97 protein-coding genes, 2 tRNA genes and 1 pseudogene (1 of these 100 running past the window's edge) are annotated in these 114,806 nt (G+C 67.7%); 33 read left to right on the top strand and 67 right to left on the bottom strand.

Annotated elements, in window-relative coordinates; translation table 11 throughout:
- Positions 1–41: 41 nt before the first annotated feature.
- Entirely contained in the window at positions 42–866 is an 825-nt protein-coding gene (locus H0X95_RS19610; protein ID WP_006483995.1) for an RNA methyltransferase, read from the bottom strand.
- Positions 867–1,148: 282 nt separating this feature from the next.
- On the opposite strand from H0X95_RS19610, the gene H0X95_RS19615 reads away from it, so the two are divergent.
- On the top strand, positions 1,149–1,952 hold the full coding sequence (locus H0X95_RS19615; RefSeq protein WP_006493635.1) for an inositol monophosphatase family protein: 804 nt from the start codon (positions 1,149–1,151) through the stop codon (positions 1,950–1,952).
- Positions 1,953–2,259: 307 nt separating this feature from the next.
- Positions 2,260–3,882, top strand: coding sequence for an NAD(P)/FAD-dependent oxidoreductase (locus H0X95_RS19620; protein WP_034201564.1), 1,623 nt, complete (start codon positions 2,260–2,262; stop codon positions 3,880–3,882).
- Positions 3,883–4,004: 122 nt separating this feature from the next.
- On the opposite strand, the gene H0X95_RS19625 is transcribed toward H0X95_RS19620, so the two are convergent.
- The gene (locus H0X95_RS19625) at positions 4,005–4,331 is read right to left on the bottom strand and encodes an EthD family reductase (RefSeq protein ID WP_034201563.1); all 327 of its coding nucleotides are present in this window, start codon (positions 4,329–4,331) and stop codon (positions 4,005–4,007) included.
- Positions 4,332–4,683: 352 nt separating this feature from the next.
- Between H0X95_RS19625 and mutS the strand changes: the two genes are divergently transcribed.
- Together mutS and H0X95_RS19635 are read left to right on the top strand one after the other, a co-directional pair.
- Positions 4,684–7,341, top strand: coding sequence for a DNA mismatch repair protein MutS (gene mutS, locus H0X95_RS19630; RefSeq protein ID WP_059722816.1), 2,658 nt, complete (start codon positions 4,684–4,686; stop codon positions 7,339–7,341).
- A 4-nt stretch (positions 7,342–7,345) separates the two neighbouring features.
- Positions 7,346–8,593: a hypothetical protein gene (locus tag H0X95_RS19635; protein WP_059722838.1), complete on the top strand. Its 1,248-nt coding sequence runs from the start codon at positions 7,346–7,348 to the stop codon at positions 8,591–8,593.
- On the opposite strand, the gene H0X95_RS19640 is transcribed toward H0X95_RS19635, so the two are convergent.
- Positions 8,573–9,115, bottom strand: a complete 543-nt coding sequence (locus tag H0X95_RS19640) for an FKBP-type peptidyl-prolyl cis-trans isomerase (RefSeq protein WP_006498638.1) — start codon at positions 9,113–9,115, stop codon at positions 8,573–8,575. The two genes, H0X95_RS19635 and H0X95_RS19640, sit on opposite strands and share 21 nt — an antisense overlap.
- Positions 9,116–9,147: 32 nt before the next feature.
- Between H0X95_RS19640 and H0X95_RS19645 the strand changes: the two genes are divergently transcribed.
- Complete coding sequence (locus H0X95_RS19645; RefSeq protein ID WP_006487051.1) at positions 9,148–10,368, top strand: cupin domain-containing protein; 1,221 nt, start codon at positions 9,148–9,150, stop codon at positions 10,366–10,368.
- Positions 10,369–10,424: 56 nt separating this feature from the next.
- A pseudogene (locus H0X95_RS36300) lies at positions 10,425–10,671 on the top strand (hypothetical protein).
- On the opposite strand, the gene H0X95_RS19650 reads toward H0X95_RS36300, so the two are convergent.
- The 11 genes from H0X95_RS19650 to H0X95_RS19700 all read right to left on the bottom strand — a co-directional run bounded on the left by H0X95_RS19650 (position 10,672) and on the right by H0X95_RS19700 (position 20,036).
- On the bottom strand, positions 10,672–10,938 hold the full coding sequence (locus H0X95_RS19650) for a hypothetical protein (RefSeq protein ID WP_162482215.1): 267 nt from the start codon (positions 10,936–10,938) through the stop codon (positions 10,672–10,674).
- Between the two features lie 39 nt (positions 10,939–10,977).
- Positions 10,978–11,754 carry an MBL fold metallo-hydrolase gene (locus tag H0X95_RS19655; RefSeq protein ID WP_034201560.1) on the bottom strand — a complete coding sequence of 259 codons (777 nt, stop codon included), beginning with the start codon at positions 11,752–11,754 and terminating at the stop codon, positions 10,978–10,980.
- Positions 11,755–11,758: 4 nt separating this feature from the next.
- Positions 11,759–12,904, bottom strand: coding sequence for an outer membrane protein assembly factor BamC (gene bamC / locus H0X95_RS19660; RefSeq protein WP_006487057.1), 1,146 nt, complete (start codon positions 12,902–12,904; stop codon positions 11,759–11,761).
- 111 nt (positions 12,905–13,015) lie between these two features.
- On the bottom strand, positions 13,016–13,918 hold the full coding sequence (dapA, locus tag H0X95_RS19665) for a 4-hydroxy-tetrahydrodipicolinate synthase (RefSeq protein WP_006487058.1): 903 nt from the start codon (positions 13,916–13,918) through the stop codon (positions 13,016–13,018).
- A 46-nt stretch (positions 13,919–13,964) separates the two neighbouring features.
- A complete protein-coding gene (locus H0X95_RS19670; RefSeq protein ID WP_012492702.1) occupies positions 13,965–14,567 on the bottom strand; it encodes a class I SAM-dependent methyltransferase in 603 nt (200 codons plus the stop codon).
- An 8-nt stretch (positions 14,568–14,575) separates the two neighbouring features.
- Complete coding sequence (locus H0X95_RS19675; protein ID WP_006487046.1) at positions 14,576–15,778, bottom strand: tryptophan--tRNA ligase; 1,203 nt, start codon at positions 15,776–15,778, stop codon at positions 14,576–14,578.
- An 8-nt stretch (positions 15,779–15,786) separates the two neighbouring features.
- Positions 15,787–16,449 carry a site-2 protease family protein gene (locus H0X95_RS19680; protein WP_006487048.1) on the bottom strand — a complete coding sequence of 221 codons (663 nt, stop codon included), beginning with the start codon at positions 16,447–16,449 and terminating at the stop codon, positions 15,787–15,789.
- Between the two features lie 47 nt (positions 16,450–16,496).
- Positions 16,497–17,129: an L-threonylcarbamoyladenylate synthase gene (locus H0X95_RS19685; protein WP_059722818.1), complete on the bottom strand. Its 633-nt coding sequence runs from the start codon at positions 17,127–17,129 to the stop codon at positions 16,497–16,499.
- A gap of 69 nt (positions 17,130–17,198) precedes the next feature.
- On the bottom strand, positions 17,199–18,029 hold the full coding sequence (locus H0X95_RS19690) for a 3',5'-nucleoside bisphosphate phosphatase (protein ID WP_034178618.1): 831 nt from the start codon (positions 18,027–18,029) through the stop codon (positions 17,199–17,201).
- An 81-nt stretch (positions 18,030–18,110) separates the two neighbouring features.
- On the bottom strand, positions 18,111–19,001 hold the full coding sequence (locus tag H0X95_RS19695) for an alpha/beta fold hydrolase (RefSeq protein ID WP_034201557.1): 891 nt from the start codon (positions 18,999–19,001) through the stop codon (positions 18,111–18,113).
- Between the two features lie 177 nt (positions 19,002–19,178).
- Positions 19,179–20,036 (bottom strand): ferritin-like domain-containing protein, encoded by an 858-nt coding sequence (locus H0X95_RS19700; protein WP_034201556.1) that lies wholly within the window; start codon positions 20,034–20,036, stop codon positions 19,179–19,181.
- A gap of 143 nt (positions 20,037–20,179) precedes the next feature.
- Between H0X95_RS19700 and H0X95_RS19705 the strand changes: the two genes are divergently transcribed.
- The 3 genes from H0X95_RS19705 (at position 20,180) to H0X95_RS19715 (ending at position 22,183) form a co-directional block, all read left to right on the top strand.
- The gene (locus H0X95_RS19705) at positions 20,180–20,704 is read left to right on the top strand and encodes a gamma carbonic anhydrase family protein (RefSeq protein ID WP_006478410.1); all 525 of its coding nucleotides are present in this window, start codon (positions 20,180–20,182) and stop codon (positions 20,702–20,704) included.
- 25 nt (positions 20,705–20,729) lie between these two features.
- Positions 20,730–21,680, top strand: coding sequence for an Hsp33 family molecular chaperone HslO (gene hslO, locus H0X95_RS19710; RefSeq protein ID WP_006485303.1), 951 nt, complete (start codon positions 20,730–20,732; stop codon positions 21,678–21,680).
- 137 nt (positions 21,681–21,817) lie between these two features.
- The gene (locus tag H0X95_RS19715; protein WP_059722819.1) at positions 21,818–22,183 is read left to right on the top strand and encodes a hypothetical protein; all 366 of its coding nucleotides are present in this window, start codon (positions 21,818–21,820) and stop codon (positions 22,181–22,183) included.
- Positions 22,184–22,272: 89 nt separating this feature from the next.
- Here the strand turns inward: H0X95_RS19715 and ftsB are convergent, their stop codons facing one another.
- The 9 genes from ftsB to H0X95_RS19760 all read right to left on the bottom strand — a co-directional run bounded on the left by ftsB (position 22,273) and on the right by H0X95_RS19760 (position 33,335).
- Positions 22,273–22,698 carry a cell division protein FtsB gene (gene ftsB, locus H0X95_RS19720; RefSeq protein WP_006485304.1) on the bottom strand — a complete coding sequence of 142 codons (426 nt, stop codon included), beginning with the start codon at positions 22,696–22,698 and terminating at the stop codon, positions 22,273–22,275.
- An 81-nt stretch (positions 22,699–22,779) separates the two neighbouring features.
- Positions 22,780–24,063 (bottom strand): phosphopyruvate hydratase, encoded by a 1,284-nt coding sequence (eno, locus tag H0X95_RS19725; RefSeq protein ID WP_006478406.1) that lies wholly within the window; start codon positions 24,061–24,063, stop codon positions 22,780–22,782.
- A gap of 106 nt (positions 24,064–24,169) precedes the next feature.
- Positions 24,170–25,024, bottom strand: coding sequence for a 3-deoxy-8-phosphooctulonate synthase (gene kdsA / locus H0X95_RS19730; RefSeq protein ID WP_006485302.1), 855 nt, complete (start codon positions 25,022–25,024; stop codon positions 24,170–24,172).
- The gene (locus tag H0X95_RS19735; RefSeq protein ID WP_006478404.1) at positions 25,021–26,679 is read right to left on the bottom strand and encodes a CTP synthase; all 1,659 of its coding nucleotides are present in this window, start codon (positions 26,677–26,679) and stop codon (positions 25,021–25,023) included. Before H0X95_RS19735 ends, kdsA begins: the two co-directional genes overlap by 4 nt.
- Positions 26,680–26,859: 180 nt before the next feature.
- Entirely contained in the window at positions 26,860–27,705 is an 846-nt protein-coding gene (locus tag H0X95_RS19740; RefSeq protein ID WP_034201554.1) for an alpha/beta fold hydrolase, read from the bottom strand.
- 232 nt (positions 27,706–27,937) lie between these two features.
- Positions 27,938–30,418: a DNA internalization-related competence protein ComEC/Rec2 gene (locus H0X95_RS19745; RefSeq protein WP_059722822.1), complete on the bottom strand. Its 2,481-nt coding sequence runs from the start codon at positions 30,416–30,418 to the stop codon at positions 27,938–27,940.
- Between the two features lie 56 nt (positions 30,419–30,474).
- Positions 30,475–31,263, bottom strand: coding sequence for a TatD family hydrolase (locus H0X95_RS19750; protein WP_006498624.1), 789 nt, complete (start codon positions 31,261–31,263; stop codon positions 30,475–30,477).
- Positions 31,264–31,330: 67 nt separating this feature from the next.
- Positions 31,331–32,089 (bottom strand): lipoprotein-releasing ABC transporter ATP-binding protein LolD, encoded by a 759-nt coding sequence (gene lolD, locus H0X95_RS19755; RefSeq protein WP_077175848.1) that lies wholly within the window; start codon positions 32,087–32,089, stop codon positions 31,331–31,333.
- On the bottom strand, positions 32,082–33,335 hold the full coding sequence (locus H0X95_RS19760) for a lipoprotein-releasing ABC transporter permease subunit (protein WP_006483000.1): 1,254 nt from the start codon (positions 33,333–33,335) through the stop codon (positions 32,082–32,084). Before H0X95_RS19760 ends, lolD begins: the two co-directional genes overlap by 8 nt.
- A gap of 149 nt (positions 33,336–33,484) precedes the next feature.
- Here H0X95_RS19760 and H0X95_RS19765 point away from each other — a divergent pair, with 149 nt between their 5' ends.
- The 5 genes from H0X95_RS19765 to H0X95_RS19785 all read left to right on the top strand — a co-directional run bounded on the left by H0X95_RS19765 (position 33,485) and on the right by H0X95_RS19785 (position 40,207).
- On the top strand, positions 33,485–34,561 hold the full coding sequence (locus tag H0X95_RS19765) for a hypothetical protein (protein ID WP_043206045.1): 1,077 nt from the start codon (positions 33,485–33,487) through the stop codon (positions 34,559–34,561).
- A 14-nt stretch (positions 34,562–34,575) separates the two neighbouring features.
- Entirely contained in the window at positions 34,576–36,273 is a 1,698-nt protein-coding gene (gene recJ, locus H0X95_RS19770) for a single-stranded-DNA-specific exonuclease RecJ (protein WP_006485976.1), read from the top strand.
- Positions 36,274–36,426: 153 nt separating this feature from the next.
- Positions 36,427–37,531 (top strand): peptide chain release factor 2 gene (prfB, locus tag H0X95_RS19775; protein ID WP_012492708.1). Its coding sequence is split into 2 segments (ribosomal slippage): positions 36,427–36,507 and positions 36,509–37,531, totalling 1,104 coding nucleotides; the frame shifts between segments, so codons are not numbered across the junction.
- Between the two features lie 73 nt (positions 37,532–37,604).
- Positions 37,605–39,131 (top strand): lysine--tRNA ligase, encoded by a 1,527-nt coding sequence (lysS, locus tag H0X95_RS19780; RefSeq protein ID WP_006485977.1) that lies wholly within the window; start codon positions 37,605–37,607, stop codon positions 39,129–39,131.
- Positions 39,132–39,478: 347 nt separating this feature from the next.
- Positions 39,479–40,207 (top strand): glycine zipper 2TM domain-containing protein, encoded by a 729-nt coding sequence (locus H0X95_RS19785; protein ID WP_006498621.1) that lies wholly within the window; start codon positions 39,479–39,481, stop codon positions 40,205–40,207.
- A gap of 143 nt (positions 40,208–40,350) precedes the next feature.
- On the opposite strand, the gene iscX is transcribed toward H0X95_RS19785, so the two are convergent.
- The 12 genes from iscX to H0X95_RS19845 all read right to left on the bottom strand — a co-directional run bounded on the left by iscX (position 40,351) and on the right by H0X95_RS19845 (position 49,473).
- Positions 40,351–40,560: a Fe-S cluster assembly protein IscX gene (gene iscX, locus H0X95_RS19790; protein WP_006478393.1), complete on the bottom strand. Its 210-nt coding sequence runs from the start codon at positions 40,558–40,560 to the stop codon at positions 40,351–40,353.
- A gap of 19 nt (positions 40,561–40,579) precedes the next feature.
- Complete coding sequence (fdx, locus tag H0X95_RS19795) at positions 40,580–40,921, bottom strand: ISC system 2Fe-2S type ferredoxin (protein ID WP_006478392.1); 342 nt, start codon at positions 40,919–40,921, stop codon at positions 40,580–40,582.
- Between the two features lie 88 nt (positions 40,922–41,009).
- On the bottom strand, positions 41,010–42,878 hold the full coding sequence (gene hscA / locus H0X95_RS19800; RefSeq protein WP_059722824.1) for a Fe-S protein assembly chaperone HscA: 1,869 nt from the start codon (positions 42,876–42,878) through the stop codon (positions 41,010–41,012).
- A gap of 54 nt (positions 42,879–42,932) precedes the next feature.
- Positions 42,933–43,460 (bottom strand): Fe-S protein assembly co-chaperone HscB, encoded by a 528-nt coding sequence (gene hscB / locus H0X95_RS19805; RefSeq protein ID WP_034201918.1) that lies wholly within the window; start codon positions 43,458–43,460, stop codon positions 42,933–42,935.
- A 96-nt stretch (positions 43,461–43,556) separates the two neighbouring features.
- The gene (iscA, locus tag H0X95_RS19810) at positions 43,557–43,880 is read right to left on the bottom strand and encodes an iron-sulfur cluster assembly protein IscA (protein WP_012492710.1); all 324 of its coding nucleotides are present in this window, start codon (positions 43,878–43,880) and stop codon (positions 43,557–43,559) included.
- Positions 43,881–43,945: 65 nt separating this feature from the next.
- On the bottom strand, positions 43,946–44,353 hold the full coding sequence (gene iscU / locus H0X95_RS19815; protein ID WP_006481982.1) for a Fe-S cluster assembly scaffold IscU: 408 nt from the start codon (positions 44,351–44,353) through the stop codon (positions 43,946–43,948).
- A gap of 67 nt (positions 44,354–44,420) precedes the next feature.
- Positions 44,421–45,644 carry an IscS subfamily cysteine desulfurase gene (locus tag H0X95_RS19820; protein WP_006481979.1) on the bottom strand — a complete coding sequence of 408 codons (1,224 nt, stop codon included), beginning with the start codon at positions 45,642–45,644 and terminating at the stop codon, positions 44,421–44,423.
- A 65-nt stretch (positions 45,645–45,709) separates the two neighbouring features.
- Positions 45,710–46,249 carry a Fe-S cluster assembly transcriptional regulator IscR gene (gene iscR, locus H0X95_RS19825; RefSeq protein WP_006481969.1) on the bottom strand — a complete coding sequence of 180 codons (540 nt, stop codon included), beginning with the start codon at positions 46,247–46,249 and terminating at the stop codon, positions 45,710–45,712.
- Between the two features lie 114 nt (positions 46,250–46,363).
- Positions 46,364–46,846, bottom strand: a complete 483-nt coding sequence (locus tag H0X95_RS19830) for a low molecular weight protein-tyrosine-phosphatase (RefSeq protein WP_006481978.1) — start codon at positions 46,844–46,846, stop codon at positions 46,364–46,366.
- A 101-nt stretch (positions 46,847–46,947) separates the two neighbouring features.
- Positions 46,948–47,175: a hypothetical protein gene (locus tag H0X95_RS19835; RefSeq protein ID WP_006481968.1), complete on the bottom strand. Its 228-nt coding sequence runs from the start codon at positions 47,173–47,175 to the stop codon at positions 46,948–46,950.
- 128 nt (positions 47,176–47,303) lie between these two features.
- Positions 47,304–48,716 carry a lactate utilization protein B gene (locus H0X95_RS19840; protein WP_034201550.1) on the bottom strand — a complete coding sequence of 471 codons (1,413 nt, stop codon included), beginning with the start codon at positions 48,714–48,716 and terminating at the stop codon, positions 47,304–47,306.
- A 34-nt stretch (positions 48,717–48,750) separates the two neighbouring features.
- The gene (locus tag H0X95_RS19845) at positions 48,751–49,473 is read right to left on the bottom strand and encodes a (Fe-S)-binding protein (RefSeq protein WP_006481974.1); all 723 of its coding nucleotides are present in this window, start codon (positions 49,471–49,473) and stop codon (positions 48,751–48,753) included.
- A 183-nt stretch (positions 49,474–49,656) separates the two neighbouring features.
- On the opposite strand from H0X95_RS19845, the gene H0X95_RS19850 reads away from it, so the two are divergent.
- Positions 49,657–50,466 carry an IclR family transcriptional regulator gene (locus tag H0X95_RS19850; RefSeq protein ID WP_006478384.1) on the top strand — a complete coding sequence of 270 codons (810 nt, stop codon included), beginning with the start codon at positions 49,657–49,659 and terminating at the stop codon, positions 50,464–50,466.
- Between the two features lie 113 nt (positions 50,467–50,579).
- On the opposite strand, the gene pbpG is transcribed toward H0X95_RS19850, so the two are convergent.
- Together pbpG and H0X95_RS36190 are read right to left on the bottom strand one after the other, a co-directional pair.
- A complete protein-coding gene (pbpG, locus tag H0X95_RS19855) occupies positions 50,580–51,746 on the bottom strand; it encodes a D-alanyl-D-alanine endopeptidase (protein ID WP_006481981.1) in 1,167 nt (388 codons plus the stop codon).
- Positions 51,747–51,978: 232 nt separating this feature from the next.
- A complete protein-coding gene (locus tag H0X95_RS36190; RefSeq protein WP_256858327.1) occupies positions 51,979–52,113 on the bottom strand; it encodes a hypothetical protein in 135 nt (44 codons plus the stop codon).
- Between the two features lie 287 nt (positions 52,114–52,400).
- On the opposite strand from H0X95_RS36190, the gene H0X95_RS19860 reads away from it, so the two are divergent.
- On the top strand, positions 52,401–52,967 hold the full coding sequence (locus H0X95_RS19860) for a phasin family protein (RefSeq protein WP_006481973.1): 567 nt from the start codon (positions 52,401–52,403) through the stop codon (positions 52,965–52,967).
- A 198-nt stretch (positions 52,968–53,165) separates the two neighbouring features.
- Here H0X95_RS19860 and lpdA read toward each other — a convergent pair whose 3' ends face one another.
- The 3 genes from lpdA to aceE form a co-directional block, all read right to left on the bottom strand.
- Positions 53,166–54,935: a dihydrolipoyl dehydrogenase gene (gene lpdA, locus H0X95_RS19865; protein ID WP_006481971.1), complete on the bottom strand. Its 1,770-nt coding sequence runs from the start codon at positions 54,933–54,935 to the stop codon at positions 53,166–53,168.
- A gap of 277 nt (positions 54,936–55,212) precedes the next feature.
- Positions 55,213–56,856, bottom strand: a complete 1,644-nt coding sequence (aceF, locus tag H0X95_RS19870; RefSeq protein ID WP_059722826.1) for a dihydrolipoyllysine-residue acetyltransferase — start codon at positions 56,854–56,856, stop codon at positions 55,213–55,215.
- A 68-nt stretch (positions 56,857–56,924) separates the two neighbouring features.
- Positions 56,925–59,621 carry a pyruvate dehydrogenase (acetyl-transferring), homodimeric type gene (gene aceE, locus H0X95_RS19875; RefSeq protein ID WP_006482558.1) on the bottom strand — a complete coding sequence of 899 codons (2,697 nt, stop codon included), beginning with the start codon at positions 59,619–59,621 and terminating at the stop codon, positions 56,925–56,927.
- A 273-nt stretch (positions 59,622–59,894) separates the two neighbouring features.
- Here aceE and fixL point away from each other — a divergent pair, with 273 nt between their 5' ends.
- From fixL to H0X95_RS19895, 4 genes are all read left to right on the top strand, one after another.
- Positions 59,895–62,411 carry an oxygen sensor histidine kinase FixL gene (gene fixL / locus H0X95_RS19880; RefSeq protein WP_012492712.1) on the top strand — a complete coding sequence of 839 codons (2,517 nt, stop codon included), beginning with the start codon at positions 59,895–59,897 and terminating at the stop codon, positions 62,409–62,411.
- Complete coding sequence (gene fixJ, locus H0X95_RS19885; RefSeq protein ID WP_006493245.1) at positions 62,408–63,046, top strand: oxygen response regulator transcription factor FixJ; 639 nt, start codon at positions 62,408–62,410, stop codon at positions 63,044–63,046. Before fixL ends, fixJ begins: the two co-directional genes overlap by 4 nt.
- A 242-nt stretch (positions 63,047–63,288) precedes the next feature.
- Positions 63,289–64,149 (top strand): bifunctional methylenetetrahydrofolate dehydrogenase/methenyltetrahydrofolate cyclohydrolase FolD, encoded by an 861-nt coding sequence (gene folD, locus H0X95_RS19890; protein ID WP_006482550.1) that lies wholly within the window; start codon positions 63,289–63,291, stop codon positions 64,147–64,149.
- 244 nt (positions 64,150–64,393) lie between these two features.
- Positions 64,394–66,481 (top strand): M3 family metallopeptidase, encoded by a 2,088-nt coding sequence (locus H0X95_RS19895; protein WP_058901613.1) that lies wholly within the window; start codon positions 64,394–64,396, stop codon positions 66,479–66,481.
- A 59-nt stretch (positions 66,482–66,540) separates the two neighbouring features.
- On the opposite strand, the gene dinB is transcribed toward H0X95_RS19895, so the two are convergent.
- The gene (gene dinB, locus H0X95_RS19900) at positions 66,541–67,716 is read right to left on the bottom strand and encodes a DNA polymerase IV (RefSeq protein WP_059722828.1); all 1,176 of its coding nucleotides are present in this window, start codon (positions 67,714–67,716) and stop codon (positions 66,541–66,543) included.
- A 165-nt stretch (positions 67,717–67,881) separates the two neighbouring features.
- Between dinB and H0X95_RS19905 the strand changes: the two genes are divergently transcribed.
- Positions 67,882–68,574: an aspartate/glutamate racemase family protein gene (locus tag H0X95_RS19905; protein WP_059722830.1), complete on the top strand. Its 693-nt coding sequence runs from the start codon at positions 67,882–67,884 to the stop codon at positions 68,572–68,574.
- A gap of 295 nt (positions 68,575–68,869) precedes the next feature.
- Positions 68,870–69,673: a DUF3472 domain-containing protein gene (locus H0X95_RS19910; protein WP_034201545.1), complete on the top strand. Its 804-nt coding sequence runs from the start codon at positions 68,870–68,872 to the stop codon at positions 69,671–69,673.
- A gap of 97 nt (positions 69,674–69,770) precedes the next feature.
- Here the strand turns inward: H0X95_RS19910 and H0X95_RS19915 are convergent.
- Positions 69,771–69,847: transfer RNA gene (locus H0X95_RS19915), tRNA-Met, on the bottom strand.
- 184 nt (positions 69,848–70,031) lie between these two features.
- Here H0X95_RS19915 and xth point away from each other — a divergent pair.
- A complete protein-coding gene (gene xth, locus H0X95_RS19920; RefSeq protein WP_034201544.1) occupies positions 70,032–70,808 on the top strand; it encodes an exodeoxyribonuclease III in 777 nt (258 codons plus the stop codon).
- 19 nt (positions 70,809–70,827) lie between these two features.
- On the opposite strand, the gene H0X95_RS19925 is transcribed toward xth, so the two are convergent.
- The 4 genes from H0X95_RS19925 to glnA form a co-directional block, all read right to left on the bottom strand.
- Positions 70,828–72,936, bottom strand: a complete 2,109-nt coding sequence (locus tag H0X95_RS19925; RefSeq protein ID WP_059722832.1) for a prolyl oligopeptidase family serine peptidase — start codon at positions 72,934–72,936, stop codon at positions 70,828–70,830.
- 88 nt (positions 72,937–73,024) lie between these two features.
- Positions 73,025–74,551: a nitrogen regulation protein NR(I) gene (gene ntrC, locus H0X95_RS19930; RefSeq protein ID WP_012492714.1), complete on the bottom strand. Its 1,527-nt coding sequence runs from the start codon at positions 74,549–74,551 to the stop codon at positions 73,025–73,027.
- Between the two features lie 37 nt (positions 74,552–74,588).
- The gene (gene glnL, locus H0X95_RS19935) at positions 74,589–75,731 is read right to left on the bottom strand and encodes a nitrogen regulation protein NR(II) (protein ID WP_006482511.1); all 1,143 of its coding nucleotides are present in this window, start codon (positions 75,729–75,731) and stop codon (positions 74,589–74,591) included.
- Between the two features lie 161 nt (positions 75,732–75,892).
- A complete protein-coding gene (glnA, locus tag H0X95_RS19940; RefSeq protein WP_006482510.1) occupies positions 75,893–77,308 on the bottom strand; it encodes a type I glutamate--ammonia ligase in 1,416 nt (471 codons plus the stop codon).
- 406 nt (positions 77,309–77,714) lie between these two features.
- Between glnA and H0X95_RS19945 the strand changes: the two genes are divergently transcribed.
- A complete protein-coding gene (locus tag H0X95_RS19945) occupies positions 77,715–78,182 on the top strand; it encodes a rhodanese-like domain-containing protein (protein WP_058901616.1) in 468 nt (155 codons plus the stop codon).
- Positions 78,183–78,298: 116 nt separating this feature from the next.
- Here the strand turns inward: H0X95_RS19945 and H0X95_RS19950 are convergent, their stop codons facing one another.
- The 5 genes from H0X95_RS19950 to hrpA all read right to left on the bottom strand — a co-directional run bounded on the left by H0X95_RS19950 (position 78,299) and on the right by hrpA (position 86,433).
- Positions 78,299–79,114, bottom strand: coding sequence for a competence/damage-inducible protein A (locus tag H0X95_RS19950; RefSeq protein ID WP_048984722.1), 816 nt, complete (start codon positions 79,112–79,114; stop codon positions 78,299–78,301).
- Positions 79,111–79,938, bottom strand: coding sequence for an EI24 domain-containing protein (locus H0X95_RS19955; protein WP_006478362.1), 828 nt, complete (start codon positions 79,936–79,938; stop codon positions 79,111–79,113). Before H0X95_RS19955 ends, H0X95_RS19950 begins: the two co-directional genes overlap by 4 nt.
- Before the next feature lie 116 nt (positions 79,939–80,054).
- Positions 80,055–81,029 carry a sterol desaturase family protein gene (locus H0X95_RS19960; protein WP_006482516.1) on the bottom strand — a complete coding sequence of 325 codons (975 nt, stop codon included), beginning with the start codon at positions 81,027–81,029 and terminating at the stop codon, positions 80,055–80,057.
- Between the two features lie 16 nt (positions 81,030–81,045).
- Entirely contained in the window at positions 81,046–82,035 is a 990-nt protein-coding gene (locus tag H0X95_RS19965) for a YVTN family beta-propeller repeat protein (protein ID WP_006482513.1), read from the bottom strand.
- 189 nt (positions 82,036–82,224) lie between these two features.
- Entirely contained in the window at positions 82,225–86,433 is a 4,209-nt protein-coding gene (hrpA, locus tag H0X95_RS19970; protein WP_059722834.1) for an ATP-dependent RNA helicase HrpA, read from the bottom strand.
- 23 nt (positions 86,434–86,456) lie between these two features.
- On the opposite strand from hrpA, the gene argA reads away from it, so the two are divergent.
- A complete protein-coding gene (gene argA / locus H0X95_RS19975; protein ID WP_006485509.1) occupies positions 86,457–87,836 on the top strand; it encodes an amino-acid N-acetyltransferase in 1,380 nt (459 codons plus the stop codon).
- Positions 87,837–87,889: 53 nt separating this feature from the next.
- Positions 87,890–88,165 carry an oxidative damage protection protein gene (locus H0X95_RS19980; RefSeq protein WP_006478357.1) on the top strand — a complete coding sequence of 92 codons (276 nt, stop codon included), beginning with the start codon at positions 87,890–87,892 and terminating at the stop codon, positions 88,163–88,165.
- Between the two features lie 261 nt (positions 88,166–88,426).
- Here H0X95_RS19980 and H0X95_RS19985 read toward each other — a convergent pair whose 3' ends face one another.
- The 3 genes from H0X95_RS19985 to H0X95_RS19995 all read right to left on the bottom strand — a co-directional run bounded on the left by H0X95_RS19985 (position 88,427) and on the right by H0X95_RS19995 (position 92,906).
- A complete protein-coding gene (locus H0X95_RS19985; RefSeq protein WP_006485508.1) occupies positions 88,427–89,839 on the bottom strand; it encodes an MFS transporter in 1,413 nt (470 codons plus the stop codon).
- An 89-nt stretch (positions 89,840–89,928) separates the two neighbouring features.
- Positions 89,929–91,140: a CaiB/BaiF CoA transferase family protein gene (locus H0X95_RS19990; RefSeq protein ID WP_006497805.1), complete on the bottom strand. Its 1,212-nt coding sequence runs from the start codon at positions 91,138–91,140 to the stop codon at positions 89,929–89,931.
- Entirely contained in the window at positions 91,137–92,906 is a 1,770-nt protein-coding gene (locus H0X95_RS19995) for an acyl-CoA dehydrogenase family protein (RefSeq protein ID WP_196446146.1), read from the bottom strand. Before H0X95_RS19995 ends, H0X95_RS19990 begins: the two co-directional genes overlap by 4 nt.
- A 173-nt stretch (positions 92,907–93,079) precedes the next feature.
- Between H0X95_RS19995 and H0X95_RS20000 the strand changes: the two genes are divergently transcribed.
- Together H0X95_RS20000 and H0X95_RS20005 are read left to right on the top strand one after the other, a co-directional pair.
- Positions 93,080–93,982, top strand: coding sequence for a LysR family transcriptional regulator (locus tag H0X95_RS20000; RefSeq protein WP_006497802.1), 903 nt, complete (start codon positions 93,080–93,082; stop codon positions 93,980–93,982).
- 98 nt (positions 93,983–94,080) lie between these two features.
- A tRNA-Val gene (locus H0X95_RS20005) sits at positions 94,081–94,155 on the top strand.
- A 116-nt stretch (positions 94,156–94,271) separates the two neighbouring features.
- On the opposite strand, the gene H0X95_RS20010 is transcribed toward H0X95_RS20005, so the two are convergent.
- From H0X95_RS20010 to hutH, 10 genes are all read right to left on the bottom strand, one after another.
- On the bottom strand, positions 94,272–95,666 hold the full coding sequence (locus tag H0X95_RS20010; RefSeq protein ID WP_196446147.1) for an aspartate aminotransferase family protein: 1,395 nt from the start codon (positions 95,664–95,666) through the stop codon (positions 94,272–94,274).
- Positions 95,667–95,694: 28 nt separating this feature from the next.
- Entirely contained in the window at positions 95,695–97,032 is a 1,338-nt protein-coding gene (locus tag H0X95_RS20015) for a glutamine synthetase family protein (RefSeq protein WP_006497799.1), read from the bottom strand.
- Positions 97,033–97,044: 12 nt separating this feature from the next.
- Entirely contained in the window at positions 97,045–97,851 is an 807-nt protein-coding gene (locus H0X95_RS20020; protein ID WP_006488099.1) for a gamma-glutamyl-gamma-aminobutyrate hydrolase family protein, read from the bottom strand.
- 730 nt (positions 97,852–98,581) lie between these two features.
- A complete protein-coding gene (hutG, locus tag H0X95_RS20025) occupies positions 98,582–99,379 on the bottom strand; it encodes an N-formylglutamate deformylase (protein ID WP_059721199.1) in 798 nt (265 codons plus the stop codon).
- Between the two features lie 59 nt (positions 99,380–99,438).
- Entirely contained in the window at positions 99,439–100,815 is a 1,377-nt protein-coding gene (locus H0X95_RS20030; RefSeq protein ID WP_059721198.1) for a formimidoylglutamate deiminase, read from the bottom strand.
- A gap of 196 nt (positions 100,816–101,011) precedes the next feature.
- The gene (hutI, locus tag H0X95_RS20035) at positions 101,012–102,235 is read right to left on the bottom strand and encodes an imidazolonepropionase (RefSeq protein ID WP_006488078.1); all 1,224 of its coding nucleotides are present in this window, start codon (positions 102,233–102,235) and stop codon (positions 101,012–101,014) included.
- Positions 102,236–102,239: 4 nt separating this feature from the next.
- Complete coding sequence (locus H0X95_RS20040; RefSeq protein WP_059721197.1) at positions 102,240–102,851, bottom strand: HutD/Ves family protein; 612 nt, start codon at positions 102,849–102,851, stop codon at positions 102,240–102,242.
- A gap of 2 nt (positions 102,852–102,853) precedes the next feature.
- A complete protein-coding gene (hutU, locus tag H0X95_RS20045; RefSeq protein WP_006488101.1) occupies positions 102,854–104,542 on the bottom strand; it encodes a urocanate hydratase in 1,689 nt (562 codons plus the stop codon).
- A 39-nt stretch (positions 104,543–104,581) separates the two neighbouring features.
- On the bottom strand, positions 104,582–105,277 hold the full coding sequence (gene hutC, locus H0X95_RS20050) for a histidine utilization repressor (protein ID WP_006488107.1): 696 nt from the start codon (positions 105,275–105,277) through the stop codon (positions 104,582–104,584).
- Positions 105,278–105,281: 4 nt separating this feature from the next.
- Positions 105,282–106,805 carry a histidine ammonia-lyase gene (gene hutH / locus H0X95_RS20055; RefSeq protein WP_006488089.1) on the bottom strand — a complete coding sequence of 508 codons (1,524 nt, stop codon included), beginning with the start codon at positions 106,803–106,805 and terminating at the stop codon, positions 105,282–105,284.
- A 213-nt stretch (positions 106,806–107,018) separates the two neighbouring features.
- Between hutH and H0X95_RS20060 the strand changes: the two genes are divergently transcribed.
- The gene (locus tag H0X95_RS20060) at positions 107,019–107,939 is read left to right on the top strand and encodes a glutamate/aspartate ABC transporter substrate-binding protein (RefSeq protein WP_059721196.1); all 921 of its coding nucleotides are present in this window, start codon (positions 107,019–107,021) and stop codon (positions 107,937–107,939) included.
- 21 nt (positions 107,940–107,960) lie between these two features.
- Here H0X95_RS20060 and H0X95_RS20065 read toward each other — a convergent pair whose 3' ends face one another.
- Both H0X95_RS20065 and H0X95_RS20070 read right to left on the bottom strand, forming a co-directional pair.
- Entirely contained in the window at positions 107,961–108,716 is a 756-nt protein-coding gene (locus H0X95_RS20065) for a 4'-phosphopantetheinyl transferase family protein (protein ID WP_059721195.1), read from the bottom strand.
- A gap of 127 nt (positions 108,717–108,843) precedes the next feature.
- The gene (locus H0X95_RS20070; protein ID WP_034201535.1) at positions 108,844–109,887 is read right to left on the bottom strand and encodes an alpha/beta hydrolase family protein; all 1,044 of its coding nucleotides are present in this window, start codon (positions 109,885–109,887) and stop codon (positions 108,844–108,846) included.
- Positions 109,888–110,120: 233 nt separating this feature from the next.
- Here H0X95_RS20070 and H0X95_RS20075 point away from each other — a divergent pair, with 233 nt between their 5' ends.
- The 3 genes from H0X95_RS20075 to H0X95_RS36195 all read left to right on the top strand — a co-directional run bounded on the left by H0X95_RS20075 (position 110,121) and on the right by H0X95_RS36195 (position 112,567).
- A complete protein-coding gene (locus tag H0X95_RS20075) occupies positions 110,121–111,062 on the top strand; it encodes a LysR substrate-binding domain-containing protein (RefSeq protein WP_006497790.1) in 942 nt (313 codons plus the stop codon).
- A 159-nt stretch (positions 111,063–111,221) separates the two neighbouring features.
- Positions 111,222–112,454 carry an MFS transporter gene (locus H0X95_RS20080; RefSeq protein WP_059721194.1) on the top strand — a complete coding sequence of 411 codons (1,233 nt, stop codon included), beginning with the start codon at positions 111,222–111,224 and terminating at the stop codon, positions 112,452–112,454.
- The gene (locus H0X95_RS36195) at positions 112,445–112,567 is read left to right on the top strand and encodes a hypothetical protein (protein WP_006488066.1); all 123 of its coding nucleotides are present in this window, start codon (positions 112,445–112,447) and stop codon (positions 112,565–112,567) included. Before H0X95_RS20080 ends, H0X95_RS36195 begins: the two co-directional genes overlap by 10 nt.
- A gap of 22 nt (positions 112,568–112,589) precedes the next feature.
- Here H0X95_RS36195 and H0X95_RS20085 read toward each other — a convergent pair whose 3' ends face one another.
- Entirely contained in the window at positions 112,590–114,068 is a 1,479-nt protein-coding gene (locus H0X95_RS20085; protein ID WP_058901627.1) for a cryptochrome/photolyase family protein, read from the bottom strand.
- Between the two features lie 326 nt (positions 114,069–114,394).
- On the opposite strand from H0X95_RS20085, the gene H0X95_RS20090 reads away from it, so the two are divergent.
- A protein-coding gene (locus tag H0X95_RS20090; RefSeq protein WP_006486060.1) for an SRPBCC domain-containing protein crosses the window boundary here: on the top strand, positions 114,395–114,806 show its 5' portion. Its footprint extends 68 nt past the window's final position; 412 of the gene's 480 nt are visible here — the first part of the coding sequence; its start codon is at positions 114,395–114,397; its stop codon lies off the right edge, out of view.

Genomic DNA, 114,806 nt, shown 5'->3' on the forward strand with positions numbered 1-114,806 from the left:
CCGTCGGACGCCCCGCACCCCGCGATCAGCGCGCCGGCCGCTTACGCGTCGCCGCCCGGTTTGCCCGACTTCAGCAGGATGTGCTTCGCGACGCCGCGCAGGATGTTGACCTCCTCGCGCTCGAGGCCCGTGCGCGCGAACAGCCGCCGCAGCCGCGGCATCAGCTTCTTCGGGTTGCGCGGATCGAGGAAGTCGAGCGCGATCAGCGCATGCTCGAGGTGCACGTACATCCGCTCGATCTCGTCGCTCTGCGCGAGCGTGCCGGCTTCGGCCGGCGGTTGCGCCGACGGCTCGCTCGCCTGCTCGAGAAACGCGACGCGCAACTCGTACGCGAGCACCTGCACGGCCTGCGCGAGGTTCAGCGAACTGTAGGCCGGATTCGCCGGAATGTGCGCGAGCGCGCTGCACTGCTCGACATGCTCGTTCGCGAGACCCGTACGCTCGTTGCCGAACACGAGCGCGATGTCGCCCGTGCCGACCTGCGCGCTCGCCTGCGCGGCGGCCGCGCGCGGCGCGAGCCGCGGCGGCCCGTATTCGCGCGTACGCGCGGTCAGCGCGATCGACCAGTGCACGCCGGACAGCGCTTCGCCGAGCGTCGACACGACATGCGCGGACGCGAGGACGTCGTCCGCGCCGCTGGCCATCGCGATCGCCTCCGGATCGCTCTGCACGTGCGGCACGCGCGGTGCGACCAGCACGAGGCGCGAGAAGCCCATCGTCTTCAGCGCGCGGGCGGCCGCCCCGACGTTGCCGGGATGGCTCGGCTCGACGAGCACGAAGCGGGTGGACGTGAAGCCGCCGGACGGCGGCGGGGACGAGGCCGCGCCCGATTCGGACGGCGCGGCGGTGTTCTGCGGGGTTTCCACTACGAGACGACTCGGTTCATCAGAATGGCCGTATGGTATCGCCATCGCTCCCGCAAACCCACTCGTCCGGATGGCCAGTGGGGGTTTCCCCGCATTCCGGTCGCCTGAAACCACCAAAAATCGGGTAAAATCATGCCTTTACGCGTTGCGCCGCGGCGCAGCGCGGGTCGTACCCCGCTCTTTGTCAATTCGCGTCTCACCTCGCCCCGGCACGCTTGCGCCGTTCCGGGCGGTTGTCCCACTTCGTGGCGGCCCGTGCCGCCGGCTACAGGATCCAGGCTCATGCATCCCATGCTCAACATTGCTGTCAAGGCTGCGCGCCGCGCCGGACAGATCATCAATCGCGCGTCCCTCGATCTCGACCTGATCGAGATCCGCAAGAAGCAGCAGAACGACTTCGTCACCGAAGTGGACAAGGCCGCCGAAGACGCGATCATCGAGACGCTGAAGACCGCCTACCCCGACCACGCGATCCTCGCGGAGGAATCGGGCGAATCCGACAACGAATCCGAATTCAAGTGGATCATCGATCCGCTCGACGGCACGACCAACTTCATCCACGGCTTCCCGTATTACTGCGTATCGATCGCGCTCGAGCACAAGGGCGTCGTCACGCAGGCCGTCGTCTACGATCCGAACAAGAACGACCTGTTCACGGCCACCCGCGGCCGCGGCGCATACCTGAACGACCGCCGCATCCGCGTCGGCCGCCGCGACCGCCTGGCAGACGCACTGGTCGGCACGGGCTTCCCGTTCCGCGAGAAGGACGGCCTCGACGCCTACGCGCGCCTCTTCACCGAAATGACGCAGGCCTGCACGGGCCTGCGCCGTCCGGGCGCGGCGGCGCTCGATCTCGCGAACGTCGCGGCCGGCCGCCTCGACGCGTTCTTCGAGCAAGGCATCAACGTGTGGGACATGGCAGCGGGCAGCCTGCTGATCACCGAGGCCGGCGGCCTCGTCGGGAACTACACGGGCGACGCCGATTTCCTGCATCGCCACGAGATCGTCGCCGCGAACCCGAAGATCTACGCGCAGATGATCCCGATCCTGAACCGCTACAGCCGCGTGCATCCGGCAGCGGAGTAAGCCCGGGCCGCGCCCGCGTGGCGCGGCTTTCGCGCAAACCGCTCGCAGGCATCGTCACGCTGGCGCGCCGATCGCCCCGGAACGCGGGACAATCTTCCGTGCACACGGGTCGCTTCGTGCGCCTATCCTGAAGTTGCCCGAGTTGCCTGGGGCCGGCCGGCGTATCGCCGCCCGCGCCGCTGGTCGCGCAATGCCAGCGAAGGGTTTGCGTCCGGCATGCCCGCGCGGCGACAACGCCGCCGCCGGCATGCCGGCCCCGCCTGTATCAACACCGCCACGGCGCCGTGGCAATCGCATCCGAGTCCTCATGTTACGGCTAAGCGAAATTAAACTCCCCCTCGACCACCCCGAGAGCGCGCTCGAGGCCGCAATTCGCGCGCGCCTCGCGGAGCTTGGCGTGGCGGCAGACGGGCTGCTCCGTTACACCGTGTTCCGCCGCGCGCACGACGCGCGCAAGCGCGCGGACATCAAGCTCACGTACATCGTCGATGTCGAAGTCAAGGACGAAGCGGCCGCGCTCAAGCACATCGCCGGCAAGCCGCATTGCGGCGTGACGCCCGACATGGCGTACCACTTCGTCACGAAGGCGCCCGAACACGCCGATTTCCTGCGCCCGGTCGTGATCGGCATGGGGCCGTGCGGCCTGTTCGCGGGGCTGATCCTCGCGCAGATGGGGTTCCGTCCCATCATCCTCGAACGCGGCAAGGCCGTGCGCGAACGCACCAAGGACACGTTCGGCCTGTGGCGCAAGAGCGTGCTCAATCCCGAATCCAACGTGCAGTTCGGCGAAGGCGGCGCAGGGACGTTCTCCGACGGCAAGCTGTACAGCCAGATCAAGGATCCGAACCACTATGGCCGCAAGGTGCTCGACGAATTCGTCAAGGCCGGCGCGCCCGAGGACATCCTGTACCTGAGCCGCCCGCACATCGGCACGTTCCGCCTCGTCAGCATGGTGGAAAAAATGCGCGCGTCGATCCACGAACTCGGCGGCGAAGTGCGCTTCGAAACCCGTGTCGACGATATCGAAATCGACCAGGGCAAGGTGCGCGCGCTCAAGCTGTCGAACGGGGAAACGTTGCGGTGCGACCGCGTGGTGCTGGCCGTGGGCCACAGCGCGCGCGACACGTTCCAGATGCTGCACGACCGCGGCGTCTATATCGAAGCGAAACCGTTCTCGCTCGGTTTCCGCATCGAGCATCCGCAGGGGTTGATCGACCGCAGCCGCTTCGGCAAGTTCGCGGGTCACAAGCAGCTGGGCGCGGCCGACTACAAGGTGGTCCACCACTGCAGCAACGGGCGCGCGGTCTACAGCTTCTGCATGTGCCCGGGCGGCACGGTGGTCGCCGCGACCTCGGAGCCGGGCCGCGTCGTCACCAACGGGATGAGCCAGTATTCCCGCGCCGAGCGCAATGCGAATGCGGGCATCGTCGTCGGCATCACGCCGGACGACTATCCGGGCGGCCCGCTCGCCGGCATCGCGTTCCAGCGCAAATGGGAAGAACGCGCGTTCGAACTCGGCGGCGGCGATTACCGCGCGCCGGGCCAGCTGGTCGGCGATTTCATCGCGGGCCGGCCGTCGACGTCGCTGGGCTCCGTGGAGCCGTCGTACAAGCCCGGCGTGAATCCGACCGACCTCAGCACCGCGCTGCCGGACTACGTGATCGAAGCGATCCGCGAGGCGCTGCCCGAGATCGACAAGAAGATCGCCGGCTTCGCGATGCACGACGCCGTGCTCACCGGCGTGGAGACACGCACGTCGTCGCCGATCCGGATTCGCCGGAAGGACGACTACCAGAGCATGAATGTCGAAGGCCTGTATCCGGCCGGCGAAGGCGCCGGCTATGCGGGCGGCATCTATTCGGCCGCGATCGACGGTATCGAAGTCGCGCAAGCGGTGGCGCTCAGCCTGATGTCGGGACACGCGTCCTGAACTGCGGGACAGGGCCGGCGCACGCAGGTTCGTGACCTGGGCGCGGCCGGCCTGCCTGCGCCGCGACAGCGCGGGCGCCACGCCATACGCGGATGCGGTGCCGGGCGATAACCGAACCTCGGTCAGTCTTCCGAACGCTCCACGACCACCTCGCTGATTTGCAGCACCGGTTGTATATCCGTGTAATTGGCGATGTCGGCCATGATCTCCTGCGCGTGCGGGTCGCGGGCTGCCTGGAAAGCTTCGACGGACGTACAGACGAAGTCACACTTGGCCACGTAAACCGGGTCGGTGCCAGGCGCACCGCCTGCGATGCCCTTGTCCACCGTGTAGTACAGACATGCCGCGCCGAGTCGCTGTTTCACCATCGGCATATGCGTCTCGCGGTAGTACGCATGGTCGAATCGCGCGCCTGCGGTGTACGGATACATGACACTGACTTTGATCATCGGATTGGTTCTCCTGTTGCGGCACGGTAATCGAGGCGCCGCCGCCCGCGAGACGAGGCCGAGGTCGCCGATACAGGCATGGCCGACCTTTGTTCCGGAATCGGTGTACTCGTTCTTGCGATTGTAAGCACCGGTGAACCCGTCTTGCCAGTTCGGTGGCAACGGGTGCCCCATGATGCCGCAGCGGCTCGGTGCTGTCAGATGCTTTGCAGGTCGGCAGCCGGGAGAAGCCGTCTTTCAAATCGCGACTGCCCGGCACCACCGGCAATCGGCCGAATGGCCAACTTCGCACGTTCACGTCGACGCCACTGGTAAACTCGGGCAACCCAAGCAACAACTTCATGCCTGACCTATGACCACGCTGTCGCCCGAGGCCTTTGCCGGCCACACCCCGATGATGCAGCAGTACCTGCGCATCAAGGCCGATCATCCGGACACGCTCGTCTTCTACCGGATGGGCGACTTCTACGAGTTGTTCTTCGAGGATGCGGAAAAAGCGGCGCGCCTGCTCGACCTGACCCTCACGCAGCGCGGCGCGTCGGCCGGCACACCGATCAAGATGGCCGGCGTCCCGCATCACGCGGTCGAGCAATACCTGGCGAAGCTCGTGAAGATGGGCGAATCGGTCGCGATCTGCGAGCAGATCGGCGATCCGGCCACGTCGAAGGGCCCGGTCGAACGCAAGGTCGTGCGCGTCGTCACGCCCGGCACGCTGACCGATGCCGCGCTGCTGTCCGACAAGAACGACGTCTACCTGCTCGCGATGTGCACCGGCCACAACAAGCGTGGCGTCGCGGTCAATATCGGCCTCGCGTGGCTGAACCTCGCGAGCGGCGCATTGCGGCTCGCCGAAATCGAGCCCGAGCAGCTTGCCGCCGCGCTCGAACGCATCCGGCCGGCCGAAATCCTGACGCCGGACGGTGCAACCGACGCCATTCCGGCCGGCGCGGGCGCCAGCAAGCGCGTGCCGGCCTGGCACTTCGACATCGCGTCGGGCACGCAGCGCCTGTGCGACCAGCTCGATGTCGCGAGCCTCGACGGATTCGGTGCGCATTCGCTGACGAGCGCGTGCGGCGCGGCCGGCGCGCTGCTGCTCTATGCCGCGGCCACGCAAGGCCAGCAACTGCGGCACGTGCGCAGCCTGAAGGTCGAGAACGAAACCGAATACATCGGGCTCGACCCGGCCACGCGCCGCAACCTCGAACTGACCGAGACGCTGCGCGGCACCGAGTCGCCCACGCTGTATTCGCTGCTCGACACCTGCTGCACGACGATGGGCAGCCGTCTGCTGCGTCACTGGCTGCATCACCCGCCGCGTGCGTCGGTCGCCGCGCAGTCGCGCCAGCAGGCGATCGGCGCGCTGCTCGACGCGCCGGCCAACGCGAGCCTCGATGCGCTGCGCAGCGCGCTGCGCCAGATCGCCGACGTCGAACGGATCACCGGGCGGCTCGCGCTGCTGTCCGCGCGCCCGCGCGACCTGTCGAGCCTGCGCGACACGTTCGCCGCGCTGCCGGCGCTGCGCGAGCGCATCGCCGCGATCGTCGCGAACGCGGATGCGCTCGCGCGCGTCGACGCGGCGCTCGCGCCGCCCGCCGAATGCCTCGACCTGCTGACGAGCGCGATCGCCACCGAGCCGGCCGCGATGGTGCGCGACGGCGGCGTGATCGCGCGCGGCTACGATGCCGAGCTCGACGAGCTGCGCGACATTTCGGAGAACTGCGGTCAGTTCCTGATCGATCTCGAAGCGCGCGAGCGCGCGCGCACCGGCATCGCGAACCTGCGCGTCGAATACAACAAGGTGCACGGCTTCTACATCGAGGTCACGCGCGGCCAGACCGACAAGGTGCCCGACGATTACCGCCGCCGCCAGACGCTGAAGAACGCCGAGCGCTACATCACGCCGGAACTGAAGACCTTCGAGGACAAGGCGCTGTCCGCGCAGGAACGCGCGTTGGCGCGCGAGCGCGCGCTGTACGACTCGGTGCTGCAGGCGCTGCTGCCGTTCATCCCCGAATGCCAGCGCGTCGCCTCGGCCCTCGCCGAGCTCGACCTGCTCGCCGCCTTCGCCGAACGCGCACGCGCGCTCGACTGGGTCGCGCCGACCTTCACCGACGAAATCGGCATCGAAATCGAACAGGGTCGCCATCCGGTCGTCGAAGCGCAGGTCGAGCAGTTCATCGCGAACGACTGCCGGTTCGGTCCCGAACGCAAGCTGCTGTTGATCACCGGCCCGAACATGGGTGGTAAGTCGACGTTCATGCGGCAGACCGCGCTGATCGCGCTGATGGCGTACGTCGGCAGCTACGTGCCGGCGAAGTCGGCCTGCTTCGGCCCGATCGACCGGATCTTCACGCGCATCGGCGCGGCCGACGATCTCGCGGGCGGCCGCTCGACCTTCATGGTCGAGATGACCGAAGCCGCGGCGATCCTCAACGACGCGACGCCGCAAAGCCTCGTGCTGATGGACGAGATCGGCCGCGGCACGTCGACCTTCGACGGCCTTGCGCTCGCCTGGGCCATCGCGCGCCACCTGCTGGCGCACAACGCGTGCTACACGCTGTTCGCGACGCACTACTTCGAGCTGACGCAACTGCCGGCCGAGTTCCCGCAAGCGGCGAACGTCCATCTGTCGGCCGTCGAGCACGGCCACGGCATCGTGTTCCTGCACGCGGTGAACGAGGGCCCGGCGAACCAGAGCTACGGCCTTCAGGTCGCGCAGCTCGCGGGCGTCCCGGCACCGGTGATCCGCGCCGCGCGCAAGCACCTCGCGTATCTCGAACAGCAGTCGGCGTCGCAGCACACGCCGCAACTCGACCTGTTCAGCGCGCCGCCGGCGGCAATCGACGACCTCGAATGCGCGGACGCGCCGGCGCTGCCCGACACGCCACATCCGGCGCTCGAAAAGCTGCGCGACATCGATCCCGACGATCTCAAGCCGCGCGAGGCGCTCGACCTGCTGTACGAGCTGCGCACGCTGGTCCGGTCGCACGATGCCGACGGGCACGCGTAAGCGCATGCCGCGGGGCCTGCCAGCCCGCGCCGCCGCCGCGCTCGTCACGGCGGCGCTTGCCTACGCGCAGGCGGATGCGCTGGCCGCGCCACCCAAGCGCAGCGCGGCGCCCTACTCGTTCGCCGTCGTGTCGGGCGTCATCAACGTCCCGGCGGACGAGCCGGCCGCGCAGCGGCTGCTCGATGCGATCGCACGCGAACGCAACCTCGCGTTCGTCGTCTACGCGGGCGATCTCAAAGGCTCGAAGGAAGCATGCCGCGACGCGCTGTATTCGCAGCGCGGCGCGATCCTGGATTCAGCACGCGTGCCGCTCGTGTTCATTCCCGGCCACGACGACTGGATCGCCTGCAACACGGCGGCCGGCGGCGGCTACGACCCGGTCGAGCGGCTCGATTTCCTGCGGCAGACGCTGCTCGCCGATTCGGCGCTGCCCGACCCCGGTGCGCTGCAGATCACGCGCGAGAGCGAAGTCGCGCGGTTCCGGCCGTATCGCGAGAACGCACGCTGGATGCGCGACGACATCGTCTACGTCGCCCTCAATGCACCGGCGCCGAACAATCATTATTTGACGGCGGGCGGCCGCAACGGCGAATTCGAGGATCGCATCATCGCGAACGGCTTCTGGATCGACCACGCAGCCGAATATGCGAAGCGGCGCGAGGCGCGCGCGATGGTGGTGATTTTCGAAGGCGATCCACAGTTCGAACGCTATGAACGCGCGGAGCGCTTCGCATGGCTGCGTTTCAACCGGCCGCGCGTGCGCGACGGCTTCCGTGAGCTGAAACGAACGCTGGTGAAGGCGGCGGCGACATTCCGCGGCCCGATCCTGGTGATGCATGCGAGTGGCGAACCGCTGGCGAACGGCTTTCTGATCGATCGTCCGCTGCATGCCGACGACGGTGAACTGGTAGGAAACGTGACGCGCGTCGCGATCGGACCGCGCCATCCGGCGAATCAGTGGGTGAAGGTGAGCGTCTCGCCGGCGCGGCAGACGATCTTCAACGTGAGCCTCCAGGAGGTGCCGAAGAACCTGCCGGTGCCGCCCACGCTGCCGCTCGTGCCGCGCGACGACGTGCCGCTGCCGCAGATGCCGGAAATTCCTGCGCTGCCGGCGCTGCCCGACGCGTCGTCGGTCGCGCCGCCGCTGCAGGGCGACGGCGCCGCACCGGGCGGCGCGTCGTGGCCGGCACCGCCTCCCGCATCGGGGCCGGCGCCGGGCCTGCCGGCAAGCTCAGTGCAGGGTACGCCCTGACGGCGCTTCGCCGTCTTCGTCGTCGTCCTCGTCGATGATCTCGAGCCCTTCCGCGCCATGCGCGTGCTCGTGCTCGATTTCGTCTTCGGTGGCTTCGCGGACGTCCTTCACGGTCAGCGCGAAACGCAGCGCCATGCCGGCCAGCGGGTGATTGCCGTCGAGCACGACCTTGTCTTCGGCGATATCGGTGACCGTGTAGATCAGCGAGTCGACTTCCTCGTCGCCGTCTTCCGGCGTGCCTTCGAACTGCATGCCGACCTCGAGGGGCTCGGGAAAACGGTCGCGCGGCTCGATCTTCACGAGTTCGGGATCGTAGTCGCCGAACGCGTCCTGCGGCTCGAGCTGAACCTGTGCTTGATAGCCCGCCTCGTGGCCGTCGAGCTGTTCCTCGATCTTGGGGAACGTGCCATCATAGCCGCCGTGCAGATAGACCATCGGCTCGTCGCTTTCCTCGATCAGATTGCCCTGTGCGTCCGACAGCTTGTAAGTGACCGACACGACGGTGTTTTTTGCGATTTTCATCCAATTCTCCCAAATACAAGTCTCATTATACGATGCGCAACCGGTCTCAAGCCGAACCGCGGGATGCCGCTGCCGCCCCGCTCGGCGCGCCGCCTTCCGATCTTCCCACGCCGCTGCTCGGCGGCCTCACGCCGGCGCAATTCATGCGCGGCTACTGGCAAAAGAAGCCGCTGCTGATCCGCCAGGCGATCCCCGGCGTCACGTCGCCGGTCACGCGCGATGCATTGTTCGAGCTCGCCGCCGACTATGACGCGGAATCGCGATTGATCACCCATTTTCGTAACAAGTGGCAACTGGCGCACGGTCCGTTCGAGCCCGATTCGCTGCCTTCGGTCACGCGCAAATCCTGGACCCTGCTCGTGCAGGGGCTCGACCTGCACGTCGACGCCGCGCGCGCGTTGCTCGACCGCTTCCGTTTCATCCCCGACGCGCGGCTGGACGACCTGATGATCTCGTATGCGACCGACGGCGGCGGCGTCGGCCCGCACTTCGATTCGTATGACGTATTCCTGCTGCAGGTCGAAGGCCGGCGCCGCTGGCGGGTCGGCGCGCAGAAGGATCTGTCGTTGCAGCCGGACGTGCCGCTGAAGATCCTCGAAAACTTCGAGCCGAGCGACGAATGGGTGCTGGAACCCGGCGACATGCTGTACCTGCCGCCGCACATCGCGCACGATGGCGTCGCCGAAGGCGAATGCATGACCTGCTCGATCGGCTTCCGGGCCCCGTCCGTCGGCGAGCTGGGCGCCCAGTTCCTGTACTACCTCGCGGAGCGCGGCGGCCTGCGCGACGCGAACGGGGACGACCTCTACCGCGATCCGAAGCAGCCGGCCGTCGACGCGCCCGCGCAACTGCCGCCGGCCATGGTCGAACGTGTCGCCGAGATCGTCGATGCGATCCGCTGGCGCAAGCGCGACGTCGCCGAATTCCTCGGCTGCTACCTGAGCGAGCCCAAATCCAACGTCGTTTTCGACCCGCCCGAGCGTCCGCTGTCCGAAGCCGCGTTCGTCACGCAAGCGTCACGCCGTGGCGTGTGTCTCGACAGAAGGGCCGCATTGATGTATAACGCGCGCTCGTACTTCATTAATGGCGAGGAAGGACCGCTCGAGCAAGCCGGTGAATGGCTGCCCGAACTGGCCAATCAACGCCAGATGGAGGCGAAACGGTTTGTAACACTATCCCGGGTTCCTTCAATGACAGCCTTGTTGCACGAGTGGTATCGTGCGGGCTGGATACGGGTCGGAAACCGGAATTAGTGTGAGTCGCCCCGTATGCCCGTACAGATCAAATTCTGTATGGGAAAGACAACGTATTGACCCCGCATTTGTCGACGGTCGATAGGAAAGTGCATATAATTTCCGCCCAAGCCGTAGGGAAGATTCACGCTCTAAGAAGTGCATCTCCACCAGCGGCCCAGGTCGGTGTTGGAGCACATTACCGGTATTGTTTCGCGCTGTTGCTTACCTTTAACCATAAAAGGACGTGATCATGAAGAAATCCCTCCTCGTAGCTTCCCTGTTGGCTGCTGTTGCACTGGCTGCTTGCAACAAGAGCGCTGATCAAGCTGCTTCGTCGGCTGCAAGCGACGCGGCTGCTGCTGCTTCGTCGGCTGCTTCGGCAGTTGCTGGTGCTGCGAGCGACGCTTCGGCTGCTGCTTCGTCGGCAACGGCTGCTGCGAGCGACGCTGCTGCTGCAGTGGCGTCGGCTGCTTCGGCAGCGACGGCTGCTCCGGCTTCGGGCGCAAGCCAGTAAGCCTTCAGCATCAGCTGAAAAAAAACCGGCCCGAGGGCCGGTTTTTTTACGTCTGCCGCTTTCGAATCGAGCACCCGGCAGCCGTGTCGAGCCGCCGCGGCGGCCCTCCCCCGCTATCCGAGCATCAGCCAGTCGAAGCCCGCGTCCTGCGAGGCCACGATCACGTCTTCCCCGTCCGTCCCGAGCACACCGCCAAACGCCTGGCGGGCCAGTTCCGGCAGGTTGTTCTGCTGGCTCAGATGGGCCGCCACCAGGTGCTGGAGACGGCTGCGTTCGAGCGACGCGAGAATCTCGGCCGCCGCGTGGTTGCTCAAGTGGCCGTGGTTGCCGCCGATCCGCGCCTTCAGCGACTGCGGATAGCGGCTGGCGGCCAGCATCGCGGTATCGTGGTTGGATTCGAGCACCAGCGCGTCACAGCCGCTCAGGACGGCCGTGATGTGCGGCGTGGCCATCCCGACGTCCGTCAGCACGCCGAGCCGGCGGTTTCCGTCCATGAAGACGAACTGGAGCGGCTCCCGCGCGTCGTGGGGGACCGTATAGGGCATCACGGCCAGATCGCGTATCGCGGCCGTCTCGTCGCCCCACAGCACGTGGAGATCGACATCGACCTCGTCCGCGCCGACCGCACGCGCGGTGCCCCAGCTCATGTAGAGCGGCAACGACGCGCGACGCGCGAGCGTCAGCGCGCTGCCGACGTGGTCGCTGTGTTCATGGGTAATGAGGATCGCGTCGAGATCGGCGACGCCGAGATTCAGTCGGCCGAGCCGGCGCTCGACCTCCTTGGCGGAAAAGCCGCAGTCGAGCAGCACGCGGGTGGTCGTCGTGCCGCTCGAGGCCTCGACGACCAGCGCGTTGCCTTCGCTGCCGCTTCCGAGGCTGGCGAATCGCACGCGCTCAGTTCAGCTGCGCGTGCAGCAGCGAAATGAGCCTCTGCGCGTCCGACGAGTTGTCGATCTGGCCATTCGCGCCGACCACCGCGACCTGCGTGCCGCCATTGCCCTGTGCACGCACGTTGATCAGATATTCCTTGCCGGGCTTGGCTGCCGACGGACCACCGTAGAACAGCTTGCCGAACAGGCCGTCACGCTTGAGCTCTTCCATCGAATTCGCGTAGCGCACGGTGTACACGCCCTTCTCGCGATCGCGATTGTCGACCGTGAAGTTGGTCCGGTCGAGCGCCAGGCCCACGCGCAGCCACGCGCGGTCGAACGACTCGGCCAGCTGCAGCGTCGCCGCGCCGCCGCTCGTATCGCTGACCTGCGCCGGCGCCGTCGCGGGACGCGCATCGGTCAACAGCTGCTTCGCCTGCGCGTCGGTCAGGCCGAACTTCTGCATCAGCTTCGACAGGAACACGGCTTCGAGCACCGGATTGCGCGGACGCTCTTCCCAGCGCGACGACGTGCCGCCCTGCGGGCCGACCATCATTTCTTCCATCGCGCTGTGCGTGATCGAGATGTCGGTGTTGCCGTCCGACGTGCGGTTCACGAGCGTGCGGAAGCGGTCGCGCGTGCCCGACGAATACGCGAAATCGATGACCCGGCCGATCGTGCGGCGGAACCAGTCGTCCGGAATGTTCGCGCGGTTCTCGGCCCAGTCGGTGGCCATGATGCCCGTCGACGGCGCATCGGTCTTCAGCGAGAAGCCGTTCTCCTGCCAGAATTCCTTCAGGATCGGCCACAGCTGCTCGGGCGTGCGGCCGTCGACGACGAGCCAGCGGCGATCGCCGTCGCGCTCGATATGCATGCCGAGCGGATCCTGCGCGCTCGGGATGCCGTCGGTCGCATTGCCTGCTTGCGTCGTGGCCCGCGGCGGCAGCGTGCCGAGCCCGGCATTGGTCGGCGGCGCGACGAACTGCTGCGTCGTCGGGACCGGCTTCAGGTCGCTCGGCACCGCGAGCGGCGGCGCCGACCCGGTGTTCTTGTAGTTGACCCGGTCAGGGGCCAGGTAGTCGTTCAGCGTATCGCAGCCAGCGAGCGCGCCCAGCGCCAGCGCCACCACCGACAGCTGGATGGCGCGAGAGGAAAAGGCGAAACGTTTCATGAAATCCTTCGTCTTGCTAGAACGCTCGTCAGGAGCGGCGCCGGACGGAGCCGGCCGGTGCGGGTTGATCAGGGGTCGAGCCGGCGGCCGCAGGACGCGGCCGCCTCGGCATCAGAGGACGCCGGCCTCGACGAGGGCCGAACGCACGGCATCGTGGCAGCGCTCGTCGAGCGCCGTGAGCGGCAGCCGGATGCCGCCCTGCATCTTGCCCATCGCCTGCAGCGCCCACTTCACCGGGATCGGGTTCGCTTCGATGAACAGGTTCTTGTGCAGCGACAGCAGCTTCATGTGCAGCGCGCGGGCTGTCTGCACGTCGCCGGCCAGCGCCGCGCGGCACAGCTCGCTCATCGCGCGCGGCGCGACGTTCGCGGTCACCGAGATGTTGCCGTGGCCGCCGAGCAGCATCAGCGCGATCGCGGTCGGATCGTCGCCGCTGTAGATCGCGAAGTGCTTCGGCGCAGCCTTGATCAGGTGCGCGGCACGATCGATGTTGCCGGTCGCTTCCTTCACGCCGATGATGCCCGGCACGTCAGCGAGGCGCAGCGTCGTCTCGTGCGCCATGTCCGCGACCGTCCGGCCCGGCACGTTGTACAGGATCACCGGCAGGTCGACCGCTTCGGCGATCGTCCGGAAGTGGCGGTACATGCCTTCCTGCGTCGGCTTGTTGTAGTACGGCACGACCTGCAGCGTCGCGTCCGCGCCGACGGCCTTCGCATGCTTCGTCAGCTCGATCGCCTCGGCGGTCGAATTGCCGCCCGCGCCCGCGATGATCGGGATGCGTTTCGCCGCATGCTCGACCGCCGTGCGGATCATCAGGATGTGCTCTTCGACGTTGAGCGTTGCCGATTCGCCGCTCGTACCGACGACGACCAGCGCATCGGTGCCTTCCGCGATGTGCCAGTCGATCAGTTTGCGAAACGCCGGCAGGTCGAGACTGCCGTCTTCGAGCATCGGGGTGACGATCGCGGGGATGCTGCCGCGGATTTGAATGCCGTCTTGGGTGCCGTTAGCCATGAAACGCGATTGATTGTGTACCGGTAAACGTTGAGATTGTAGCGGATTAGCCGGGCAGTTCGTAACGTGGAATTCCCGCCCCCGCCTTCGGGGTCGCGCCCTCGCGCACTGCGCTCAGACGCTGGACGAACGCCTCGCGCGGCGCGGCGATGAAACCGTCCTCGTACGCGACCACCCGCAGGTGGCCGTGCACGGCGTCCAGCAGCTCGCCCGGGGCGAGCAGGAACGCGGGGTTGGACGGTTTTCCGACCGTTTCGTTTCCTTGCGCGAAAGTTTCGTAAATCAGCACGCCGCCCGGCGCCACGGCATCGCGCAGATGGGGCCAGAGCGGGCGATGCAGATAGTTCGTGACGATCACGGCCGCGAACCGCTCGCCGGCCGGCAGCGGCCATGGCGCGCCTTCGAGATCGGCCTCGCGGGCGTCGACGCCGGGAATCGCGCGCAACGCGGCGAGCGCGGCCGGATCGCGGTCGAGCGCGACGACCGGATGCCCGCGCGACGCGAACCAGCGCGCATGGCGGCCGCCGCCCGCGGCGACGTCGAGCACCGCGCCGCCGGCCGGCACGAGCCGCGCCCATTGCGCGACCCAGCGCGACGGCCCGGCCTGGCCGACGTGACCGCCCGCGGCGGCGATGACGGATTCGCTCATGCGCCGGATCAGTTGTACGACAGGCCCATCGCGTCGCGCACGTCGCGCATCGTTTCCGTCGCGTACTTGCGCGCCTTGTCGCAACCGTCCGCGACGATCGCGCGCAGCAGCGACGGATCGTCCATGTACTTCTGCGCACGCTCGAGCATCGGCTGCTGTTCGCGCAGGATGCCTTCGACGACCGGCTGCTTGCAGTCGAGGCAGCCGATACCCGCCGAGCGACAGCCCTTCTGCACCCACTCGTGCGTCGCTTCGTCCGTGTAGACCTGGTGAAGCTGCCACACCGGGCACTTGTCGGGATCGCCCGGATCGGTGCGGCGCACGCGCGCGGGATCGGTCGGCATCGTGCGGACCTTCTTCGTGATCGTCTCGGCGTCTTCGCGCAGGCCAATCGTGTTGCCGTACGACTTGGACATCTTCTGCCCGTCGAGGCCCGGCATCCGCGACGCTTCGGTCAGCAGCGCCTGCGGCTCGACCAAGATGATCTTGCGCGCGCCTTCGAGATAGCCGAACAGGCGCTCGCGGTCGCTCATCGACAGGCTTTGCGACTCCTGCAGCATCGCGCGCGCCTGTTCGAGCGCCTCGTCATCGCCCTCCTGCTGGTACGCATTGCGCAGCTCGTGATAGAGCTTCGCGCGCTTGCCGCCGAGCTTCTTCGCGGCTTCGAGCGCCTTCTCCTCGAAACCGGGCTCGCGGCCGTACAGGTAGTTGAAGCGGCGCGCGATCTCGCGCGTCATCTCGACGTGCGGCACCTGGTCCTCGCCGACCGGCACGAGCGAGCCGCGATACAGCAGGATGTCGGCGGCCATCAGCACCGGGTAGCCGAGGAAGCCGTAGGTGGACAGGTCCTTGTCCTTCAGCTTCTCCATCTGCTCCTTGTAGGTCGGCACGCGTTCGAGCCAGCCGAGCGGCGTGCTCATGCCGAGCAGCAGTGCGAGTTCCGCGTGCTCGGGCACCTTGCTCTGGATGAACAGCGTCGCCTGCGCCGGATCGATGCCGGACGCGAGCCAGTCGATCAGCACGTCCCACACGTTCTTCTCGATGACCTCGGGCGTCTCGTAGTGCGTCGTCAGCGCGTGCCAGTCGACGACGCAGAAGAAGCACGGGTACTCGGACTGCAGCTTCACCCAGTTTTTCAGCACGCCGTGGTAATGACCGAGGTGCAGCGACCCGGTGGGTCGCATGCCGGAGAAAATACGTTCTGGGAACATGATTGTCGTTAGAAAAGCGAGGCGAAGGGAGACAGGATGGCGCTCAGGACGGCGTAGCCGACATTGACGAGCGGACGCAGCCAGAAGTTCGTCAGCACGCCCGTCGTGACGAGCACGAGGACGATGATGAAACCGTACGGCTCGATGCGCGACAGCGCGATCGATTGCCTGGTCGGCAGCAGCGCCGCCAGGATGCGGCCGCCGTCGAGCGGCGGCAGCGGAAACAGGTTCAGCACGCCGAGCACGAGGTTCGCGCTGACGCCGGCGAGTGCCATCCGCGTGAAGAACGGCTCGTCGACACCCACGGCCGGCAGCACGAGGGTCAGCAGGCCCCAGACGAGCGCCTGCACGAAGTTGCACGCGGGCCCCGCGAGCGCGACCCACAGGCTGCCCCAGCGCGGATTGCGCAGGTTGCCGAACGACACCGGCACCGGCTTCGCATAGCCGAACAGGAACGCGCCGCCGGTCAGGAAGTACATCGCGAGCGGAATCGCGATCGTGCCGAGCGGATCGATGTGGCGCATCGGATTGAACGACACGCGCCCCATCACGTAGGCGGTATTGTCGCCGAGCAGGCGCGCGGCGTAGCCATGCGCGGCCTCGTGCAGCGTGATCGCGAAGATCACGGGCAGCGCGTAGACGGCGATGGTCTGTATCAGGGAAGCATCCATATCGCGTTATTGTAACAAGCGCACTCGCGCAAAAATGGCACCGCGCGTCATGCGGCCGAGAGTCCGAACGGTTCGAGTGCCCCGCGCCCCGCGCGGATGAGTTCGGGCGCGTCGCCGGTCAGGTCGATCACCGTCGACGGTTCGCGCGGGCACGCGCCGCCGTCGATCACGAGGTCGACCTGTTTCTCGAGCCGCGTGCGGATTTCGTCGGGATCGTTCAGCGGTTCGTCGTCCGGCGGCAGGATCAGCGTGGTGCCGAGCAGCGGCTGGCCGAGCGACTCCAGCAGCGCGAGCGTGATCGCGTGATCGGGCACGCGCAGCCCGATCGTCTTGCGCGACGGATGCGACAGCCGGCGCGGCACTTCCTTCGTCGCCTGCAGGATGAACACGTACGGGCCCGGCGTCACCGACTTGATCTGCCGGTACTGGCGGTTGTCGACCATCGCGAAGTTGGCGAGCTCCGACAGGTCGCGCACCAGCAGCGACAGGTGCTGCTTCTCGTCGAGGCCGCGAATCCGGCGCACGCGCTCGACCGCGTCCTTGTCGTCGAGATGGCACGCGAGCGCATAGCTCGAATCGGTCGGCATCGCGATCACGCCGCCCTTGCTGACGATCTCCGCCGCCTGCTTGATCAGGCGCGGCTGCGGATTATCCGGATGAATCCTGAAGAACTGGGACATGGGGACACGTAAAGAGGGAGAAGTCGGATGCGCGCATCGGCAACGCGGGCGGCCCGAAGCCGCCCGGCGTCAGAGCCAGCGCTCCCAGACCGGTGTCAGGTCGGGCGGCAACGGCGGCAGGCTGCCGAGCTCGATGCGGCCCTCGCCGGGCGCATGGAAATCCGAGCCGCGCGACACTTCGAAGCCGAAGCGGCGCGCCACGTCCGCGTATTCGCGGTACTGGTCGGGCGTGTGGCTGCCCGTGATGACCTCGATCGCGCGGCCGCCGAGATCGATGAACTCGCCGAAGAACGCGTCGAATTCGACCGGCGTATAGCGATAGCGGCCCGGGTGCGCGACCACCGCTTCGCCGCCCGCCGCGCGGATCCAGCCGACCGCGTCGGACAGGGACGCCCAGCGATGCGGGACGAAGCCGGGCTTGCCGTCGCCGAGCAGGCGGTCGAATACGTCCGACGTCGATTCGGCATGGCCGTTTTCAACGAGAAAGCGCGCGAAGTGCGTGCGCGAAATCAGGTCGGGATTCGATACGTATTTCAGCGCGCCTTCGTACGCGCCGGGAATGCCGAGCGTCGCGAGCTGCTCCGCGATCGCCAGCGCGCGCGCCGCACGGCCGTGGCGCGTGCGGTACAGGCCGTCGACCAGCGCCGGATGGGCGGGATCGATGTGCAGACCGACGATGTGCACGGTGCGCGATGCCCACGTGACCGAGATCTCGACGCCGCTCAGGTAGCGCATGCCGAGCGCTTCCGCCTCGCTGCGCGCCGCCGCCTGGCCGCCGATCTCGTCGTGGTCGGTCAGCGCCCACAGGGTCACGCCGCCCGCATGCGCGCGGCGCGCGACGTCGGCAGGCGACAGCAGCCCGTCGGAAACATTGGAATGGCAGTGGAGATCGGCGTTCATTGTCGGCATGGCAGGTAAGGCCTCATTCTACTGCAACGCGGCAATTGCGCCGCCTGCCTGCCCTGCCGCGGCGCCGCGCGCCTACGCGCAGAACGCCTCGATCAACGCCGCGATCTGCTCGGGCTGGTCGTGATGCACCATGTGGCCGGCATCCTCGACGAGCTTCTCGCGCCAGTCGGGGAATGCGTCGAAGCGCGCCTTGAATTCGGGTAGCGGGATGTCGCCGGCGAGATGCGCGAGCGTCGGCGAATTGACCGCCTCGACGTGCAGTACCTTCGCGCGCACCTGCTTCCAGATCGCCATCACTTCGTCGAGCCGGTACAGCAGCGGGCCCGGCATCTTGTGCGCCGGATCGGCCAGCAGGTGGTAGAGGCCGTCGTCGCCGCGTTTCGACCAGTGCGCGGCGAGAAACGCGGCGCGGCGCGGGTCGAGCCGCGGATTGGTCTTGATCAGGCGCGCCGCCACGTCGTCGAGGGACGCATACGGCCGCAGCGCGGGCGGCTCGCGCAGCTCGTCCAGCCAGCCGCGCAGCCGGCGCGGCGCCTGTTCGGCGCGGGCCGGCGCGAGCCCGAACCCTTCGAGGTCGACCACTCGGCGCACGCGTTCCGGCCGGGCGCCGGCGTACAGGCACACGACGTTCGCACCCATGCTGTGTCCGACCAGGTTGACCTCGCCGGTCGGCGCGTAGCGGTCGACGAGCGCATCGAGGTCACCGAGGTATTCGTGGAACCAGTAGTGGCCGCCGCCCTGCCGCGCCACCGGCCAGTCGGACAGCCCGAAGCCGCGCGCATCGGGCGCGATCACCTGCCAGTCGCCCGCGAGCGCATCGACGACGAACTGGAACGACGCCGCGACGTCCATCCAGCCGTGCAGCATGAACAGCGTCGGCGCATCGGGCCGGCCCCAGCGCCGCACATGCAGCTGGACGCCGCGCACCGTGACGAAATCGGAAACAGAACTCGAGGCACTCATTGCAGCCGCCAAAAAAAGAATGGTCGTTCGATTATAGCGGCGGCGCCCCGGTTCCGGCGGCCGGCAATCGAGGTACCGCTCTAGCGGCGAGGTCTTACGGAGCCTGGCAGGAAGGCGCCATGGGCCGGCTGCGCAAGCCGGCCGGCGGCCAACCCGGCCCAGCCGGACGGGATCCGGCTAATGCGCGGCGCGCCCGTCCGCCGCGTCCTGCGCGGCCAGTTCGTCGAGTTCGGCCTGCTCGAAGCCGGCATCGCGCCGCGCATCGAAATTGAACGGGCCGCGCAGCCGTGGCGCGTGGTATTGCTCGGCGAGCTGCCGATAGGTCGGCACGGGGTCGCGGCCGGCAGCATCGCACAAATGGCGGAACCAGCGGTTGCCGATCGCGACATGGCCGATTTCGTCGCGCAGGATCACGTCGAGGATCGCGGCCGACGCATCGTCGCCCGCCTGCACGAGCCGCGCACGGATCGGCGGCGACGCGTCGAGCCCGCGGGCCTCGAGCGTCCGCGGCACGAGCGCCATTCGCGCGAGCACATCGCCCCTGGTTCGCTCGCACATCTCCCACAGCCCGTTGTGCGCGGGAAAATCGCCGTATGCGTGCCCGAATGCCGCGAGCCGGTCGGACAGCAGCGTGAAATGATAGGCCTCCTCGGCCGCGACCTTCAGCCAGTCTGCATAGAACGCGTCGGGCATGCCCGCGAAGCGCCAGACGGCGTCGAGCGCCAGGTTGATCGCATTGAATTCGATATGGGCGAGCGCGTGCAGCAGCACGGCGCGCCCTTCGGGCGAGCGCATGCTGCGCCGCTCGAGCTGGCGCGGCTCGACGAGCGGCGGCCGCGCCGGGCGCCCGGGCAGATCGGCCGGTTCGCGCAGTTGCAGCGACGGCGCGATCGCGGCCTGCCCGGCCCGCAGCGCATCGTGCAGCGCGCGCACCTGCGCGGCCTTGGCCGCCGGCTCGGCAATACGCAGCGCGTCGAGCGCCACGCGACGCACACAGGCCGGCGCCTGGCCGAAAGAGGAAGACTCCATGCTCATAAACGGGGACACCTTGCGTACGCATCGCGGGAGCATCGGCACGCGACGGTTTACAATATGCGTTTGTTCCGCGGCGCCAGGCGCCGGGCAAACCGGACGCGCCATTCTACCGGCGCCCATCATCGAAGAGACAAGGAGACTCCGTGACGATCTACAAGCTGGGCGAGACGGCCCCGACGATCCACGAAAGCGTATTCGTCGCCGACACGGCGGCCATCATCGGCAAGGTCGTGCTCGAGGAAAACGCGAGCGTGTGGTTCGGCGCGACGATTCGCGGCGACAACGAGACGATTACGGTCGGCGCGGGCAGCAACGTCCAGGAAGGCGCGGTCCTGCATACCGACCCGGGCTTTCCGCTGACGATTGCCGAGAACGTGACGATCGGGCACCAGGCCATGCTGCACGGCTGCACGATCGGCGAAGGTTCGCTGATCGGGATTCAGGCGGTGGTCTTGAATGGCGCGGTCATCGGCCGCAACTGTCTGGTCGGTGCCGGCGCGGTCGTGACGGAAGGCAAGACGTTCCCGGACAACTCGCTGATTCTCGGCGCACCGGCAAAAGTCGTGCGCGAGTTGTCGGCGGAAGACGTCGCGCGGCTGCGCGCCAACGCGAAGACCTATGTCGAGCGACGCGCGCATTTCAAGGAGCAACTCGTGCGGATCGGGTGATTCGCACGGATTTCAAGGAAGAAGAGTGAGCGACCAGTTACAGAAATTCATGTTCAATGCGGCGCCCGTGCGCGGCGAGATCGTTTCGCTGCGCAACACGTGGCAGGAAGTGCTCGCCCGCCGCGACTACCCTGCCCCGGTGCGCACGGTGCTCGGCGAGATGATGGCCGCGTGCGCGCTGCTGTCCGCGAACCTGAAATTTCACGGCACCCTGATCATGCAGATCTTCGGCGACGGGCCGGTCCAGATGCTGGTCGTCCAGTGCGGGTCCGATCTGTCGATGCGGGCCACCGCGAAGTTCTCCGGCGACGCCGCGCAGACGATCGGCGACGACACGAGCTTCGCGGCGCTCGTCAACGCAAGCGGCCACGGCCGCTGCGTGATCACGCTCGATCCGGCCGACAAGCTGCCGGGTCAGCAGCCGTACCAGGGCATCGTGCCGCTGAACGGCGTCGACGGCCCGCTCGAATCGGTGTCGCAGGTACTCGAGCACTACATGCACCACTCGGAGCAGCTCGACACGCGGCTGTGGCTCGCGGCCGATCGCGACCGCGCGGTCGGCATGCTGCTGCAGAAGCTGCCTGGCGACGGCGGCATCGTGCCGCGCAACGCCGAAACCGATATCGACACGTGGGAACGCGTGTGCACGCTCGGCGGCACGCTGTCCGCGAAGGAGCTGCTCGAGGTCGAACCGGAAGTCGTGTTCCGCCGGCTGTTCTGGCAGGAAAACGTGCAGCACTTCGAACCGGCCGGCACGCGTTTCCAGTGTTCGTGCTCGCGCGAGAAGGTCGGCGCGATGCTGCGCATGCTCGGTCGTGAGGAAGTCGACAGCGTGATCGTCGAGCGCGGCCACGTCGAGATCCACTGCGAGTTCTGCAACCAGCGCTACGAATTCGATCCGGTCGACGTCGCGCAGCTGTTCGCGGCGCCCGGTGTCGAGACCGGCATCGCGCCCGCGACCGACCAGCGTCACTGAGCCGCGCGCCCGTGCCCGCCGCCGGCGCGGCACGGGCGCATAATGACGCACGAGCGCCGCACGCGCGGCTCGGGCGCCGGAGGCCCGACCTTCGGCACGAGCCGTTTTCCACGGCCGGCGCGCTGCAGGAGAAACACATGAGTCACCTCCGCCCCTTTGGCACACTCCGCACCATCGCCCTGGCGAGCATGGCCGCCGGCACGCTCGCGCTTGCAGGCTGCGCGATGCCGCCGCCGACTTCCACGATCCTGAGCCGCCTGCCCGAGCCGGGCGCGTCGGGCGGCCAGCCGCCCGTGCTGTCGAGCGCCGAACGCAAGCGCTACGACGAGATCGACCAGCAGGTCCTGCGCGAGCAGAACAGCGCAATGGCAGCCGAAGCGGCCGCGCGCGCGTGGGCCTATTACTCGCCGCCGCCCGTGACAGTCTACGGCGGGTACTACGGCGGATGGGGCAATCGCTGGGGCACGGGCATCAGTTACGGCTACCCGGGCTGGTGGTGGTGAGCAGGCGTCGCCCGATCGATTGACGACTTGCAGGAAATAAAAAAGCGCGGCATTTCCCGCGCTTTTTCAATGGGTTCGAGGTATCGCGCTCAGTGATGCGCCGCCTTGCCCTTGTCGCCGCCGTGATGCCGCGACGGCTTCGCGATCGACTGCGGATTCGGCACGACCCGCACCGGCGCCGCGGACACAGCGCCGCGCGTCGACGTATTCGACGGCGTGTTGTTCACCGGCCCCGCAGGCGCATTCGGCGACACGAACTGCACGAATACTTCACCGTCCTTCACCATGCCCATCTCGTAGCGCGCACGCTCCTCGATCGCCGCGGTGCCGCTCTGCAGATCCTGCACTTCGCCCGCGGTGCGCTCGTTGCGCAGCTTCTCGTCCGCATTCTTCTGAAGCTGGTCGTCGAGCTGCTGACGCAATTCGTGCACCCGCAGCCAGCCGCCGTGTCCCCACCATAGGGGGTACTGAATGAGCGCCAGCAAGGCAATCAGGACGACAGTGACAAGCCGCATGTAAGAGACGCAGATATAAGAAGCGCCGCTCCGCGCACAGGCACAGAGCGGCGTCGAGATGACGAACCCGATAGTAGCGCGTTAGCGCAGGTTATAGAAAGCCGATTTGCCCGGGTAGCTCGCGATGTCGCCGAGGTCTTCCTCGATGCGCAGCAGCTGGTTGTACTTCGAGATGCGGTCGCTGCGCGACAGCGAACCCGTCTTGATCTGACCGGCGTTCAGCCCGACCGCGATGTCCGCGATCGTCGAATCTTCCGTTTCGCCCGAGCGGTGCGAGATCACGGCCGTGTAGCCCGCGCGCTTCGCCATTTCGATTGCCGCGAACGTTTCGGTCAGCGTACCGATCTGGTTGATCTTGATGAGGATCGAGTTCGCGATGCCCTTCTCGATGCCTTCCTTCAGGATGCGCGTGTTCGTGACGAACAGGTCGTCGCCGACCAGCTGCACCTTCTTGCCGAGGCGGTCGGTCAGCAGCTTCCAGCCGTCCCAGTCGCTTTCGTGCATGCCGTCCTCGATCGACACGATCGGGAACTTGTCGGCGAGCGTCGCGAGGTAGTCGGTGAATTCGGCCGACGACAGTTGCAGGCCTTCGCCGGCGAGCTGGTACTTGCCGTCGTGGTAGAACTCGGATGCCGCGCAGTCGAGCGCGAGCAGCACGTCTTCGCCCGCACGGTAGCCGGCCTTCTCGATCGCCTGCAGGATCGTCGACAGACACTCGTCGTTGCTGCCGAAGTTCGGTGCGAAACCGCCTTCGTCGCCGACGGCCGTGCTCATGCCGCGGTCGCTCAGGATCTTCTTCAGCGCGTGGAACACTTCCGCGCCGCAACGCAGCGCTTCACGGAACGTCGGCTGGCTGACCGGAACGATCATGAATTCCTGGATGTCCAGACTGTTGTTCGCGTGCGCGCCGCCGTTGACGATGTTCATCATCGGCACCGGCAGTTGCATCGCGCCCGACCCGCCGAAGTAGCGGTACAGCGGCAGGCCGGCCTCTTCGGCGGCGGCCTTCGCGACGGCCATCGACACGGCCAGCATCGCGTTCGCGCCCAGGCGCGACTTGTTGTCGGTGCCGTCCAGCTCGAGCAGCGTCTTGTCGAGGAACGCCTGTTCCGACGCGTCGAGGCCCATGATGGCTTCGGAGATTTCGGTGTTGATGTGCTCGACTGCCTTCAGCACGCCCTTGCCGTTGTAGCGGCCGGCTTCGCCGTCGCGCAGTTCGATCGCTTCACGCGAGCCGGTGGACGCGCCCGACGGCACCGCCGCGCGGCCCATCGTGCCCGATTCGAGCAGCACGTCGCATTCGACGGTGGGGTTGCCGCGCGAATCCAGAATCTCGCGGCCGATGATATCTACGATTGCACTCATGGGTTTCCTCTGAGAATGACGATGGATTCTTCAAACTGCGACGGCGTGCGTGCCGGAACCGCTTTCGCTACAGACGCGCGAAGCCGTCGCAAGGTTCATTCGATCTTTAATTGAAATCGTTTTCCAGGAACGGATTGCGCTTCACCGCCTGGTCGAGCGTGACGAGGGTCTCCAGCAACGCGCCCATCCGGTTCAGCGGCACCGCATTCGGGCCGTCCGACTTCGCCTCGGCCGGATTCGGATGCGTTTCCATGAAGAGGCCCGCGACGCCCGTCGCGACCGCCGCACGGGCGAGCACCGGCACGAATTCGCGTTGGCCGCCCGAGCTCGTGCCCTGCCCGCCCGGCAATTGCACCGAGTGGGTCGCATCGAACACGACCGGCGCGTTCGTCTCGCGCATGATCGCGAGCGAACGCATGTCCGACACGAGATTGTTGTAGCCGAACGAGACGCCGCGCTCGCACGCCATGAAACGGTCTTCCGACAGACCGGCTTCACGTGCGGCGTCGCGCGCCTTGTCGATCACGTTCTTCATGTCGTGCGGCGCGAGGAACTGGCCCTTCTTGATGTTGACGGGCTTGCCCGAGCGCGCGCACGCATGGATGAAGTCGGTCTGGCGGCACAGGAACGCCGGCGTCTGCAGCACGTCGACGACCGACGCGACCTGCTCGATCTCGTCGATCGAATGCACGTCGGTCAGCACCGGCAGGCCGAGCTGGCGCTTCACCTCGGACAGGATCCGCAGGCCCTCGTCCATTCCGAGGCCGCGAAACGACTTGCCCGAGCTGCGGTTTGCCTTGTCGTAGGACGACTTGTAGATGAACGGAACGTTCAGCTTCTCGCAGATCTCCTTCAGGCGGCCCGCCGTGTCGATCGTCATTTGCTCCGATTCGACGACGCAGGTCCCCGCGATCAGGAAGAAAGGCTGGTCGAGACCGACCTCGAAATCGCACAACTTCATGCTTGCACTCCGCGCGCTTGCTTGTTGGCGAGCGCGGCTTCGACGAACGACTTGAACAGGGGATGGCCGTCACGCGGCGTGGACGTGAATTCCGGGTGGAACTGGACGCCGACGAACCACGGGTGCATCGAACGCGGCAGCTCCATCATTTCCGGCAGATCCTCGCTCGGGGTACGGGCGCTGATGATAAGGCCGCCGGCTTCGAGCTGGGGCACGAAGCGGTTATTGACTTCATAACGGTGGCGATGGCGCTCGTTCACGTCCTTGCCGTAGATTTCTTCCGCCATCGTGCCCGGCTTGATCGGGCAGCGCTGCGAACCGAGGCGCATCGTGCCGCCGAGGTCGGATTCCTCGGTGCGCGTCTCGACCTTGCCTTCGCGGTCGTACCATTCGGTGATCAGCGCGACCACGCGCTCCGGCGTGTCCGGATCGAATTCCGTGCTGTTCGCCTGCTTCAGGCCGACGACATCGCGCGCGAATTCGATCACCGCGAGCTGCATGCCGAGGCAGATGCCGAGGTACGGCACCTTCGACTCGCGCGCGTAGCGAACCGCGGCGATCTTGCCTTCCGTGCCGCGACGGCCGAAACCGCCCGGCACCAGCACGGCGTCGAGATGCTTGAGGCTGTCGACACCGTTCGTCTCGAGCTCTTCCGAGTCGATGTATTCGATGTTGACCTTGGTCGACGTGTGGATCGACGCATGACGCAGCGCCTCGATCAGCGACTTGTACGACTCGGTCAGGTCGACGTACTTGCCGACCATGCCGATCGTCACTTCCTGCTTCGGGTTCTCGAGCTTCTCGACGAGCGCCGACCACATGCTCAGGTCGGCGTCCTTCGGCGACAGCTTCAGCTCTTCGCAGATGATCCGGTCGAGGCCCTGGTCGTGCAGCATCTGCGGAATCTTGTAGATGCTGTCGGCGTCCCACACCGAGATCACGGCGTCTTCGGGCACGTTCGAGAACATCGAGATCTTCTTCGATTCGTCGTCGGGGATGCGGCGATCCGCACGGCACAGCAGCACGTGCGGCAGGATGCCGATCTCGCGCAGCTTCTGCACGCTGTGCTGGGTCGGCTTCGTCTTCAGCTCGCCGGCCGTCGCGACGTACGGCACGAGCGTCAGGTGCACGAAGCACGCGCTGTTGCGGCCGAGGCGCAGGCTCATCTGGCGCGCGGCCTCGAGGAACGGCAGCGACTCGATGTCGCCGACCGTGCCGCCGATCTCGACGATCGCGACGTCCGGCTCGCCGCAGGTGGCCGATGCCGCCCCGCGCTCGATGAACGCCTGGATTTCGTTCGTGATGTGCGGAATCACCTGCACGGTCTTGCCGAGATAGTCGCCGCGGCGTTCCTTGCGGATCACCGATTCGTAGATCTGGCCGGTCGTGAAGTTGTTGGCCTTGCGCATCTTCGTGCTGATGAAGCGCTCATAGTGGCCGAGGTCGAGGTCGGTCTCCGCTCCGTCTTCCGTCACGAACACTTCGCCGTGCTGGAACGGGCTCATCGTGCCGGGGTCGACGTTGATGTAGGGATCGAGTTTGAGGAGAGTGACTTTCAGACCGCGCGATTCGAGGATCGCGGCGAGGGAAGCGGCGGCAATACCCTTGCCAAGGGAAGAAACTACGCCGCCGGTGACGAAAACATATTTGGTCATCGCTGGATGCTCGCGGGAAAAACGGATTATACCGTAAAGCCCGCCCTTCTCTCAGCAATTGACGTGATGATCGCGCCCTTTCGTGCCGACCCGCGCCGGCCGTGCGCGGCGGCGCGAACCGGCCGCCCGGTCGGCGCTGCGCGCATGCGCCGACAAGCGTTCCGGCCGGCCGACGAAGCGTCAGGCGCGCTTCGCGAGCGGCGCGCCGGCCTGCGAAACGCCGCCCTCGTCGGCCTTCAGCGAATTCAGCATCCGCTGCAATGCGCGGGCGGTGTCGATCGGCCGCTCCATCGGGAACAGGTGGCTGCCCTCGAGCCATTCGATGCGCCCCCGCGTCGCGCGGCGCGTCGCATCGAGCCCGACCTGCCGCACCTCGCGCGAGCGCGTGCCCGCGAGAAAGCCGAGCGGCACCGGCGCGCCGTGCGCGAGCCGCGGGCCGAGCGTGTGCGGCAGCGTCCGGTAGATCAGGTATTCGACCTGCCGGTCGAACGCGAGCGCGCGCTCGCCGTCGGCGCCGGCCTGCGGGATTCCGTAGTCGATATAGTCGGCCAGCATCCGCTCGTCCCAGCGCGCGAACGCGGGCTTCTCGCGGAAATGCCGCCAGACTTCGTCGCGGCTCGTCCAGCGCGTGCGCCGGTTGCGCGTCGCCGCGGCCGGCGACAGCCGCTCGTCGAGCCCCGCCCACTGGCTCGCGCGCAGCGCGCCGGCACGCCAGCCCGCGATGATCGGCGAATCGATCATCACGACGCCGCGCACCCACTGCGGCTTCTTCAGCGCGGCCATCAGCGACAGGTAGCCGCCGAGCGAATGGCCGACGAGCCAGACCGGGCGCTCGTAGCGGCGGCCGATGTCGTCGAGCAGTTGTTCGACGAGATGCGGCCAGTCGCGCGTCACCGGGTAGCGGCGATCGTGGCCGATCCGTTCGATGTAGCGCAGCTCGTAGTCGTCGGCCAGTTCGGCGAAGATCGTCCGGTACGTCGACGCCGGGAAGCCGTTCGCATGCGAGAAGTGGAGGATGTCCTTCAAACGCCGATGTCTCCTTTGTCGACGGGAGTTAGCGCTTTAGCGGTTACTCCCGTCCCATGCTTCGCGGACGACGGGAGTCGGGCTTCAGCACTTGCTCCCGTCTTATGCCTCGTGGTCGACTGGCGTTGACGCCTCGGCTCTCACGCCAGTCCCATGCTTCGTATTCCGTCGGCACCACGCACGGCACGCCGGCCCCGAGTTCTCTACCCTGATACGCCGGCCTTCGCCGCGCTCACCGGTCCATCCAGTAGCGGCGCCGCTCGTCGCGATAGCGCGCGAATCCGAACCCGCCGCCGGCCGGCGCGACGTCGAACCGCACGGCGCCGTCGCGATCGGTACGCGGCAGCGGAATCCCGCGCGCCTCGTAGCGGGCCAGCACGGTCCGGTGCGGATGACCGAAACGATTGCGATAGCCTACAGGAAATACCGCGACGCGCGGCCCGACCGAATCGAGGAAAGGCTCCATCGACGACGTGCGACTGCCGTGGTGCGGAACGACCAGGATCTGCGCGGCCAGCGCATCGCGCGCATCGGCCACCAGCCGGCGCTCGGCGCCGGCCTCGATGTCGCCCGTCAGCAGTGCCGACGTGCCGCCCGCGTCGATGCGCAGCACGCACGACTGCCCGTTCGACGAACCCGCGCTCCGCCCGCCCGGCGGCCACAACATCGTGAAGGCGACGCCGTCCCAGGTCCAGCGCTGTCCGGCCGCGCACGGCAGCCGATCGGCCACGCCGGCGGCCTGCGCGTCGCGCCACAGCCGGCTCTTCGGCGCAATGCCGGCCAGCAACTGGCGCACGTCGGCCGCCGCATAAACGGCCGCCGCGCCGCCCGCATGATCGGCATCCGCATGACTGAGCACGAGCGAATCGATCGTCGAGATGCCGCGCGCCCGCAACGCCGGCGCGACGATCCGCGTACCGGCGTGGGACGATTCCGCACCCGGGCCCGCATCGAACAGCAAGGTCCGCCGCGCGGTTTCGACCAGCACCGCCGCGCCCTGCCCCACGTCGAGCACGGTCATCCGGAAGCCGCCGGGCGGTGGCACATCGGGCGCAGGCGCGACGAGCGGTAGCCACGTGAGCGGCGCCGCCCAGCGCAACGGCCAGCCGCGCGGCATCAGCACCCACGCGACGCCCACGCATGCGAGCGCCAGCACCGGCCAGTCGGGCATGCGCAGCCAGAACACGCCGGCCGGCCAGTCGGCCAGGTGCCCGAGCAGCGTCATCATCGGTTCGAGCGCCGCATGCGCAAGCCGGAAGGCCGCCGCGTCGAGCGGCGGCGGCAACGCGATGCCGGCCAGCACGACCGGCGTCACGACCGAGCTGACCCACGGAATCGCGAACGCATTGCCGAACGGGCCCGACAGCGAAACCTGCGCGAACCACGCGGCGGTGAGCGGCGCGAGCCCGATCGTCACCGCGTACTGCACGCGCGTCGCGTCGGCGAGGCGGCGTCCGCAGCGCGTCGTCCACGCGCGCAACCGGCTCCGCCAATCGGCCGCGCCGCCTTCCATGCCGGCTTCGTCGGCTTCACGCACCGCGCGCCAGCCGGCGACGGCCAGCAGGATCACGGCGACCGCGCCGAACGACAGCCAGAAGCCGGCCGACAGCACGGCCCACGGATCGGCGAGCAGCACGCCGCCGAGCGCCGCGCACAGCACCGCGGACGTCGGCACGCTGCGGCCGGCCAGATACGCGATGCCGCCGCCGGCGATCATCCACCACGCGCGCTGCGCCGGCACGTTGAAACCGGCGAGCGCCGCGTAGCCCGCCGCGGCGACCAACGCGGCGAGCGCGGCCGCATACGGCGCCGGCAGCACGAGCGTCGCGGCCCGCCCGCGCCAGCGCACGCGGCGCCAGACCATCGATACGAGCCAGCCGGCGAGCGCGCCGACCAGCCCGACGTGGAGACCGGAAATCGCGACCAGGTGGCTCGTGCCCGTGTTGCGCAGTACGCGCCAGTCATCCTCGCCGATGCCCGACTGCTCGCCGATCGCCAGCGCGGCGACGATGCCGCGATGCGCCGCATCGGTACCGAGCACCTCGCCGATGCGCGTGCGCAGCGCGTCGCGCACCCGGTCGATCGACGCGCGCCATCCCGAGGCGCGCGCGTCGAGCAATGCCGCCCGACGCGGCGCACTGACATAGCCGATCGCACGAATGCCCGCGGCGAGCCACGCCGCCTCGCTGTCGCGCACGCCCGGATTGGCCTCGGCATGCGGACGCTTGAGACGCACGACGAAACGCCAGCGCTGAGCCGCCCGCCAATCGGGAAGCGCGTCGCGTGGCGCGGCTGCGCCATACGCGCGCCACGACAACCGGATCAATGGCGGAAAACGCGCGAGCCCCGCATCGTTCGATTCGACCGCGAACAGCAGTCGCGCGCCTGTCTCGTCAACGACGGGCAGCCCGCGGATCACCCCCGTGACGACGATGTCGCGCCCTTCCCATTCAGCCGGCAGGTTGTCGCTCAGGCGCCATTCCGCTCGCGCGGCCGCATAGCCGAACCCCGCGACGCAGGCCGCGAGCGCCCACAGCATCCATCCGCATGCAACGACCGCACGCGTGCGCCTTCGACGCACGCACCACGTGCCCAGCACCGCGCAGCCCGCGAGCACGGCTGCTCCGACCGTCCATGCGATCGCCCCCGGCAACGCCGCCTGCCGCTGCAGCACGACGACGCCGAGCGCGAACGCGATCCACCCCACGCGCATTCCGCCTCCTCGTCGACCCGGCGCCACCCTGCCAACAAGGTGCCTTCCGGCAACGATTATGCGGACGAAAGTGCGAGTCGCGGCAGCGCGGCGAGCGCGTTAGCCGAAGTGCAGACGGCCAATTCGCCAGTATCGAGGCCGCGCAATTCGGCGAGCACGACGCCGATGCGCGGCACCTGGTCGGGCGTATTGCGGGATTTGTATGCCCATTCGGGCGCGATGTCAGGCGCGTCGGTCTCGACGACGAGCGCGTCGAGCGGCAACTCGGTGGCGAGCCGGCGAATCTGCCGCGCGCGCGTGAAGGTCACGTTGCCGCCGAAGCCGAGATGCAGTCCCTGCGCCAGATACGCTTCGGCCTGCTGGAAACTGCCGTTGAACGCATGCGCGATGCCACGCCGCACGCCGAAACGGCGCAGCCCGGCCAGCACGCGGTCCTGCGACTTGCGCACGTGGCACAACACCGGCAAGTCGAATTCCCGCGCCAGCCTGAGCTGGCCCTGGTAGAAGAACTGCTGCCGGTCTTCGTCGAGCCCCGGCACGAAATAGTCGAGCCCGATCTCGCCGATCGCGACGAAACGCGGATCGTCGAGGCTCGCCTCGATCTCCATGCGCAGTCGATCGAGGTCGGCATCGCGCGCCTGCGGCGTGTACATCGGATGAATGCCGAGCGCATAGACGGCGCCCGGCGTGCGCTGCGCGAGTTCGCGCACCGTCGTGAAGTTGTCGCGCCCGATGCTCGGGATCACGATGCGCGACACGCCGGCCGCGCGCGCAGCCTGCGCGATCGCGTCGCGGTCGGCGTCGAACTCGGCGGCATCGAGATGGCAGTGCGTGTCGATCCACATGGCAGCAGTCCCGCGCCCTTGCGCCGTGCCGGACGAACCGGCGGCCGGCCCAAAAGGCGCTGCTTTTTTACACCGGCAGCGCCGGCTCCTCGTGCAGCACGCCGTCGCGCAACCGCATGATGCGGTCGCAGCGCGCGGCGAGATCGGGATCGTGCGTGACGATCACGAAACTCGTTTCGAGCGTCTCGGACAGTTCGAGCATCAGGTTGAACACCGTGTCGGCCGTCGTGCCGTCGAGGTTGCCGGTCGGCTCGTCGGCGAGCACGCACGCGGGCTTCGTGACCAGCGCGCGCGCGATCGCGACGCGCTGCCGCTCGCCGCCCGACAGCTCGCCCGGCCGGTGCTTCGCACGCGGGCCGAGACCGACGCGTTCGAGCATCGCCTGTGCCTGCGCGCGCGCGTCCTCGGTCGTCATCCGGCGGATGCGCAGCGGCATCGCGACGTTGTCCAGCGCGGTGAACTCGGGCAGCAGGTGATGGAACTGGTAGACGAAGCCGAGCGCGCGGTTGCGCAGCTCGTTGCGCTCGCGCTCGGCGAGCTGCGTAAACGGCTTGCCGAGCAGCGACACTTCGCCGGCGCTCGGCTCGTCGAGCCCGCCCAGCACGTGCAGCAGCGTGCTCTTGCCGGAGCCCGACGCGCCGACGACCGCGAGCTTCTCGCCGCGCCGCACCGTCAGCTCGGTGTTGTTGAGCACCTGCACGTTGAAGCCGCCCTGCACGAACGCCTTCGTGATCCCGCGCGCCTGAAGCACGTATTCCTGCATACCTGCCGAATCCTGTCTGTTGTGTTGTCGTGAATCCGCGAATGCGGTCGCGCGGTCATTCATAGCGGAGCGCCTCCGCCGGCTTCACCTTCGCGCCGCGCCAGCTCGGATAGAGCGTCGCGACGGCCGACAGCGCGAACGCGATCAGCCCGATCCGGATCACGTCACTCGCGACGAGTTCGGACGGCAGCTCGCTGATGAAGTACACCGACGGCGGCAGGAACTGCACGCCGAACAGGTGCTCGATCATCGGAATCAGCCACGGGATGCTCCACGCGATCAGGCAACCGAGCGCGACGCCGGACGCCGTGCCGACGAAGCCGATCGTCACGCCCTGCACGACGAAGATCTTCATGATCGACCCCGGCTGCGCGCCGAGCGTGCGCAGGATCGCGATGTCGGCCTGCTTGTTGGTCACGGTCATCACGAGCGACGACACGAGGTTGAACGCGGCCACCGCGATGATCAGCGTGAGGATGATGAACATCATCCGCTTCTCGATCTGCACGGCCGAGAACCACGTCTTGTTCTGCTGGGTCCAGTCGCGGATGTACAGGCTGCCCGACAGCGTATGCGACAGCTCGACCGCGACCTGCGGCGCCTTCTGCATGTCGGTGAGCCGCAGCCGCACGCCGGTCGGCGCGCTCATCCGGAACAGCGCCTCCGCGTCGCGGATGTTGATCATCGCGAGCGTGCTGTCGTATTCGTAGTGGCCCGATTCGAACACGCCGACCACCGTGAACTGCTTCAGCCGCGGCATCATGCCGGCCGGCGTGATCGAGCCTTCGGGCGCGACGAGCGTGACCTTGTCGCCGACCGTCACGCCGAGGTTGCCGGCGAGCGCGTCGCCGAGCACGATGCCGAACTGGCCCGGCACGAGCGCGCCGAGCTGGCCGGCCTTCATGTCCTTGCCGATGTCGGACACCTGCGGCTCGAGCGACGGCTCGACGCCGCGCAGCATCACGCCGCTCACCGCGTCCTGGCGCGTGAGCAGCGCCTGCGCGTCGACGTACGGCGCGGCGCCGATCACCGACGGATTGCGGCGCGCTTCCTGCGCGGTCAGTTGCCAGTCGGGCATCGAGCCCGTCGGCGAGAACACCTCGACGTGCGCGAGCACCGACAGCATGCGGTCGCGCACTTCCTTCTGGAAGCCGTTCATCACCGACAGCACGACGATCAGCGCCGCGACGCCGAGCGCGATCCCGAGCATCGAGACGAGCGCGATGAAGGAAATGAAGCCGTTGCCGGTCGTGCGTTTGCCGGCGCGCGTGTAGCGCCAGCCGATCTGCCATTCGTACGGAAGTTTCAAGCGAATCCTTTCTGCTGGTTACGGCGGGAGGCGCGCCGCGGCCGGACCGCCGCCGGGTGGCGGCCGGCAGCCCGGGCACGGTCGAAAAACGGCCGCCGGACGCGATCGGGCCGTCAGCCGGCCCGATCACGCGCGCAGTTTGCCATACAATGCGCACCATCATGCATGACCGACGCCTCCATTTTCTCGTTCCGTTCGCGCTGCCGTCGGCGGCCGATGCGGCCTCGTCCCTGCACACGCTGGACAGCCCCGCGCTCCAGAAGTTGCTCGCCCGCGCGAGCCTCGTCGAGCGCGTGGCCGGCGAGGACTTCCAGCGCACGCTGCCGCACGAGCGCTGGCTGGCGAGCCGGTTCGGCGCCACCCACGGCAACGCCGCGGACGAAGCGCCGCTCGCGCCCTACATGCTGCTGGCCGATGGCGGCGATCCCGGCACGCACGCATGGGCGTGCGTCGAGCCCGTGCACGTCGAAATCGCGCACGATCACCTGGTGCTCGTCGATCCGGCGGCCCTCGCGCTCGACGACGGCGACGCGGCCGCGCTGCTCGCGGTCGCGCGGCCGCTGATCGAGGAGCTCGGCGTGCGGCTCGAAGCGCCGAACCCGGCGCGCTGGTATCTGTCGAGCGACCAGCTCGCGCGCCTCGCCGGCGCCGCGCCGCTGCGCGCCAGCGGCCGCAACATCGAGATCTGGCTGCCGCACGAGGCGCATACGGGCGAGCGCTCGCGGATGTGGATGAAACTGCAGAACGAAGTGCAGATGGCGTGGTTCCAGCATCCGGTCAACGAAGCCCGCGAGGCGCGTGGGCTGCCGGCCGTCAATTCGATCTGGTTCCATGCGCAAGGCACGCTGAAGCCGGTCGGCAAGCCGTTCGCGCGCGTGCTGTCCGCGTCGCCCGCCGCGCTCGGCCTCGCACGCGCCGCGCAAACCGAAGCCGCCCGCCCGCCCGCGACGTTCGGCGCGCTGCCGGCCACTGATGGCGCGACGCTCGTCGAGCTGCCGGCGCTGACCACCCCGTTCATCGAGCAGGACTGGGCGCGCTGGCACGACGGGCTCGCCGCGCTCGAGCGCGACTGGTTCGCGCCGGCGCTCGCCGCGCTGCAGAACGGCGAGCTGGCGGCCGTCGATGTCACGCTGTGCGGCGACACGAGCTCCGTGACGCTGCACGCGACGCGCGGCGACCTGCGCAAGTTCTGGCGCCGCCGCGCGCTCGCCTCCCTGTTCGAATAACCAGCAGACCCCGAATGACCCGGATCGTTACCCGCCCCGTCGCGCCCGCCGACGCCGAAGCGCTTGCGCGCCACGGTCTGCACCCCGTCCTCGCGCGCCTGTACGCGTCGCGCGGCGTGCAGTCGCCCGTCGACATCGAGACCGCGCTCGCGCGCCTCGTTCCGCCCACCGAGCTGAAAGGCTGCGCCGATGCGGCGGTGCTGCTCGCCGACGCGATCGCCGACAAGCGGCGCCTGCTGGTCGTCGCCGACTACGACTGCGACGGCGCGACCGCCTGCGCGGTCGCGGTGCGCGGCCTGCGGATGTTCGGCGCGCAGATCGACTACCTGGTGCCGAACCGCTTCGAATACGGCTACGGCCTCACGCCCGAGATCGTCGAACTCGCGGCCGCGCGCCAACCCGACCTGCTGATCACCGTCGACAACGGGATCGCGAGCGTCGCCGGCGTCGAAGCCGCGAACGCGCGCGGCATCGACGTGCTCGTGACCGACCACCACCTGCCGGGCGACGCGCTGCCCGCCGCGCGCGCGATCGTCAACCCGAATCAGCCCGGCTGCGCGTTCCCGAGCAAGCACCTCGCCGGCGTCGGCGTAATGTTCTACGTGCTGCTCGCGCTGCGCGCCGAGCTGCGCCGCCGCGGCGCGTTCGCGAGCAAGGAAGCCGAGCCGCGCCTCGACGGCCTGCTCGACCTCGTCGCGCTCGGCACCGTCGCCGACGTCGTGCGGCTCGACGGCAACAACCGCGTGCTGGTCGCGCAGGGGCTGCAGCGCATCCGCAACGGCCGCATGCAGCCGGGCATCGCCGCGCTGTTCCGCGCCGCCGGGCGCGAAGCGCGCACCGCGTCGGGCTTCGACCTCGGCTTCGGCCTCGGCCCGCGCCTGAACGCCGCCGGGCGGCTATCCGACATGTCGCTCGGCATCGAATGCCTGATCACCGACGACATCGGCCGCGCGTGGGATCTCGCGCAACAGCTCGACGTGATGAACCGCGAGCGCCGCGAAATCGAGGCCGGCATGCAGCAGCAGGCGCTCGCCGATCTCGCCGACGTCGATCCGGCCGACGCATGCACGATCACGCTGTTCAATCCCGCGTGGCACCAGGGCGTGATCGGCATCGTCGCCGGCCGGCTCAAGGAGAAATTCCACCGCCCGTCGTTCACGTTCGCGCACGCCGACGACGAAGGCCGGCGGGTCAAGGGGTCGGGACGGTCGATCGCCGGCTTCCACCTGCGCGACGCGCTCGACCTCGTGTCGAAACGCGAACCGGACCTGATCGTCGCGTTCGGCGGCCACGCGATGGCGGCCGGTCTCACGCTCGACACCGACAACGTGCCGCGCTTCGCGGCCGCGTTCGAGGCCGTCGCGCGCGAATGGCTGTCCGACGACGCGCTCGCCCGCGTGATCGAGACCGACGGCGAACTCGAGGACGCGTACTTCACGCCGCAGTTCGTCGGCCTGCTCGACGAAGCCGTGTGGGGGCAAGGGTTTCCGGCCCCGCTTTTCTCGGGCGAATTCGACGTCGTGTCGCAGTCGCTCGTGAAGGAAAAGCACCTGAAGCTGCAGCTGGCGCGCGGCCGTCAGCGCTTCAACGCGATCTGGTTCAACCACACCGAGCCGCTGCCGGCGAGCGCGCTGGTCGCGTACCGGCTCGTCGCCGATACGTGGAACGGCGTCACGCGCGTGCAGCTGATCGTCGAACACGCGGCCGGCTGAGCGGGCCGACCGTCCGCCACCGCGCCGCCGCACGCGTGCGCGCCGCGCCGGACGGGGCCGTCGACACGCGTGCGAGCACCGTTTGCGTCACCGGGCAACCCCGCCGATCGGCTATAATTCCGCTTTTTTACGAAGCCGGAACAGCGAACGATCATGGAAGCGGAACGTCTCAACGCGATCGAAAGCTCCCTGCTCGACCTGCGCAATCGCGCGGGCGAGCTTCGGGGGTATCTTTGACTACGACGCCAAAGCTGCGCGTCTGACCGAAGTCAACAAGGAACTCGAAGACCCGAACGTCTGGAACGATTCGAAGAACGCCCAGGCGCTCGGCCGCGAGAAGAAGCTGCTCGAAGGCGTCGTCACGACACTCACCGCGCTCGATAGCGACCTGCGCGACGCGCTCGACCTGTTCGAGCTGGCGCGCGAGGAAGGCGACGAGGACACGCTTCTCGCGTCGGAAGAAGACGCCGCGAAGCTCGAAGCGCGCGTCGGCGACATCGAGTTCCGCCGGATGTTCTCGAACCCGGCCGATCCGAACAACTGCTTCATCGATATCCAGGCCGGCGCCGGCGGCACCGAGGCATGCGACTGGGCGTCGATGCTGCTGCGCCAGTACCTGCGCTACTGCGAGCGCAAGGGCTTCAAGGCCGAAGTGCTCGAAGAATCCGACGGCGACGTCGCCGGCATCAAGAACGCGACGGTCAAGGTCACGGGCGAATACGCGTACGGCTTCCTGCGCACCGAAACGGGCATCCACCGCCTCGTGCGCAAGTCGCCGTTCGACTCGTCGGGCGGCCGCCACACGTCGTTCTCGTCGGTGTTCGTCTATCCGGAAATCGACGACTCGATCGAAGTCGAGATCAACCCGGCCGACCTGCGCATCGACACGTACCGCGCGTCGGGCGCGGGCGGCCAGCACATCAACAAGACCGACTCCGCGGTGCGGATCACGCACATGCCGACCGGCATCGTCGTGCAGTGCCAGAACGACCGCTCGCAGCACCGCAACCGCGCCGAAGCGATGGCGATGCTGAAATCGCGCCTGTACGAAGTCGAAATGCGCAAGCGCCAGGCCGAGCAGGACAAGCTCGAATCGAGCAAGACCGATGTGGGCTGGGGCCACCAGATCCGCTCGTACGTGCTCGACCAGAGCCGCGTGAAGGACCTGCGCACGAACGTCGAAATGAGCAACACGCGGGCGGTGCTCGACGGCGATCTCGACGACTTCATCAGCGCGAGCCTCAAACAGGGCGTGTAAGCGCCGCGGCGCGGCCGGCCCGCGCCGCCCTTTCCGTTTGCGTTGCCGCACCCCACTCCGAATTCCGACCATCATGACCGAACCGACCCAAACGCAGCCCGCCGTCACGGCGGACGAAAACCAGATCATCGCCGAGCGCCGCGAGAAGCTGCGCGCGTTGCGCGAGCAAGGCGTCGCCTACCCGAACGACTTCCGCCCCGAGCACCACGCAGCCGACCTGCAGGCGAAATTCGCCGATTCGGACAAGGCCGCGCTCGAAGCGAACCCGGTCGAGGTGTCGGTCGCCGGCCGCATGATGCTCAAGCGCGTGATGGGCAAGGCGAGCTTCGCGACGGTGCAGGACGGCTCGGGCCAGATCCAGTTCTTCGTGACGCCGAACGACGTCGGCGCCGAGACCTACGACGCGTTCAAGAAGTGGGACCTCGGCGACATCGTCGCCGCGCGCGGCGTGCTGTTCCGCACCAACAAGGGCGAGCTGTCGGTCCAGTGCAAGGAGCTGCGCCTGCTGTCGAAGGCGCTGCGGCCGCTGCCGGACAAGTTCCACGGCCTGTCCGACCAGGAAATGCGCTATCGCCAGCGCTACGTCGACCTGATCGTCACGCCGGAAACGCGCGACACGTTCCGCGCCCGCACGAAGACGATCGCGTCGATCCGCAAGTTCATGGACAACGCCGACTTCATGGAAGTCGAGACGCCGATGCTGCACCCGATCCCGGGCGGCGCGGCCGCGAAGCCGTTCGTCACGCATCACAATGCGCTCGACATGCAGATGTTCCTGCGTATCGCGCCGGAGCTGTACCTGAAGCGCCTGATCGTCGGCGGCTTCGAGCGTGTGTTCGAGATCAACCGCAATTTCCGGAATGAAGGCGTGTCGCCGCGTCACAACCCGGAATTCACGATGATGGAGTTCTACGCCGCGTACACCGACTACCGCTGGCTGATGGACTTCACCGAGCAACTGATCCGCCAGGCGGCGATCGATGCGCTCGGCACCGCGACGATCCAGTACCAGGGCCGCGAGCTCGACCTCGCGAAGCCGTTCCATCGCCTGACGATCACGCAGGCGATCCAGAAGTACGCACCGGACTACACCGACGGCCAGCTGTCGGACGACGCGTTCCTGCGCACCGAGCTGAAGCGCTTCGGCGTCGACGTGTCGCAGCCGGCGTTCCTGAACGCCGGCATCGGCGCGCTGCAACTCGCGCTGTTCGAGGAAACGGCCGAAGCGCAGCTGTGGGAACCGACGTTCATCATCGACTACCCGGTCGAGGTGTCGCCGCTCGCACGCGCATCGGATACGGTGCCGGGCATCACCGAGCGTTTCGAGCTGTTCATGACCGGCCGCGAGATCGCGAACGGCTTCTCGGAGCTGAACGATCCGGAAGACCAGGCCGCGCGCTTCAAGAAGCAGGTCGAGCAGAAGGATGCGGGCGACGAGGAAGCGATGTTCTTCGACGCCGACTACATCCGCGCGCTCGAATACGGGATGCCCCCGACCGGCGGCTGCGGGATCGGCATCGACCGTCTCGTGATGCTGCTGACCGACAGCCCGACGATCCGCGACGTGCTGCTGTTCCCGCATCTGCGCCGCGAAGACTGATGGCCGCGACCGCGTGTGCGCCGCGCCCCGTGGCGCGCACGCGTCGGCTTTGTAACGACGCGTAAATCCCGCCAGCCGGCGTCTGTCGGCCCTCGATCCTTCCCCGTTTTATTCCCTCGTCGCGACGCGCTTCTCCGGGTTTTCCCGGAAACGGCCGCCAATGCCCCGCTGCAATTCGTTACACCTTGATACGGCGCGCCGTCTGGCGGTGGACGACACTCCTTTTGCGTCACCACGCATGACCACGGGACCAGAACGAGGCGCAGGAACGCCAAATCTGCTCGCTCCCGAGCGTGGGATCCTGCTCCGGTGCAGTGCGCCGATCCGGATCGACCTTGGAGAAGAAAATGGACAACCAGACTCAGACCACGCCGCAAAAGCAACGCCTCCACCCGCTCATCGCCACCGCGGCGGGCGCCGTCATCGTCGCCAGCCTCGCGGCGACGGCAGCGATCACGGGCGTCTTCCCGAAAGCCACCAGCAGCAACGAACAGAACGGCCAGACCCAGGCTGCGCTGATCGCGTCGCAGCCGGCCGTCGATACGGCCGCGGCCGCCAGCGCCGCGCTGGCCGCGCAAGCGCAGCGGCAGGCCGCGGAACAGGCCGCCGCGCAGCAGAAGGCCGCCGTCGCGCAGGCCGAGCCGAAGCCCGCGCCGCGCCCGGCTGCGCCGCACCGCCGTCACACGACCGCCCCGCAACCGCCGCAATACGCGCAGCAGCCGTCGGCGCCTGCGCAAACCTACTGCCAGAGTTGCGGCACGGTCGTGTCGATCACGCAGATGCGCACGCCGGGCCAGAGCTCGGGGATCGGCGCCGTGGGCGGCGCGGCGGCCGGCGGCCTGCTCGGCAACCAGTTCGGCCACGGCAACGGCCGCACCGCGATGACGATCATCGGCGCGCTGGGCGGTGGCCTCGCCGGCAACCAGGTCGAGAAGCAGGTTCGCGCGGAAACCGACTATCAGGTGCAAGTGCAGATGGAAAGCGGCGCGACCCGCACGTTCACGTACCGCAACCCGCCGCCGTTCGGCCAGGGTCAGCGCGTGCGGATCGAGAACGGCACGCTGGTCGGCGCATGAAGCGGATCATGTAGTCGCCGGCGCCCCTGCCCGCCTGTCGTGTGCGGGCTCGCCGAAAACGCAAACGGCTCGTGAGCAAACGCTCACGAGCCGTTTTTCATGGGCGCGGCGTAACCGTTGCCGCGCACGCGCTGGCCGGTCGGTCAGTCCTCGTCGTCGAAATCCGATTCGTCGATCCAGTGTGCCTGGATCGCCTCGAGGATCTTCTCGCCCGAGTGCGTCGGATCGTCGTCGAAGCCGTCGAGCTCGAGCACCCACTGGCGCAGGTCGACGAAGTTGATCCGCTGCGGGTCGATGTCGGGGTGCTTGTCCGCCAGCGCAATGGCTATTTCACGCGAATCGGTCCATTTCATCGCCTGCCTCCGGTTTCGGTCAGTGGTTTTCCTTCGCGTGGTTGATCGAGTACTTCGGGATCTCGACCACCAGGTCCGAATCTTCCTTCACGATCGCCTGGCACGACAGGCGCGACGTCGGCTCGAGGCCCCACGCCTTGTCCAGCAGATCGTCCTCGTCCTCCTCGGACGGCGTCAGATCGTTGAAGCCCTCGCGGATCACCACGTGGCACGTCGTGCATGCGCACGACTTCTCGCATGCATGCTCGATCTCGATCCCGTGATCGAGCAGGTTGTCGCAGATACTCTTGCCGGGCGTCGCGTCGATCACTGCGCCATCCGGGCACAGTTCGACGTGAGGCAGCACCACCAGTTGAGGCATGTCCGTTCCGTCAGTCAGGGTGCGGCGCGACGCGCCGCACGGTTCATCATCGCGCAGGCCGTTGCCGGCCGATGCGCGGTTCGTGGATTCAGATCTCGTCGAGCCGGCGGCCCGACAGCGCGCGCTTGATGCTCTTGTCCATCCGGCGCGCCGCGAATTCGTCGGTGCCGTCGGCCAGCGCCTTGGTCGCCGCTTCGATCGCATTCGTATCGTCGCCCTGCGCGACCGCGCGCAAGGCGTCGGCCAGCGCGTCGACCTGCGCGCGCTCGTCGGCATCGAGCAGTTCGCCGTCGGCCGCCAGCGCGGCCTGCGTCGCCTCGAGCATCCGCTGGGCCTCGACCTGCGCTTCGCGCAGCGCGCGGGCGCGCATGTCGATTTCGGCGGTCTTGAAGCTGTCTTCCAGCATCTTCGCGATGTCGTCATCGGCGAGGCCGTACGACGGCTTCACGACGACCGATGCCTCGACGCCCGACTGCTGCTCGCGTGCAAATACCGACAACAGGCCGTCCGCGTCGACCTGATAGGTCACGCGAATACGCGCGGCGCCCGCCGTCATCGGCGGAATGCCGCGCAGCTCGAAGCGCGCGAGCGACCGGCAGTCGGCCACGAGCTCGCGCTCGCCCTGCACGACGTGGATCGCCATCGCGGTCTGGCCGTCCTTGAAGGTCGTGAATTCCTGCGCACGCGCGATCGGAATCGTCGAGTTGCGCGGAATGATCTTCTCGACGAGGCCGCCCATCGTCTCGACCCCGAGCGACAGCGGAATCACGTCGAGCAGCAACCAGTCGTCGCCGGTGCCGCGATTGCCCGCGAGCAGATCGGCCTGGATCGCCGCGCCCAGCGCGACGACCTGGTCCGGATCGAGGTTCACGAGCGGCGGCTGACCGAAATACTTCGCGACCGCGTCGCGGATCACCGGCATGCGCGTCGCGCCGCCGACGAGCACGACGCCCTTGATGTCGGCCGGCGTGACCTGCGCATCGCGCAGCGCCTTGCGGGTCGGCGTGAGCGTGCGCTGCACGAGCGGCTCGACGAGCGATGCGAACGTGTCGTGCGAAATCGTCTGCGCCAGGTGCGCGCCACTCGACAGCGTTACGTCGAGCGCCGCTTCGGGCGTCGACGACAGCGCTTCCTTCAGCACGCGCACGCGATCGAGCAGCAGGCGCACGTCTTCGGGCGCGAGCGTCTTCGCGTCGATACCGGCCTGCGCGAGCACATGGTCGAACAGCGCGTGGTCGAAATCGTCGCCGCCGAGCGCGGAATCGCCGCCCGCGGCCAGCACCTCGAACACGCCCTTCGTCAGCTTCAGGATCGACAGGTCGAACGTGCCGCCGCCGAGATCGTATACCGCGTAAAGACCTTCGGCCGCGTTGTCGAGACCGTAGGCGATCGCCGCGGCAGTCGGTTCGTTCAGCAGGCGCAGCACGTTGAGGCCCGCGAGACGCGCGGCATCCTTGGTCGCCTGGCGCTGCGCATCGTCGAAATACGCGGGTACCGTGATCACCGCACCGACCAGCTCGTCGCCGAGCGTGTCTTCCGCGCGATAACGCAGCGTCGCGAGAATCTCGGCCGACACCTCCACCGGGCTCTTCACGCCGTCGATCGTGCGGATCTGCACCATGCCCGGCGCATCGACGAATTCGTACGGCGCGTTCGCCGCGCCTTCGACCTCGGCCTTGCCGCGGCCCATGAAGCGCTTGACCGACACGATCGTGTTGCGCGGATCGGTCGCGGCTTGCTCCTTCGCTTCGTGACCGATGCGGCGGCCGCCCTTCTCGAGATAACGGACCACGGACGGCAGCAGCACGCGGCCCGCTTCGTCCGGCAGTACTTCAGGCACGCTGTTGCGCACGGCGGCGACGAGCGAGTTCGTCGTGCCGAGATCGATCCCGACGGCGAGTCGCCGCTGGTGCGGCGCCGGCGCCATGCCCGGTTCGGAAATTTGCAGTAAAGCCATCTTGGTTCGTTCGGGCGCTCGGCCCGTTTGCTGCGCGTGCCGCAAGGCACGCGGTTAAGTTTCGAGGCGCTCGATCTGCGCGCCCACTTCCGACGCGACCCGTTCGATGAACATCAGCTGACGCACGGCTTCCGCGGCGGCCTGGTCGGCGCCGCTGTCGAGCAGCGTGCCGAGGCGCTCCACGCGCATGCGCTTCTCGTCGCGCAACTCGGCGAGCAACGCATCGAGCGCGTCGACGTTGCGGGCGGCCGCGGCATCCTCGATGCCCTCGCGCCACTCCATCTGCTGCATCAGGAACGCAGGCTCCATCGCCGTGTTGTTTTCCGCGCCGATGTCGACGCCGCGCAGCGACAGCAGATAGGACGCGCGCTTCAGCGGATCGCGCAGCGTGCGGTACGCCTCGTTCGCGCGGGTGGCCCATTGCATCGCGATACGCTTTTGCGCGTCGCCGGCCGCCGCGAAGCGGTCCGGATGCACCTGCGTCTGCACCGTCCGGTAGGCGGCGTCGAGCGCCGTCTCGTCGAGCGCGAATTGCGCCGGCAGGTGAAACAGGTCGAAATGGCTGTCTTTCAGCGAAACCATCGTCGCGTTCAATTCCGGTTCGTCGCGCGGCAAACGCCGCACATTAAAAAGGCGGCCCGTGCCGCCTCTTGCCCGCATCGCGCGGAGCGCGCCGCGTCACACGCGGAACGATTCCCCGCACCCGCACTCGTCCTTCACGTTCGGGTTGTTGAACTTGAACCCTTCGTTCAGGCCTTCGCGGGCGAAGTCGAGCTCGGTGCCGTCGATATAGGCGAGGCTCTTCGGGTCAACGATGACCTTCACGCCATGGCTCTCAAACACCTGATCCTCGGGCGCCAGCTCGTCGACATACTCGAGCTTGTACGCGAGTCCCGAGCACCCGGTCGTGCGAACGCCGAGCCGCAGGCCCATACCCTTACCGCGACGGACGAGGTATTTCTGCACGTGCTGTGCTGCTTTTTCGGTCAGTGTAATTGCCATGATGTCCTTGCCGCGGCGCCCCACCCGGAGGCACCGCGTTTCCTTCCCTAGCCGCTCGGTGCCGCTCAGGCTGCTGCCTGATCGCCTTCCTTGGTGTCGTGGCGCTTCTTGTAGTCGGCCACGGCTGCCTTGATCGCGTCTTCCGCGAGGATCGAGCAGTGAATCTTCACCGGCGGCAGCGCGAGTTCCTCGGCGATCTGCGTGTTCTTGATCGACAGTGCCTCGTCGAGCGTCTTGCCCTTCACCCATTCGGTGACGAGCGAGCTCGATGCGATCGCCGAACCGCAACCGTAGGTCTTGAACTTCGCGTCTTCGATCACGCCGTCCGCGCCGACGCGGATCTGCAGCTTCATCACGTCGCCGCAAGCCGGCGCGCCGACCATGCCCGTGCCAACCGTGTCGTCGTCCTTCGCGAACGAACCGACGTTGCGCGGGTTTTCGTAGTGATCCAGAACCTTGTTGCTGTAAGACATGACTCAGACTCCTTGACTCGTTACGTCTGCGTGCGTCAATCCGCCCGCGGTTGCATTCAATGCGGTATCAGTGTGCGGCCCATTCGATCGTCGACAGATCGATGCCTTCCTGGTGCATTTCCCAGAGCGGCGACAGTTCGCGCAGCTTCGCGATCTTGCTGTTCAGCAGATCGATCACGAAGTCGACTTCCTGCTCCGTCGTGAAGCGGCCGACCGTGAAGCGGATCGAGCTGTGCGCGAGTTCGTCGTTGCGGCCGAGCGCACGCAGCACGTACGACGGCTCCAGCGACGCCGACGTGCACGCGGAGCCCGACGACACCGCGACGTCCTTGATCGCCATGATCAGCGACTCGCCTTCGACGAAGTTGAAGCTGATGTTCAGGTTGTGCGGGACACGGTGATCCATGTCGCCGTTCACGTAGGTTTCCTCGATCTGCGACAGGCCGCGCAGCAGCTTGTCGCGCAGCATGCGGATGCGCTCGTTCTCGGTCGCCATTTCCTCGCGGGCGATACGGAACGCTTCGCCCATGCCGACGATCTGGTGCGTCGGCAGCGTGCCCGAACGCATGCCGCGTTCGTGGCCGCCGCCGTGCATCTGCGCCTCGATGCGCACGCGCGGCTTGCGACGCACGTACAGCGCACCGATGCCCTTCGGGCCGTAGGTCTTGTGGGCCGAGAACGACATCAGGTCGACCTTCAGCTTCGCGAGATCGATCGCAACCTTGCCGGTCGACTGCGCGGCATCGACGTGGAACACGATGCCCTTCTCGCGGCAGATCTCGCCGATCGTCTCGATGTCCTGGATCACGCCGATCTCGTTGTTCACGTGCATCACCGACACGAGGATCGTGTCCGGGCGCAGCGCGGCCTTGAACACGTCGAGATCGATCAGGCCGTCATCCTTCACGTCGAGGTAGGTGACTTCGAAACCGTCGCGCTCGAGCTCGCGGCACGTATCGAGCACGGCCTTGTGCTCGGTCTTCACCGTGATGATGTGCTTGCCCTTGCCCTTGTAGAAGTTCGCGGCGCCCTTGATCGCGAGGTTGTCCGACTCGGTGGCGCCGGACGTCCAGATGATCTCGCGCGGATCCGCGTTCACGAGCGCGGCCACTTGCTCGCGTGCTTCCTCGACCGCACGCTCCGCGTCCCAGCCATAGGCGTGGCTGCGCGACGCCGGGTTGCCGAACTGCTCGCGCAGGTACGGCACCATCTTGTCGACCACGCGCGGATCGACCGGCGTCGTCGCGCTGTAATCCATATAGATGGGCAGGTGGAGAGTCTCTTGGGTCATCTGTCGCTCCGGGTATTCTGTGCAGGGACTATGTGCGTTATGGGGTATGGCGGGCGCCTTCGCGCTCACGAACTCGCGATGTTGAACACCGAATTGGGGCCGAGCGGCATCGTGCGCGCGGGCTCGGCCGGTGCGGCGACGGGCTCGGGCGCGCGACGATCGCGCAGCACCGCGGGGGCGCCCTCGCGTGCGCGCTGCTGATCGACGAGATCCTGCAGCGACACCGAATCGAGGTATTCGACCATCTTCTGGTTCAGCGTCGACCACAGCTCGTGCGTCATGCAATGGCCGTCGGGCTGCTTCGAGCCGTCGCACGTGCCTTTGCCGCCGCACTGCGTGGCGTCGAGCGGTTCATCGACCGCGATGATGATGTCGGCAACGGTGACGTCCTGCGCGCGACGCGCGAGGTTGTAGCCGCCGCCCGGGCCGCGCACGGATTCGACGATTTCATGCCTGCGCAGCTTGCCGAACAGCTGTTCGAGATACGAGAGCGAAATCCGCTGGCGCTGGCTGATGCCTGCAAGCGTCACCGGGCCCTGCTCCTGGCGCAGTGCCAAGTCAATCATCGCCGTGACGGCGAAACGGCCTTTGGTGGTGAGTCTCATGGTGTCTAGGGGACTGCAATCTTGACGATTTTGGTCAAGTATAAATATTTGACGTTTTTAGTCAAGTATCCATGTCTTTGAAAGGGTATTCGCAGACCGCTGAATACCGTGCGATCAGCGCGCCGTGCGGGCCCGGAGCGTCTCCAGCAGGCCCGCGCACGCGCGCTCGACCTGGTCGAGCACCTGTTCGAAGCCCTGCGCACCGCCGAAATACGGATCGGCCACTTCGGTTTCGGTCGCGCCCGGCGCGAACTCCATCAGCAGACGCACCTTGTCGCGATGCTGCGGCGGGCAACGGCGGCGCAGTTCGGCGAGATTCGCCTCGTCCATCGCGAGCAGCAGATCGAACCGCTCGAAATCCGCCGCGCTCACCTGCCGCGCGCGCAGCGCCGACAGATCGTAGCCGCGGCTCCGGGCGGCCGCCTGCGCGCGCGTATCGGGCGGCTCGCCCACGTGCCAGTCGCCGGTGCCGGCCGAATCGATCGCGATCCGGTCGGCCAGCGCGGCCGCGTCGACCTGGTGGCGCATCACCCCTTCCGCGGTGGGCGAACGGCAGATGTTGCCGAGACAGACGAAACAGATCGCAACGCGGGTCATCGCACTATCGGAAAGCCGCGGCGGACCGCGTGGGAGAAGAACACGCCATTATACAAAGGCGACCGGAATCGCGCCGCCGCGCCAAGCGACGGCGCCATGCCTTACAGCGCCTTCGGCGCAGCGAGCGCAATCTCGCCGGATGCCGCCGGCAGCGGCGTCGCCGCGTCGCCGACCAGCCCGAACGACACCGCGCGCGCCAGTTCGGCGGACGCCTGGTGAACCGCGAGCGGGCCGCGCGACGGCGCACCGGCCGTCGCATGCAGATAGGCAACCGCTGCCAGCGGAACCACGATTGCCAGCGGCCAGTACATCGATATTGTCTTTTTCATGATGCGGACCTCCTTGACCTCGTACCCCGAAACCCAATTCCGGGGACTACAGACGAGATTCTATAGACCGCATCTATCGAGATAAATATACAAATAGCGAACGCACTGTTGCTGCCCGCTGAACAGTGTCAGCCGAGGTGACTTTGCGACGCCGCGTACAGCTCGCGGAACGTGCGCCCGGTCGGCGTCGGCATGTCGCGCGTGTCCATCCAGCCGCCCATCATCGGCAGGCGCCGCAACGTGCCGCCGTTGTCGCCCAACCGTTCGAGGATGCGCACCGCGAGCTTGGTCGTCAGCGCATACAGCATCGGCCGCCGGGCGAAGAAACCCCACGCGGCGAGCGCCGCCCGCTCGCGCCAGGGCCGCAGATGGCGCTCGACCTGCTTCTCGCGCAGCGTGCGCAGCAGGTGCGACAACGGAATCCCGGCCGGACAGACGCTGTCGCATTCGCCGCACAGCGTCGCGGCCTGCGGCAGGTCGAGCGTGCGGTCGAGCCCGACGTAGCTCGGCGTCAGCACCGAGCCCATCGGCCCCGGATAGACCCAGCCGTACGCATGACCGCCGACCTTCTGGTACACCGGGCAATGGTTCATGCACGCGCCGCAGCGGATGCAGCGCAGCATCTCCTGGAATTCGCCGCCGATCAGGCCGGTGCGGCCGCCGTCGACGAGCACCACGTAGTTGTGCTCGGGGCCGTCCTCGTCGCCCGGCCCGCGCGGCCCGGTCAGCAGCGAGAAGTAGTTCGACGTCTTCTGCCCGGTTGCGGAGCGCGGCAGCAGCCGCATCGCGGTCGCGAGATCCTCGAGCGTCGGCAGCACCTTCTCGATGCCCGTCACCGCAACATGCACGCGCGGCATGACCGTGCACATGCCCTCGTTCCCTTCGTTCGTCACGATCGCGACCGAGCCCGTCTCCGCGATCACGAAATTGCCGCCCGTCACGCCCATGTCGGCCGACATGAAATGCGGGCGCAGCACCTCGCGCGCCTCGCGCGTCATGTCCGGAATCTCGGTGAGCCGCTCACGCCGGTGCGTGCGCGCGAACAGGTCGGCGATCTCGTCCTTGTCCTTGTGCACGACGGGCGCAATGATGTGGCTCGGCGGCTCGTTGTCGTTGATCTGCAGGATGTATTCGCCGAGGTCCGTCTCGATCGACTGCACGCCCATCTCCGCGAGCACCGCGTTCAGGCGCATTTCCTCGGACACCATCGACTTGGTCTTGATGACCTTCTTCACGTCGTGCCGGCGCGCGATGTCGGCCACGAGCCGCGCGGCGTCCGCGGTCGTCTCGGCGAACAGGACCGTCGTGCCGCGCCGCGTCGCCTCGCGCTCGAATGCCTCGAGCCACACGTCGAGATGCTCGAGCGCGCGGTTGCGGCGCGCCTTGAGCGCGGCGCGCGTGGCCGGGAAGTCGATCAGGGTCATCGCGTCGGCGCGGGCGGACACGAACTTCGTCGACAGCTTCTTCAGGTTCTGCTGCAGGCGCTGGTCGGCCAGCTTCTGGCCGGCGCGCGCCTTGAAATGCATCGATTGGACTTGCATCGCGGTATCGGGGAAAAGTGAGCGGAACCGGGCGTCAGACGTCGCCCGCCAGCACCTGCGCGACGTGCAGCACGCGCGTGTCGCGGTCGCCGGTGCGGCGCAACCGCCCTTCGATGTTCAGCATGCAGCCGAGATCGCCGAGCACGACGGTGCCCGCGCCCGACGCGCGCACGTTCGCGCATTTCTCGTCCGCGATGGCCGCCGAGATGTCGCCGTACTTGACCGCGAACGTGCCGCCGAAGCCGCAACAGTGCTCGCAATCCTTCATCTCGGTCACCGCGACGCCGCGCTGCGCGAGCAGCGCGCGCGGCTGCGCCTTCACGCCGAGCTCGCGCAGGCCCGAGCATGAATCGTGATAGGTGACCGGCCCGGCGAATTCGCCCGGCGCGAGCGACACCTTCGCGACGTTCGCGAGGAAATCGGTCAGTTCGTGGACTTTCTGCTGGAATCGCGTGTAGCGCCCCATCAGTTCGGGGTCGTCGCGGAACAGGTCGCCGTAGTGCGCGCGGATCATCCCGCCGCACGAACCCGACGGCGCGACGACGTAATCGAACTGCTCGAACTCGCGCAGCGTCTTTTCCGCGAGATCGCGCGCGAGCGCACGGTCGCCCGAGTTGTAGGCCGGCTGGCCGCAGCAGGTCTGCGCGGGCGGCACGATCACCTCGTAGCCGGCGTCGCGAATCAGCTTGAGCGCCGAAAAGCCGATTTCGGGGCGCATCAGGTCGACCAGGCAGGTGACGAACAAACCGACTCGCATACGTGCTCCTTCGAGAAAACGGCTCTCATTATCCGACGTTTGGCCAGCAAGACCAACGCCGGCCCGCGCGCAAGCCCGCACTGCGCGAAACGAGGACTTCCTCGAACGGCGTTCGCTTTTTTCACAATACGAGATACAATCGTTGCAACACCGCTTGACGCGTCAACCGATTCCTCCCCCGACATGAGCCAACCCACCCCGGATTCAAAAACGTCGATCCAGGTGATCGAACGCATGATGCGGTTGCTGGACGCGCTCGCCGCGCACAGTGACCCGGTCAGCCTGAAGGAACTTGCGCAGCGCACGGAGCTGCACCCGTCGACCGCGCACCGCATCCTCAACGACATGGTGACCTGCCGCCTGGTCGACCGCTCCGATCCCGGCACCTACCGCCTCGGCATGCGGCTGCTCGAGCTCGGCAATCTCGTGAAGGCGCGCCTGTCGGTGCGCGATGCGGCGCTGATGCCGATGCGCGAGTTGCACCGCCTCACCGGGCAGACCGTGAACCTGTCGGTGCGCCAGGGCGACGAGATCGTCTATATCGAGCGCGCGTACTCCGAGCGCTCGGGCATGCAGGTCGTCCGCGCGATCGGCGGCCGCGCGCCGCTGCACCTCACGTCGGTCGGCAAGCTGTTCCTCGCGGCCGACGAAACGTCGCGCGTGCGTGCCTATGCGACGCGCACGGGGCTGTCCGGCCATACGCAGAACAGCATCACCGACATCGCGAAGCTCGAGCGCGAGCTGACGATCGTCCGCCAGCAATCGTGCGCGCGCGACAACGAGGAGCTCGAGCTCGGCGTGCGCTGTATCGCGGCCGGCATCTACGACGATTCGGGCAAGCTCGTCGCGGGCCTGTCGCTGTCGGCGCCGGCCGACCGCCTGCAGGACGCGTGGCTCGGCCAGTTGAGCCGCACGGCGCTCACCATCTCGGAATCGCTCGGCTACCGGCCGGCGCCCGAGAAGGACGTGGACGGGTTGCAACGGCAGGCGTAAGCCGCGCCGTCGGCCCGGTTCCCGCTCCGGTGTGTCGCCGGACGAAAAAAGCCCCGCGATTGCGGGGCTTTTTCGTTGCGGCGATCGATACGGCGGCGAACCGCCGCACACGATCAGGTGCCGCCGCTCGGCGTGTTGGCCGCCGTCAGGCGTTCGCCGCCGCCGGCATCGAGCCAGTTGCGCAAGCGCGACGCGTCGGCGAAGCGCGAGTACTTGCCGAACGAATCGAGCAGCACCATCACCATCGGCCGGCCGTGGATCGTCGCCTGCATCACCAGGCATTCGCCCGCTTCGTTGATGAAGCCCGTCTTCTGCAGGCCGATGTCCCACGAGCCGTTGCCGCGGATCAGCGCGTTGGTGCTGTTGTAGACCAGGTTGCGCTTGCCCGTGTACACCTCGTAGGTGCGATCGGTCGAGAACTGGCGGATCATCGGGTACTGGTACGCCGCATTGACCATCTTCACGAGATCGCGCGCGCTCGACACGTTCGAGCTCGACAGGCCGGTCGAATTCTCGAAGTGCGTATCGGTCATGCCGAGCGACTTCGCCTTCGCGTTCATCGCCGCGATGAACGCCGGACGGCCGCCCGGGTAATAACGCGACAGCGCGGCGGCCGCGCGGTTTTCCGACGCCATCAGCGCGATGTGCAGCATGTCCTCGCGCGACAGCACCGAGCCGACCGACAGGCGCGAGCCCGTGCCCTTCTCGTAGTCGCGGTCTTCGTCGGTGACTTCGAGCTGGTCGGTCATCGGCGACTTCGAGTCGAGCACGACCATCGCCGTCATCAGCTTCGAGATCGACGCGATCGGCACGACCGCGTGCGAATTCTTGTCGAACAGCGGCTCGCCGGAATTCTGGTCGACGACGTACGCGACGCTGGAGCGCAGCGCGAGCGCGTCGGGCGTGTCGTGCAGGCCGAACGCCTGGCCGACCGTCGGACGGCGCGGCTGGAACGCGACCTTGCGCACCGCGCCGCGATGGCCGCCGTGCACGTTGTTCGCCGCAAGCGTCACGCGCTTTCGCGACGCTTTCGCGCGCGGCGCATCGGCCGCGGCGACCTTGGCGGATTTATCGGGGGTCGCCTTGGCCGACTTCTTCTTCGCTGACGAAGCAGGAGCGACGGCTTTTTTCTTGGCGGCTTGGGTCTTCGCAGTGGCGGCGAAGGCATCGGCAGGCGTGACGGACGCGGTGGTCGCCAGCAACGCGACTGCGACCGACACAGCCGTGCCGAGCGTCATGCTCTGCAACAATCTGCGCGGTGAAAACGATTCGGCTTTCATTGGGGTCTGGACAAAGCGGGCGGGAGGTTTCCGCAAGTGTAGTTAAAGCTGAAAAAAAGAGCAATATTAGGCACTTACCGATCGTCGTTAAACCGGAATGTAAGGGTCGGCCAACCTCCGGCCAATCGACCCTTCCGCTCCCATCGAAAAAATCCATGGGATGCACTGCCCGACAGCGCCCGTCTCCCGATTACCACACGGTTAATTGAGATAACGTCACTTCGGAGGCAATTTAAAGCGGGGAAAGTACGTATCCGGCGCTCGGCGTGCCAAAGGCGCCGGTCTCGACCGTGGCGGCGGCACGTCGCCACGGCACGCGCATCGAAACGGCGCGCTTTTCGACAGGAACAGAAGGATAACGTTCCATGGGCCTGTCAGGTTTACCTGTGCGTGATCATGGTGCGGCGCGCTTGCCCCGCCGTCGTGCGCACCATCTGGGAACAAGCCTGAAACCGATTCCGAACCGCTACGATAACTCGTTGTTTTATCGATAATTTGTCGCGATTGTGCAACGCACAAAAAATACTTGACATCCGTTTTCTCTGCCCTAAAATAGGCCTCATTGCTGCGTTGCACAAAGCACGCATCGCCGAAGTTCCCCAGCGTAGTGCCCTTTACCCTGCGATCGACGCGATCGCTTTTCAGGAGCTTGACATGTCCTTGCTGACCCCCGAGCAAATCGCCGCCGCCCAGAAAGCCAACCTCGAAAGCCTGTTCGGTCTGACGACCAAGGCGTTCGAAGGCGTCGAAAAGCTGATCGAACTCAACCTGCAGGTCGTGAAGTCGACGCTGGCCGAGGGCCAGGAAAACGCGCAGCGTCTGCTGTCGGTGAAGGACGCGCAGGAACTGATCGCGCTGCAGGCGAGCCTGTCGCAGCCGGTCGCGGAAAAGGTGCTGTCGTACGGCCGTCACCTGTACGAAATCGCATCGTCGACGCAAGCCGAGTTCGCGAAGGTTGCCGAAGCGCAATTCGAAGAGCAGAACAAGAAGGTCCAGGCGCTCGTCGACAACGTCGCGAAGAACGCCCCGGCCGGTTCGGAAACGGCTGTCGCCGCACTGAAGTCGGCACTGAACGCTGCGAACACCACGTACGAAACGGTTCAGAAGGCCACGAAGCAAGCGGTCGAAATCGCTGAAACGAACTTCAACGCCGCTGCTGCCGTCGCAACGAAGGCTGCCACCGCCGCTGCCGCACGTCGTTCGAGCAAGCCGGCCGCGTAAGCGTCCCCTGCTCCTGAAAGAGCCGCGCCCAGCGCGGCTTTTTCGTTTCTGGCGCCGGAACATGGGGGCGTGGGCGAGCGGCAACGGCGCTCCGCCTTCTAGCCTGTCGCGCGCACACCAAAGAAAACGCCGCCGCCCGGATGATCCGGGCGGCGGCGTTTTTTCCGGGCCGGCACGTGGCCGGCCGCGCCGTTCGCGTTACTTCTTGCGCTGCGGCGGCAGGTCCGTACAGACGCCTTCGTACAGCTCGGCGGCCATGCCGACCGATTCGCCGAGCGTCGGGTGCGGATGGATCGTCTTGCCGATGTCTTCCGCGTCCGCGCCCATCTCGACCGCGAGGCACACTTCGCTGATCAGATCGCCCGCGTTCAGGCCGACGATCGCGCCGCCGATCACGCGATGGGTTTCCTCGTCGAAGATCAGTTTCGTGAAACCTTCGTCGCGGCCGTTCGCGATCGCGCGGCCCGAAGCGGCCCACGGGAACACGGCCTTACCGTACTTGATGCCTTCGGCCTTGCACTGGTCTTCCGTCTTGCCGGCCCACGCCACTTCCGGATCGGTGTAGGCCACCGACGGAATCTGCAGCGCGTCGAAGTACGCCTTCTCGCCGTGCGCGGCTTCCGCGGCAACGTGGCCTTCGTGCACGGCCTTGTGCGCGAGCATCGGCTGGCCGACGATATCGCCGATCGCGAAGATGTGCGGCACGTTCGTACGCATCTGCTTGTCGACCTCGATGAAGCCGCGATCCGTAACCGCGACGCCGGCCTTGTCGGCACCGATCTTCTTGCCGTTCGGGCTGCGGCCCACCGCGACGAGCACGAGGTCGTAGCGCTGCGCTTCCGCCGGCGCCTTCTCGCCCTCGAACTTCACGTAGATGCCGTCTTCCTTCGCTTCCGCGCCGACCGTCTTGGTCTTCAGCATCACGTTGCCGAAGCGCTTCGCGTTGTACTTTTCCCAGACCTTCACGAGATCGCGGTCGGCGCCCATCATCAGGCCGTCCATCATTTCGACGACGTCGATCTCGGCGCCGAGCGTCGAGTACACCGTGGCCATTTCGAGGCCGATGATGCCGCCGCCGATCACGAGCATGCGCTTGGGCAATTGGCGCAGTTCGAGCGCGCCCGTCGAATCGACGACGCGCGGGTCTTCCGGCATGAACGGCAGCTTCACGGCCTGCGAGCCCGCGGCGATGATCGCCTGCTTGAACTTGACGACCTTCTTGCCGTTTTCGCCCTGCACTTCCATGTGGAACGGATCGACGAACGCGCCGACGCCGGTGACCACTTCGACCTTGCGTGCCTTCGCCATGCCGGCGAGGCCCGTCGTCAGCTTCTTGACGACGCCGCCCTTGAAGTCGCGCAGCTTGTCGAGATCGACTTGCGGCTTGCCGAACGTGATGCCGTGCGACGCGAGCGCCGCGGCTTCCTCGACGACGAGCGACGTATGCAGCAGTGCCTTCGACGGGATGCAACCGACGTTCAGGCACACGCCGCCGAGCGTCGAGTAGCGTTCGACGAGCACGGTCTTCATGCCGAGGTCGGCCGCGCGGAACGCGGCCGAGTAACCGCCGGGGCCGGCGCCGAGCACGAGCATGTCGCACTCTATGTCGGCCGCGCCGCTGTAGCTGCCGGCTTGCGGCGCGGGTGCCGGCGCGGCGGCCGGGGCCGGTGCAGCTGCTGCGGCCTTCGGCGCTTCGGGTGCTTTCGCGGGTGCGGGCGCGGCTGCGCCTGCCGATGCTTCGACGATGGCGATGACGGTGCCTTGCGAGACTTTCTCGCCGGCCTTGACCTTGACTTCCTTGACGGTGCCGGCGACGTCGCTGGGCACTTCCATGGAGGCTTTATCGGATTCGAGCGTGATGAGCGTTTGCTCTTTTTCGATCACGTCGCCGGGTTTCACGTTGACTTCGATGACATCGACGCCGCTGAAATCGCCGATATCCGGAACCTTGACTTCGATGAGACTCATGACTGTCCCCTTCTTGATTGACTGCAGACAGAGGGGGAGGAACCCGCGAAAGAACCTGACTACGGCCGGGCAAAAACCACAACCCTGGGCATGACCACCTTTGCCGTCCGCCCAAGGACGCGCCTTTCTTTTGGTTACTTTTCTTTGGAAGACAAAGAAAAGTGACCGCCGCCCCGCGCAGGGGCGACGCTAGCAGACCGTTAGCGCAACAGGTTCAACGAAAGGGCGTAGAGAACCAACAACAAACCCACGCCCCCGCGAGCCACCTCCCCGCTCATCAAAGAATGATGCGACGGAAATCGCCGAGCAACGCGCCGAGATACGCATTGAACCGCGCGGCTTCCGCGCCATCGATCACGCGATGGTCATACGACAGCGACAGCGGCAGCATGAGACGCGGCACGAACTGCTTGCCGTCCCACACCGGCTTCATCTGGCCGCGCGACAACCCGAGGATCGCCACTTCCGGCGCGTTGATGATCGGCGTGAAGTTCGTCCCGCCGATCCCGCCGAGCGACGAGATCGAGAAGCAGCCGCCCTGCATCTGGTCCGGCTTCAGCTTGCCTTCGCGCGCGGCCTTCGACAGGTCGCTCATTTCCTTCGCGATGTCGACGAGGCCCTTCTTGTCCGCATCGCGGATCACCGGCACGACGAGGCCGTTCGGCGTATCGGCCGCGAAACCGACGTGGAAGTACTGCTTGAACACGAGGTTGTCGCCGTCGAGGCTCGCGTTGAAGGTCGGGAATTTCTTCAGCGCGGCGACGACTGCCTTGATCACGAACGCGAGCATCGTGAACTTCACGCCCGCCTTTTCGTGCTCCTTGTTCAGCTGGACGCGCAGCGCCTCGAGCTCGGTGATGTCCGCTTCGTCGTTGTTCGTGACGTGCGGGATCATCACCCAGTTGCGATGCAGGTTCGCGCCCGAGATCTTCTTGATGCGCGACAGCGGCTTCGCCTCGAACGGGCCGAACTTCGAGAAGTCGACCTTCGGCCACGGCAGCAGGTTCAGCTCGCCGCCGCCTGCCGGCGCGGCTGCCGCGCCCGGCGCCGCACGCTGGCCCGTCATCACGCCCTTCACGAAGCCCGTGACGTCTTCCTTCGTAATGCGGCCCTTCGGACCCGAACCCTGCACGCGTGCGACGTCGACGCCGAGTTCGCGTGCGAACTTGCGGACCGACGGCGATGCGTGGCTGGCGCGGTATTCGCCCGACGGCGCGGCGGCCGGGGCGGCGGCTGCCGGTGCCGGCGCAGCCTTCGCAGGCGCGGGCGCCGGTGCAGCGGCAGGCGCGGGCGCGGCAGCGGCCGGAGCCGGTGCGCTGGCCTGCGGTGCGGCAGCCGGTGCGCCGGCGGCTTCGAGCAGCACGATCAGCGTGCCTTCCGACACCGAATCGCCCACCTTGACCTTGATGTCCTTCACGACGCCGGCGGCCGGGCTCGGCACGTCCATCGTCGCCTTGTCCGATTCGAGCGTGACGAGCGACTGTTCCTTCTCGACCGTGTCGCCGACCTTTACGCCGATCTCGATCACCGGAACGTCCTTGTAGTCGCCGATGTCGGGCACCTTCACTTCGAGCGTGCCGTCGGATGCTGCCGGGGCGGCAGCGGGCGCAGCAGCGGCCGGCGCCGCTGCGGGAGCCGGCGCTGCTGCCGGCGCGGCCGCGCCGTTCGCCTGGGCGCCTGCGCCGCCTTCGAGCAGGACGATCAGCGAGCCTTCCGACACGGAATCGCCGACCTTGACCTTGATTTCCTTCACGACGCCGCCGACCGGGCTCGGCACGTCCATCGTCGCCTTGTCCGACTCGAGCGTGACGAGCGACTGCTCGGGCTCGACCGTATCGCCCACCTTCACGCCGATCTCGATGACCGGCACGTCCTTGTAATCGCCGATATCCGGCACCTTCACTTCGATCGCTTGACTCATCTGTTTCTGTCTCCATGGCCGCGCGCGCTCCTCGCGGGAGCGGCGCGCGGCATCACACGGCGTGTGCGTTAAACGGTCATCGGGTTGGGCTTGGACGGATCGAGGTTGTACTTGGCGATCGCGTCCGCGACCACCTTGCGCTCGATCGTGCCTTCGTCGGCCAGCGCGTTGAGCGCGGCGACGGTGACCCAGTGACGGTCGACCTCGAAGAAGTGACGCAGCTTCTCGCGGGTATCCGAACGGCCAAAGCCGTCGGTGCCCAGCACGACGAAGCGGCGATCGATCTGGCCACGGATCTGGTCGACCAGCGCACGGACGTAGTCGGTCGATGCGATGACCGGGCCCTGCGTGTCCTTCAGGCACTTCTGCACGTGCGACAGGCGACGCTCCTCGGTCGGATGGAGCAGGTTCCAGCGCTCGACCTCATGGCCTTCGCGCGCGAGTTCCGTGAAGCTCGGCACGCTCCACAGGTCAGCGGCGACGCCCCAGTCGTTCTTCAGCAGGTCGGCGGCGGCGATCACTTCGTTGAAGATCGTGCCCGCGCCGAGCAGCTGGACGCGCGGCGCCTTCTTGTCGGCGTCGGCCTTCTTGAACGCGTACATGCCCTTGATGATGTCGGCCGCCACGTGCTCGCCCTGCGGAATCGCCGGGTGCTCGTAGTTTTCGTTCATCACCGTGATGTAGTAGTACACGTCTTCCTGCTCCTGCACCATGCGGCGCAGGCCGTCCTGGATGATCACCGCGAGTTCGTAGCCGAACGTCGGGTCGTAGCTCACGCAGTTCGGCACCGAGGCCGCCCACAGGAGCGAGTGACCGTCTTCGTGCTGCAGGCCTTCGCCGTTCAGCGTCGTCCGGCCCGCCGTGCCGCCCAGCAGGAAGCCGCGCGAACGCATGTCGCCCGCGGCCCACGCGAGGTCGCCGATCCGCTGGAAGCCGAACATCGAGTAGAAGATGTAGAACGGCACCATGATCTCGCCGTGCGTCGAATACGACGTCGCCGCCGCGATCCAGTCGCACATGCCGCCCGCTTCGTTGATGCCTTCCTGCAGGATCTGGCCGGTCTGCGATTCCTTGTAGAACATCAGCTGGTCGGAATCTTCCGGCACGTACTTCTGGCCTTCCTGGTTCCAGATACCGATCTGGCGGAACAGGCCTTCCATGCCGAACGTACGCGATTCGTCCGGGACGATCGGCACGACGCGCTTGCCGAGCGCCTTGTCCTTCAGCAGGATGTTCAGGATCCGCACGAACGCCATCGTCGTCGAGATCTCGCGGCCTTCGCCCGTGCCCTTCAAGAGCGGCTCGAACGCGTCGAGCGCCGGCACCGGCAGCGACGTCGCCTTCTCGCGGCGGTGCGGCAGGTAGCCGCCGAGGTCCATGCGCTTCTGGCGCATGTATTCGAGTTCCTTCGAACCTTCCTCGAACTTGAGGTACGGCACGTCGGCGATCTGCTCGTCGGTGATCGGCAGGCGGAACTGGTCACGGAACTTCTTCAGTTGCTCGACCGGCAGCTTCTTCTGCTGGTGCGTGATGTTCATCGCCTGGCCCGACTCGCCCATCCCGTAGCCCTTGATGGTCTTCGCGAGGATGACGGTCGGCGCGCCCTTCGTGTTCGTGGCTTCGTGGAACGCCGCGTAGATCTTGTGCGGATCGTGACCGCCGCGGTTCAGCGCCCAGATGTCGTCGTCCGACCAGTCGGCGACCAGCGCCTTCAGTTCAGGCGTGTTGAAGAAGTGCTCGCGCACGTACGCGCCCGACTCCGACTTGTACGTCTGGTATTCGCCGTCGACGCACTCCATCATGCGGCGCATCAGCGCGCCCGACTTGTCGCGCGCGAACAGCGCATCCCAGCGGCTGCCCCAGATGACCTTGATCACGTTCCAGCCGGCGCCGCGGAATTCCGATTCGAGTTCCTGGATGATCTTGCCGTTGCCGCGCACCGGGCCGTCGAGACGCTGCAGGTTGCAGTTGATCACGAACACGAGGTTGTCGAGCTTCTCGCGGCTCGCCATGCCGATCGCGCCGAGCGATTCCGGCTCGTCCGTCTCGCCGTCGCCGAGGAACGCCCATACCTTGCGGCCTTCCGTCTTCGCGATGCCGCGCGACTCCAGGTACTTCATGAAGCGCGCCTGGTAGATCGCCATGATCGGGCCGAGACCCATCGACACGGTCGGGAACTGCCAGAAATCCGGCATCAGCCACGGGTGCGGGTACGACGAGATGCCCTTGCCGTCGACTTCCTGGCGGAAGTTGTCGAGCTGCTCTTCCGACAGACGGCCGAGCAGGAACGCGCGCGAGTACACGCCCGGCGACGAGTGGCCCTGCACGAACACGAGATCGCCGCCGTGCTGGTCGGACGCTGCGTGCCAGAAGTGGTTGTAGCCGACGTCGTAGAGCGTCGCGGCCGACGCGAACGACGCGATGTGGCCGCCGACGTTCGTGTCCTTGCCTGCGCGCAGCACCATCGCCAGCGCGTTCCAGCGCGTGTACGAACGGATGCGGTGCTCGATGTCCTGGTCGCCCGGAATCTTCGCCTGGGCTTCGACCGGAATCGTGTTGATGTACGGGGTATTGGCGGAGAACGGCAGGTGTTCGCCGTGCATGCGGGCGAATTCGATCTGCTTTTCGATCAGGTAATGCGCACGGCCAGTGCCCACGGAGGAGATCACGCCATCGAGCGACTCCAGCCACTCGACGGTTTCTTGCGGGTCGTCGTCACGTTCGGCGGCGACATATTTCATCACTTCGTTCGGTACAGCGGACATTCTCGTCTCCTGGGTCCTGGAATGTGAGGATCGCTCTCGTGCAGACGACGCGACGCGGCCGGCTGCGGGCAAGCTCCAGCGGATTGTAATGAGCGTGGACGGGCCCGCGCAACAAAATTTTCGAATTGTGAGATCTTTTCTCGCAATGCGGAATATTGCTGCGCTGCACCCATATTTCGGGGCTCTCCGGCACGTCTCGTCGGAACAAAACCGTTTCCGTTCAACATATCCGGTATAGGTTTTCCATGTATTGCGCTGCGCTACAATCCTGCCATGTTGACCGATCGGCTTTTCGCACGCTCGGCGCGACCGCCGGGCCCGCCGGCGGAGTCGCAGCCGTCCCGTTGGCACCACGGACCGTGGTGGTCCAATTCCTATTTGCTGACGCCGCTGCTGTCGATCCTGGTGTTCCTCGTGGTGATGAGCCTCATCCTGTGGAGCCTGAACCGGCGCGAACAGCAGCAGCAGGAAGACACACTGTTTCGCAACGTCGCGTGGGCCCAGCAGCAGATCCGCCTGTCGATGACGGGCGCGCAGGAACAGTTGCAGGCGCTGTCGCGCGATCTCGCGTCCGGCCGTCTCGACCAGAATGCATTCCAGATGGCCGTCGCGGACGTGATGCAGACGCATCCGGAAATCCTTTACCTGAACTGGTATACGGCGCCCGGCGTGCAACGCTGGCCCACCGTGCATCCGCCGCTGCTCGGCCAGCGCCTCGCGAAGCCCGGCGACGCACAGATGCAGGACGCCGTGCGCGGCGCATACGACGAAGCGCGCAGCACGCGCCGCCAGGCCTATTCGCCGCTGATCTACGACGACTTCGGTAACGGCTTCATCACGTTGCAGACGCCCGTGATGCGCGGCGACCGCGACTATCTCGGCTCGATCGCCGCGGTGTTCTCGGTCGAGGGCATCCTGAAGCACGACATCCCGCAGGAACTGTCGTCGAAGTACAAGATCTCGATCACCGATTCGAACAACCGCGAACTGTCGTCCACGTCGACACGCCCGCGCCTGCCGCGCGACTCCCACTACGATCTGCCGCTCGACCCGCCCGGCCAGGGGCTGACGGTGCGCGTGTATGCGTTCCCGCAGCTCACCAACCTGACCAACAACACACTCGTGTGGCTCGTCGCCGGCCTGTCGTGCTTCGTGCTGTGGAGTCTCTGGAGCCTGTGGAAGCACACGCGCCAGCGCTTCGAGGCACAGCAGGCGCTGTACGCGGAAGCGTTCTTCCGCCGCGCGATGGAAAACTCGGTGCTGATCGGCATGCGCGTGCTCGACATGCACGGCCGCATCACGCACGTGAACCCTGCCTTCTGCCGGATGACGGGCTGGGACGAAACCGATCTCGTCGGCAAGGTCGCACCGTTCCCGTACTGGCCGCGCGACGCGTACCCGGAAATGCAGCGCCAGCTCGACATGACGCTGCGCGGCAAGGCGCCGAGCTCGGGCTTCGAGCTGCGCGTGCGGCGCAAGAACGGCACGCTGTTCCATGCGCGCCTGTACGTGTCACCGCTGATCGACAGCTCGGGCCGCCAGACCGGCTGGATGTCGTCGATGACCGACATCACCGAGCCGAAGCGCGCACGCGAGGAACTCGCCGCCGCGCACGAACGCTTCACGACGGTGCTCGAAAGCCTCGACGCCGCGGTGTCGGTGCTCGCCGCCGACGAAGCCGAGCTGCTGTTCGCGAACCGCTACTACCGCCACCTGTTCGGCATTCGTCCGGACGGCCACCTGGAGCTGTCGGGCGGCGGCTTCGACCGCGCGCAGGCGTCGTCCGACTCGATCGACATGGTCGACGCGTTCGCGGGGCTGCCGGCCGCCGCGCTGACGAGCAGCACCGCCGATGCGCAGGAGGTGTACGTCGAGAGCATCCAGAAGTGGTTCGAGGTGCGCCGCCAGTACATCCAGTGGGTGGACGGCCACCTCGCGCAGATGCAGATCGCGACCGACATCACGACCCGCAAGAAAGCGCAGGAGCTCGCGCACCAGCAGGAAGAAAAGCTGCAGTTCACGAGCCGATTGATGACGATGGGTGAAATGGCGTCGTCGATTGCTCACGAATTGAATCAGCCGCTCGCCGCGATCAACAACTACTGCTCGGGTACGCTCGCGCTCGTGAAGAGCGGCCGCGGCACGCCCGAGACGCTGCAGCCCGCGCTGGAAAAGACCGCGCAGCAGGCGCTGCGCGCGGGGATGATCGTCAAACGGATCCGCGAATTCGTGAAGCGCAGCGAGCCGAAGCGCCAGCCGGCGCGGGTCGCGGACATCGTCGCCGATGCGGTCGGGCTGGCCGAAATCGAGGCCAGAAAGCGCAGGATCCGGATCGTCACGGAAATCCTCGCAAGAATGCCTATTATTTATGTCGACCCCGTGCTGATCGAACAGGTGCTGATGAACCTGATGAAGAACGCAGCCGAGGCGATGGCCGACGTGAAACCGGCGTCGGCAGACGGCGTGATCCGCGTCGTCGCCGACATCGATGCGGGCTTCGTCGACATCCGTGTGATCGACCAGGGCCCGGGCGTCGATGAAGCGACCGCCGAGCGCCTGTTCGAACCGTTTTACAGCACCAAGTCCGATGGCATGGGCATGGGGCTGAACATCTGCCGTTCGATCATCGAATCGCATCGGGGGCGTCTGTGGGTGGTCAACAACGTCGAGCCGGATGGCCGCATTTCCGGCGCGACGTTCCACTGCAGCCTGCCCATTGGGGAACCCGCTGATCTCGGCCAAGGGGGGCGCGAGGCATCGGCATCACATACCGTTACGGGAGAACTATGAATAGCCCTGTCACCACCACTCAGGAAACCGTCTTTGTCGTCGACGACGACGAGGCCGTACGGGACTCGCTGCGCTGGCTGCTGGAGGCGAACGGCTATCGCGTGCAATGCTTCTCGAGCGCCGAGCAGTTCCTCGATGCCTACCAGCCGGCGCAGCAGGCCGGCCAGATCGCGTGCCTGATCCTCGACGTGCGAATGTCGGGCATGAGTGGCCTCGAATTGCAGGAACGCCTGATCGCCGACAATGCCGCGCTGCCGATCATCTTCGTCACGGGTCACGGCGACGTGCCGATGGCCGTGTCGACGATGAAAAAGGGTGCGATGGACTTTATCGAGAAACCGTTCGACGAAGCCGAGCTGCGCAAGCTCGTCGAGCGGATGCTCGACAAGGCCCGAAGCGAAAGCAAGAGCGTCCAGGAACAGCGTGCCGCGAGCGAACGCCTGTCGAAGCTGACCGCGCGCGAGCAGCAGGTGCTCGAGCGGATCATCGCCGGCCGCCTGAACAAGCAGATCGCCGATGACCTCGGCATCAGCATCAAGACGGTCGAGGCGCACCGCGCGAACATCATGGAAAAGCTCAACGTCAACACGGTGGCCGACCTGCTGCGCCTCGCGCTGTCGAAGAAGCAGGCCTGAGCGGGTTCTCCGGCCGCGGCGGCACGGCCCGCCCGGCCCGCCACCGGTATTTGCCGCCCCGCGCGATGCGGCCCACTCGTGCGGCGGCGGCCGTTCCTCCCGGCGCGCACGCGCCGCGGCCATGACGCTTCCCGTTGATTCGCTGTCGGACGGCAGCAGGCGAACGGTATAATTACGTGTTTTGCTACGGCGCTTCGCGCGTCGTACGCCCGCATTCCAACTTCCCGGCAGGACCCACCACCATGACAGCCCTCCTCATCGACGGCAACGCCCTCTCGAAGACCCTGCGCGGTCAGGCCGCCGAGCGTGCCGCCGCACTGACCGCCCGCGGCCACCAGCCCGGTCTCGCGGTGATCCTCGTCGGCGAAAATCCGGCGAGCGAAGTCTACGTGCGCAACAAGATCAAGGCCTGCGAGGACAACGGCTTCTTCTCGCTGAAGGATGCGTACCCGGCCACGCTGTCCGAAGCCGACCTGCTCGCGCGCATCGACGAACTGAACCGCGACCCGAAGATCCACGGCATCCTCGTCCAGTTGCCGCTGCCCGCGCACATCGACAGCCACAAGGTGATCGAGGCGATCGCGCCGGAAAAGGACGTCGACGGCTTTCACGTCGCGAACGCCGGCGCGCTGATGACCGGCAAGCCGCTGTTCCGCCCGTGCACGCCATACGGCGTGATGAAGATGTTCGAAGCGCACGGCATTGCGCTGCAGGGCGCGAACGCGGTCGTGATCGGCCGCTCGAACATCGTCGGCAAGCCGATGGCGATGATGCTGCTCGACGCCGGCGCGACCGTGACGATTTGCCACAGCAAGACGCGCGACCTCGCCGCGCATACGCGCGAGGCCGACATCGTGGTCGCCGCGGTCGGCAAGCGCAACATCCTGACCGCCGACATGGTGAAGCCGGGCGCGACGGTGATCGACGTCGGCATGAACCGTGACGACGCAGGCAAGCTGTGCGGCGACGTCGATTTCGCGGGCGTGAAGGAAGTCGCCGGCTACATCACGCCGGTGCCGGGCGGCGTCGGTCCGATGACCATCACGATGCTGCTGATCAACACGATCGAATCCGCCGAACGCGCTGCGGCCGCCGCGGCCTGACGCGCCACCCGCCCAGCCGGCGCACGCTTCCGTGCGCCGGTGTCTCGCCAGCCGCAATCGCCCGGCTGCATCGCGCCAGCCGGCACGCCCCGCTGCGCATCCGACCCTGCGTCAATCGCGTCATTAGAAACTAACGATTGGAAAGCGCACGATGCGCCCCAATAATGTCGGTATCGGGCGCGTTCGCGCGCCGCCGCCGTTACCCTTTTCATCCCGGTTCATCCGGCAACAGACAGGGAGTCTTATGTCCGCCAGCGCCAACACCAATCCGCTCCTCGACTTCTCCGGCCTGCCCCGTTTCGGCGAGATCCGCCCGGAACACGTGACGCCCGCGCTCGATACGCTGCTCGATGCCGCCAGCCGCGCGGTCGAAGCCGCGAGCGCGAGCGACACGCCGTCGACCTGGGCCGCCGTCGTCGAGACGGTCGAGCGGGCCACGGAGCCGCTCGGCCGCGCATGGGGCATCGTCGGCCACCTGAACGCGGTCGCCGACACGCCCGAACTGCGGGCTGCGTACGGTGAAAACCTGCCGCGCGTGACCGAATTCTGGTCGAGCGTCGGCCAGAATCTCGCGCTGTACGAAAAGTACAAGGCGATCGCCGCGAGCGCCGAATACGCGACGCTGTCGGCCGAGCGCAAGAAGATCCTCGACAATGCGCTGCGCGACTTCCGCCTGTCGGGCGCCGAGCTGCCGGAGGACCAGAAGCCGCGCTTCGCGGAACTGCAGGAACAGCAGGCCGCGCTGTCGAAGGCGTTCTCCGATCACGTGCTCGACGCGACCAACGCGTACGCGTACTTCGCCCACGACGAAGCCGAGCTGGCCGGCCTGCCCGGCGACGCGATCGAGGCCGCCCGCGAAGCCGCGCAAAAGGACGGCAAGGAAGGCTGGAAATTCACGCTGCATTTCCCGTCGTACTTCCCGGTGCTGCAGTACGCGGACAACCGCGCGCTGCGCGAGACGCTCTACCGCGCCTATGCGACGCGCGCGTCGGAGCTCGGGCCGCAATACGGCGACGGCAAGGCCGAATGGGACAACACGGCGATCGTCGCCGACGAGCTGAAGCTGCGCCGTGAAGAAGCGCAGATGCTCGGCTACCGCAATTTCGCCGAAGTGTCGCTCGCGTCGAAGATGGCCGAATCGCCGCAGCAGGTGATCGCATTCCTCGAGGATCTCGCGACGCGCGCCCGCCCGCACGCGGACAAGGACTGGGACGAACTGCGCACGTTCGCCGCGAAGGAGCTCGGCCTCACCGAGCTCGCCCCGTGGGACGTCGCGTACGCGGCCGAAAAACTCCGCCAGCAGCGCTATGCGTTCTCGGAAAACGAGGTCAAGCAGTACTTCCCGGAACCGGCCGCGCTGAAGGGCCTGTTCACCGTCACCGAAACGCTGTTCGGCGTGCGGATCAAGCCGGACGACGCGCCGGTGTGGCACAAGGACGTGCGCTTCTTCCGCGTCGAGAACCGCGACGGCTCGCTCGTCGCGCAGTTCTACCTCGACCTGTACGCACGCGAAGGCAAGCGCGGCGGCGCGTGGATGGACGACGCGCGGTCGCGCGCGAAGCGCGGCGGCGACGTGCAGACGCCCGTTGCGTACCTGACCTGCAACTTCTCCGCGCCGGTCGGCGGCAAACCCGCATGCTTCACGCACGATGAAGTCATCACGCTGTTCCATGAATTCGGCCACGGGCTGCACCACATGCTCACGCGCGTCGACGAGCTCGGCGTGTCGGGCATCAACGGCGTCGAATGGGATGCGGTCGAACTGCCGTCGCAGTTCATGGAAAACTTCTGCTGGGAATGGGACGTGCTGTCGTCGATGTCGTCGCACGTCGACACGGGTGCGTCGCTGCCGCGCGAGCTGTTCGACAAGATGATCGCCGCGAAGAACTTCCAGAGCGGGCTCGGCACGCTGCGCCAGATCGTGTTCTCGATGTTCGACATGCTGCTGCACGTCGACTTCGACCCGGCCGGCACCACCGGCGTGACCGCGTTCGCACGCGAGATCAACGAGCGCTATCACGTGATCCCGCAGGCGCCGTTCTCGCGCTGGCCGAACACGTTCAGCCACATCTTCGCGGGCGGCTATGCGGCCGGGTACTACAGCTACAAGTGGGCCGAAGTGCTGTCGGCCGATGCGTACGCGGCGTTCGAGGAAGCGGCCGCCGCCAGCGGCAGCGTGCTCGACGCGGCAACCGGCACGCGCTATCGCCGCGAAATCCTCGAGGTCGGCGGCAGCCGTCCGGCGATGGAATCGTTCAAGGCGTTCCGCGGCCGCGAGCCGCAGATCGACGCGCTGCTGCGCCACAACGGGATGGCCGCGTCCGCGCACTGAGCGCGCGTAGCCCGGCTCGTCCGGCCGCATCGACAGGCACCGCTTCGGCGGTGCCTTTTTCATGGCGCGGGCGTGCCGTCGCCCACTTCGTCGTCGAACAGCAGGAATTGCCCGTGGCGCTCGGCCGTGTCCTCGTCGATGCGCACGCCGACGCCCAGCAGCCGAACCGGCTGCGCGCGCCGCAGCAACCCCTTCGCGAGCAGCGTGACGGCCGTCTCGGCGTTGGTCGCATCGGCCACGCACTCGACCGTCGTGCGCTGGAAATCGGCGAAGCGGATCTTCACGTACAGCTTGCGGATCGACCGCACGGCGCCCGCGCGCTCGATCCGCGCGTCGAGTTGCACGACGAGGCGGCGGATTTCGTCCGCGCATCGCTCGAGCGTCGTCAGGTCGGTCACGTAGGTCGTCTCGACGCTGACCGACTTGCGCTCCTGGTCGGCCTGCACCGGCCGCTCGTCGATCCCGCGCGACAGCTGGTACAACCGCCGCCCGAACGCGCCGAACTCGCGGTGCAGGTCGATCAGCGGCCAGTCGCGCAACTGCGCGCAGGTCTGGATGCCGAGCCGGTCGAGCCGCGTGGCCGTCACCTTGCCGACGCCGTGCAGCTTGCGCACCGGCAGCGCCGCGACGAACGCATCGATCTCGTGCGGCCGCACGACGAACAGCCCGTCGGGCTTGTTCCAGTCGGACGCGATCTTCGCGATGAACTTGTTCGGCGCAACGCCCGCCGACACGGTTACGCCGACCGTCTCGCGCACCCGCTCGCGGATCTCGCGCGCAATCAGCGTCGCACTGCCCTGGCAACGTTCGGACCCGCTGACGTCGAGATAGGCTTCGTCGAGCGACAGCGGCTCGACGTCCGGCGTGTAGTCGCGATAGATCGCCATGATCTGCCGCGACGCCGCGCGATACTTGTCCATCGCGGACGGCAGGATCAGCAGGTCCGGACACTTGCGCATCGCCAGCGCCGACGACATCGCCGAATGCACGCCGTAGCGCCGCGCCTCGTAGTTGCAGGTCGCAATCACGCCGCGCTGGTCGGGACGGCCACCGACCGCGAGCGGCCGGTTGCGCAGCGACGGGTCGTCGCGCATCTCGACCGACGCGTAGAAGCAGTCGCAGTCGCAATGAATGATCTTGCGCATGCGCGGCGGCGCGTCGCCGGGCGGCGGCGCGTGCGGATCGGCAGGCGGAATGGTGGTCGGGCTCACGGTGCCGATACTGTACAAAAACACAGTGCCGGTTTCAACTGCCGCGTGCGGCCGAAGCCGGCCGCCCGTAGCCGGCCACGCGCAACCGGCTGCGCCGTACCGGCCCGGTTCGCGCGGATCGTACCGGCCGGGCACGGGCAGCGACACCTATACTCGTCTGCCGCGAGACACGAAACGCAAAGGTGACGGATGAAGACGATCGGACTGATCGGCGGCATGAGCTGGGAATCGTCGGCCGAGTACTACCGGATGATCAACCGGCACTCGAAGGCATTGCACGGCGGGCATCACAACGCGAAGAGCGTGCTGGTCACGGTCGACTTCGCCGACATCGAAGCGCTGCAACGCACGCACGACTGGGCCGCGCTCGGCGAGCGGATGGCCGACGCCGCGCGGCAACTCGAAGCAGCGGGCGCCGACCTCGTCGTCCTGACGACCAATACGATGCATCGGGTGCACGACGCGATCGAGACCGCGGTGACGCTGCCGTTCCTGCACATCGCCGATCCGACCGGCAGCGCGCTGCGCGCCGCGGGCATCGAGCGCGTCGCGCTGCTCGGCACGCGCTACACGATGGAGTTGCCGTTCTACGCGGCGCGGCTGCGCGAGAAGTTCGGGCTCGACGTGCTGGTGCCGGACGAACCCGGGCGCGACGACGTGCACCGGATCATCTACGACGAGCTGTGCCACGGCGTCATCTCGGCGCAATCGCGCGCGACGTACGTGTCGATCATCGACGCACTGGCCACGCGCGGCGCACAGGCGGTGATCCTCGGCTGCACGGAAATCACGCTGCTGATCGGTGCGGACGACTCGCCGCTGCCGGTATTCGATACGACCGCGCTGCATGCGAAAGCGGCCGTCGAGTGGGCGGCGCGCTGAACGACACACGCCGTCGCGTACCGACGCGCGTCGCCGAATGGCATCGCCGCATTGTTTCGTGCGCCGGGATTCACTCTCCCGACGTACGCGTCGCGGCTCGCCCGACGCCCTGCTCTCGCCCGTCACACGGGCCGGTACGAACGGCCCGCGCATCACGCGCCCCGGTTCACACGGACGCGTCGACACGACGGCTTATCCCTTGGTAATAAAGTGACTGCAAATTGGTACGCGAGCAGCGCCACCGCAATCGACGCTGCTCGTCGCGGTCTCTTTTCCACCAACGGGAAACAGGAACATGAAAAGACTCAGCACCGTATTCGGCGCGCTGCTCGCCGTGTCGGCCACGCTCAACGCGCATGCCGACCCGAATATCGCCGCATCGGCCGCCACGACGCCCAGCGACGGCTTCGATCGCATGACGTGGGACATCACGCCTGAAGTCGTGCCGACCGAGGTCAACGCCAGCTACTACTGGGCCAACCAGTTGTCGTCGCAACATGGCGGGCACGCGATGTACACCGGCATCCAGCCGCGCACCCGCGGCACCAACGTAGTGATCTTCAGCGCGTTCGGCACCGGCACGGCGCCGCTGTCGGCGAATTGCCGCGGCGGCGCCGACGGCGGTTCCGGCACGTCGTGCTCGATCGCCTACCCGTGGAAAACCGGCCGTGCGTATCGGCTGCAGGTCACCGTGACGCAGGCCAATCGCAGCGACGGGCGCTCGACCGTCGACGGCTTCATCACGGACGTCGCCACCGGCGCCACGACGCCGACCGGCAGCATCGCGGTGCCGGCGGACTGGGGCGGCCTGTCGAGTTCGGCTTATCTGTTCGACGAATACTTTCCGTTCAATGCTGCGTCGAAGGACCCGATGCAGCGGCCATGCGTGCCGTACGCGCGCTACATGACGTCACTGCCGCATTTCTACCTGAAGGATGTGGACTACCCGACGACCGAGCGGTCGATCCGGCTGAATACGGGGAAGGACAAGTGCGCGGTGCTGTCGGGCACGCCGAACGCGCGGGCCACGCTGGTCAACACGACGACCTATCAGCTCGAGAACGGCTTCCTGCCCGGGAGCCCGGGCGCGCCGAAATAACAGGCGGACGCGGAAAACAAAAAACCCGGCACGGAGCCGGGTTTTTCGTGGACGAAGTGCGCATCGGTCAATTGCGCCGCACATCGTCTGGTGTGCTTGGTTGCGGGGACAGGATTTGAACCTGTGACCTTCGGGTTATGAGCCCGACGAGCTGCCAGACTGCTCCACCCCGCGTCAGAGAAATAAATTATAGGGTGAGGAAGTACTCACGTCAATACTTTTGTCACAATTTCCGGTTCTGCTGCCCGAGCGGCGATGCGTGACACATGCGCGAGCCTGCATGACCTTGTGCGTTCGCACCCCATGCTCGCGGTAAGATGGCGGCCTTCGCATTCACGCCGCACGCACCCTCCCGTTCATGAAAATCGCAACCTGGAACGTCAATTCGCTCAACGTCCGCAAACAGCACGTGCTCGACTGGCTCGCGCAAAGCGGCACCGACGTACTGTGCCTGCAGGAGCTGAAGCTGCCGGACGAGAAATTCCCGCGCGCCGATCTCGAGGCGGCCGGCTACCGCAGCTGGTTCACGGGCCAGAAGACCTACAACGGTGTCGCGATCCTCGTGCGCGACACGCTCGTCGTCGACGAATCGGACGTCGTGCGCAACATCCCCGGCTTCGACGATCCGCAGCAGCGCGTGATCGCCGCGACGGTCGACGGCGTGCGCATCGTGTCCGCCTACTTCCCGAACGGCCAGGCGCTCGACTCCGACAAGTTCGTCTACAAGATGCAGTGGCTCGACGCGCTGCAGGCGTGGCTGCGCACCGAGTTGCAACGCTACCCGAAGCTCGCGCTGCTCGGCGACTACAACATCGCGCCGGAAGACCGCGACGTGCACGATCCGGCGAAATGGGAAGGCCAGAACCTCGTGTCGCCGCAGGAGCGCGCGCACTTCGCGCAGCTGATCGAACTCGGCTTCGTCGATGCGTTCCGCCGCTTCGAGCAGCCCGAGAAAACCTTCACGTGGTGGGACTACCGGATGATGGCATTCCGCCGCAACGCGGGACTGCGCATCGACCACATCCTGCTGTCGCCGGAACTCGCGGCGACCTGCGCGTCGTGCGAAGTCGATCGCACGCCGCGCACGTGGGAACAGCCGTCCGACCACACGCCCGTCGTCGCGATCGTCGGCTGATCTTCCGGCCCGCGCGCGATCAGCGCCGCGCGGGCGCCGGCCCGAGATGGGCCCACAGGAAGCCGAATTCGGCCGCATCGGCTTCCGCGCGTTCGAGATCGTCCGCGCTGCCGTGGCCGCCGTCGGTGTTCTCCCAGTACCACACCCGTTCGTGACCGAGCGCCTGCATGCGCGCCGCCATCTTGCGCGCATGCGCGGGATGCACGCGGTCGTCGCGGGTCGACGTCGTCAGCAACAACGGCGGATACACGACCCCTTCGCGCACCCGGTGATACGGCGAATACGCGGCCAGCGCCGCGCCTTCGCGCGGATCGTCCGGGTCGCCGTATTCGTCGAGCCATGCGGCGCCCGCGTGCAGCTTCGGATAGCGCTGCATGTCCAGCAGCGGCACGCGGCACAGCACCGCGCCGAACAGCTCCGGCCGCTGCATCATGCACGCGGCGACCAGCAGCCCGCCGTTGCTGCCGCCCTCGATCCCGAGCTGGGCGGCACTCGTCACGCCGGTCGCGGCCAGATCCTCGGCGACCGCGATGAAATCGTCGAACGAACGCTGACGATGTTCACGCTGCGCGTCGGTGTGCCAGCGCGGCCCGAATTCGCCGCCGCCGCGGATGTGCGCGAACGCCATCACGCCGCCGCGTTCGAGCCATCCGATGCCGAACGCATCGCTGTAGCCCGGCAGGTTCGGGATCGCAAAACCGCCATAGCCCGACAGCAGGCATGGCCGGGCGACGCGCGCCCCGCCCGGCGGTGCGTCGAGCGCATCGCGCGGCCCGATCAGCGTGTACGGCACCACCGTGCCGTCCCGCGAACGCGCGCTCGCGCGGCGGACGACCAGCCCGGCCGCGTCGAACTGCACCGGCGGCCGGTCGAGCAGCACGCGGCGCGACGGCGCATCGTCCGCGCGATCGGCCAGATCGGCCAGCCAGCATTCGGGCGGATCGAGGTAGGTGTCGACGTCGACGTACACCTCGTCGTTCAGCGTCGACTCGACGGGCTCGACGTCGATCTGCGCATCGCCCGGCCAGTCGAACGGCCGCGCATCCCACGTCCACGACCCGTCGTCGGCCTGCCGCGGCTGCCACAGCATCGTACGGTTGTGCACGTCGTCGAGCCAGCTCGCGATCAGCGTCGTGCGCGTGTGCGTCCACGTACAGGCGGACGTGGTCGGCCGCGGTGCGAACAGCGTCGTGAATTCGCGCGCGCCGGCGAGGAACGCCTGCTCGCGAATCGCCAGCAGCGAGCCGCCCGCGTGGCGCACACCGTTGCAATCCCAGTCGAGGCGAGGCTCCAGCACGAGCCAGCCTTCCCAGAACCCGACCTCGACATGCGTCGGCACGTCGTAGCGCGCCCATTCGCCCGCATCGGTCAGCCGGTACGCGTGCGCGTCGAAGAAATCGACGCTGCGCCACGCAACGTGGCGGCGGTCGATCGGGTCGTACCATGCACCCGCGCTGATGTCGTCCGGCTCGCCGCTGAACACGACGGGCGCGTCGGCGAGCGCCGTGCCGCGCACCCAGCGCCGCGCTTCATACGGATAACCGGCTGCAGTCGCATGCGCTTCGCCGCGATCCCAGCTCACGTACACGGTGTCGCGGTCGATCCAGCCGACCGTATGATGGCCCGGCGCGTCGATCGTGAAGCCGCCGTCCACGAACCGGCGCTCGACGAGATCGAATTCGCGCACGACGACCGCATCGGCGCCGCCCGGCGACAGCGACAGCAGCACGCGATCGCCGTCCGGATACAGGATCGCCTCCTGCTCGAACACCCACGACTCGCCCTCTTCGGCGCCGAGCGCGTCGACGTCGAGCAGCGTCTCCCACGCAGGTTGGCCGGCACGCCAGTCGGCCCAGCGCGTGCGGCGCCACAGTCCCTTCGGATGAAGATCGTCCTGCCACAGGTCGTACGCCCAGTCGCGCCAGCGGGTCGGAATCACCGGGCGTTCACGCGGCAGATACGCTTTCGCGAGACGCGCGGTCAGCGCGCGATAGGCATCGTCGTCGCGCAGCGCGGCGCGCGTACGCGCATTCTGCTCGTCGACCCACGTGCGGGCGCGCTTGCTGTCGAGCGCTTCGAGGAAACGGAACGGGTCGGCCCCGGCGGGCCAGCGGAAGGATTCGGACATGGAGGATCGGCGGAATGGCAAGCTGCATGCAAACCGCGATTATGTCCGATCGCGGCAGGCGCGGGCCCGCGCCTGCCGCGAATCGTGCTCAGGGCTCCAGATGGAGCTCCTGGATCTTGCGCGTGATCGTGTTGCGGCCGATGCCGAGCCGCTCCGCGGCCTCGACCTTGCGGCCGCGCGTGAAGTCGAGCGCCTCGCGAATCACGGCCGCCTCGAAGCGGCGCGCGAGTTCGTCCATCACGTCGGCCGAGTTCTCGCGCAACAGCCGCGCGACTTCGGTGCGCAGCCCGTGCTCCCACAACGGGTAGCCGGCCGGCACGCTGCCGTTCGGCGCGCTCGCGGCGGGCGCGGCGGCCAGCGGCGTCGCGCCGATCGCGGCAGGCACCGCTGCAACATGGCCGCCGCTGCCGTGCGCGTCCGCACCGTCGCCCGTCGCGACGACGGGCGCCACGGGCGCGCCGGCCGGCACGAGGTCGGGCGGCAGATCCTTGATCTCGACCGTCTGCGCGGGCGCCATCACGGTCAGCCAGTTCGCGAGGTTCTCGAGCTGCCGCACGTTGCCGGGAAACGGCAGCGACGTCAGGTACGCGAGCGCGTCGTCGGACACGCGCTTCGGCTCGACGCCGAGATCGCGCGCGCTCTTCTGCAGGAAGTGGCGCGTGAGCAGCGCGATGTCCTCGCTGCGTTCGCGCAGCGGCGGCAAGCGCAGCCGGATCACGTTGAGCCGGTGGTAAAGGTCCTCGCGGAACAACCCCTGCCGCACGCGCGACTCGAGATTCTGGTGTGTCGCGGCGATCACGCGCACGTTCGCGCGCAGCGGGTTGTGCCCGCCGACGCGATAGAACTGCCCGTCCGACAGCACACGCAACAGGCGCGTCTGCAGGTCGAACGGCATGTCGCCGATTTCGTCGAGGAACAGCGTGCCGTTCTCGGCCTGCTCGAAGCGGCCCTGCCGCGTCGTCTGCGCGCCGGTGAACGCGCCGCGCTCATGGCCGAACAGTTCGGATTCGAGCAGATCCTTCGGAATCGCCGCCGTGTTCAGCGCGATGAACGGGCCGTTCGCGCGCGGGCTGTGACGGTGCAGCGCCCGGGCGACCAGCTCCTTGCCGGTGCCCGATTCGCCGGTGATCAGCACGGTCGCGGCCGAATGCGACAGGCGGCCGATCGCGCGGAACATGTCCTGCATCGCGGGCGCCTGGCCGAGCATCTCGGGCGCCTCGGCCACGCGCTCGTCCTGCGGCGCGCCGCCGCGCAGGCTTTCTTCCACCGCGCGGCGAATCAGCTCGACCGCCTTGTCGACGTCGAACGGCTTCGCGAGGTATTCGAACGCGCCGCCCTGGAACGCCGCGACGGCGCTGTCGAGATCGGAGAACGCCGTCATGATGATGACGGGCAGGCCCGGCAGCCGCTCGTGCATCGCCTGCAGCAACTCGAGGCCCGAGCCGCCCGGCATCCGGATGTCGGACACGAGCACCTGCGGCGTCTCGTGGTCGAGCGCGGCCAGCGCATCGCGCACGTTCGCGAAGCTCTTCGTCGCGAAGCTGTCCCGGGCGAGTGCCTTTTCAAGCACCCAGCGGATCGATTGGTCGTCGTCTACTATCCAGATCGGCTTCATAGGTCGGTCAGATATGGGTGAATCGCAATGTCGCCGCTCAATGGTCGAGCGGCAGCAGGATCTGAAATTCGGTACGTCCGGGCCGGCTTTCGACCTCGATCATCCCGTCGTGCTGCTGTACGAACGTCTGCGCGAGCGTGAGGCCGAGGCCGCTGCCGTCTTCGCGTCCGGACACGAGCGGGTAGAAGATCCGGTCGCGGATCTCTTCCGGAATGCCGGGCCCGTTGTCGATCACGTGCAAGTCCAGTGCCAGCCGGTACAGGCGCTTGGCGATCGTCACCTTGCGCGCGATGCGCGTGCGCAGCTCGATCTTCGCGTCGCCCTGCGCGATCCGTTCGCGCAGCGCCTGCGCGGCGTTGCGCACGATGTTGAGCAGCGCCTGGATCAACTGCTCCTTGTCGCCGCGCAGGTCCGGCACGCTCACGTCGTAGTCGCGCTCGATCGTGAGCCCGCGCGGGAACTCCGCGAGCATCACCGCGCGCACGCGTTCGCACACTTCATGAATGTTCACGTCGCCGACGATGTGCGGATGCCGGTGCGGCTCCAGCAACCGGTCGACGAGCGTCTGCAGGCGGTCGGACTCCTTGATGATCACCTGCGTGTATTCGCGCAACTCGCCGCGCTCGCGCTCGCCCAGCTCGAATTCGAGCAGTTGGGCTGCGCCGCGAATGCCGCCGAGCGGGTTCTTGATCTCGTGCGCGAGGTTGCGGATCAGTTGCTTGTTGACCGCGGTCAGGTCGTGGATGCGCTCTTCCCGATCGGTGCGCGACTGCCGTTCGTTCTCGAACAGCTCGACGAGCACGAAATCGGGCGCGTTCTCGAGGAAGCCGACGATCGCATGCACGTGCAGCGGTTCGCGGCCGGGCCGGTCGAGCACGGTATCGAGATGCGTCGCGTGAAAGCGTTCCTCGCCGATCGCGGTGATCGTCGAGGCCAGCTCGTTCGCGTTCGGAAAAATCTCGCCCCACGGCCGCTGCGCGAGCTGCCGCCGCGAGATGTCGAGCATCGCCTCCGCGGACGGGTTCGCGAACGCGATCCGCAGCGTCTTGCGGTCGAGCACGATCACGACCGTCGGCAGCGCTTCGAGCCCCGCCAGCAGACCCGAGCGCGAGAGCCGCTCGTCGTCCGTCAGTCGTTCGGGCTGCCCCGTTTTCGCCTTGATCAGATTCTTCAGAACCATCTGCGTGCTTGTCGCGCCTCAACGGGCCAGAAAATGAAAATCGTCGGAACAAAAAAGGGACGGCTGGACGCCGTCCCCTTTCAGACTCCGCCGCTCCCGCCGCAAGCCGCGCGGCGGGAACGAACCGGCATGACGGCGCTGAATCGAAGCGCCATCGCCGATTAGAGCGAGTAGTACATCTCGAACTCGATCGGGTGCGTCGTCATGCGGAACTTCGCCAGCTCCTGCTCCTTCAGCGCGAGGTATGCGTCGAGCATGCTGTCCGTGAACACGCCGCCACGGGTCAGGAACTCGCGATCCTTGTCGAGTGCTTCGAGCGCCTGGTCGAGGCCCGCGCACACGGTCGGGATCTTTGCATCTTCTTCCGGCGGCAGGTCGTACAGGTTCTTGTCCGCTGCTTCGCCCGGATGGATCTTGTTCTGGATCCCGTCGAGGCCGGCCATCATCAGCGCCGAGAACAACAGGTACGGGTTCGCCATCGGATCCGGGAAGCGCGTTTCGATGCGGCGGCCCTTCGGGTTCGACACGTGCGGAATGCGGATCGATGCCGAACGGTTGCGCGCCGAGTAGGCGAGCTTGACCGGCGCTTCGAAGTGCGGGACCAGACGCTTGTACGAGTTCGTCGTCGGGTTCGTGATCGCGTTCAGCGCGCGAGCGTGCTTGATGATGCCGCCGATGTAGAACAGCGCCAGTTCCGACAGGCCGGCGTAGCCGTTGCCCGCGAACAGGTTCTGGCCGTCCTTCCAGATCGACTGGTGAACGTGCATGCCCGAACCGTTGTCGCCGACGACCGGCTTCGGCATGAACGTCGCCGTCTTGCCGTACGAGTGCGCGACGTTGTGGATGATGTACTTCGACCACTGCGTCCAGTCGGCGCGCTCGACCAGCGTCGAGAACTTCGTGCCGATTTCGTTCTGCCCCTGGCCCGCCACTTCGTGGTGGTGCACTTCGACCGGGATGCCGAGCTGTTCGAGCAGCAGGCACATTTCCGAACGCATGTCCTGGAACGTGTCGACCGGTGCGACCGGGAAGTAGCCGCCCTTCGTGCCCGGACGGTGGCCCGTGTTGCCGCCTTCGAATTCCTTGCCGGCCGACCACGGTGCTTCTTCCGAGTTGATCTTCACGAAGCAGCCCGACATGTCCGTGTTCCACTGGACCGAGTCGAAAATGAAGAATTCCGGTTCCGGACCGAAGTAGGCCGTGTCGCCGATGCCCGTGCTCTTCAGGTACGCTTCCGCGCGCTTCGCGAGCGAACGCGGATCGCGCTCGTAGCCCTTGCCGTCGGCCGGCTCGACCACGTCGCAGGTCAGCACGAGGGTCGACTCTTCATAGAACGGGTCGATGAAGGCAGCGTTCGGGTCCGGCATGAGCAGCATGTCCGACGCCTCGATGCCCTTCCAGCCCGCGATCGACGAACCGTCGAATGCATGGCCGCTTTCGAACTTGTCTTCGTCAAACGCCGAAACCGGCACCGACACGTGCTGTTCCTTGCCGCGCGTATCCGTGAAGCGGAAATCGACAAACTTGACGTCCTCGTCCTTCACGAGCTGCATGACGTCGGCGACGGTTTTACTCATAACCTCTTCTCCTGATTGAACAATTCCGGCGGACTGGGAACCGCCTCGTTTATCGAGCTGACCGGGGTCTTGCTTTTGGCGCAGCGCGCCCCGATTCGACCGAATTCTATATAGCAGCTTCCGTGCCAACCATCGCAAAACCGACGCGGATCGCGCCGTCCCGCGCCGCAGCGGGGCTCGCCTGCGCAATTGCAGGGCTCGGGGCCGCACCGACGCCGACGACATCGCACCGCATTGGTGCAATCGGCGAGATGCGGCGGCGCGTCCGAATCATTCTGGTGCATGCGCGCCATTCTGCACTCTTTTGGTGAACCCGTGGCCCGCGCGTGCGCCGCAGGCCGCGCGGACGTCCGTGCCGTGCCGCCGCGCTAGAATGATCGTTTGACCGATACGGAGACTCCCTGCCATGAGTACGCTCGACCAGCTTTACGCGAAGGCCGACGAACGCCGCGCACAAGGCGCGCTCAACTACGCCGGCGCGCTGCTGCCGGTCGAGGCATTCGAACTGCTGCAGCTCGACCCGTCGGCGCGCCTCGTCGACGTGCGCACGCGCGCCGAGCTGGACTGGATCGGCCGCCCGCTCGTCGGCGACGGCCAGTACCTGCACGTCGAATGGACGCGCTACCCGGGCGGCGTGCCGAATGCCGAATTCGTCAACGAACTGAAGGCGGCCCTCCCGGCCGCCGATACGCCGATCCTGTTCCTGTGCCGCAGCGCCGCGCGCTCGAAGCTCGCTGCGGTCGCGTCCGCGCAGGCCGGCTACACGAAGGCGTTCGACCTGCTCGAAGGCTTCGAGGGCGCGAAGGACGCCGAAGGCCACCGCAAGACGGTCGACGGCTGGTGCTTCTGCAAACTGCCGTGGATCGGCGCCTGAGCGCGCGCCGCACCCGCCGGTTGCGACAGCCTCATCGTCGAGCCGGGCGATGACATGCCGATGACGGGCCGCGTTGCGCGGCCCGTTGCTTTTGGCATTGCCGCGTTGCAGGCCGCTCAGGGGCGCGACGTGTCGGGCTCGACGACGTCGCCGCCGAGCAGATGCACGCCTTCGCGCAGCTTCACGAACGCGGCCGCGACCGCTTCCGGCTCGCCCTTCACGCCGAGATCGATGTGTCGGCGCGCGTAGATGCCGCCGCGCTCCGCGTCGCCCACGCTCGGCAGGCTGAACACGCGCACGCCCGGGAAATCGCGCTCGATCTTCTCCATCAGCGGCGTGAGTGTCGATTCCGGCAGTTCGAACACGTACAGCGAGCGCTCCGCATGCGGCGTCGCGTGATGCAGATGCGCGTACTTCGTATCGAGCACCCATTCGATCATCGGCCACGCCATCACCGGGAAGCCCGGCACGAAATGGAGATCGCCGACCGAGAAGCCGGGAATCCGGTTGTAGCCGTTCGGGATGATCGTCGCGCCCGCCGGGAACACGCCCATGTTGAAGCGATGCTGGTTCTCCGGCGACTCGAAGTCGACCGGCGTGGCCGGATCGGTGTGCGTTTCGCGAATCCGCTCCGAAATCAGCTCCTTCGCTTCCGGATGCAGCGCGAGCGGCACGCCGAGCGCGGCGGCCGCGCACTGGCGCGTATGGTCGTCCGGCGTCGCGCCGATGCCGCCCGTCGAGAACACGATGTCGCCCGACGCGATCGCGCGCGCGAGCGTCGCGGTGATGCGCGCCGGATCGTCGCCGACGTATTCCGCCCAGTCGAGCGCGAGGCCGCGCGCGCCGAGCAACTCGATGACCTTCGCCAGATGCTTGTCCTGCCGGCGGCCCGAAAGGATTTCGTCGCCGATGATGATGATGCCGATGCTCATGCCTGCCCCATGTCGATTGCGGTGGCGCGCGCGCTGGCGCGCAGGTCTTCCAGCGCGCGCAGGCAGTAGTGCCCGAACCACAGCGCCGAGAAGACGAGGATGAAAGCGTAAACCCAGATCATGGCGGCCGCGACGAACGGAAACAGCACCATCATCCAGACCGACGAGACCCACACGAAGGTCGGCACGGTGCCGAGCAGCCCGGTCGCGACGCCGATGCCGATCAGCGGCCAGCGGTGCCGGCGCACCAGCGCGCGGCGCTCGTCGCGGCTCGCGTGCAGCGCGAGCGCGTCGTAGGTCATCACGCGGTACGTGAGCCAGCCCCAGATCACCGGCGGCAGCAGCGCGAAGAACGGCGGAATCAGCCACAGCGGGATCGTGACGACGAGCAGTACGACGCCGACGATCGCCGCGCCGAGCGAATTGACTACGCTGCCGAAGAAGGTGCCGCCCCGCTTCGCTTCGAGTGCCGCGAACTGGCGATTCGAAAGGTGCTTGATCACGACCGGCATCGAGATCGTCGCGATCAGCAGCAGCACGGTCAGCACGATCAGCGGGATCGCGAGCGACACGACCACGAACGGCGCGACGACCGCATGCAGCTGCGACATGCCGATCGCGTCGAACGCGCGATACAGCATGGCCGTCAGCACGAAGCCGTCGAGCGCGCCGCGCGCGAGGTCCAGCAGCGTCTGCCACGAGAACCACAGCACGGCGCCCCACAGCAGCGCGGAGACGACGAACGGCATCAGGGTGAGCCACAGCATGCGCGGGTGCAGCGCGCTGGCGAGCGCCCGGACGAAGGAACGCAGCAAGTCGTTCATGCGGACCTGTATCGATGGAGAAAAACGGGGAAAGGATAAACCACGCGGCCCGCATGCGCCAAAGCGCATGCGGGCCGCGTGGGAAAGTCGTTCAACGGGAGAACGGCCGGATCGGGTCAGGCCGACGCCGCGCCGCGCTTGGCGGGGAACAGGCGCCGGAAGATCCGCACGAACGCCAGGCCGTGCTGCGACCAGAAGCCGTCGCCATAGGACACGCCCTCGACCTGCTCGCGGATGCCGGTCGGCTCGACCGTGCGGTTCCACGACGCGGTGCCGAACATCATGTCCCACCACGGGAACAGCACGCCGAAGTTGCAGCCGTACTTGGTGCCTTCGTGGCCGTAGCCGACCGCATGGTGGCGGCGATGGAAGATCGGGCTGACGAGCAGGCGCTCGCCGATGCGGCCGTACGACAGCCGCGCATTCGTGTGCTGAATGCTCTGCAGGAAGTTCGTGACCGCGGTCAGCACGACGAACTGCGACGGCGTCACGCCGATCACGAGCGCGATCGCCGCGAAGAAGCACGACTGCAGTACGTCGTCGAGCAGGTGGTTGCGGTCGTCGCACCACAGCGACATCTGCCGCTGGCTGTGATGGACCGCGTGCAGCTCCCACCAGATACCGAACTTGTGCTGCCAGCGGTGATACCAGTAGCCGGCGAAATCGAGCACGACGAGGTAGATCGCGAACGCGACGATCGGTTGCGACGTCACGCCCGGCCACAGATAGTCGAGGTTGACGTTCGCGACGCCGTGCAGGCGCAGCCACGCCTGGAAGCTGTCGAACACCGGCTGCAGCGCGAAGAAGAAGAACAGCGTGTAGATGCCGAGCTTCGAGATCGCCGTGTAGATCACGTCGACCCGCACCGCGCGGCGGTTCTTCCAGCGCTCGACCGGCAGCAGCGCCTCGAGCGGGCGCAGCAGCGCGAACATCAGCACCATCTGCAGCGCGCCGATGATCACCCAGTACAGCGCGTCGTAGGTGTCCTCGTCATAGTCCATCAGGTTGAACTTGAAGAGGAGCGGCTGCACGACATCGACGTACAGCCAGGTCTGGATGTCCGACACGAACGCATCGATCAGGTGCAGCATCGTTCGCCTCCGCCCGTCACGCGCCGTTCGCGGCCTTCCACGGCGCGCGGTCGTAGAAGTAGATGCCGTGCGGCGAGCGGCCGACGGCGATCGTCTGCACCAGCTTGCGCGACGCCAGGTCGATGATCCCGACCTTCTTCGCGAAACGGAACGTCACCCACAGCGTCTTCTTGTCGGCGGACAGCTCCATGTCGTCCGGGCCCGGCAGCAGGCCGGTGATGTCGCCGACGTTGGTGAGCGTGTTCTCGTCGATGATGCTGATCGTGTTCGCGACGCGGTTGGTCACCGCGACGTGCGTGCCGTCGGCGAGCGAACGGAAGTTGTGCGCGCCCTTGCCCGTGTAGATCTGCTTGACGACCTTCTGGTTGCGCCAGTCGACGACCGCGACGTAATCCGCGCCGGTCATCCCGACGAGCAGGAACTTGTCGTCCGGCGTGAGCCACAGGCCGGCCGGCACCTTGCCGACCTTCATCTTCCATTTGACCGTCTGCGTAGGCAGGTCGATCGCCGCGATCTCGCCGGACACCTGCAGCGACACGAGCAGCGTCTTGCTGTCCTTCGTGAACGCGAGGTGGCTCGGCATCACCGCGAGCGGCACGCGCTTCACGAGCTTCAGGTCGCGGCCGTCGTAGCCGTAGATGTCGACGCGGTCGAGCCGCAGGCCGGCCGCCGCGAACCACTTGCGATCGGGCGAGAAGCCGAGCTGGTAGGGATCGTCGATCCCTTCGACGGTGCGCTGCAGCTTGCCCGTCTTCGGATCGAGGAACATCAGGCTGTTCGAGACCGAATTTGCAACGATCAGCGACGCATTGTCGGGCGTCGCCATCAAATGGTGCGGTTCCTTGCCGGTCGGCATCGTGGAAACGACTTCGCGGGTCTGCTGGTCGATCAGGGAAAGCGTCGCTTCGGCCGAGTTGAGAACGATCACGTTATTCGCGTGGGCGGCGGGCGCCAGTACGGCGGCGGCCAGCGCGAGCGTGCGGCCGAGGGAAAGGAAAGTGCGCATGAAGACTCACGTCGTGGAACAGCAGTCATTGTAGAACGTTCGGCGGGCCCCTCCGGTTGACCCATGCCGGTATTGCGCCGCTTCGCCGCACGCCCCGCCTGCCGGACGCGCCGCCGCGGCAGGCGCCGTGCGGCCGGCCGGGGCAGCCAGGGCCAGCCGCCGGGGCGGACGCGGTCAACCGATGCCGCGCTAGCGCTGCATCGACTCCCAGACCTTGTGCAGACGCTTGACAGAGACCGGCATCGGCGTGCGCAGTTCCTGCGCGAACAACGAAATCCGCAATTCCTCGAGCAGCCAGCGGAATTCCGCGAGCCGCGCATCGGCGACGCCGCCGCGCTGCGACACCGCGCGCTGGTACTGCTGGGCGAGCGGCAGCAGCTCGGCCGACTGCTTCCCGTCGCGTGCCGGATCGGCCTTCAGCTTGTCGATGCGCAGCGCGATGCCCTTCAGGTAGCGCGGGAAATGCGCAAGCTGCGCGTAAGGCGTGTCGATCACGAAGCGCTTGCCGACCAGCGCAGCCAGTTGCTGCTGCAGATCCGCATGCGCCTGCGCGAACGGCTTCGCCTGCGCGAGCTTCTTCACGAGCCCCGCGTATTCGGCCAGGATCTGCCCGACGAGCCGCGCGATTTCCTGCGCGAGCAGGTTCAGGCGGCTGCGGCCCTCGTCGCGGCGCGCGTGGAAGCTCGCGTCGTCGTCGGGCAGCGGATCCTGCAGGCACGCGCGGTCGAGCGCCGTGTCGATCAGCTGGTCGCGCAGTTCGTCCTGCGTGCCGAGCGACATGTACTGCATCGCCATCTCGCGCAGGCCCGGCAGATTCTTCTCTAGGAACTTGATCGGCTCCTTCAGCTGCAGCGCGAACAGCCGCCGCAAGCCGGCCCGGTGAATGCGCGCGGCCTCCTCCGGCGAATCGAACACCTCGACGTCGCAGTGCGTGCCGCGGTCGACGAGCGCCGGATAGCCGTACAGCGTCTGGCCGCGCCGGCGGATTTCCAGCAACTCGGGCAGCTTGCCGAAATTCCACGTCGTCAGGTTTTCGTACAGCGCGGTCGCGCCGGTTTCCGCCGGGACGGCCGTCTGCGGCGCGGCGCCCTTGCCGGCCTTCGCGCCGCGAGCGGCAACCGCGGGCGTGGCAGCCGACGCGGACGCGTGGCCGAGCGCGTGACCGGCGTCGGCGTCGCCGCCGGTCGCGATCGTCGACGCCGCCGCGATCTTCTGGAACTGCTGCTGCGCCTGCGCGCCCAGCTCCTGGCGCAGCTGCGCGAGATTGCGCCCCATCGCGAGCTGGCGGCCGTGCTCGTCGATCACCTTGAAGTTCATGAACAGGTGCGCGGGCAGCGTCTCGAGCTTGAAGTCGGCCGTTTTCATCGCGACCTGCGTTTCGCCGCGCACGTCGGCGATCAGCGCCTCGACGAGCCCGCCCGCACCGAAGCGCTCGCGGCCCATCCGCTCGACGAAGCCGGCCGCGTATTCGGGCAGCGGCACGCAGTGCCGGCGCAGCTTCTGCGGCAGCGACTTCAGCAGCAACTGGACCTTTTCCTTCAGCATCCCCGGCACGAGCCACTCGCAACGGCGCGCATCGACCTGGTTCAGCGCGAAGAGCGGCACCGCGAGCGTCACGCCGTCGCGCGGCGTGCCCGGCTCGAAGTGATAGGTGAGCGCCATTTCGACACCCGCCATCGTCGCGCGCTTCGGGAACAGGTCGGTCGTGACGCCGGCCGCCTCGTGACGCATCAGGTCGTCGCGCGACAGGTACAGCAGCCGCTGCTTGTCCTCCGCCTGGCCGCCCTTCTTCACCTCGTCGCGATACCAGCGCTCGAACGCGGCGCCCGTGTGGATGCCTTCCGGAATCGCATGGTCGTAGTACGCGTAGATCAGTTCGTCGTCGACCAGCACGTCCTGACGGCGCGACTTGTGCTCGAGCTGCTCGATGTCGGCGAGCAGCTTGCGGTTGTGCGCGAAGAACGGCAGCTTCGTGTCGAATTCGCCTTCGACCAGCGCGCCGCGGATGAACAGCTCGCGGGCGCGCGCCGGGTCCTGCTTGCCGAACGCGACGCGCCGCCGGTGGTAGATCGGCAGCCCGTACAGCGTCGCGCGCTCGAATGCGCTGACCTGCGCCGGACGCTTTTCCCAGTGCGGCTCCGACAGCGATTTCTTCAGCAGGTGCGCGCCGATCTTCTCGACCCACTCGGGCTCGATCTTCGCGAGGCAGCGCGCGTACAGCCGGCTCGTCTCGACGAGTTCGGCCGCCATCACCCAGCGGCCGGCCTTCTTCGCGAGCGCGGAGCCCGGCCACAGGTAGAACTTGATGCCGCGCGCGCCGAGGTAATGCGGATCGTCGTCGGCCTTCATCCCGAGGTTGCCGAGCAGGCCCGTCAACAGGGCCAGATGAATCTGCTCGTAGGTGGCCTCGACTTCGTTGAGCCGCCAGCCGTGCTCGCGCACGACCGTCAGCAGCTGCGAATGGACGTCGCGCCACTCGCGCAGCCGCAGGTGCGACAGGAAGTTCTGCCGGCATGCATCGATCAGCTGGCGATTCGATTTCTTGTGCGCGACGGCCTCTTCGAACCACGCCCAGATCTTCAGCCACTGCAGGAATTCGGAGCGCTCGTCGGCGAACCGGCGGTGCGCCTGGTCGGCCTGCTCCTGCGCTTCGATCGGGCGGTCGCGCGGGTCCTGCACGGACAGCGCGCTCGCGATGATCAGCACCTCGCGCAGCGACTGCTGGTCGCGCGCGGCGAGAATCATCCGGCCGACGCGCGGGTCGAGCGGCAGGCGCGCGAGCTCGCGGCCGAGCGGCGTCAGCGCGTTGTCGTCGTCGACCGCGCCGAGTTCGTTCAGCAGTTGATAACCGTCCGCGATCGCGCGGCCGGGCGGCGGCTCGAGGAACGGGAACGATTCGATCGCGGTCAGGTGCAGCGACTTCATCCGCAGGATCACCGACGCGAGCGACGAGCGCAGGATTTCCGGGTCGGTGAAGCGCGCGCGCGCCTGGTAGTCGCTTTCCTCGTACAAGCGGATGCAGACGCCGTCGGCCACGCGGCCGCAGCGGCCCGCGCGCTGGTTCGCGGCGGCCTGCGAGATCGACTCGACCTGCAGCTGCTCGACCTTGTTCCGGTACGAATAGCGCTTCACGCGCGCGAGGCCGGTATCGACCACGTAGCGGATGCCCGGCACCGTCAGCGAAGTTTCGGCCACGTTGGTCGCGAGCACGATGCGGCGCGCGTTCGACGCCTTGAACACCTTGTCCTGGTCGGCCGCCGAGAGCCGCGCGAACAGCGGCAGGATCTCGGTATGCGGCGGATGGTGCTTGCGCAGCGCCTCGGCCGCCTCGCGGATCTCGCGCTCGCCGGGCAGGAACACCAGCACGTCGCCGGGGCCTTCGCGGCACAGCTCGTCGACCGCGTCGACGATCGCGTCCATCAGGTCGCGCTCGGCTTCGCGCGCGGTCTTCACGCGGTCGCGGCCGCCCGTGCCTTCGGCGTTCTTCACGGCCGGGCGATCCTCGGCCACCGGGCGGTAGCGCATCTCGACCGGATACAGCCGCCCGCTCACCTCGATCACGGGCGCGGGGCGCGCGTCGGTGCCGAAATGGCGCGCGAAGCGGTCGGCGTCGATCGTCGCGGACGTGACGATCAGCTTCAGGTCCGGCCGCCTCGGCAGGATTTCCTTCAGGTAGCCGAGCAGGAAGTCGATGTTCAGGCTGCGCTCGTGCGCCTCGTCGATGATCAGCGTGTCGTACGCCTTCAGCAACGGGTCGGTCTGCGTCTCCGCGAGCAGGATGCCGTCCGTCATCAGCTTGACGGACGCGCCCGGCGCGAGATTGTCGGTAAAGCGCACCTTGTAGCCGACCACCTCGCCGAACGGCGTGCCGAGTTCTTCGGCTATGCGGCGGCCGGTCGACGAGGCGGCCAGGCGCCGCGGCTGCGTATGGCCGATCAGGCCCGTGCCGCCGGCGCCGAGGCCGCGGCCGAGATCGAGACAGATCTTCGGCAACTGGGTGGTCTTGCCCGAGCCGGTTTCGCCGCAGACGATCACGACCTGATGATCGGCGATCGCGCGCGCGATCTCGTCGCGCTTGCCCGAGACGGGCAGGCTTTCCGGGTACGTGATCGGCGGAACGGGATTCGGTGCGACCGGGGCGCGCGGCGGACGCTCGCGGCGCGGGGCGCGCTCGCCCGTTGCCTGCGGCGCGCCCTTCGCGGCCGGCTGGCGCGCGCCGCCGCGCCGTTCGTCGCCGCGCGGCCCGCGCGGTGCGGGTGCCGCCGTGCCCGCCGGCTTGTCCTGCTGCTGGCGGAGCGGCTGGCCCTGCTGCTGGCGCGCATCGGCCGCACCATCCGGGTGCTGCGCCGACGGCGTATTGGCCCGCGTCGGCGCGGGACTTTTAGAAACATTCGACATGGGGGCGCATTATAATCCCGCCCATGAATTCCCAAACCGACCTCCCTCCCGCCCAGACCGGCGCCGCGACGCCGCCGGCCGCCGACGATTCGGCCGCCAGCCACGCGCAGTTCGTCGACTGGATGCGCTCCGTCGCGCCCTATATCCACAAGTTCCGCAACAGCACGTTCGTCGTGGGGTTCGGCGGCGAGGTGGTGCAGCAGGGGCTGCTGAATGCGCTCGTGTCCGACATCGCGCTGTTGCAGGCGATGGGCATCCAGATCGTGCTGGTGCACGGCTCGCGCCCGCAGGTCGAGGAGCAGTTGAGCCTGCACGGTGTCGAATCCGAGTTTTCGCACGGGCTGCGCATCACCGATGCGCGCGCGCTCGAATCCGCGAAGGAAGCGGCCGGCGAGGTGCGTCTCGACATCGAGGCCGCGATCAGCCAGGGTCTGCCGAACTCGCCGATGGCGCACGCGCACATCAGCGTTGTGTCGGGCAACTTCGTGACCGCGCGGCCGGTGGGGATTCTCGACGGGGTCGATTTCGCGCACACGGGCATCGTGCGCAAGATCGACGCCGAATCGATCCGTCATTCGCTCGCGAGCCGCAAGCTCGTGCTGCTGTCGCCGCTCGGTTTCTCGCCGACCGGCGAAGCGTTCAACCTGTCGATGGAAGACGTCGCGTCGGCGGCCGCGATCGCGCTGCGCGCCGACAAGATCATCTTCCTGACCGAAGGGCCCGGCATCGTCGACGACGAAGGCGAGCTGGTCCGCGAAATGTCGCTCGACGCCGCGGCCGAGCTGCTCGATTCTGGCAACATCCAGGGCGACGACGCGTTCTTCCTGAAGCATTCGATCCGCGCGTGCCGCGGCGGCGTGACCCGCGCGCACCTGATCCCGCAGTCGCTCGACGGCAGCATGCTGCTCGAACTGTTCCTGCACGACGGCGTCGGCACGATGATCTCGTACGAGAATCTCGAGAGCCTGCGCGAGGCGACGCCGGACGACGTCGGCGGCATCCTGTCGCTGATCGAGCCGCTCGAGTCGGACGGCACGCTGGTGCGGCGCGGCCGCCACCAGATCGAACGCGACATCGACCACTTCTCGGTGATCGAGCACGACGGCGTGCTGTTCGGCTGCGCGGCGCTGTACCCGTACCAGCAGGAGAAGATCGGCGAGATGGCGTGCCTGACGGTCGCGCCGGAAGCGCAGGGCTCGGGCGACGGCGAGCGCCTGCTCAAGCGCATCGAGCAGCGTGCCCGCGCGCGCGGCCTCACGCACATCTTCGTGCTCACGACGCGCACCGAGCACTGGTTCCTCAAGCGCGGCTTCGTCAAGGTCAGCGTCGACGACCTGCCGGAAGACCGTCGCAAACTCTATAACTGGCAGCGCAAGTCGCTCGTGCTGATGAAGCAGCTCTGAGCACCGGCACGACTGCCCTTCCCCCCAGACACCGATTACAGGAGAAGTACACAATGGCTCGAATGATCCAATGCGCGAAGCTCGGCAAGGAAGCCGAAGGCCTCGATTTCCCGCCGCTGCCGGGCGAACTCGGCAAGCGCATTTACGAGAGCGTCTCGAAGGAAGCGTGGCAAGGCTGGCTCAAGCAGCAGACGATGCTGATCAACGAAAACCGCCTGAACATGGCCGATCCGCGCGCGCGTCAGTACCTGATGAAGCAGACCGAGAAGTACTTCTTCGGCGACGGCGCGGACCAGGCGTCCGGCTACGTGCCGCCGACGGAAGGCTGAAGCGACGCGACTCGCGACGGCAGGCCGCGCCGGCCTCGTCGCGACGTGAAGCCAACGCCCAGGCAAACGGCACCGTGTCTCGCACGGTGCCGTTTGCTTTTGGGAAGCGTGATCCGGTGCGAGCCGACGCCGCGCGACGCACGCTCGGTCCGGCACGCGATGCCGCCGGAGCGCCGAATTACCGCGCGACCGCGCCGGCGGATTGCCGCCTCACCGAATTACCGCGTCGCCAGCGTGCCGAATCGCGCCGGCCTCCCCGCGTCACCCCGCCGGTTTCAACGTGCCGCGATCGTCGGGCTGCGCCGGCGCGCCGGCCGGACAATCGGCCCCCGCGCCTTCGGTGCCCCACTCGGCCGCATCGCTGCGCTCGGCGCTCGACAACTCGTCGGCGCGATACCCGGTGCGGTTCAGCAGCGCCAGCATGCACGCCAGCGACACGAGCGCGTACAGCCCCGACGCGATCGCGACGCCGACGATGCTGCCCGTCGCATTGAGAATCGCCTGCGCGAGCACCGGCGTGCCGCCGCCGACGACCAGCGCGCTCAACTGATACGCGAGCGACAGGCCCGTATAGCGGATGTTCGCCGGGAACACGCGGGCGAGCACGCCGCCGACCGCGCCGTAGAACATCGCCGACGGAATCGTCGAGATGCACATGCCCGCGACGGCGACCCAGTACGAACGCGTCGCGAGCGCGTGGAACATCACGGGCATCAGCACGATTTCCGGGATCAGGATCCAGCCCATCGCGCGCCGCATGTCGACCTTCGACACGAACCACGCACCGACCGGCTGCATCAGGAACTGCACGACGAGCGAGATCGACAGGATGCCGAGGAACGTGCCCTGCGCGTAGCCGAGTTCCTTCGTCGCCCACGACAGCGCGAACGTGCTGCGGAAATACGTGACGTTGATCACCGGCAGCGTGCCGGCCGCGAGCAGCACGACGACCCAGTGGTCGCGCACGACGTCGCGCAGCGGCAGCTTCACCGTGCGCTTGCGCGCGAGCACGCGCTGCATGTCGATCGACTCCTCGAGCCGCAGCCGGATCACCATCCCGATGACCACGAGCACGGCCGACAGCAGGAACGGAATGCGCCAGCCCCACATCAGGAACGACGGGGTCGGCAGCGCGCTCAGCGCGAAGAATGCCGCCGTGGCCAACAGGTTGCCGGTGGGCGAGCCTTGCTGCGCGAACGCCGCATACAGGATGCTGCGATGCTTCGGCGCATTCTCGCTCGCGATCAGCACCGCGCCGCCCCACTCGCCGCCGACCGCGATGCCCTGCAGCACGCGCAGCACGACGAGGCCCGCCGGCGCCCACACGCCGATCGACGCGTAACCGGGCAGCAGGCCGATGCCCGTCGTCGCGAGCCCCATCATCACCAGCGTGATCACGAGCGCGGTCTTGCGGCCGACGCGATCGCCGAGATGCCCGAACACGATGCCGCCGAGCGGCCGCGCGGCGAAGCCGGCCCAGAACGTGACGAACGCGAGCAGCGTCGCGACGCCGGGATCCATCGTGCCGGAAAAGAACACCTTGCCGAACACGAGCGCCGCGGCCGTGCCGTAGATGTAGAAGTCGTACCACTCGATCGTGGTGCCGACGAACGCCGCGAGGGCGGCGCGGCCGGGCCGCGGTTGTGCGGCGGGCGGGGATTGAGGACGGCTCATCGATGTCTCCATATTGGGGTGATCGGGGGCGCGACTCGCGCGCGCCTTTCCCGGTGGCCGGCATCACGCCGCCGGCCAGCGGCGTCGTGTCAGTCGGGCGGCGATTCGCCGGCCGCCGTCTTCAGCACGCCGGCATCGAGCAGTTGCTGCTGAAGCGCGCGATCGACGCCGAGCCGGTCGAGCACCGCGCGCGTGTCGCGGCCGAGCGCGGGCGGCGCCGACCGGTAGGTGGCCGGCGTGCGCGACAGCTTCACCGGCGACGCGGTGCCGCGATACGCGCCGATCTCGACGAACAGGTTGCGGTGCAGCGCATGCGGATCGTGCGCGACGTCGGCCACCGTGCGCACCGGCCCGCACGGCACGCCGGCCGCCATCAGGTCACGCGCGAGCGGCTCGCATGCGTGCGCGGCGAGCCGCGCTTCCAGCTCGGCCTTCAGCGCGGGCCGGTGCGCGCAGCGGCTGCGGTTGTCGACGAAGCGCGGATCGCCGGCGAGCGCCGGCGCGCCGAGATGCGCGACGAGCCGCGCGAACTGCCGGTCGTTGCCGACCGCGAGGAAAATCGGCACGGTGGCCGTGCGGTAGCTGTCGTACGGCGCGATGTTCGGGTGCGCGTTGCCGCTGCGCTCCGGCACGCGACCCGAGCCGAAGAAATTCGGCAGGTGCGGATGCAGCAGTGACACGCCGCAGTCGTACAGCGCGACGTCGATCGACTGCCCGCGCCCGCTCTTCTCGCGCTCCGCGAGCGCCAGCAGGATGCCGGCGAGCGCGTTGAGCCCCGTGACCATGTCGACGATCGGCAGGCCGATGCGGGTCGCGTCGCCGTCGCGTTCGCCGTTCACGCTCATCAGCCCGGCCATCGCCTGGATCACCGCGTCGTAGCCCGGCAGCCCGCCGAGCGGGCCGTCGTCGCCGAAGCCCGTCACCGCGCAGTGGATCAGGCGCGGAAAGCGCGGCTGCAGGTCGCGTGCGTAGTCCATCCCCCAGCGCGCGAGCGTACCCGGCTTGAAATTCTCGACGAGCACGTCGGCTTCCTCGAGCAGGCGCCACAGGATCGCGCGCCCTTCGTCGCGCGACAGGTCGAGCGCGAGCCCTTCCTTGTTGCGGTTCACGCCCATGAAATACCAGGCCGTGTCGCCGAGGAACGGCGGCCCCCAGCCGCGCGTCTCGTCGCCGGCGGGCGGCTCGATCTTGACCACCATCGCGCCGTGATCAGCGAGCGCCTGCGTGCAGTACGGGCCGCCGAGCACCCGGCTCAGGTCGATGACCTTCAGGCCGTCCAGTGCGCCACGCGTCGCGTTCATCGCTCGACCTCCGGCAGCAGGTCGAGCGCCGTGTCGAGCGCGACCGGCAGACCGCGCAGCAGCGCGTCGGACGCGGCCGATTCGTCGTCGCGCAGAGCCGGCGCGAGCGGATCGACCGGCAGCAGCTTGTGACGCACGATCAGGTGCGCCAGCGCGAGACGGCGGAAATCCGGCGCGAGCCGCGCGCCCTCGCAGGCCATCAATACGGCCGCGCTCGCGTAATACAGCGCGGACGCGGCTTGCCGCACACGCGCGTCGTCGCCTTCGTCAGCGACCCGCGCGAGCCCGTCGCACGCCCGCGCCAGAATGCGCCGCAACGCCGTGCGGCTCGCCTCGGGCAGCGGCGCCGCGCCCAGGCGATCGCCGAGGAACGTGCGCAGCGCGTCGAGCGCATGCTCGCGCTGCGCGGCGCGCGCGACGTCGAGCGCGACGATGTTGCTGGTGCCCTCCCAGATCGAGCCGAGATGCGCGTCGCGCACGAGCCGCGCATCGCTCCATTCCTCGATATAGCCGGTGCCGCCGCGCACTTCCATCGCGTCGCCCGTCACGCGGCGCGCGTCGCGGCACGCGCGGAACTTGATCAGCGGCGTCAGGATCCGCACGCAGCGCGCGGCCTGCTCGTCGCCCGCGTCGGCCTGCGGCAGCAGCAGCGCGATCTGCATGAACATCGCGCGCGCGGCCTCGGCCGGCAGCAGCATCTTCATCAGCTGGCGCTGCATCAGCGGCATCTCGAGCAGCTTGCGGCCGAACGCCTCGCGATGCGCGGCCACGTGCAGCGCTTCGTTCAGCGCGCGCCGCATCAGCCCCGCCGCGCGCACGCCGTTCGACAGCCGCGACATGTTGATCATGTCGGCCATCTGGTGAAAGCCGCGGCCGATCTCGCCGATCAGGTACGCCTGCGCGCCTTCGAGCGCGATCTCGCCGCTCGCCATCGAACGGCTGCCGAGCTTGTCCTTCAGCCGCACGATCCGGTAGCGGTTGCGCGTGCCGTCCGGCAGCGTCTTCGGCAGCAGGAACAGCGCGAGGCCCTTGATGCCGTCCGGCGCGCCGTCGGGCCGCGCGAGCACCATCGCGAGATCGGCGTCCGCGTTCGAGCAGAACCACTTGTCGCCGGTCAGCCGCCAGACGGTCTCGCCGTGCACGTCGGTTTCGCAGGTCGCGCGCGTCGCGATCCGGCCGACGTCGGAGCCGGCCGCCTGCTCGGTCATGAACATCGCGCCCTGGTACAGCGTGTCGAAGTCGCGCGACGCGAGCATCGGCAGGTAGCGCGCGACCAGCGCGGGATCGCCGAAGCGGCGCAGCGTGCGCGTCAGCGAATCGGTCATGCTGACCGGGCAGCACAGCCCGAATTCCGCCTGCACGAACAGGAACGTCAGCGCGTACTTGACGAGCGGCGGCACGGTTTCGGCTCCGTGGCTCAGCGACGCGAGCCCCAGCTCCGCATACGCGACGCGTTCGAGCGCGACGTACGCCGGGTCCTTGTCGATCCGCTGCACGGCCTCGCCGCGCCGGTTGCGATGCTCGAGCACGGGCGGATGCTTGTCCGCGCGCGACGCCCATTCGTCGAGTTCGCCCGACACGCGCGCGCCGAGCGCGTGCAGCCGCGGCTCGAGTTCGGCATAGCGCGCATCGCCGAGATGCAGCTTCAGCAATGCGCCGAAATCGGGGTCGACGGTGAAGAAATTGATGCCCCGGCTGTCGGGGATATTGGATGCGCCGGTGTCGGGCGTGCGAGCGGTGTCGGGCGTGCGAGCGGTGTCGTTCATGCATGCGTCTCCTGGGTTGCCTGCGCGGCGACCGGGCCGCGCGCCGCGGCGTCCGGCCGATCCTGCGTCAAGCCTCCCGCAGAGCGTAGGCGCGCGATCGATAAGCGTCCAATACAGGATTTGTCCGGTACGATAGATATTGCTTATCGATGCCGACGCCGGGAGGAGACACCATGGAACTGAGGCAGTTGCGCTACTTCGTGGCGGTCGCCGAGGAGCTGCATTTCGGGCGCGCGGCGAAGCGCCTGTTCATCTCGCAGCCGGCGCTGAGCTTCGACATCCGCAAGTTCGAGGACGCGCTCGGCGTGCAGTTGTTCTCGCGCACCAACAAGACGGTCGCGCTGACCAATGCGGGCGAGGTACTGCTCGGCGAAGCGCGCCGGCTGCTGCTGCAGGCGGCCGAAGCCGAGCGCCTGACGGTGCGCTCCGCATCGGGGCTCGCGGGCCGGCTGCGGATCGGCTTCGTCCACTCGATGCTGTATCGCGGGCTGCCCGACGCCGTGCGGCGCTTCGAGGCCGACTATCCGGGCGTCGAGGTCGTGCTGAGCGAGATGAACACGCACGCGCAGGTACAGGCGATCCAGCGTGGCCAGATCGATCTCGGCTATGCGCACTGGGGCCACTTCCCGCCCGAGGTGGAATCGGTGCCCGTCTATGCGGAGCCGTTCGTGTGCTGCCTGCCGGCCGCGCATCCACTGGCGCGGCGCAGGCAGGTCGCGCTCGCCACGCTCGCGACCGAACCGTTCATCCTGTTTCCGCGCGACGCCGCACCGCACTATCACGACCTGATCATCGCGCAGTGCGTGAACGCGGGATTCAGTCCGCTGATCCGTCACGAGGCGCGGCTGTGGCAGACGATCCTGTCGATGATCGAATTCGGGATGGGCATCGCGCTGGTGCCGCGCGTGCTGCAGCAGGCGAAAAGCGACCGGCTTGCGTTCCTGCCGCTGAAGGATGCGTCGCTCGAATCGCGCACGCTCGCGCTGAAACGCAGCGGCACCGCCGAACCGGTGGCGCTGCGCTTTGCCGGCTACGTACGCGCGTCGATCGATGCGCTGCCCGCGCTCGCGGGCTGAGCGCGCGGCTCGCGAACCGGTGCTTGCGGCTATTTGAAAAAATTTGCAGAAAGGGCTTTACGAGCCCCAAAATCTCTGACATAATTTGATTCTTCTTTGGGCGGTTAGCTCAGCGGTAGAGCACTGCCTTCACACGGCAGGGGTCACTGGTTCGATCCCAGTACCGCCCACCAAAGAATTCAAGGGCCTGCGTCTCACGACGCAGGCCCTTTTCGTTTTGGCATCGCGCATGCCCCGAGCGACGCGGGCGCCACGTCATACGACGCCCACGTCCGCACGCAGCTACCGGCTACCGTGCGCGCCCCACCCGCTCCGCCGTCGCGTCGAATGCGCGCTTCGCCTTGTCGACGATCTCGTCGACCTCCGCCTCGCGAATCACGAGCGGCGGCGACAGCAGCATCCGGTCGCCGGTCGCGCGCATGATCAGGTTGCCGTTGAAGCAGAAGTCACGGCAGATCGTACCGATATCGACGTCCGCGCCGAAGCGCTCGCGCCGGCTCCGGTCGCGCGCCAGCTGAACGCCGGCGACGAGTCCGGCTCCCGCGATCTCCCCGACGATCGGGTGGTCGCCCAGCGCGTCGCGCAGCCGGCGCTGGAAATACGGCCCGATGTCGGTCTTCACGCGCTCGACGATGCCCTCGTCGCGCAGCAGCTTCAGGTTCGCGACCGCGACGGCGGCTGCCACCGGGTGACCCGAATACGTGAGGCCGTGATTGAATTCGCCGTTGTCGATGATCGGGCGCGCGACGCGCTCGTGAATGCCGACCGCGCCCATCGGTACGTAGCCCGACGTGAGGCCCTTGGCCATCGTGATCAGATCCGGCTCGAAGCCGAAGTGCTGGTGCGCGAACCATTCGCCGGTACGGCCGAAACCGCCGATTACTTCGTCGGCGACCAGCAGGATGTCGTACTTGCGGCAGATCCGCTGGATTTCCGGCCAGTACGTCGACGGCGGGAAGATCACGCCGCCCGCGCCCTGGAACGGCTCGCCGATGAAAGCCGCGACGTTCTCCGCGCCGAGTTCGAGAATCTTCGCTTCGAGCTGCTGCGCGCGCGCGAGGCCGAATGCTTCGGGCGTTTCGCCGGCTGCCGCTTCGCCGAAGAAGTACGGCTGGTCGATGTGCACGATGTGCTCGACCTTCGACGGCATCTGCTCGTGCATGTAGCCCATCCCGCCGAGCGTGCCGCCCGCGATCGTCGAGCTGTGATAGCCGTTCTTGCGCGAGATCACGTATTTCTTCTGCGGCTTGCCCTGCACGCGCCAGTACTGGTGCACGAGACGCAGCACGGTGTCGTTGCCTTCCGAGCCGCTGTTGCAATAGAAGAAGTGATTGAAGCCGGCCGGCGTCACTTCCGCGAGCATCGCGGAAAGTTCGATCACCGGCGGATGCGTGGTCTTGAAGAACGTGTTATAGAACGGCAGTTCCTGGATCTGGCGATACGCGGCGTCGGCGAGTTCCTTGCGCCCGTAGCCGACGTTCACGCACCACAGGCCGGCCATCCCGTCGATCACCTTGCTGCCGTCCGAGTCCCACAGGTAGACGCCGTCGGCCTTCACGATCACGCGGCTGCCGGCACGATTGAGCGCGCCCATGTCCGAGAACGGATGGATGTGGTGCGCGGCGTCGAGCGCGCGAAAATCGGCGGTCGAGCGCGGCGAAAAAGCTTCGTTTCGATCGGTCATGTCTTCTCCGTCAAACAGCGCCGCACGCTCACACGTGCAGCAGCAGATGCCTGCGTTCCCACGAGCTGATCACGCGGAAGAACGCTTCGTATTCGGTTTCCTTCAACGCCAGGTAGGCCTTCACGAACTTGTCGCCGAGAATGCCGGCGAGCGGCTCGCATGCGGCCATCAGCGAGATGCCCTCCTCGAGATTGCGCGGCAGCTGATACGGCAGGTCGTAGCCGTCCGATGCGATCGGCTCGGTCGGCGCAAGCTGTTGCGTCATGCCGAGATAGCCGGCGGCAAGCGTTGCCGCGAACGCCAGATACGGATTGCAGTCGACGCCCGGAATCCGGTTCTCGATGCGTCGCGCGACGGGGCTCGACTGCGGAATGCGAAAGCCCACCGTGCGGTTGTCGTAGCCCCACTGCACGTTGATCGGCGCGGCCATGAAGCGCGACAGGCGGCGGTACGAATTGATGTACGGCGCGAAGATCGGCATCAGCGCCGGCGTGTACTTCTGCAGTCCCGCCAGGTAGCTGTGGAACAGCGGCGACACGGCGCCGCCTTCGTCGGCGAACAAATTGCGCCCGGTGCGCGCATCGGCCAGGCTCTGGTGAATGTGCATCGCGGAGCCCGGCTCGCCTTCCATCGGCTTGGCCATGAACGTCGCGTACATGTTGTGACGCAGCGCGGCCTCGCGCACCGTGCGCTTGAACAGGAACACCTGGTCGGCGAGCGGCAGCGCGTCGCCGTGCACGAAGTTGATCTCCATTTGCGCGGCGCCGACTTCGTGAATCAGCGTCTCGATGTCGAGGCCCTGCATTTCGCAGTATTCGTAGATGTCCTCGAACAGCGGATCGAACTCGTTGACGGCCTCGATCGAATACGACTGGCGGCCGGTTTCCGCCCGCCCGGTGCGGCCGACGGGCGGACGCAGCGGCAGGTCGGGATCGGCGTTCATGTCGACCAGGTAGAACTCCAGCTCGGGCGCGACGACCGGCTTCCAGCCCTTCGCCTCGTACAGGTCGAGCACGCGGCGCAGCACGTAGCGCGGCGAGATCTCGACCGGCGAGCCGTCGAAGTGCACGCAGTCGTGGATCACCTGCGCGGTCGGGTCGACCGCCCACGGGATCAGGCAGATCGTCGACGGATCGGGCACGCACACCATGTCGGGATCGGTCACGCCGGTCAGCGTGCCGTCCTCCGGATAGTCGCCGGTGACGGTCTGCACCATCACGGCCTGCGGCAGGCGCATCGATTCGCCGGATTCGAACTTGTTGCGGGGAATGATCTTGCCGCGCGCGATGCCGGCCATGTCGGGAATGATGGCCTCGACTTCGGTGATGCGGTGCTGTCGCAGGAATTCGCTCAGTTCGGGTTGCATGATCGGCCTCGTTCAGTCGATGTCGGATGCGGCCGGCGACGGCATCGCGCCGCCGGTCGCATGAATGCGATGTGTCATGTGCGCGCGGCACGCCGCGCCGAATGCCGCGAAGATGTCGCGCGACAGCGGCTGCTCTGCGTAGCGCCATTCGGGATGCCACTGCACGCCCAGCGCGAACGCACGCGCGCCGCGCACGCTGACGGCCTCGATCAGCCCGTCGGGTGCGCTCGCTTCGACGGCGAGCCCCGCGCCCAGACGCGCGATGCCCTGGTCGTGCAGCGAGTTGACCGTCGCCTCGTGCGCACCGCGCGCGACCCGCTGCAGCAGACCGCCGGGCGCGAGTTGCACCACGTGCGCGGGACCGTACTGCCGCTCGAGCGGATCGGCCGGCCGTTCGCGATGATCGTCGAAGCCGGTCGTCGCGTGCAGCCGCTGATGCAGCGTGCCGCCGTACGCGACGTTCAGCTCCTGCATGCCGCGGCAGATCGCGAGCACCGGCACGCCCGCGTCGATCGCCGCGCGGATCAGCGGCAACGCGGTCGCATCGCGCGCCGGATCGTGCAGCGTGTCGGGCGCGCTCGCGGCGCCGCCGTAATGATGCGGTTCGACGTTCGAATAGCTGCCGGTCAACAGCAGCCCGTCGATTGCCGCGACGATCGCGTCGGCCGGCTGCCGCGCGCCGAGCGCGGGCAGCACGAACGCCAGCGCGCCGGCGCCGTCGACGACGGCGGCGAGGTACTTCTCGCCCGCCGTGTGGTTTGGATGGGCGCCGCGCAGGATGCGGTCGGCGGTGACGGCTACGATCGGTCGTGCGCGCATCGGCGTCTCTCCGGTAATGGCGCGCGACATGCTTGCGCGCGCAACGAGGCGGGTTCGCGGGTACGCCGCACGCGCGTGCCATCCCGCCGCGCAGGCGCAGGCGCGATCCTGCCGCGCGGATGCCGCGGCAACAGGCGGTACGGCCCGGGACGGAAGCGGAAAGGGACGCTAGGGCAACAACGATGCGCTGCCGTCGCACTGCACCGCGCTGCACAGGTGCGCGGTCACGAGATTGAAGCGGCGCGGGCCGCGATGAGAAATGGCGAAGAAGCGAGGCTCGCGTAACGGGGCGGCGCGCGTGCCGCGGTCAGCATGCCGGTTCGGCCCGGCCTGAGGCGGCGCGCCCGCCGACGGACTTCGGGTCCGGCGTATCGAAGGGCTGGCGGCTTTCACGATCGTACTCGACTGACTGATGGACGCAGGACACGTGTCGCAATGCCGCGTGGCGACACGTCAGCAAGATGTCTCGCAACGGATTCGGCGTAGCACGGCCATCGTCGAGGGCCTCGCCGCCGGTGCGCGCGTGACGACTTCCTGACATTCAGCTTATATCACCTAAAAATTGCGTCAACTTTTCGGGGGGCGGACGACGATATCGATCAGACGAAAAAAAAACGGCATCGATCGCGCGGATCGATGCCGTTTTGTGCGTTGCATCGGCTTGCCTGGTACGTGCCGGCGGGGCGGCACGCATCGTCGCGCCGCGCCGCCGCATGGACGCGGCCCGTGCTCAACGATACGCGAGTGCGGTTTCGACGAGCGTCTGCAATAGCGGCGCGATCCGCGCTGCACGCGCTTCGTCGTACGCGTACGGACGCGTCTCCTCCATGTAGGTGATCTGCGACAGTTCGAGTTGCACGGCCTCGACGCCGGTATCGGGCACGCCATAGTGTCGCGTGATGTAGCCGCCCTTGAAGCGCCCGTTCGCGACGGCCGTATAGCCGCCGTGCGCGAGCACGCGCGCGGCCAGTGCCTCCGCGAGGCCCGGCGCCGCACTCGCGCCGCTCGACGTGCCGAAGTTGAAGTCCGGCAGGCGGCCGTCGAAGAAACGCGGCACGTGCGAGCGGATCGAATGCGCTTCCCACACGAGCACGCGGCCGTGTTCGCCCTTCAGCCGCGCGATCTCGCGTTGCAGCGCGTCGTGATACGGCACCCAGTAGCGGTCGCGGCGACGCATGATCTCGTCGTTGCCGGGCAGCGCGTTCGCCGGATACAGCGGCGCCTTGTCGAACGTATCGACCGGCACGAGCCCCGTCGTGTCCTGCCCCGGATACAGGTTCTCGTTGTCGGGCGGACGGTTCAGGTCGACGACGTAACGCGCGTGCGACGGCACGAGGATCGACGCGCCGAGATCGGCCGCGAACCCGTACAGCCGCTCGAGATGCCAGTCGCAATCGTCGACGAAGCGCGCGTCGGGCGTCATCGTCGCGGCGATGTCGTCGGGGATGTGCGTACCTGCGTGCGGAATCGAGATCAGCAGCGGCAACGTGCCCTGCTTCAGCGTGAATACAGCCGGTTGTTCAGTCATGTCGCCTCACCGTAAGAGTCGGCCGGCGCACGCATGCGGCGTGCGCCGGTTGCCGCGCGTCAGCGCAGCAGTTGCGCCAGCGCGGCGCGGTAGTCGGCATACGCGGCGGCTTCGTCGCGATGGCGGCGGCCGCTCACGACGCGCTCGCCGCCCGTGTAGACGTCGAGCACCGGCGTCTCGCCGTGCTCGGCGAACACGATGCCCGACAGCCATGCCGCGCTGCCATGTTCGGCGATCGCCGGGTGATCGGGATCGAGCACGAGCCAGTCGGCGCGACAACCTTCGCGCAGCGCGCCGATGCGTCGCCCGCTCGCCTGCGCGCCGCCCGCGAGCGACGCATCGAACAGGCGATCGGCGACGTGCGCCTGCGTGTCGCTTGCCAGCACGTTGCGCGCGCGGTGCACGAGCCGCTGCCCGTATTCGAGCAGGCGCAGCTCCGAGCGCCAGTCGACCGACGCGTGGCTGTCCGAACCGATGCCGATCACGCCGCCTTGCGCGAGATAGTCGACGGCCGGGAACACGCCGTCGCCGAGGTTCGCTTCGGTCGTCAGGCACAGCCCGGCGACCGCGCGGCGCTTCGCGAGCGCCGCCGTCTCGGCCGCGTCGACGTGCGTCGCGTGCACGAGACACCAGCGCGCATCGACGTCGAAGCGATCGAGCAGCCATTGTACGGGGCGTGCGCCGTACGCGCGAACGCAGTCGTCGACTTCGGCCGTCTGCTCGGCGATATGGATATGCACCGGCGCATCGTCGGGCAATCCTTCGAGCAGCGCACGCAATCCGTTTTCGGATACCGCGCGCAGCGAATGCGGCGCGACGCCGTAGCGCAGCCCGCCATGCTCGGGCGCCGCGCGACGCATCGCATCGAGCAGTTCGAGCACGCCGTCGGGCGTGTTGATGAAGCGGCGCTGGTCGTCGCGCGGCGGCTTGTTGCCGAAGCCGGCGAACTGGTACGACACGGGCAGCATCGTGATGCCGACGCCGGCCGAGCGCGCGGCATCGACCACGCGCGTGCCGAGCTCCGCGATCTGCGGATAGCGCGAGCCGTCCTGCGCGTGATGCACGTAGTGGAATTCGCACACCGACGTGTAGCCGCACTTCAGCATCTCGACATACAGCCAGCGTGCAATCGCCGCGAGCGCGTCGGGCGTGATCTTCAGCGCGAAGCGGTACATCAGGTCGCGCCAGCTCCAGAAGCTGTCGGCGGGATTCGCGCGGTATTCGGTGAGCCCCGCCATCGCGCGCTGGAACGCGTGCGAATGCAGGTTCGGCATGCCGGGCAGCACCGGCCCGGCCGCGCGTGCGACGCCTGCCGGCGCGTCGGTGTCGGGCGTGACGTCGGTCAGCGTGCCGCTCGCGTCCCAGCGCAGCAGCACGTTGCGGCGCCAGCCATCGGGCAGGTAGGCATGGTCCGCGAACAACAGGGTGTCGGTCATTGCGAGTCCTTATCGACCGGTTCAGGCGCATCAGCGTCTCGTCCGGTCCGGTGCCGCGGCCGGCAGGCGCGAGCGCGTCGCGCTTGCCCCTGCCTCGCGGCGATCGACCGGAGTGCGCCGTTGCGCCGGGTCCGGTCCCATGCAAAACGTCGGCCGGACCGGGTCCGTCACGACCCGGCCCGATCCGTCGCCAAACTTATCCGTTCATCCGGCGAAACACGGTCGTGCCGCCGCGTACGACCTGTTCGCACAGCGGCCGGCCGATCCAGTACGCCAGCTCGGCCAGCGAGCCGACCGACCAGACGGCGAAGTCGGCCTGGCGACCGACCTCGAGCGCGCCGTGGCGATCCGCGCGGCCGAGCGCCGCGGCCGCATGGCGCGTGACGCCCTGCAGCACCTCGGGCACCGTCATGCGGAACAGCGTGCAGCCCATGTTCAACGTCAGCAGCAGCGATTCGAGCGGCGACGTCCCCGGGTTGTGATCGGTCGCGAGCGCGATCGGCACGCCGTGCTTGCGCAGCAGCTCGATCGGCGGCAGTTGCGTTTCGCGGATGAAGTAGTACGCGCCGGGCAGCAGCACGGCGACCGTGCCGGCCGCCTTCATCGCCTCGATGCCGGCTTCGTCGAGAAATTCGAGGTGATCGGCGGACAGCGCACGGTAACGCGCGGCGAGCGCCGTCCCGCCCGCATTCGACAGTTGCTCCGCATGCAGCTTCACCGGCAGCCCGCGCCGCGTCGCGGCCTCGAACACGCGCTCGGTTTGCGCGAGCGAAAAGCCGATGCGTTCGCAGAACACGTCGACCGCGTCGACGAGCCCTTCGTCGGCCAGCGTCGGCAGCATGCGGTCGCACACTTCGTCGATGTACGCATCCGCGCGCCCCGCATATTCGGGCGGCAGTGCGTGCGCGCCGAGGAAGGTCGTATGGACGGTGACCGGGAAGCGTTCGCCGAGCTGGCGCGCGACGCGCAGCATCTTGCGCTCGCTCGCGAGGTCGAGCCCGTAGCCGGACTTGATCTCGATCGCGGTCACGCCTTCGGCGAGCAGCGGCTGCAGGCGCGCGGCGGCCTGCACGAACAGCGTCGTCTCGTCGGCCGCGCGCGTCGCGCGCACCGTCGACACGATCCCGCCGCCCTGCCGCGCGATTTCCTCGTAGCTGACGCCCGCGAGGCGCTGCGCGAACTCGTCGGCACGCGTGCCGCCGTACACGAGATGCGTATGGCAGTCGACGAGGCCCGGCGTCACCCACGCGCCGTGCAGGTCCTCGCGCCGCCAGTGCGCATAACCGTGCGGCAGCGCGGACAGCGCGCCGAGCCACGCGATCGTGCCGGTTTCGTCGACGGCGATCGCCGCGTCGTCGATCGTCTCGTCGGGATGGCCGTGCGGACACAGCCTCAGGTGATGCCAGACAGTCGGTTTCATGCGTTCAGTCTCGTTCGCCGACGGCAAGCGAGACGGCGAGCAGCGCGCCGCCTCCGCTCACGACGACGTCAAACGCACGCCGCGGCCCGTCGAGCCGCAACGTGTCCATGTCTTGCAGCGCGTAGTGCGTGCCGTCGAGGTCGACGCCCACCGCACCGGCCGCGCAAAACAGCAGCACGGTATCGGCCGGCGCAAGGCGGTGAGCCCCCGCGCGCCACACGTCGAGCGTGCCACGCGCGGCCGAACGGCGCGTCATCAGGTTGAAGTCGCGCGTCGCGCCGTCGTGCAGCGTCGCGTCGATCGCCGTCTCGCCCGCGAAATCCGCACGGGCCAGCGGTGCGTCGAGCACGTGCCGCGGGCCGCCCGCCTCGGCGAGCGTCATGCCCGCGCCGGACAGCAGCACGAGCGTGCGGTCGATCCCGTCGAAACGCGAGAACGGGCCGGCCGTGCCGACGTCCGCGACGCTCACGCGCCACGCGAACGCATCGAGTGCCGCGCCGGGCGGAAACGCGCCGATCTCGCGCGTCACGCCGCCGCCGTTCTTCCACGGCGACGCAACGAGATCCGCCGCGCGGATCATCGTTGCGTGCAGCGGCGCCTGGTCGAGCGCCGTCATGCTCAGCGGCCGAGCATCGGCAGCTTCAGGCCGGCTTCGCGAGCCGTCTGCTGCGCGAGTTCGTAGCCGGCATCCGCATGGCGCATCACACCCGTGGCCGGATCGTTCAGCAGCACGCGGCCGAGACGCTCGTGCGCGTCGGCGGTGCCGTCGGCGACGATCACGACGCCCGAGTGCTGCGAGAAGCCCATTCCGACGCCGCCGCCATGGTGCAGCGACACCCACGATGCACCGCCCGCGGTATTCAGCAGCGCGTTCAGCAACGGCCAGTCGCTGACGGCGTCCGAACCGTCCTTCATCGATTCCGTCTCGCGGTTCGGGCTCGCGACCGAACCGGTGTCGAGGTGGTCGCGGCCGATCACGATCGGCGCCTTCAGTTCGCCGTTCTTCACCATCTCGTTGAACGCCTGGCCGAGGCGGTAGCGATCCTTCACGCCGACCCAGCAGATCCGCGCCGGCAGGCCCTGGAACGCGATGCGCTCACGCGCCATGTCGAGCCAGTTGTGCAGGTGCGGATCGTCGGGGATCAGCTCCTTCACCTTCTGGTCGGTCTTGTAGATGTCTTCCGGATCGCCGGACAGCGCGACCCAGCGGAACGGACCCTTGCCTTCGCAGAACAGCGGGCGGATGTACGCCGGCACGAAGCCCGGGAAGTCGAACGCGTTCTCGACGCCCATTTCCAGCGCCATCTGGCGGATGTTGTTGCCGTAGTCGAGCGTCGCCGCGCCGCGTTCCTGCAGCGCCAGCATCGCGCGCACCTGGACGGCCATCGACTGCTTCGCAACCTTCACGATGCTCTGCGGATCGACCTTCTGCGCTTCGCGCCATTGCGCGACGGTCCAGCCTTGCGGCAGGTAGCCGTTGATCGGGTCGTGCGCGCTCGTCTGGTCGGTCACGCAGTCCGGCGTGATGCCGCGCTTGACGAGTTCCGGGAACACGTCGGCCGCGTTGCCGAGCAGGCCGATCGACACCGGCTTGCCGGTGCGCTTCGCTTCGTCGATCATGGCGAGCGCTTCGTCGAGCGTCGTCGCCTTCTTGTCGACGTAGCGGGTCTTCAGGCGGAAGTCGATGCGCGTCTCGTCGCATTCGACCGCGATCATCGAGAAGCCGGCCATCGTCGCGGCGAGCGGCTGCGCGCCGCCCATCCCGCCCAGGCCGCCCGTCAGGATCCAGCGGCCCGACGGATCGCCGTTGAAGTGCTGGTTCGCGACCGAGAAGAAGGTTTCATAGGTGCCCTGCACGATGCCCTGGCTGCCGATGTAGATCCAGCTGCCGGCCGTCATCTGGCCGTACATCATCAGGCCCTTGCGGTCGAGCTCGTGGAAGTGATCCCAGTTCGCCCAGTGCGGCACCAGGTTCGAGTTCGCGAGCAGCACGCGCGGCGCATCCTTGTGGGTGCGGAACACGCCGACCGGCTTGCCCGACTGGATCAGCAGCGTTTCGTTTTCCTCGAGATCCTTCAGCGACGCGAGGATCTGGTCGTAGCATTCCCAGTTGCGCGCAGCACGCCCGATGCCGCCGTACACGACGAGCGCATGCGGATGCTCGGCGACTTCCGGGTCGAGGTTGTTCTGGATCATCCGGTAGGCCGCTTCGGCCAGCCAGGTCTTGCAGGTCTTCTCGCTGCCGCGCGGCGCGCGGATCGTGCGCGTCGGATCGAGACGGGGATCGATGTGTTTCGGATGGTTCATGACGACTGCTCCCGAAGGAAAATGACTATCAAATAGGAATCAGAAATGCCCGGTGAAGCGATAACGGCTGCCGGGATGCCACAGATTCGCCACCGAGGCGACGACGCCCTGCGACCAGGTGCGCCGATGTAAAACCAGACACGGCTCGACGTCGTCCATCCGCAGCTGCTCGCGCCGCTCCGGCGCCGGGGCCGCCGCTTCGATCCGGTACTCGACGCGCTGCAGCGGCGCCGCGCGCATCAGGTACAGGTTCGGCGTCGTGTTCGTGAAATCCTGCTCGGCGTAATCCGGCGCGACCGCCGGATTCACCCATCGTTCTTCGAGCTGCACCGGCTCGTCGTTCTCGAAGTGCAGCACCTGCGAATGAAACAGCTTGGTGCGCACGGCCACCTGCATCTCGTCGGCGAGGGCATCGTCGGCGCGGATCGTGTCGAGCCCGAGCACGCTGGCGCGGTACGCATGCCCGCGCGCGCCGACTTCCTCGGAGATGCTGCGGATCGCGACCAGCGTCGACTCGTACTTCGGCCGCGCGACGTAGGTGCCCGCGCCCTTCATGCGCGTGAGCACCTGCTCGGCCGTCAACTCGCGCAGCGCGCGGTTGACGGTCATGCGCGCCACCTTGAACTCGCGCGCCAGCTCGTTCTCGGACGGCACCTGGTCGCCCTCCTCCCACTCGCCGGCATGGATGCGGGCCAGGATGAAATCCTTGATCTCCTGGTAGACCGGCGCACTCATCGGCTTACTGTTCCGATGCGAACGAGAACGGCGCGACCTTCGCGAACGCGCGCTCGCCGACCAGCTTCGCGATCACCGCGATGTCCGGTGCGAAGTAGTGGTCGAGTTCGTAGTGCGCGACCTGGCTGCGGATCGTCTCCATCACCGGCGCGAGCTTCGGGCTCGTGTGGTACGGCGCGCGCAGGTCGACGCCCTGCGCGGCGGCCAGCAGTTCGATCGCGAGGATGTGCTTCGTGTTGTCCGCGATGTCGGCGAGCTTGCGCGCGGCGAACGTCGCCATCGACACGTGGTCTTCCTGGTTCGCCGAGGTCGGCAGCGAGTCGACCGACGCCGGGTGCGCGAGCGTCTTGTTTTCCGATGCGAGCGCGGCTGCCGTCACGTGAGCGATCATGAAGCCGGAGTTCACGCCGCCGTCCTTCACGAGGAACGGGGGCAGGCCCGACAGCGTCGCGTCGATCAGCAGCGCGATGCGGCGTTCGGCCAGCGCACCGATTTCCGATGCGGCGAGCGCGAGATTGTCGGCCGCGAACGCGACGGGCTCCGCATGGAAGTTGCCGCCCGACAGCACTTCGCCGGTGTCCGGGAAGATCAGCGGGTTGTCCGAAACGGCATTCGCTTCGACCAGCAGCACGTCGGCCGCATGGCGCATCTGGTCCAGGCACGCGCCCATCACCTGCGGCTGGCAGCGCAGGCTGTACGGGTCCTGCACCTTGTCGCAGTCGCGGTGCGACTGGTTGATCGGCGAGCCTTCGAGCAGTTCGCGGTACGACGCGGCCGCGTCGATCTGGCCTTGATGGCCGCGCAGTTCGTGGATGCGCGCGTCGAACGGCTTCACCGAGCCGGCTGCCGCGTCGACCGACAGCGCGCCGGCGACGAGCGCCGTGCGGTACAGGTCTTCGATCGCGAACATGTTGTCGAGCGCCAGCGCGGTCGACGCCTGCGTGCCGTTCAGGAGCGCCAGGCCTTCCTTCGCCTGCAGCGTCAGCGGCGCGAGGCCCGCGACGCGCAGGCCGTCGAGGGCGCTCGCCCGTTCGCCGCGGATGAACACTTCGCCGACGCCGAGCAGCACGGCCGACATGTGCGCGAGCGGCGCGAGGTCGCCCGACGCGCCGACCGAGCCCTTCACCGGGATCAGCGGCAGCACGTCGGCGTTGAACAGCGTGATCAGCGCATCCATCACTTCACGGCGGATGCCCGAGTGGCCGCGGCCGAGGCTCGACAGCTTCAGCGCCATCAGCAGGCGCACCGACGAACGCGCCATCGGCTCGCCGACGCCGACCGCGTGCGACAGCACGAGGTTCTTCTGCAGCAGTTCGAGCTGGTCGTGCGGGATGTGGGTGCTGGCCAGGCGGCCGAAGCCCGTGTTGATGCCGTAGGCCGGCTCGCCCTTCGCGGCGATGTCGGCGACGGCCTTCGCGCCGGCGTCGATCTTCGCGAAGCTCGCCGGATCGAGCTTCAGTTGCACGGATTCGCGTGCGATCTGGCGCAGTTGCGGGAGGGTCAGATGGCCGGGGGTCAACGTAATCATGTGAGCAATCCTGTCTAGACAAGTTCGGAATGGATTGAAGTGTAGCCACGTCAACTTGTCTAGACAACCCGTTTTTCACCGAATTCGACTCGGGAGTTTCCCTGATGTCCGGCGCGGCCCGCCCGGCCGGCCGGCGACGCACGGGGCTTAACATGTGTTGCAATTATTTTGTTTTTGGCAACATACGGATCACCACTCGCCCCGGAGACCGTCATGCCCTTCCCGTCCCGCTTCGCCGCCCGCCTCGGCCGCTCCCTGCTCGTCGCCGCATGCGTGCTCGCGTGCGGCGCATCCGTCGCCGCGGAACCGCTGTCCGGCACGCTCGAGAAGATCCGGCAGGCCAACCTGATTTCGATCGGTCATCGCGAAACGTCGGTGCCGTTCTCCTACGTCGATGCGAGCGGCAAGGTCATCGGCTTCTCGCAGGACCTGTGCGATCGCGTGATCGCCGCGGTGAAGGCGCGCACCGGCAAGCCCGATCTGCAGGTGCGCTTCATTCCGGTCACGTCGCAGAACCGTATTCCGCTCGTGCAGAACGGCACCGTCGATCTCGAATGCGGCGTGACGACCAACCTCGCCGCACGCCATGCGCAGGTCGCGTTCTCGACCACCTTCTTCGTCGCGACGACGCGCCTGCTCACGCGCACCACGTCGGGCATCCGCGACTTCCCCGATCTGGCCGGCAAGACGGTCGTGACGAACCAGGGCACGACGTCCGAACGCCTGCTGCGCAAGATGAACGAGGAAAAGAAGATGAACATGCAGATCATCAGCGCGAAGGACTACGGCGAAGGGCGCCTCACGCTCGAATCGGGCCGCGCGGCCGCTTACATGATGGACGACGTGCTGCTCGCGGGCGTGCGCCAGCTCGCCGCGAAACCGGCCGACTGGCGGCTCGTCGGCACGCCGCAATCGTCGGAAGCCTACGGGTTCATGCTGCGCAAGGACGATCCGCAGTTCAAGGCGCTCGTCGACGGCGTGCTCGTGCAGTTGATGAAAAGCGGCGAGATCGACGCGCTGTACGACAAATGGTTCATGAAGCCGGTGCCGCCGAAGGGGCTGTCGTTCGACTTCCCGATGAGCGACGTGATCAAGGCGCGCTATGCGGCGCCGAACGACGCGCCGCTCGAGTAAGCGCCGCGCGTCGACCCCGGCTTACGCGCGCGTCCACGCGACGCATGCCGCGTAGCCGGGCGCCGCGTCGAGCCACGCCGCGTCGAACGCCGCGACGCCGGCAGCAGGCGCGGCCGGCTCGACGATCGTCGTCGCGGGCGTCGTGGCGTCGCGCGGCGGCACGACCGCGAACGCGCGCAGCCCGCCGACGATGCCGGTGCCGAGCGCCTTGAGCAGCGCCTCCTTCGCGGACCACACCCGCATGAATTCGCGCTCGCGCGTGCCGCCCGGCAGGCTGTCGAGATACGCGACCTCCGCGGGGGCGCACACTTCGCGCGTCAGCGCGCGCCAGTCGGCCGCGCGGTTGCAGCCCTCGATATCGACGCCGACGCGGCCTGCCGGCGCCCACGCGATCAGCGCATGATCGCCTGCGTGCGATACGTTGAAGTCGAGCGACGCGCGATGCGCGCGGTCCAGCGACGGCCGCCCCGATGCGTCGACGACGATCGCGACCGCTCGTGGTGCGATGCCGAGCGCCGCGCCGAGCACGTCGCGCAGTGCGGCGCGCGTCGCGGCGCTGCGTACCGCATCCTCGTGCCGCAGGAAGCGCGCGGCGCGTGCGCGCTCGTCGCCGCTCAGCGCCGCATACGCGGGCGACGCGAGCGGCACGCGCCAGTCGAAATCGACGCGCGCGATCCGCACGCCGGCGCGCGCCGCGGCGGGCGGCACGTCGAGTGCGTGCACGCGCCATGCGCGGGGCGTTTCAACGGGAGAAGCGGAATCGGACGGAATGGACATCGGCGCGCGGCAGCCTGTGCTGTGAAACGAAACGTCCGATGTTAATCGATCGCGGCCGCCCGAGGCCGCCGCGACACGATCGGGAATTGAACGGGGGCGGCGTGACGCGTTCGTGTCTGCCCCCCGATCACCCGTTCGCGGCCCTACCCGGCACGCCGCTTCCCGTCACTCGTCCACGCGAAGCCGGATGCAGCGCATGTACGGCGCCCGGCGCGTCGGCGGGCAGCACGCCGTGTTGCAGCCAGTACAGCGCGACGGGCCACAGCGTATCGGTGAAGCGGCTGTGGAAAAACGCGAAATGGCCGATCGCGTCGACGCCGATGTCGGCCGGCGCGATCCGCAGATGCGTGACGTTGCTGCCCGTGTAATAGCCGACCAGCCGCTCGATCGCGTCGACCGTGCCGAACGCGTCGTCGTCGAGGCCGATCGCAAGCATCGGCGCCGACAGCCCCGCGAAGCGGGCCGGCAACGCGGCGCGGCTCGCGCCGCTGTCGTCGAGCTCGCGGCCGATGTAGCCGTCCTCGAAACGCGGCTGCGAACGCGCCCACGACAGCGCGATACCGCGCGGCGTGTCCTCCATCCAGCCGAGCCGCTTCGCGGGCACGTAGCCGAACACGGCCGCGAGCGCCGGCATCGCGACATGCCACTTCCACCACATGCGGCGCCGCTCGGCCGGCAGGTAATCGCGCCAGTACGCATACTGCGCGCCGACGGTCACCGCATGCCGCACATGCACGTTCGATGGCGCGAGGCCGAGCACGCAGCCGCCGATGCTGTGCGCGACCACATCGAGCGGCTGGCCCGGAAACGCGTCGCGCGCGTAGTGCAGCGCGGCCTCGCAATCGAGCCGCCCCCAGTCGAGCCAGTTCGCGCGCAGCTTCGCAAGCTGCGCCGGGCGCGACCCGCCGATGCCGCGATAGTCGTAGACGAGCACGTCGCGCCCTTGCGCGAACAGCCAGGCCGCGAAGCGGAAGTAGTAGTCGCAGCGCACCGACGTCGCGCAATTGATCACCGTGACCGGCCGCACGGCGCCGCCGCCGCGATGGCGCCAGACGTGGCCGCGCAATGCGTAACCGTCGGCTGCGCGCAGCGTCACGGGCTCGGGCGGCAACGCCCCCGCCGCGCGACTGCCCTGCGCCGCCGCCCCGCCTGCTTCGTTCGAAATCGTCATCGTGTCTCCTGTCGACCTCAGTTAGCGCTTTGGCGCTTACTGAAGTCCCATGCATGGCTGTCGGTCCGAGTGAGCGCTTCAGCGCCGATTCGGACCCGATGCATCGCGGTCGGCCCGGTGGGCGCTTCGGCGCCTGCTCGGCCCCTTCATTCGCGATCAACCGGCCTCCATTGAACTTGACGCGTGCCGCGTTCTCAACCAATCTTGCTGCTCCGTTCGCATGAGTCACGCGCATGTCAACGCCACTCGTCCGTCTCCCGTCGCTCGATCTCGTCCGCGGTTTCGTCGCCGTCGGCCGCCGCATGAGCATCACGCTCGCCGCGCAGGACCTGTGCGTCACGCAGTCGGCGGTCAGCCGTCAGATCCATGCGCTCGAAGCGCATCTCGGCGTCGCGCTGCTGCAGCGCGGCTACCGGAAGATCGCGTTCACGCCGGAAGGCGAGCGACTGTTCCGCGTCGCCGATGCCGCGCTGCACGGCCTGCAGGACACCGTCGCGTCGCTCGCCGCCGCGCGCGAGCGTCAGCCCGTGACGATCACCGCCAGCATCGGCGTCACCGCGCTGTGGCTGCTGCCGCGGCTCGGGCGACTGCAGGCGCGGCTGCCCGGGATCGACCTGCGCGTCGCCGCGAACGACAAGGTACTCGATTTGCGCGCCGAAGGCATCGACCTCGGCATCCGCTACTGCCCGCGCGAGCGCGCGCCGGCCGGCGCGCTGCGCCTGTTCGACGAGATCGTCGTGCCGGTCGCGCACCCCGCGCTCGCTGCGCGGCCGGTCACGAGCGCGGCCGCGATCGCCGATCACGTGCTGCTCGAATTCGACGGGCCGCCGCAACCGCAACTGCAGTGGCACGCGCATCTGCATGCGGCCGGGCTCGACGACGCGCGCCCGAAAGGCGTGCTGCGCTTCAACCAGTACGACCAGGTGATCCAGGCCGCGATCGCCGGCCAGGGCATCGCGCTCGGCCGGCTCGCGCTGGTCGCGCCGATGCTCGCCGACGGCCGGCTCGCGGTGCTCGGGCCGCACACGCAGACGCTGTCGGAAACGTACGGCTACTGGCTGTTCCAGCACGATCCGGCCCCGCGCCGCGAAGTCGCCGACGTGCGCGACTGGATGCTCGCCGAAGCGGCCGAATGCGACGCGGCGATGCACGCGCACGATACGACGTCGGCCTGAGCCGGCCGCGCGGAGACCCGTGCGGGCAGGCAAGCGCGCCCTCGCATTCCCGTTGCGCATGCGAACCTGACCGAATGATCGCTTGAGCGACGGCAGCCGCGATCGTCTAATCGGATCGAGCGCGGCCGTTTCGCCGCGCGCCTTCATCCGGAGACACGCATGACCCCGATCGAGCAGGAAGTCCGGCGCCGCTGGCTGCCCGTGCTGGCAGGCGGCCTGATCATGGGCGCCGCGCTCGGCATCCGTCACGTGCAGGGCCTGTTCCTCGCGCCCGTGTCGCTCGACCACGGCTGGTCGCGCGAAGCGTTCGGGCTGGCGCTGGCGCTGCAGAACCTGATCTGGGGCGTCGCGCAGCCGTTCACCGGGATGGTGGCCGACCGCTTCGGCTCGGTGCGCGTGATCGTCGCCGGCATGCTGCTGTACGCGGCCGGGCTCGTCACGATGGCGCACGCGGCCACGACCGGCCTGTTCACGGTCGGCGCCGGCCTCGTGATCGGCATCGCGCTGTCGGGCTCGGCGTTCGCGTCGATCTACGGCGCGCTGAGCCGCCTGTTTCCACCCGACCGGCGCGGCTGGGCGCTCGGTGTCGCCGGCGCGATCGGCGGGCTCGGCCAGTTCTGCATGGTGCCCGTCGCGCAGGCACTGATTGGCGGCATCGGCTGGCGCCACGCGTTCATCGCGCTGGCGCTCGTCGCCGCGCTGCTCGCGCCGCTCGCGGTGCTGCTGCGCGACCGGCCCGCGCAGGTGGCCAGCGCCGCCGCCGGCCCCGACCAGTCGATCGGCGAAGCCGTGCGCGAGGCGTTCGCGCATCGCGGCTTCTGGCTGCTGAACGCGGGCTTCTTCGCGTGCGGCTTCCAGCTCGCGTTCATCGCGACGCACCTGCCCGCGTACCTGCTCGACCACGGACTGCCGGCGCGCCACGCGAGCGTCGCGCTCGCGCTGATCGCGCTGACCAACGTGGCCGGCACCTACGCGTGCGGCCATCTCGGCGGGCTGCTGCGGCGCAAGTACGTGCTGTCGGTGCTGTATCTCGTGCGCGCGCTCGCGATGGCCGCGTTCGTCACCGCGCCGCTGTCGCCCGCGAGCGTCTACGTGTTCGCGGCCGTGATGGGGTTCACATGGCTCGGCACGGTGCCGCTGACGAACGGCGTGATCTCGCAGGTGTTCGGCGTGCGCTACATCGCGACGCTGTTCGGCTTCGTGTTCTTCGGGCACCAGCTCGGCAGCTTCTTCGGCGTGTGGCTCGGCGCGCTCGTGTACGACGCGACGCATTCGTACCTGCCGCTGTGGCTCGGCTCGATCGCGCTCGGCGTGCTCGCGGCGCTGCTGCACCTGCCGATCGACGACGCGCGCGTCGCCCGCCCGGCGTCGGGCCGCGCGGCATGGGCCTGATCCGTGCGGCCCTGACCGCCGGCACGCTCGCGTTCGTCGCGTGGTGCGGCGCGGCCTACTTCGGTTCCGACGTCGCCTACGCGCTGCTCGAGCACGTCGCGTTCTGCAATTGAGGCGGCGAACCGCGGCGTACGGTCAGCGGCGCTTCGGCAACGCGGTCAGCGCGTCCAGCGCACGGGCACGCGCGGCCGCGTGTTCGACGAGCGGCGCCGGATAGTCGATGCCGAGCCGGATGCCGGCCGCTTCGAGCGCCAGCGGCGACGCTTCCCACGGCGCATGGATCGACGCATCGTCGAGGCCGGCAAGCTCGGGCACCCAGCGCCGTACGTACGCGCCGTCCGGATCGAACTTCTGCCCCTGCGCGACCGGATTGAAGATGCGGAAATACGGCGCGGCATCGGCACCGCAGCCAGCCACCCACTGCCAGCTCGCCGCGTTGTTCGCGGGATCGGCGTCGACCAGCGTATCGCGGAACCATGCTTCGCCCGCGCGCCAGTCGATCAGCAGGTGCTTGATCAGGAACGACGCGACGACCATCCGCACGCGGTTGTGCATCCAGCCGGTCGTCCACAGCTCGCGCAGGCCCGCATCGACGAGCGGGTAGCCGGTCCGGCCGCGCTGCCATGCACGTAACGCGGCGGGATCGTCGCGCCACGGCATCGCATCGAATTGCGCGCGGAAGTTGTCGGTCGCGAGCGTCGGGAAGTGATACAGCAGCGTGTAGCTGAATTCGCGCCAGCCGAGCTCGCTCAGGAACTTGTCGGCATCGGCCGCGTATGCCGCGCCGCCCGCGCTCGCCGCGCCCTGCACCGCATGCCACACCTGCCTGGGCGACACGTTGCCGAAGCGCAGGAACGGCGACAGCCGGCTCGTCGCCGGGCGGTCGGGACGGTCGCGCGCATCCGCATAGCCGGCGAGCGATGTCGTGAGAAACGCATCGAGCTGTGCATGCGCACCGGCTTCGTCGGGCGCCGGCCACGCATCGCGCAGTCCGCCGGCCCAGTCCGGCGCATGCGGACGCAACGCGAGCGCGTCGAGCGCCAGCGCGCGGTCGCGCACGGCCTTCGGCCACGAATGAAACACGATCTGCCCGGGTGCCGGCAGCGGCGCGGCGACAGCGCGATCGCGGCGCGCCGCGCGCCAGTACGCGGTGAATACCTGATACGGGCCGCCACTGCCCGTCAGCACCTCCCACGGCTCGTTCAGCAGGCTGCCGTTGCTGCTCTCGACCGTCACGCCGCGCGCCTTGAGCGACGTCTTCAGCGCCGCGTCGGCGTCGCGCTGCGGCTGCGCATAGCGGCGGTTCCAGTACACGGCCGCCGCGCCCGTGTCGCGAACGAGTCGCTCGATCTCGCGCTGCGCGTCGCCGCGCAACAGCAGCAGGCGCCCGCCATGCCGCGCGAGCGCGGCGTCGAGCCCCGCCAGCGACCCGTGCAGCCACCAGCGCGCCGCCCCGCCGAGCGCGGGCCCGGCGCCGGCGCCCGTGTCGTCGACGAAGACGCACACGAGCGGCCGGCCGGATTCGACCGCACGCGTCAGCGCGGGCTGATCGGTCACGCGCAGATCGTCGCGGAACCAGACGATCGCGGGAGCAACGGACGACTGGGCGGGCACGGGCACCTCGATGACGAAAGCGAAAAGAGATGCGTATTGTCGCGGCTGCGCGGCGCGGTGTCGACGCCGCCGACGGTCGGGCCAATCCTGCCGCCCCGCCGCGCCCGGTGAAACGCCTTAGTCCGTTCCGACGATTCTTCACCGTGCGCGCCGGCCTACGCTCGATGTCGGGTGCGCCGCGCGGCGCCGCACGTCGCCGGCCGCGACCGGCCCCGCCTGCTCCGCGCCGCACCCGTCGCGCGCGCCGGCCGATACCGGCGCGATTCCTTCCGACCGCTGCACCGCCTGAAGCCACGCGGGCGCGCAGCCTGATCCGATCCGCCGCCATGACCAAACCCTCGAATCTCGTCACCTCGATCACCGTCGACATCGATGCGCCGGCCGCCGTCGTCTGGGAAGTGCTGACCGACTTCCCGCGCTACGGCGAATGGAACACGTTCTGCATCGGCTTCGAAACGACCGGCAAACTCGGCGATTTCGTGCACATGCAGATTCGCATTCCGGGCACGGAGACCGTGATTCCCGTCGACGAAATCCTCGTCGCATACGAGCCCGAACGCCTGCTGTCGTGGGAGCAACGCCCGACCGACGACAACAAGGACGCCGCGCGCCGCGACCAGTACATCGACGCGACGGGCGCGGAGCGCTGCCGCTACTTCACGACCGACCAGTTCCTCGGCGTCAACGCGGACACGATCATGCAGCACCACGGCGCGTGGGTGAAACAGGGTTTCGATC

It is taken from the genome of Burkholderia sp. 9779_493, assembly GCF_015712215.1.
GTDB classification, from domain to species: Bacteria; Pseudomonadota; Gammaproteobacteria; order Burkholderiales; family Burkholderiaceae; genus Burkholderia; species Burkholderia cenocepacia.

Excerpts from the sequence above, each read along its gene's own strand:
- lpdA (WP_006481971.1), bottom strand. The coding sequence starts at position 54,935 with ATGAGTCTCATCGAAGTCAAGGTTCCGGATATCGGCGATTTCAGCGGC.
- lysS (WP_006485977.1), top strand. The coding sequence starts at position 37,605 with ATGACCGAACCGACCCAAACGCAGCCCGCCGTCACGGCGGACGAAAAC.
- xth (WP_034201544.1), top strand. The coding sequence starts at position 70,032 with ATGAAAATCGCAACCTGGAACGTCAATTCGCTCAACGTCCGCAAACAG.
- H0X95_RS20065 (WP_059721195.1), bottom strand. The coding sequence starts at position 108,716 with ATGTCCATTCCGTCCGATTCCGCTTCTCCCGTTGAAACGCCCCGCGCA.
- hutC (WP_006488107.1), bottom strand. The coding sequence starts at position 105,277 with ATGAGTGCGCCGGTCTACCAGGAGATCAAGGATTTCATCCTGGCCCGC.
- H0X95_RS19955 (WP_006478362.1), bottom strand. The coding sequence starts at position 79,938 with ATGAACGACTTGCTGCGTTCCTTCGTCCGGGCGCTCGCCAGCGCGCTG.
- glnA (WP_006482510.1), bottom strand. The coding sequence starts at position 77,308 with ATGAGTAAAACCGTCGCCGACGTCATGCAGCTCGTGAAGGACGAGGAC.
- H0X95_RS19985 (WP_006485508.1), bottom strand. The coding sequence starts at position 89,839 with ATGAGCCGTCCTCAATCCCCGCCCGCCGCACAACCGCGGCCCGGCCGC.
- glnL (WP_006482511.1), bottom strand. The coding sequence starts at position 75,731 with ATGGTTCTGAAGAATCTGATCAAGGCGAAAACGGGGCAGCCCGAACGA.
- H0X95_RS19715 (WP_059722819.1), top strand. The coding sequence starts at position 21,818 with ATGAGTCACCTCCGCCCCTTTGGCACACTCCGCACCATCGCCCTGGCG.
- H0X95_RS19845 (WP_006481974.1), bottom strand. The coding sequence starts at position 49,473 with ATGCGAGTCGGTTTGTTCGTCACCTGCCTGGTCGACCTGATGCGCCCC.
- H0X95_RS19925 (WP_059722832.1), bottom strand. The coding sequence starts at position 72,936 with ATGTCCGAATCCTTCCGCTGGCCCGCCGGGGCCGACCCGTTCCGTTTC.
- H0X95_RS19945 (WP_058901616.1), top strand. The coding sequence starts at position 77,715 with ATGAGTACGCTCGACCAGCTTTACGCGAAGGCCGACGAACGCCGCGCA.
- mutS (WP_059722816.1), top strand. The coding sequence starts at position 4,684 with ATGACCACGCTGTCGCCCGAGGCCTTTGCCGGCCACACCCCGATGATG.
- argA (WP_006485509.1), top strand. The coding sequence starts at position 86,457 with ATGAATTCCCAAACCGACCTCCCTCCCGCCCAGACCGGCGCCGCGACG.
- H0X95_RS19835 (WP_006481968.1), bottom strand. The coding sequence starts at position 47,175 with ATGAAAAAGACAATATCGATGTACTGGCCGCTGGCAATCGTGGTTCCG.
- H0X95_RS20020 (WP_006488099.1), bottom strand. The coding sequence starts at position 97,851 with ATGCGCGCACGACCGATCGTAGCCGTCACCGCCGACCGCATCCTGCGC.
- hscA (WP_059722824.1), bottom strand. The coding sequence starts at position 42,878 with ATGGCTTTACTGCAAATTTCCGAACCGGGCATGGCGCCGGCGCCGCAC.
- H0X95_RS36190 (WP_256858327.1), bottom strand. The coding sequence starts at position 52,113 with ATGGAACGTTATCCTTCTGTTCCTGTCGAAAAGCGCGCCGTTTCGATG.
- H0X95_RS19980 (WP_006478357.1), top strand. The coding sequence starts at position 87,890 with ATGGCTCGAATGATCCAATGCGCGAAGCTCGGCAAGGAAGCCGAAGGC.
- hutG (WP_059721199.1), bottom strand. The coding sequence starts at position 99,379 with ATGACTGAACAACCGGCTGTATTCACGCTGAAGCAGGGCACGTTGCCG.
- H0X95_RS19680 (WP_006487048.1), bottom strand. The coding sequence starts at position 16,449 with ATGGATGCTTCCCTGATACAGACCATCGCCGTCTACGCGCTGCCCGTG.
- H0X95_RS19840 (WP_034201550.1), bottom strand. The coding sequence starts at position 48,716 with ATGCAAGTCCAATCGATGCATTTCAAGGCGCGCGCCGGCCAGAAGCTG.
- H0X95_RS20010 (WP_196446147.1), bottom strand. The coding sequence starts at position 95,666 with ATGACCGATCGAAACGAAGCTTTTTCGCCGCGCTCGACCGCCGATTTT.
- fixJ (WP_006493245.1), top strand. The coding sequence starts at position 62,408 with ATGAATAGCCCTGTCACCACCACTCAGGAAACCGTCTTTGTCGTCGAC.
- hutH (WP_006488089.1), bottom strand. The coding sequence starts at position 106,805 with ATGATTACGTTGACCCCCGGCCATCTGACCCTCCCGCAACTGCGCCAG.
- H0X95_RS20060 (WP_059721196.1), top strand. The coding sequence starts at position 107,019 with ATGCCCTTCCCGTCCCGCTTCGCCGCCCGCCTCGGCCGCTCCCTGCTC.
- H0X95_RS19620 (WP_034201564.1), top strand. The coding sequence starts at position 2,260 with ATGTTACGGCTAAGCGAAATTAAACTCCCCCTCGACCACCCCGAGAGC.
- H0X95_RS19735 (WP_006478404.1), bottom strand. The coding sequence starts at position 26,679 with ATGACCAAATATGTTTTCGTCACCGGCGGCGTAGTTTCTTCCCTTGGC.
- aceF (WP_059722826.1), bottom strand. The coding sequence starts at position 56,856 with ATGAGTCAAGCGATCGAAGTGAAGGTGCCGGATATCGGCGATTACAAG.
- kdsA (WP_006485302.1), bottom strand. The coding sequence starts at position 25,024 with ATGAAGTTGTGCGATTTCGAGGTCGGTCTCGACCAGCCTTTCTTCCTG.
- ntrC (WP_012492714.1), bottom strand. The coding sequence starts at position 74,551 with ATGAAGCCGATCTGGATAGTAGACGACGACCAATCGATCCGCTGGGTG.
- fdx (WP_006478392.1), bottom strand. The coding sequence starts at position 40,921 with ATGCCTCAACTGGTGGTGCTGCCTCACGTCGAACTGTGCCCGGATGGC.
- H0X95_RS20015 (WP_006497799.1), bottom strand. The coding sequence starts at position 97,032 with ATGCAACCCGAACTGAGCGAATTCCTGCGACAGCACCGCATCACCGAA.
- H0X95_RS19675 (WP_006487046.1), bottom strand. The coding sequence starts at position 15,778 with ATGTTCCCAGAACGTATTTTCTCCGGCATGCGACCCACCGGGTCGCTG.
- folD (WP_006482550.1), top strand. The coding sequence starts at position 63,289 with ATGACAGCCCTCCTCATCGACGGCAACGCCCTCTCGAAGACCCTGCGC.
- H0X95_RS19960 (WP_006482516.1), bottom strand. The coding sequence starts at position 81,029 with ATGCTGCACCTGATCGATGCGTTCGTGTCGGACATCCAGACCTGGCTG.
- bamC (WP_006487057.1), bottom strand. The coding sequence starts at position 12,904 with ATGAAACGTTTCGCCTTTTCCTCTCGCGCCATCCAGCTGTCGGTGGTG.
- H0X95_RS19820 (WP_006481979.1), bottom strand. The coding sequence starts at position 45,644 with ATGACCCAAGAGACTCTCCACCTGCCCATCTATATGGATTACAGCGCG.
- hscB (WP_034201918.1), bottom strand. The coding sequence starts at position 43,460 with ATGGTTTCGCTGAAAGACAGCCATTTCGACCTGTTTCACCTGCCGGCG.
- lolD (WP_077175848.1), bottom strand. The coding sequence starts at position 32,089 with ATGAATGACCGCGCGACCGCATTCGCGGATTCACGACAACACAACAGA.
- H0X95_RS19700 (WP_034201556.1), bottom strand. The coding sequence starts at position 20,036 with ATGAGCATGGAGTCTTCCTCTTTCGGCCAGGCGCCGGCCTGTGTGCGT.
- H0X95_RS19990 (WP_006497805.1), bottom strand. The coding sequence starts at position 91,140 with ATGAACGCGACGCGTGGCGCACTGGACGGCCTGAAGGTCATCGACCTG.
- H0X95_RS19765 (WP_043206045.1), top strand. The coding sequence starts at position 33,485 with ATGCGCACCATCATGCATGACCGACGCCTCCATTTTCTCGTTCCGTTC.
- H0X95_RS19635 (WP_059722838.1), top strand. The coding sequence starts at position 7,346 with ATGCCGCGGGGCCTGCCAGCCCGCGCCGCCGCCGCGCTCGTCACGGCG.
- H0X95_RS20000 (WP_006497802.1), top strand. The coding sequence starts at position 93,080 with ATGGAACTGAGGCAGTTGCGCTACTTCGTGGCGGTCGCCGAGGAGCTG.
- hutU (WP_006488101.1), bottom strand. The coding sequence starts at position 104,542 with ATGAACCATCCGAAACACATCGATCCCCGTCTCGATCCGACGCGCACG.
- dapA (WP_006487058.1), bottom strand. The coding sequence starts at position 13,918 with ATGGCTAACGGCACCCAAGACGGCATTCAAATCCGCGGCAGCATCCCC.
- recJ (WP_006485976.1), top strand. The coding sequence starts at position 34,576 with ATGACCCGGATCGTTACCCGCCCCGTCGCGCCCGCCGACGCCGAAGCG.
- H0X95_RS19615 (WP_006493635.1), top strand. The coding sequence starts at position 1,149 with ATGCATCCCATGCTCAACATTGCTGTCAAGGCTGCGCGCCGCGCCGGA.
- iscU (WP_006481982.1), bottom strand. The coding sequence starts at position 44,353 with ATGTCTTACAGCAACAAGGTTCTGGATCACTACGAAAACCCGCGCAAC.
- H0X95_RS19640 (WP_006498638.1), bottom strand. The coding sequence starts at position 9,115 with ATGAAAATCGCAAAAAACACCGTCGTGTCGGTCACTTACAAGCTGTCG.
- H0X95_RS19860 (WP_006481973.1), top strand. The coding sequence starts at position 52,401 with ATGTCCTTGCTGACCCCCGAGCAAATCGCCGCCGCCCAGAAAGCCAAC.
- H0X95_RS19850 (WP_006478384.1), top strand. The coding sequence starts at position 49,657 with ATGAGCCAACCCACCCCGGATTCAAAAACGTCGATCCAGGTGATCGAA.
- H0X95_RS20040 (WP_059721197.1), bottom strand. The coding sequence starts at position 102,851 with ATGACGGCGCTCGACCAGGCGCCGCTGCACGCAACGATGATCCGCGCG.
- hrpA (WP_059722834.1), bottom strand. The coding sequence starts at position 86,433 with ATGTCGAATGTTTCTAAAAGTCCCGCGCCGACGCGGGCCAATACGCCG.
- ftsB (WP_006485304.1), bottom strand. The coding sequence starts at position 22,698 with ATGCGGCTTGTCACTGTCGTCCTGATTGCCTTGCTGGCGCTCATTCAG.
- H0X95_RS20030 (WP_059721198.1), bottom strand. The coding sequence starts at position 100,815 with ATGACCGACACCCTGTTGTTCGCGGACCATGCCTACCTGCCCGATGGC.
- H0X95_RS20075 (WP_006497790.1), top strand. The coding sequence starts at position 110,121 with ATGTCAACGCCACTCGTCCGTCTCCCGTCGCTCGATCTCGTCCGCGGT.
- pbpG (WP_006481981.1), bottom strand. The coding sequence starts at position 51,746 with ATGAAAGCCGAATCGTTTTCACCGCGCAGATTGTTGCAGAGCATGACG.
- H0X95_RS19695 (WP_034201557.1), bottom strand. The coding sequence starts at position 19,001 with ATGAGTGCCTCGAGTTCTGTTTCCGATTTCGTCACGGTGCGCGGCGTC.
- H0X95_RS19690 (WP_034178618.1), bottom strand. The coding sequence starts at position 18,029 with ATGAACGCCGATCTCCACTGCCATTCCAATGTTTCCGACGGGCTGCTG.
- iscA (WP_012492710.1), bottom strand. The coding sequence starts at position 43,880 with ATGGCAATTACACTGACCGAAAAAGCAGCACAGCACGTGCAGAAATAC.
- H0X95_RS19995 (WP_196446146.1), bottom strand. The coding sequence starts at position 92,906 with ATGAACGACACCGCTCGCACGCCCGACACCGCTCGCACGCCCGACACC.
- aceE (WP_006482558.1), bottom strand. The coding sequence starts at position 59,621 with ATGTCCGCTGTACCGAACGAAGTGATGAAATATGTCGCCGCCGAACGT.
- fixL (WP_012492712.1), top strand. The coding sequence starts at position 59,895 with ATGTTGACCGATCGGCTTTTCGCACGCTCGGCGCGACCGCCGGGCCCG.
- H0X95_RS19830 (WP_006481978.1), bottom strand. The coding sequence starts at position 46,846 with ATGACCCGCGTTGCGATCTGTTTCGTCTGTCTCGGCAACATCTGCCGT.
- H0X95_RS20080 (WP_059721194.1), top strand. The coding sequence starts at position 111,222 with ATGACCCCGATCGAGCAGGAAGTCCGGCGCCGCTGGCTGCCCGTGCTG.
- H0X95_RS19905 (WP_059722830.1), top strand. The coding sequence starts at position 67,882 with ATGAAGACGATCGGACTGATCGGCGGCATGAGCTGGGAATCGTCGGCC.
- H0X95_RS19895 (WP_058901613.1), top strand. The coding sequence starts at position 64,394 with ATGTCCGCCAGCGCCAACACCAATCCGCTCCTCGACTTCTCCGGCCTG.
- H0X95_RS19965 (WP_006482513.1), bottom strand. The coding sequence starts at position 82,035 with ATGCGCACTTTCCTTTCCCTCGGCCGCACGCTCGCGCTGGCCGCCGCC.
- H0X95_RS19670 (WP_012492702.1), bottom strand. The coding sequence starts at position 14,567 with ATGAGCGAATCCGTCATCGCCGCCGCGGGCGGTCACGTCGGCCAGGCC.
- H0X95_RS19625 (WP_034201563.1), bottom strand. The coding sequence starts at position 4,331 with ATGATCAAAGTCAGTGTCATGTATCCGTACACCGCAGGCGCGCGATTC.
- H0X95_RS19950 (WP_048984722.1), bottom strand. The coding sequence starts at position 79,114 with ATGAGCATCGGCATCATCATCATCGGCGACGAAATCCTTTCGGGCCGC.
- H0X95_RS19685 (WP_059722818.1), bottom strand. The coding sequence starts at position 17,129 with ATGTCCCAGTTCTTCAGGATTCATCCGGATAATCCGCAGCCGCGCCTG.
- H0X95_RS36195 (WP_006488066.1), top strand. The coding sequence starts at position 112,445 with ATGGGCCTGATCCGTGCGGCCCTGACCGCCGGCACGCTCGCGTTCGTC.
- H0X95_RS19645 (WP_006487051.1), top strand. The coding sequence starts at position 9,148 with ATGCGCAACCGGTCTCAAGCCGAACCGCGGGATGCCGCTGCCGCCCCG.
- iscX (WP_006478393.1), bottom strand. The coding sequence starts at position 40,560 with ATGAAATGGACCGATTCGCGTGAAATAGCCATTGCGCTGGCGGACAAG.
- H0X95_RS19745 (WP_059722822.1), bottom strand. The coding sequence starts at position 30,418 with ATGCGCGTGGGGTGGATCGCGTTCGCGCTCGGCGTCGTCGTGCTGCAG.
- H0X95_RS20070 (WP_034201535.1), bottom strand. The coding sequence starts at position 109,887 with ATGACGATTTCGAACGAAGCAGGCGGGGCGGCGGCGCAGGGCAGTCGC.
- H0X95_RS19750 (WP_006498624.1), bottom strand. The coding sequence starts at position 31,263 with ATGTGGATCGACACGCACTGCCATCTCGATGCCGCCGAGTTCGACGCC.
- iscR (WP_006481969.1), bottom strand. The coding sequence starts at position 46,249 with ATGAGACTCACCACCAAAGGCCGTTTCGCCGTCACGGCGATGATTGAC.
- hutI (WP_006488078.1), bottom strand. The coding sequence starts at position 102,235 with ATGAAACCGACTGTCTGGCATCACCTGAGGCTGTGTCCGCACGGCCAT.
- H0X95_RS19910 (WP_034201545.1), top strand. The coding sequence starts at position 68,870 with ATGAAAAGACTCAGCACCGTATTCGGCGCGCTGCTCGCCGTGTCGGCC.
- H0X95_RS19785 (WP_006498621.1), top strand. The coding sequence starts at position 39,479 with ATGGACAACCAGACTCAGACCACGCCGCAAAAGCAACGCCTCCACCCG.
- eno (WP_006478406.1), bottom strand. The coding sequence starts at position 24,063 with ATGAGTGCAATCGTAGATATCATCGGCCGCGAGATTCTGGATTCGCGC.